Below are 114422 nucleotides of genomic sequence, written 5' to 3'. Positions count from 1 at the left end.
AGACGGAAGGAGAAGCCCCGCTCCGCCTGGTCGAGCTGCATGGAGGAGACCCCGAGATCAAGCGCGATGCCGTCCGCTGCCGGCACACCCATCGAGCCAAGCACCGGCGGCACCAACACCGCCATGTCGCCGAAGCAGCCGCTGACAAGCGTCAGCCGCCCCTGATGGGCCGCCGCCATGTCCTGTGCGTTGGCGATCGCCGTCGGGTCGCGGTCGATGCCGATCACCCGCGTGTCCGCCGACGACAGAATGCCGTTGGTGTAGCCGCCATTGCCGAAGGTGCCGTCGACATAGATGCCGCCGTCGCGCGGGGCGAGCGCTGCCAGCACCTCGTCCAGCATGACGGGCATGTGGGGACCCGTATCGTGAGACGCTGCGTCATGGGAGGGAGTGTGGTCGCTCATGCTCAGCCCTCCTCTGATGCGGGTGCTGCGGGCTTGCGCGGGCGCAGCAGCAGGGCGCGCTTGTCCTTCGCGCGCACACGGGCCTGGGCGCGGTGCGCGGCGAAGGCCTCGGGCTCCCAGATTTCGAAGAACCCGCCCATGCCCACAAAGGTCACGGTGTCGGAAAAGCCGCCAATCTCGATCAGCTCCTGGGTGAGGGTCACCCGCCCGTCGCCGTCGATGGACAGCGGCGTGGAACCGGACAGAAGCGTGGTGGCGAAATCGTCCTGGTCGTCGGTGAGGGGGTCGAATTCCTGCTCGATCGCTGCCTGCAGCATCTCGATATAGCTCTGGCCGCCGCCCTGAAGGCACGGCTTGCTGAGGGATTCAAAGCAGAAGATGCCGTTGAAGGACTCAGCCTCCAGCGCCTTGCGAAACGTCGCAGGCACCGAAACCCGTCCCTTCTTGTCGACCTTGTTTGCATAGGTCGAAACGAACAACGCCACCGTAACTGTCCCCTGAACCTGCCGCCCGCGCCTCATGGGGGCGGCATTCCCCTCTCCATGCCCGCCCAACGCCCCCGTGCCGGGCCCCAAAAGACGGACTGCCCCAAGCTCTGATTTGGGACATCATGGGATATCATGGGATCACATGGGCGTCAACGAATTGACCCTGCCTGACTCAGCGTTATCAGGCACTTGGCCGGAAAAGAGTTAACGCGTTAAGGCATTGTTATCCTTGGGAGTTTAACGCTTCGTAAAGAGATTAAGGAACGAAGGGGGAACAGCGGGCGGGACACGGGCCGCGCCGCCGTTAACGGCAGAAGTCATCAATTCACTTGTCATGTGATTTGACGCGGAAGCGGCGGGAATGTGCGGGTGATTTGAGACGGAGGTGGCGGGAGTGTGCGGGGTTTGCGCCTGCCTCCCCCCCTCCGTATCCCTCCGGCCTGACCGGAGGGTCTACTCTCGGGGCTGCTTGCCGCAGCGTGCGTGGATACAGCATGAACCGCCTGCCCTGTACTCAACAGCCAATGCGAGTGGACCCCGGATCAAGTCCGGGGTGACGGAAAAGGCAAGGGAATGAGCAAAGTCACCTCTCCCCTCTGGGGGAGAGGTCGGTGCGTCAGCGCCGGGTGAGGGGGATGCTCTGGCATCCGAGATCAAGCGACGGAATGACAAAGGGGCATTTCAAAAATCAACCGTATCCCTCCGGCTTGACCGGAGGGTCTACTCTCGGTGCCCCTTGCCGCAGCATGAGCGGAACCGGCACGGCAGGAGCCGCGCACCCTGTGCTCAACAGCGGAGGCGAGTGGGCCCTCCGGTCAAGCCGGAGGGCTGCGGGAGTTTGAGAGGGTATGAGGGTGAGTTTTCCCCGGCCCCTGCCACCTGCCGCATACTCATCCCATGACCTCCCGCCACACGGGCAGCCGGGCCGGCCGGACCTGGGTGGGAGGGCGGATGCCCGGAAGGTTGGGCGAGAGGCGGCCCCTTGGGAACGTGGGGTGCGCGCGTTTGGCCGCGATGCGCAAGTAACGGGTGCGCATTACATGGGTGGTGGTGTCCCGAACCCGGTCACGCCCTGAAAAAGCTGGCCCCACCGCGTCCAGGCCCGTTCCAAAGTGTGGAGGGTGGAAGCAGGGTTCGCGGGGTTGGACACGCAGGGTAATGCCTGCCCCGCCCCGGTCCGGCCACCGCTGGCAGCCATCCGCGCGGGACGCGCCTGATGCTTGCGACCCAAATCTGTTCGTTGCCTCCACCGGCGCCGCGTGAGCGCCGGGCGCGTCCTGCTCTCCCCTATGCCCGTGACGGCCATGCCGTGTGCGGAGGGTTCGGTGTGGGTGCGTGCCATCCACCTCACTCCCCCCACCGTGTCACCCCGCGACTTGATCGCGGGGTCCAGAGTTCCACGGCAAGGCCTGAGCGGTCCGCCCTGGATTCCGCGATCAAGTCGCGGAATGACAAATGGGGGGATGAAAGATCATCCGTATCCCTCCGGCTTGACCGGAGGGTCTACTCTCGGGGCCGCTTGCCGCAGCGCAAGTGGGGATGGCACGGAGGGTGCCGCGCATCCTGTGCTCAACAGCCAAAGCGAGTGGGCCCCGGATCAAGTCCGGGGCGACGCGGGTGTGGGCGTGAGCAAAGTCACCTCTCCCCCCTGGGGGAGAGGTCGGTGCGTCAGCACCGGGTGAGGGGGATGGGGCGGGAATGTGCGCGGCCTACATTGCCCCCCAATCTCCGCTTGCCCTCCGGCTTGACCGGAGGGCCTATGAGAGGTCGAGGGTCAGATGGGCCCTCCGGTCAAGCCGGAGGGTATGCGAGTAAGGGTTTGCGGAGGCGTGTCGCTCCGCATCAACAAGTGGGGAAACAAAAGCGCCAGATGGCCTGTAAGCCGGGTTCTGTACCTGCTGCCCCGGAAGGCGGCAGGCGATGGCCATTCATCTGCGACGCCTGTTGCCAGACGCCTGGTGCAACCAACCCGGATAGCAGCCCGGAAACGGGCCATGTGCCATCCCTATTCGGTCTTGCTCCCGGTGGGGTTTACCGTGCCGCCTCTGTTGCCAGACGCGCGGTGCGCTCTTACCGCACCCTTTCACCCTTACCTGCCGAAGCAGGCGGTTTGCTTTCTGTGGCACTTTCCCTGGGGTCGCCCCCGCCGGACGTTATCCGGCACCGTGTTTCCGTGGAGCCCGGACTTTCCTCTGTGTCACCACAGCGGCCATCCGGCCATCTGGCGGATGCCCATAAGCCAGAGCGCCGCAGCGTCGGTCAAGGGCGCACCCCAACTATTTCGCCTTGTGGCAGCCTGCGGCTTTTCCCATGTTCAGGCCATTCGCAATACCAATAATCCAAGAGGAAACGCACCGATGAAAGCTGCAGTCTATTACGAAAACGGTCCCCCCTCCGTCCTCAAATACGAAGACGTGCCGGACCCGGAGCTGTTTGATGACGGCATCCTTGTCGCCAACAAGGTGATCTCCATTGAAGGCGGTGACACGCTGAACCGGCTGCGCGGTGACCTTGCCGCCAACCCGCATATTGTCGGCTACCAGTCCGCAGGCGTGGTGGAAGCCGTGGGCAGGAACGTGACGGGGTTTAAGCCGGGCGATGAGGTGGTCTGCATCAATTTCCACGGCAGCCATGCTGAAAAGCGGCTGACCCTGCCGCAGACAGCCTGGAAGATCCCCGCCGGCATGGACATGAAGCAGGCGGCGGCCGTGCCCATCCCCTTCGGCACGGCGGATGACTGCCTGTTCGAGTTCGGCCGCCTCAAGGAAGGCGAGACCGCGCTGATCCAGGCGGGCGCCAGCGCCGTCGGCATCGCCGCCATCCAGCTTGCCAAGAAGGCAGGCGCCACGGTGATCGCCACCGCGTCCTCCAAGGCCAAGCTCGACAAGCTGACCGATCTGGGCATGGACCACGGCATCAATTATGTGGAGCAGGACCTGGTTGAGGAAGCCAAGAAGCTGACCAGCGGCCGCGGCGTGGACGTGGTGGTGGACCCGGTCGGCGGGCCGACGCTGCAACAGTCCATCTATGCGCTGGGCTATCGCGGCCGTGTCTCGACCGTGGGCGACGCGGGCCGGGAGTTCATCAAGTTTGATCTCTCGACCCTGCGCGAAGGCAACCGCTCGATTACCGGCGTGTTCCAGGGGGCGGAGATCTTCACCGACCGCATGCACAATTTGGTGGCGTCGCACATTGAGAATGTCCATCGCGGCGACCTCAAGGTGATCATCGACAGCGAATACGCCCTGAGGGATGCCGCCAAAGCGCACGAACACATCGAAAGCCGCAAGGCCTTCGGCCGCGTGCTGCTTATTCCGTAGGCGGTGTTTTGACCGCTGCAAGATAGCTTGCCAGCGTCCGGAGAGTGGAGAGATCGGCAATGCCGTCCACGCTCTCCGGCCGGTGGCGGCGCTGAAACGCGGTGACGACCGCATGGGTCACGTCGCCATACGTACCGTCTGTCTCGATGCCATAGCCCGCCAGCGCGAGCGCCGCCTGAAGGTCCAACACCCCCTGCCCGCTGTCGCCGGGCCCCAGCGTCGGTCCCGGGGTGATCGGCGCAGGCCGAACCCACACCGCAAAGCCATTATCCGCAAGCCGCTTCCACGGGAATTTCTCGCCCGGATCCGCCTTGCGGCCCGGTGCCACATCGGAATGCCCCACCACCCGGCGCGGATCAATCGGCCAGCGCTGCCAGATATCCCCGAGCAACTCGAGCAGGGTTACAATCTGCGCCTCGGGAAACTCCGGGTAGCCGAACTCGTGCCCCTTATTGGCAAGCTCGATGCCGATAGAGAGCGAGTTGATATCGGTCTCCCCCTGCCAGGACGACACGCCTGCATGCCACGCACGCTGGAACTCCGGCACCAGCGCAAAGCACTTGCCCGCTTCGTCGATCAGGTAATGGGCCGAGACCTTGGCCTCTGGGTCCACCAGGCGGTCGAGGGCGGCCTCGGCGGTCTCCATGCCGGTGTAGTGCACCACCACCATGTCGGGCGCGGCTTGACCGGCTCGGCTGTCGAAATTGGGCGACCAGCGGCTCGAGATATGCATCGTCTGTCGTTCCTCAGGCGCCGCGCGGCAGCCTTTCGGTGAAGTCCTTCTCCCGCATGGAGATGATGAGGACGCCCACCAGCGTGATGACGCCGCCCAGCACCATGCGCCAGGTCAGCATATCGCCCAACAGCCAGACGCCGAATGTCACGGTAAACAGCGGCGCAAGCAGTGTGTAGGGCGCGGTCTGGGATACCTCATAACGCTGTAACAGCCAGTAAATGCCCGCGTGGCCCACGAGGCTGGACGCAAAAGCCACATAGACCACCCCGCCCCATTCAAGCCAGTCAGCGCTTTCCATCAGCGCCACAGGATCGCCGGCCTCAAACAGGAACGTGGCCGCCAGCGAGCATGGGAACGCCACCGTGGCGACCCAGGCCTGCAACTCGAACGTGCCCACACCCTTGATCTGCCGCTGCAGGATGGTGCCGAAGGAGCCGACAATGGCCGAGCACAGGACGAAGATGAGACCCTCGATATAGCCGAAGACACGCGGGTCAAAGCTGATGACCATGACCCCCAGAAAAGCCAGCGTGATGCCGAGCCAGCGCCGCCAGCGCACCCGTTCGCCCAGGAACATCACCGAGAAGATGGTGGAGATCGGCACCCCCATCTGCGTGGCGATGGCAACGACCGAGGCTTCCGCGACCGCAAGCCCCGCGAAGAAGAACCCGAACCCGATCGGCCCGGCGCACAGCGCGATGAGGATCACCTCGCGCATGCGGCCCCAATGGATGGTCAGCACCGGCAGCAGCACCAGCGCGACAATGCCGAAGCGCAGCGCCATGAACAGGAAGGGCGGAAAATGCTCAAGCGATCCCTTGCCCGCGACCAGCGCGAAGCCCCAGATCAGATTGATCAGCACCATGAAGGCCAGATGCGGCGTGGTCATGTGCTCACGCCTCCGCCGCGGGGTCAGGCGACGGCGGCTTGCGCAGGGCAATCACCAGCACGCCTGCCAGCGTCATCAGCCCGCCGATGATGATCCGTGCCGTCAACTCATCCCCCCAGAGTGTCACGCCGAAAACGACGCCCAGAACAGGCGCCAACAGCGTGATCGGAGAGACCAGCGACACCTCATACCGCTGAAGCAGGTAATACATCCCCACATGGCCGACAAGACTGGCGCCGAACGCCGTATAGGCGACAGCCCCCCAGGTCAACCAGCTGGCCTCGAAGGAGGCCACGAACTGCTCCGGCTGGAACAGTCCCGTGAGCAGGAACATCGGCGGCCAGGACAGGATGGCCACCCAGGCCTGCAGTGTGAAGACGCCGACGCCCGCAAGCTGCCGCATGGTGACCATGCCGATGGCGGCCATCAGCGCCGCGATGATGACAAGCCCCATGCCCTCGAGCGCCGTGAACACCGCCGGATCAAAACTGATGACGACAACCCCACCGAAGGACACAGCGATCCCCAGCCACCGCCGCCAGCCGACAAATTCGCTCAGCACAAAGACCGACAGAAGCGTGGCGAACGGCACGTTGAGCTGCACGCCGATGGCGATGACCGAGATATTGTCGGAGATCCCGAGCGCCGCGAACATGAAGGCGAAATGCGCAGCCCCCATGGTGATCGCCACGATCACCACCCGCACCATCTGCCCCGGCACGATCTTGAGGAACGGCAGCAGCACTACCGTCAGCAGCAGGAAGCGCCAGCCGGTGAGCATCATCGCCGACAGCTCCTCCACCGCCACCTTGCCGACGATGAAGTTGAAGCCCCAGACGAGGCAGACCAGAAGAATGAGCGCAAGATGCGGTGGGGTCATGATGCCAAGCGCTCTAGCACGGCTGCCCCCCGCAACACGACACACAGTTTCGCAACGCCGCGATGCCGCGGGGGCAGAAAAGCCTACCTACCCCCCTCTCCGCTCACCCTCCGGCTTGACCGGAGGGGCCATGGGAGGCCGTGAGTCAGATAGGTCCTCCGGCCAAGCCGGAGGGACAGCGGATTTGAGAGGCTTGTCGTGCCGCCCGCCCGCCGTCAGACGATGCCGCGCTCTTGCTTGAGGGCTTCCCAGGCGGTGTTGATGGCGGCGAGTTTTTCGGTGGCGAGCGTCACGAATTCCTCCGGAACGCCGCGGGCGATCAGGCGGTCCGGGTGGTTTTCCGCGACTGCCCGGCGATATGCCATCTTAAGGTCCTGGTCGGTCGCATCCGGCGTGACGCCGAGCACGAGATAGGGGTCGGCCACAGCCTCGCCCGTATTGGAGGCGCGGATGCGGGCGAACTCGAAATCGGAAAAGCCGAAAATGGTGGCGACATCATGCAGAAAGGCCAGCTCATCCTCATGCACCACGCCGTCGGCGCGGGCGATGTGGAACAGCCCGTCCATCAGGTCTTCCAGCACGCCGGGCCGGTCCTGAAACATCCGGGCAATCTGGCGGGCATAGGCGTCATAACCGGCCACATCCTGCCGCGCCATGTTGAACACCCGCGCCACATGGTCCTCGTCGCCGGGCTCCACGGTGAAGACCTGCGAGAAGGCCTCCACTTCGTCCGGGGTCACCACACCATCCGCCTTGGCCATCTTGGCCGACAGGGCGATGACCGCGATGGTGAAGGCAACACCGGCCCCGCCCTCGCCGCTGCCCACGACGCTGCGCAAGGTCTCGAGCACCGATTGTGCCGTCCCCGTGATGCGATCCCAAAGACTCATGGCAGCCCTTATAAGCGCAGCCGCAGCCAAGGGACATAGCCAAAGCTGCCGCAGTTCCTACATGTATGTCAGCCAATGTGAGCGCGCCTGCCGCCCACCCCGCCTATCGCCGTGTGGCGAAAAACTGAGTATCACCACCCCATGACATCCGACACGACCACAGCCTGGGATTTCTGGATCGACCGCGGCGGCACCTTCACCGACGTGGTGGCGCGTGACCCGCACGGGACGCTGCACACTGCAAAGCTGTTGTCGGAAAACCCGGAAAGCTATGAGGATGCAGCGCTCGAAGCGATCCGCCGCTTCCTCAAGGTGGACAGGGATACGCCCCTGCCCGCCGGACGCATCGGCGCGGTGAAGATGGGCACGACGGTCGCAACCAACGCGCTGCTGGAACGCAAGGGCGAGCGCACCCTGTTCGTCACCACACGCGGCTTCCGCGACGGGCTGCGCATCGGCTACCAGGCGCGGCCGGATATCTTCAAGCTGCACATCGAGCTGCCGGACCTTCTCTATACGGAGGTGGTTGAGGTCGACGAGCGCGTCTCCGCCGAGGGTGAGGTGCTGATACCGCTTGACGACGTCGCCGCCCGTACAGCCCTGACCCGCGCTTACGCGGACGGCATCCGCGCGGTCGCCATCTGCCTCATGCATGGCTACCGCCACCAGGCCCATGAAGCCCGGCTGGCAGAACTGGCGCGCGAGATCGGCTTCACGCAGATTTCCGCAAGCCACAATGTCAGCCCGCTGATGAAATTCGTCAGCCGCGGCGACACCACCGTGGTGGATGCTTATCTCTCGCCCATCCTGCGCCGCTATGTGGACCGGGTGGCCACGGCGCTGGATCGGCAGGCAACCGGCACACGGCTGATGTTCATGCAGTCCTCCGGCGGGCTGACGGATGCCGACCTGTTTCAGGGCAAGGACGCGATCCTGTCGGGCCCGGCGGGCGGCGTTGTGGGGGCCGTGGAGACAAGCTATCTGGCAGGCCATGACCGGATCATCGGCTTCGACATGGGCGGCACCTCCACCGATGTCTGCCACTATGACGGCGCTTTCGAGCGCGCCTTTGAAACCGAAGTGGCGGGCGTGCGCATGCGCGCGCCGATGATGCGCATCCACACGGTGGCGGCCGGCGGCGGCTCACTGCTGACATTCGACGGCAGCCGCATGCGCGTCGGCCCGGACAGCGCCGGCGCCGACCCCGGCCCCACCGCCTATCGCCGCGGCGGGCCGCTGACGGTGACCGATGCCAATGTGATGACCGGCAAGCTGCTGCCGCACCACTTCCCGAAAATCTTCGGTCCGGATGCGGATCAAGCGCTGGACGCCGACGCGGTGCGGGAGAGGTTCGCGGACCTTGCCGCCGAGATTGAAACCGCCACCGGCAAGGCCTCTACCCCGGAAGAAATCGCCGAAGGCTTCCTGAAGATCGCCGTGGAAAACATGGCGCAGGCGATCAAGAAGATATCCGTGCAGCGCGGCTATGACGTGACGCGCTACGCGCTGACGAGCTTCGGCGGCGCGGGCGGCCAGCATGCCTGTCTCGTGGCCGACGCGCTGGGCATGACCACCTGCCTCGTCCACCCGATGTCGGGCCTGCTGTCAGCCTATGGCATGGGCCTCGCCGATATCCGCGCCACCCGCGCCGAAGCACTGAACGTGACACTGAACGCGGAGGGGCACGCCGCGCTGACCAAGCTGCTGGACCGGATCGGCGCCGACGCACACCGGGAAGTGCAGGACCAGGGCGTGGCGCCGGCCCATATCCGCCTCGAGCCGACCGTGCATGCGCGCTATGCCGGCACCGATACAACGCTGGAAGTGCCCTTCGGCGATGCGCGCGCGATCCGGGCAACCTTCGAAGAGGCCCACCGCGCGCGCTTCGGCTTCATGTCGCCGGGTCAGGAGATCATCCTCGAGGCCGCCGCGCAGGAAGCAATTGGCGCAGAACCACGGCCGGAGGAACACGAGGCACGCACCACGGGTGACACAGGCGACGCCCGCCCTGCCCCGGCGCGGGAAACATCGCGTGTCTTCATGGACGGCCAATGGCGCGACGCCCCCGTAGTGCTGCGCGATGACGCCACCCCCGGCACCTGTGTGACGGGCCCGGCCATCCTCATCGAGCCGCACCAGACCATCATCATCGAGCCGGGCTGGCGCGCCGATGTGACACCGCGCAACCACGTGGTGCTGACACGCACTGAAGCCAAGGCGCGCGCCCGGGCCATCGGCACCGAGGCCGACCCGGTGATGCTGGAAGTGTTCAACAATCTCTACATGTCCGTCGCCGAGCAGATGGGCTTCACGCTGAAGAAGACGGCGCACTCGGTGAACATCAAGGAGCGGCTGGATTTCTCCTGCGCGATCTTCGACCGCAACGGGCATCTCGTCGCCAACGCGCCGCATATACCGGTGCATCTGGGCTCCATGGGGGCAACGGTTGAAAGCGTGATTGATCAGCACCCGGACATGAAACCCGGTGACGTCTTCGTGCTGAACGCTCCCTATAATGGCGGCACCCACCTGCCGGACATAACGGTGGTGACGCCGGTGTTCGACGAGACGGGCCAAGAGCGCCTTTTCTTTACCGCCGCACGCGGCCACCACGCAGATATCGGCGGCATCGCGCCGGGCTCCATGCCCTCCAACTCGAAGACCGTGGAGGAAGAAGGCATCCTCATCGACGGGGTGACGCTGGTGGATGGCGGCGCGTTCCGCGAGGATGCCATGCGGGCGCTGCTTGCCTCAGGCCCGTGGCCCGCCCGCAACCCGGACCAGAACATCGCCGATCTCCGCGCCCAGATCGCCGCCTGCGAAAAGGGCGCGCAGGAGCTGCGCCGCATGGTGGCCCAGTTCGGGCTCGAGGCCGTGCAGGCCTATATGGGCCACGTGCAGGACAACGCCGAGGAAGCCGTCCGCCGCGTGATCACCACGCTCAGGCCCGCCACCTTCGAGCTTGAAATGGACAATGGCGCGGTGATCCGCCTTGCGGTCAGCATTGATGCCGCAGCGCGCACCGCCACCATTGATTTCACCGGCACCAGCGCGCAGCTCGACAGCAATTTCAATGCGCCGGACGCCGTGGCGCGCGCCGCCGTGCTCTATGTGTTCCGCTGCCTGGTGGATGACGCGATCCCGCTCAATGCGGGCTGCCTCAAGCCCATCACCCTGGTCATTCCCGATGGCTGCTTCCTCAAGCCGCAGCATCCGGCAGCCGTTGTGGCGGGCAATGTGGAAACCAGCCAGGCGATCACCGATGCCCTGTTCGGCGCCCTCGGTGTCATGGCCGCAGCCCAGGGCACCATGAACAACCTGACCTTCGGCAACGACGCCTATCAGTATTACGAGACCATCGCCGGCGGGTCCGGCGCAGGCGCTGAATTCGACGGGGCCAGCGCCGTGCAGACCCACATGACCAATTCGCGGCTGACGGACCCCGAAGTGCTGGAATACCGCTTCCCCGTCCTGCTGCGCCGCTTCGCGATCCGCGAGGGGTCAGGCGGTGCGGGCGCGCACCGGGGCGGCGACGGCGTGATCCGTGAACTGACCTTCCTTGCGCCCATGCATGTGTCGATCCTCTCCGGTCGCCGCGAGACCCAGCCCTTCGGCCTTGAGGGCGGCGCGGACGCCCACCCCGGCCGCAACACCATCTCCCGCGCCGACGGCCGCATCCAGCCCCTGGCCGCCTGCGACCGGGCTGACCTGGAAGCCGGCGACACCATCATCATCGAAACCCCCGGCGGCGGCGGGTTCGGCACGCCCAAGCCACCACGCTGAGAGACAGCGCACCGATCAAATTCTGCAGGCAGCACTCCCCCCATCCGCTTGCCCTTCGACCTGTCCGGAGGGCCCATGGGAGCTCGTGAGTCAGATGGACCCTCCGGTCAAGCCGGAGGGAGAGCGGATTTGGGGTGCAGGTCCCATCCCCGTATCCCCGGGCTTGACCCGGGGTCCACTCGCGGTTGCTGCGGGTGGGGGCGGATGCGAGTGGGCCCCGGATCAAGTCCGGAGCGACGGAAGAGCGTAAGAAGCAGGTCATCGGGTACAGCACCCGCCCCCTCCCCGCTCTCCCTCCGGCTTGACCGGAGGGTCTATGGGAGGCGGCGGGTCAGATGGACCTTCCGGTCGGCCGACCGGCCAGCGTGTCAACCAGAGGCAGGCCTGTCCCGCCCCCATGCAACCGCCGCCCGGAAAGGGCCGGAAACTGCCGGTCAGGAAAGCAGCCTTTCGCACTTGCACGGCTTGGGTGCGCCGCAGCGACGATTCCGGCTTCCCAAGCCTTAACCATGCTGGCACGCTTCAGGGGCAACGAGGCAATGCGGGAGGCCCCAATGACTGCACATGCTTCGAGACAGGCCGCGATCTGGGTTTTCACCTGCGCGAGTTTCGCGTTCATCGGCGCAGTGATTCTCGGCGTGGTCTAGGGCACGGGCCCGACATCGAAACCGTTTCAAGCGAGACTGTTTCAGGCGAGACCGTTTCAAGACCGCTTTTCATCCAGGACGGATATGCATCCATCCGGCCCGGCCGCCTGGGACCCCCTGTCCCGGCGGCCGGTGCTGTTTGGCGGGTGCTGACTCTGTGCCTCAGGCCGCGAGCGGCTTGGAGGGCCGCACGCCCAGCAGATGTGCCAGCGCGTAGGCCGTCTCTGCCTTGTTGAGCGTGTAGATGTGGAACTGGCGGATGCCCTGATCGGCCAGCTGGCGCACCTGGTCGGCGGCCACCGACAGGGCAATCAGCGCGCGGGTCTGCGGGTCATCGTCCAGCCCCTCGAAGCGGTCGCGGAACCATGCGGGCACGCTGGTGCCGGTCGCCTCCGCCATGCGCAGGAAACCCGCGACATTCCCCACCGGCATGATGCCCGGCACGATGGGGATATCGATGCCCGCGCTGCGCGCCCGGTCCACATAGCGCAGGAAGGTGTCCGGCTCGACGAAGAACTGGCTGATGGCGCGCGACGCCCCGCCGTCGATCTTCGCCTTGAGCAGGTCGAGATCAGCCTCGAACGACGCGCTCTCCGGATGCTTCTCCGGATAGCAGCCGACGGAAATCTCAAACGGCGCGATTTTGCTGATGCCCGCCGCCAGCTCCGCCGCATTGGCGTAACCGCCCTCATGAGGCACATATTTGGCACCGATCCCGGACGGCGGATCACCGCGCAGGGCCACGATGTGGCGCACCCCCGCCTCCCAGTAGGAGCGGATCACGTCGTCCACTTCCTCGCGGGTGGCCTCGACGCAGGTGAGATGGGCCGCAGGCTTCAGCGAGGTCTCATTGACGATGCGCTTGACGGTCGCATGCGTCCGGTCTCGGGTGGAGCCGCCCGCGCCATAGGTCACCGACACAAAGCGCGGATTGAGCGGCGCCAGCTTTTCAATCGACGCCCACAGGGTCTGCTCCATCTTCTCCGTCTTCGGCGGGAAGAACTCGAAGGATACCTCGATGCCGCTGCCCTGCCCGCCGGTGGCGGCAGTGTCGGGCGTGGATGGGGAAGTCGGCGCCATCAGGCAGTCTCCTTGTCGGACGGAAGGGGGGTGTCGGTCATGTCGTGGCCGCGGGGTGCAGCGCCGGCCTTGCCGGAGGACGCAGTACCGGGAGCTGCAAGCGCATCCCCCGCAGCGCCCTTGGCTGCCAGCCAGATCGACACGGTAAGCTGTTGTGATCCATCCGCAGGCGGAAGATCACGCATGGTGGCGATCTCGAGCCCGGCGCCGGAAATGAAATTCGCCATCTCCGCGCGCGGAAAGCCCAGCCGCCGGTGCGCGTGCCGCTCGCGCAGATCCTCGATGTCATGCGGCGCGAAATCGACAATCAGCAGCCGCCCGCCGGGCTTCAGCAGCCGGGCCGCCTCCAGCACCGCCGCGCGCGGATCATCCAGGTAATGCAGCACCTGGTGGATCACCACCATGTCCGCCGCCCCCGCCGGTTCCGGCAGGGAGAGAATGTCGCCATAGCGCACATGGCAATTGGTCAGCCCCTTGGCCTCCAGATTGGCCCGCGCCACGTTGAGCATGTCGTGATTGATGTCATAGCCGATGGCGGTCTCCGCCACGCCGGACAGCAGCTCCAGCATCTGCGCGGTGCCCGTGCCCAGGTCGATCAGCACCGGCACCGGCGTATCGCCCACCATGGTGCGCACCGCCGCTTCCACCGCCTGCTCGGACACGTAAAGCGCCCGCACCTGGCCCCATTCGCCCGCATTGCGCTTGAAATAATCCGCCGCCAGCTCGGCGCGCTCGGCCCGCACATCCGCCAGCCGCTCCCGGTCGCGCATGATCACCGGGTCATCCGGCGGCAGGAAATCCATCAGCGTATGCGCCATCTGGCCAACGGCGCCGCGCGTCTCCAGCCTGTAGAACACCCAGCTGCCTTCGCGGAAGCGCGTGATCAGGCCCGCATCCGACAGCAGCTTGAGATGCCGGCTCACCCGCGGCTGGCTCTGCCGCAGCACATGGGTGATCTCGGACACCGAAAGCTCGCTCTCACTGAGAATGGCCAGCAGGCGCAGGCGCGTGCTTTCGCCGGCGGCGCGCAGGACCTGCAGCAGAGTTTCCATTCCTGTCTCCCGATTCCCCACCGCAGCCGGACGCCTTGGCATGAGACAACACCCGAGGGCAGCAGCGGCACCGGAAGATGCCGCACGTCGCGATCTATATAAAGATATATTTATATGATGCGGGCGCACAAGGGTCTGTCACGCCCCTGTTGCCACGACCTTGGCCTGATCGCCTCCCCCATGGGCAGCCGGCGGATCGGACCGGACGGGAATCGCGGCATTTGCGCCACAGCCACGCCTCCCCCGCGCCCATCTCCTTATAGTTTATAGCGGCATCCCGGCCCCTGTGTTAGCTAGAATGCCGGAATTAACCCCGATAGCGAGTCACGTCGGCCGTCATACGGTCACAGGCCCCAAGCGCCCCGGATCCCCACGCAGATCGTCCAGGTCTGCCCCATGGGCGCTGAGATTTTTGGCTGGATACCGTCAAAAATCGCCGACGTACACGTTTGCGTAATCGGGTGACAGATAGAATTGCGCAGTAAGTGCGGATGCTTACATTTACCGCGCAATCTGGAGGCGGAGCGGCGTGAGTACCATGGCGGCACATATCGAACATTCATCCCCGGCCGATGACACCCGGGCCACGGGCACGCACGGCGGATTTGCCCGCGGCATGGCCCTGGCGCTGGTCGCAGGCCTCGCCTTCACACTCGGCGCCTGCGCCACGCGGCCCGACCCGGGCGACGCGGCAGCCGTTGCCGCCTATGAAGAAGCCAACGACCCGGTCGAGCCGCTGAACCGCTATTTCTTCGCAGTCAACGATCAGCTGATCGACGGCCTCGTGCTGAAGCCCGCCGCCCAGGGCTACGACACGGTGCTGCCCGGCTTCGCCAAGGATTCGGTCCGCCATTTCCTCGACAATCTGCGCACCCCGGTCATCCTCGTGAATGACGTGCTGCAGGGCGAATGGGACCGCGCGGGCACCACCATCACCCGCTTCGGCATCAACACCACCGTCGGCGTCGGCGGCCTGCTCGACCCGGCCACCGGCATGGGCTACGAGCGCCACGGCGAAGACTTCGGCCAGACCCTGGCCGTGTGGGGCACCGGTGAAGGCCCCTACCTGTTCCTGCCGCTGCTTGGTCCGGCCCCGCCCCGTGACCTCGCCGGCTTCGCGGTCGACCAGGCGTTCGACCCGCTCACCTACATCTACTGGAACCGCGACAGCTGGGTGCCGACCACGCGCTTCGTTGTCAACGGCCTGGACCTGCGCGCCCGCAACCTGGACACGCTGGACGAGATCGAGCGCACCTCGGTGGATTACTACGCCGCCCTGCGCAGCCTCTATCGCCAGAGCCGCAACAACGAAATCGCCAATGGCGAGATCGACCCGAACAAGCTGCCGGACATCTCCGACATCGACTACGAGTTCGACACCGAGGGTGAAGGCGCGATCGAGACGGAATCAGCCCCGGCTGCCGGTCAGAACACAGGCATTTGACCCGGCCCCGCTTGCGGGACTGACGGCACTCGGCGAGACTCCCTCATCGGGCTCCAAAGACACACATGCCTGACCAGGCCTGTCATGGAACATTCATGCCGGACCTGCGTTTACTTGACTAGATTCACGGCTTGATTTGCCCCGGGGAGTGGCATCATGGCGATCAATGGTTTTATGTCCCGACTGTTTTCCAAGACAACGATGAAGCGGCGGTCCGTGCTGGCAGCCCTCGCAGGGTTCGCAGCATTCAGCATGCTGACGGTTACCGCCCCCCTCACCCCGGCCCATGCCGACGACGAAGCAGCCGAAGCCTTCGTCGCCAGCCTCGGCAAGGACGCCATCATGATCCTTGGCGACGAGACGCTGGGCCAGGAAGAGACCGAGGCGAAGTTCCGCACCATCCTGCTGGATGCCATGGACATCCGCCGCGTCGGCCTGTTCGCGCTTGGCCAGTATGCCCGCCTGCCGACGCCGGAAGAGCGGGACACCTATTTCGACCTGCTGGGCGACTTCATCGTCGAGGTCTATCTCGGCCGCCTCACCGGCTATTCCAACGAGGAATTCGTGGTCACCGGCTCCAATGAAAAGGGCAAGAAGGGCCGCGAGGTCATCGTCGACAGCAAGATCGTCTTCCAGGATGGCCGCGAGCCTCTGAAGGTGAACTGGTGGCTGCTGCGCAATAAGGACGGCAGCTTCAACGTGTTCGACGTGAATGTGGAAGGTATCTGGATGGCGCAGGAGCAGCGCGGCACCTTCACCTCCCACATCCGCAACAATGGCGGCAAGTTCTCCGCCCTTATCGACCATCTCCGCACCCAGACCGGTGCCAAGGCAGCCGCCAACGGCGCCAGCGAAGCAGCACCTGCGGATACGACTGAAGCGGCAGGCTGAGCCGGCTCGGCGCCGCCCGCCACCGCAACCGGAGACGACACCGCCAAAAACGACAAAGGCCGGTCCCCTTGGACCGGCCTTTTTCATGCGCTGAATATCGCGGGCCGTCCGGCCCCGGGCTTATTCCTGGCCCTTGTAGATGCGGATGATGCGATCGAGCATCTCGAGCGCCTCCTCGCGCGGGCGCTGGAAGGTGTTGCGGCCGATGATCGAGCCGTTGCCGCCGCCGTCGCGGATGGCGATGGCATCATCGAAAACCGAGTTCTCGGCCTTCTTCGCCCCGCCCGAGAACACCACGATGCGCCGGCCGTTAAAGCTCGACTGCATCACATGCTCCACCCGCTTGGCCTGGGTCGAAGTGTCGATGCCCTCGGCCTCATACACCTTCTTGGCTTCGGACTGCTCAAGATAGTCGCTCGGCAGCTTCACCTTGATGATATGCGCACCCAGCAGCGCCGCCATGTGGGCCGCATAGGCACACACATCCATCGCCGTCTCGCCGTCCTTGGAAAGATTGCCGCCGCGCGGATAGGACCACATGACAACCGCAAGCCCCACCGCCTTGGCCTCTTCGGCCATCTCGCGGATTTCTTCCATCATGTCATAGGCCACGTCCGAGCCCGGATAGATGGTGAACCCGATGGCGGACGCGCCCAGCCGCAGGGCATCCTGCACGGTGCCGGTAATCGCCTGGTCCTTGTTGGAGCCCGAAGCATCCAGCGAGTTGGCGGAATTGACCTTGAGGATGAGCGGGATCTGCCCGGCAAAGCTGTCAGCGCCCGCTTCCATCATGCCCAGCGGCGTGGCGAAGGCGTTGAGCCCCGCATCAACCGCGAGCTGGAAATGGTAGTGCGGGTCATAGCCTGCGGGGTTGGGCGCAAACGACCGCGCAGGGCCGTGCTCGAACCCCTGGTCCACGGGCAGGATCACCATCTTGCCGGTGCCGCCCAGCTTGCCGTGCATCAGCATGCGGGCAAGGTTGGCCTTGGTGCCGGGATTGTCGCTCTCGTAATTGTCGAGAATTTTGCGGACGGCGCGGGTGACTTTCATACTCTTCGGTCCTCACTCAAACCTGCATCGATGGACGGGGTGAACTGCCTTTCTAGGCGCGCGCAAAGCGCTTGTATTTGATCCGTGTCGGTACCGCGGCCTTTTCGCCCAGGCGGCGCTTGCGGTCCTCTTCGTAATCCTCGTAATTGCCCTCGAACCATTCCACGTGGCTGTCGCCCTCAAAAGCCAGGATGTGGGTGGCAATACGATCCAGGAACCAGCGATCATGGCTGATAACGATGGCGCAGCCAGCGAAATTCGCCAGCGCGTCTTCAAGCGCGCGCAGCGTGTCCACGTCGAGGTCATTGGTCGGTTCGTCAAGCAGCAGAAGGTTGGCGCCGGACTTGAGCATCTTCGACAGATGCACGCGGTTGCGCTCACCGCCCGACAGCAGCCCCACCTTGCGCTGCTGGTCGGTGCCCTTGAAGTTGAACGAGCTCACATAGGCGCGTGAGTTGATCTGCTGCTCGCCAAGCTGGATCACGTCCAGCCCGTCGGAGACTTCCTCCCACACGGTCTTTTCCGGGTCCAGCGCGTCACGGCTCTGGTCCACATAGCCCATCACCACGGTCTCGCCGATCTTCAGCTCGCCGTCATCCGGCGTCTCCTGCCCCGTCAGCATGCGGAACAACGTGGTCTTGCCCGCGCCGTTGGGACCGATGACGCCCACAATGCCGCCCGGCGGCAGGGTGAAGGACAAATCGTCGATCAGAAGCCGGTCACCGAACGCCTTGGTCAGGTGGTTGGCCTCGATCACATTGCCGCCCAGCCGCGGACCGGCGGGAATGGTGATCTGGCCCTTGCGCTCTTCTTCCGGGCCCTTCTGGTTCAGCAGTTCGTCATAGGCCTGGATACGCGCCTTGGACTTGGCCTGCCGCGCCTTGGGGCTCGAGCGCACCCACTCCACTTCGCGGGCCAGCGTGCGCTGGCGCGCCACATCCTCGCGCGCTTCCTGCTCAAGCCGCTTCTGCTTCTGTTCGAGCCACGACGAATAGTTCCCCTCATAGGGAATGCCCCGCCCGCGGTCGATCTCCAGGATCCAGCCCGTGATGTTGTCGAGGAAATAGCGGTCATGGGTCACCAGCACGACGGTGCCCGTATATTCCTTGAGGTAGTTTTCGAGCCAGGCGACGGATTCCGCGTCCAGATGGTTGGTCGGTTCGTCGAGCAGCAGCAGGTCCGGCTTTTCCAGCAGCAGGCGGCACAGGGCCACGCGGCGGCGCTCACCGCCCGACAACTTGGTCACATCCGCGTCCCCGTCCGGGCAGCGCAGCGCGTCCATCGCCATCTCCACCTGGCTGTCCAGGTCCCACAGATTCTTGGCGTCGATCTCGTCCTGAAGGGCCGACATCTCGTCGGCGGTCTCCTCGGAATAGTTCATGGCAAGCTCGTTGTAGCGCTCGAGCTTGGCGGTGAGCTCTGCCACCCCTTCCATCACGTTTTCCCGCGCGGTCTTCGACGCGTCGAGCTCCGGCTCCTGCTGCAGATAGCCAACCTTGGCGCCTTCGGCCGCCCAGGCGTCGCCCTGATATTCCTTGTCCGTGCCCGCCATGATGCGCAGCAGGGTGGATTTACCCGCGCCGTTAAGGCCCACCACGCCGATCTTGGCACCCGGCAGAAAGCTCAGCCGCACATTGTCCAGCACCTGCCGGCCGCCCGGATAGGTCTTGGACAGGCCATCCATCACATAAACGTACTGATAAGCTGCCAATGTGCTTCCTACTCTAAATCTGTGGGGTTGGTGGCTCCGCGCCGGCGTTATTTCAGACCGTCCAAAATCCCTGCGAACACGGATAGATAGTCTTTTGCTGCGGCGTCGAAGTCATCTTGTGCGGCGCAATCCAGAGCCGCGGCTTGGATACCACCAAGCATCACACGAGACAATGATTTCAGCGGCTGCGGCCGGATCGCCCCGGCCTCCATCGCCTCCCCCAGCGCCGAGGTGACGAGCCCGCCGAAATGGTGGGCATCGATCCGGTGCCAAGTATCGTGGCCAAGGACCGCCGGGCCGTCCTGCAGGAAGATGCGCCGCCTCAGCGGTTCAGCGCACAGCCGGAAGAACCCCGTCGCCGACTGCTTCAGAACATCCAGCGGCGGCTGGCCGGGCGCGATCTCCTGCCGCATTTCCGCAGCGATCTCTGCCGCCACGGCCTCGAACACCGCTTCGAAGATCTCATGCTTGTTCTTGAAGTGATGATAGATGCCGCCCTTCGCCACGCCTGCCCTGGCGACGATGTCATCCATCTTCGTGTCGTCGAACCCGTTGGTCCCGAACAGCGCCGTTGCCGCCTCGATAACAGCTGAGCGCGTCGCAGCGCGTCTTTCTTCCTGAGTGGCCACGGACCTACCCTTGACATACCGACTCTCAGTCTGTAATTACAGACCTACAGTCGGTTTATTAAACACATCATGAGGAAACGACAAGATGACCTTCGCCACCCCATCCCCCATCAAGCCCACAGCTCACGACCTGACCGAGCGCTGCCGCCAGACAGCGGCCGATCTCGTGGCAGCTTTCGCCGCCCAGGACATTGAGACCATCATGAGCCTGTTCGCCGACGACGCCACCTATTGCGATGTGCAGGGTGCCGGCCAGCGCGGCGACGAATATCACGGAAAGGATGCCATTCGTGCAGCCTTTCTGGCGGGCTTCGACGCGCTCGGTGAGCACACCTATGAGGCCGTGGCCGTCGCAGCCGAAGGCACGACGGCCTTCGCCAGCTGGGTGCTCATCCATGGCCGGGCCGATGACCCCTCCGCCCCGCGCTTTGATGGTGCTGACCACTTCGAGATGGACGAAAACGCCCGCGTTGTCCTGAAGAAGGGCTGGCTCAAAGGCCTGTCCGCCGTCCTCCCGGAAGCGGCCTGACCTGCTCAGCAGAGTCTGGAAACACACACCACAGCCCGTGCGGACTTCTGTCCGCGCGGGCTTTTTTATGGCGGATGCGGACGCCTCAGCGGTCGCGCCGAAGCCACAAAAAAAGTAGGATGCCCGCCAAGGCAGGCGCCGCGGCATGTCGCGAAGATATTCGGGTCCGCGTCCTGCCGTTCGACTGGGACAATTTCAGGAAATTTCACATGTTCGGTTTGGAAGTCGGCGGCCTATTCGGCCTCATCTGGCTCATCATCATCCTCTGGGCCATCATCAAGGTCGCCCAGTCCAACGCAGGCGCGCTGGCCAAGGCCATCTGGATCGTCGTGCTTCTGTTCCTGCCGCTGATCGGCCTCATCGCCTGGCTGCTGTTCGGCCCCAAGGGCTGACACCCGTAAAAAAGGCTCCGGGACACACGCGACGGGAGACGCACCATGCCGACCGACAAGCAGGGAAACCCCCTCAACGGTGCCACAGCTGACGCCGCCGACCTGTTCGCCGGCGCGCTGGATGATTTCAACCGCTATGCGGGCGACCCGCTGGGCAAGCTCGACGAAGCGATTGCCGCCGCGCCGGACTTCGCCATGGCGCATCTCCTGAAGGGCCATATCTACGCCACCGCCACGGAGCCCGCCGCCTGCAAGGCCGCGGCGGGCATCCTGGCGGAAGTGCGCAAGCTGCCCCTCACCGACCGCGAGCAGAGCCACGCCGAAGCGCTGGCCCATGTGATCGACGGCAACTGGACAAAAGCCGCCCTCACCCTCGACCACCATTCCATGACCTGGCCGCACGACATGGCGGCGCTCCAGATCGGCCATCTGATCGATTTCTTCCGCGCCAATGCGCGTGACCTGCGCGACCGCCTGTCCCGCGCCCTGCCCCTGTGGCCGGAGGACATGCACGGCCGCTCATTCCTGATGGGCATGCACGCTTTCGGGCTGGAAGAAGCCGGCGACTATGATGCCGCCGAAGCCGTGGGCCGCGAGGCCCTGGCGCTGGAGCCCGCCGACTGCTGGGCCCACCACGCCGTCGCCCATGTGATGGAGATGCAGGGCCGCGCCGAGGACGGCATCGGCTGGATGGTCGCCCGCCAGCCCTATTGGGCCGCCGACGGCGTCTTCTTCCAGACCCACAATTGGTGGCACTGGGCCCTGTTCCACATGGATCTCGAAGACTACGGCGCGGCCTTGCGCCTTTATGACGATCATGTCCGCGCCGAGCCATCCCAGCTCGCCGTCGATCTGGTGGACGCCGCGGCCCTCCTGTGGCGGCTTGATCTTGCGGGCATCGATACCGGCGACCGCTGGGGAGAGCTGGCCGACAGCTGGAAGGTTCACGCCGACGGCTGCCTCTACCCCTTCAACGACATGCACGCGGCCATGGCCTATATCGGCGCGGGCCGCCTTGCGGATCTCGATGACCTCCTGTCGGATTACCGCGCCAACGCCAAGGAAGTGACCGAGGTTGACCGCTGGTGGACCAGCTTCGGCCTGCCCCTGCTCGAAGGGTTCGAAGCCTTTGCGAAGGATGATTTCGACACCGCAGCCGACCGCCTGCACGGCGCCCGCTACATCGCGAATGCCTTCGGCGGCAGCCACGCCCAGCGCGACGTCATCGACTGGACCCTGATGGAAGCCTGCCTGCGCGGCGGCCTGCGCAGCAAGGCTGAAGCCCTGGCCCATGAGCGGCTGACCCAGAAGCCCCTGAGCGCCGTCAATCGCGGCTTCCTTGCCCGCGCCCTCGCCCAGCCCGAAGGGTAACGGGCCCAACGGATAGCCAGCCCATCCGTCAGTCCACGGACACATCCGAAGGCGATGCAAAGCCCTGCCCCTCGGCCACGCCTTCCGTCTCGCGCGCGAACCAGATGGCGGTGGCCAGCACCACCACCAGCAGCAGCCACACCGACACATTGATGTAGCGCGCCGGGCGCGATGCTTTCTTCTCTGCCCAGGTGCGCGGGCCGATGCCCTTGGCGACGAACACGATCTGCGCCACCAGGTTCACACACGCAATGTTCACCGCCAGCAGCAGCCCCGCGCTGCCCGCAGCCGCAAGATTGCCGCTGCCGAGCATGATGCCCACGGCAGCCGCGGGCGGCAGCAGCGCCACGGCCACCATCACCCCCACCAGCGTCGCCGACAGCCCCGTGGTGAGCGACAGCACCGCCGCAGCCCCCGCAGCCAGCGCCAGCGCGATGCTGTCAAACCCCACCACCGTGCGCGACAGCAGCTCCGGGGATTGAAGCGCGCCCGTCCAGAACGCGCCGATCACATAGGAAAAGAACAGCGCCAGGATAATCCCAACCACATTGGTGCCCAGCGCCCGGAACATCAGCGTCCGGTCGCCGATCGCCGTGCCGAAGGCAAAGGCGAGGTTCGGCCCCAGCAGCGGTGCGATCACCATGGCGCCGATCACCACTGCCACATTGTCCGTCAGCATGCCGATGCCCGCCGTGATGGTGGACAGCACCGTGAGGATCAGGAAATTGAGATCAAGCCGCGCGCCCTTGGTCACCTCGTTCCAGATCACTTCGCGGCTGACGGTGATCGACGCAAACGAGAACCGCCGCGCCACCTCATCCGCCGGCGGCCGCGCATTGTCCTCCGGCCCCGGCACGCTGGCCTGGATCGGCAGCACCACCGCCCGCCAGTTTTCCTGCGCGCCGATGGCCGCCTGCAGCGCGTCCAGCAGTTCCTGCGACCGCTTGGTGGAGATGACGTAGCGCACCAGGCACCGGTCCATCTCCCCGCGCTCATCCGCATAGACGTCGAGCGCGTTCTTCTGTTCGCCAAGGGCAACCAGCGTATCCACATGGCCATGATCGGCCGTCACTTCGATGAGCTGCAGCGCCACCTCTGATCATCCTCTCCTGGCGCTGCCCATGGCGGGCGCGCTCCCCCGCGCCGGATCGCTAAAATGCGCGCGGTCATTCTATATGGCTGTTAACCATGGCCGATACTCTGCCTACGAACATTCAGCCAGCATTCAGGATTCCAGGCCGATCATCCCCGCAGGCAAACACTGAACCACGTCTGATGCAGCATAGCAGGCCCGGTTCACCAGCACAGGACGGAGTGCACCATGGGGATGGTCAAAAGCAATGCCGGCGCTTTTTTCCGGAAGATGGCCGACCTCCCCCCCAAGAACTAAGCGCCGCCCCGCCCTTTCGGGACAGGAGAGACATTCATGGTTATCGGCTTCAATCTCTATGACATCGCCAAGATCATCGCCGTCATCTCGATCGGCGCTGTGGTCCTCATGATCTTCAGCCTGCCCATCCAGGCCTTCCTCTATGTGCTCGACAGCTTCGGCCACCTGGCCGACAACGGCATGGGCTATCTCAAATACATCGCCTATCTGCTGATTGCCGCAGGGCTGTTCTTCCTTGTCAGGCGCCAATGGGCCCGCGTCGGCATCGCCGCTGCGGTTCTGGCGGCCTTCGGGGCCCTTGTCGGCTTCATGAGTTCCGGCATGCGTGGCGACGTGGTGGCCTATGGCTCCGAGCGCAACGAGCAATGGGCCGCGGCCCTTGCCGGCCAGCCGCGCTATGCGCCCATCGCCTGGCTCGAGCCCGAGGCCATCGGCAATCTGCGCCGCCAGGTGGATGTGAGCTGCTGCACCAACGAGGCCGTGCTGCGGGAGGAAGGCACCTATCCCAGGCAGACCGGCATCGGCACCCGCGTCGGCAAATACCGCATTTCCGCCACCGGCGCCCTGGCCTCCACCACCTTCCTCACCGATTACATCGACGTGGTGGAAGACGGTGCCGGCGACTGGCTGGCCTTCTACAACCAGTGCGTCGCCCCCGCCCAGTGGGACATGGCGGATTATGCCCGCAAATACGGCAAGGGTGCCGCCGACCGCGTGACCCACGAAAACAACATGAAGCTGGCCCGCCGGCCCGAGCCCTGCAAGACCATGGAGGGTGTCGAGGAAAAATACGACCTCGGCCTCGCCGCCCGCATGACGGACGTCATCGCAGCTGACGGCGGCCGCGCGGCGGCCCTCCTTGAGTCTGACGGCCTGGACGCCGCCTGCGCCGCCCACGAACGCTGCACAGCCTTCGAGCGGGATTTCGCCCTCGACGTGAAATAGGCCCCGGCGGGGCCGCCTATGGGCTGAGAAAACAAGAAGAAATGGTGGGCCGGGCAGGACTTGAACCCGCGACCAGACCGTTATGAGCGGTCCGCTCTAACCAGCTGAGCTACCGGCCCCACCGCGCATGGCGGGGCCGGAAGGGCGGAATCGCGGGCCCCCGGCTGCGCCATGCAGACAGCGCTAATAGCAGATCAGGCACCGGGAGCGAAACCGTCACGATTGGGGCATAGTTTCGTCCGCAATGTCGTCACGATTGCAGCCGACAACAGGACCACAAGCGCCGGTGCCCGGCCCGCTCACATATGAGCCACAGGATCTCGTCCGCCAACGGACCAACCATCAACCAAGGAGCCTGCCATGCGCGCCCGACCCATTCCCCTCCCCTCCATGATCGCGGCAGCCTTTGCCGGTGCCATGCTGCTGGCGGCCCCCGCCATGGCGCAGGAAATGAAGCGGCCCGTCCGCACCATCACCATCCAGGGCGAAGGCAGCGTCACCGCCAAGCCGGACACCGCCAGCGTCAATGCCGGTGTCGTCACCGAGGCCGAGACCGCCCGCGAGGCGCTCACCGCCAATACGGACAAGATGAGCAAGGTATTCAGCGCCATCAAATCCGCCGGCATCGCCGAGGATGACATCCGCACCTCCAACTTCTCCGTCAGCCCGGTCTATTCCCATTCCCCGCGCAAGCCGGACGGCAGCCAGGAAGAGCCGAAGATCACCGGCTACCGCGCCTTCAACAACGTCTCCGTCATCATCCGTGACCTGACGAAAGTGGGTGCCGTGCTCGATGAGCTGGTGACCGCCGGCGCCAACAATGTGAATGGCGTGAATTTCTATATCGACGACACCCAGGCGCTGACCGACAAGGCCCGTACCCAGGCCGTCGAGGATGCCCTGCGCCGCGCCACCCTGCTCACCCAGGCCGCCGGCGCCAATCTCGGCAAGGTCATCACCATCTCCGAGAATGGCGGCTACACCCCGCAGCCGGTGATGATGATGCGCGCCGAAGCTGCCGATTTCGGCGGCAAGGCTGCCCCCGTGGCTGGCGGCACCCAGGAAATCACCGCCAGTGTGACCCTGGTCATCGAGCTGGAATAGCAGCCGCGCACAGCTTGCGAAAACGCAACACCGGTCCGTCAGCAATGGCGGGCCGGTTTTTTCGTGCACGCCCGCGAGCCCTAGTGCAGGTCGCCTGCCCACACCTCAGCCCATTGCGTCAGCGCCGCCAGGCTCTGCCGCAGCTCATGGCCTTGCGCTGTCAGGGCATAGCCGCCCTCCCCCAGCGCCACGATGCGGGCGTCACGCAGCTCTTTCAGCCGCGTATTGAGCGTCGAGGGCGTCAGCTCGGCGGCATCCTGCAGCGCCCGGAAGGTGAGCGCGTCCTGCCGCAATTCCCAGATGATGCGCAGGGCGCCGCGCCGGCCCAGAAGGTCCAGCAGCACCATGACCGGCCGCCCGGTGCGTGACCCGCGCACCGGCTGCCCCGGTTTCGGGGTCTCCGGCGCATTATTCTTTGGCGATCTGGCCACGGTCTCTTCCGCTCCTGCCTCCTGCCGTTGCCTGCAGATTCCCTCTTGCACACCGGCCGGTTGCTATTATTTTCATAGCACGCTACGAAATTCATAGCATCCTATTGGGAGCCACCAGATGACACAAGCCACAGACCCCGCGCCCGCATCAGGCCGCATTACCCCCGCCACTCCGCCTTATGCGGAAGGCATCGCCAGACATCTCGACAAGGTCATGCCCGAGGGCGTGCCGCCGCTGGTGCTGTTCACCACGCTTGCCCGCAATCCGCGCGTCTTCAGCCGCATGATGTCCGGCGGCCTGCTCGACAGGGGCACCCTCACCCTGCGCCAGCGCGAAGTGATGATCGACCGCACCACCGCCCTGTGCGGCGCCGAATATGAATGGGGTGTCCACATTGCCTTCTTCGGCGAGCGCGGCGGCATCACCCCGGACCAGTCCCGGTCGATCGTCACCGGCCTGCCGGATGATCCGTGCTGGGAGGAAGAGGAAGACCGCCTGATCCTGCGCCTGGCCGACAGCCTGCACGAGACCAGCAGCGTCGATGACGCCCTGTGGACCGCCCTGCGCGATGTTTTCAGCGAGGAGCAGCTGATCGAACTCGTTGTGCTGGCAGGCTACTACCACACCATCTCGTTCTGCTGCCGTGCCTTCGGCCTGCCGCTCGAGCCCTATGCGGCCCGCTTCGACGCCGTGACATAGCGGCATAGGAGGAAAGGGTCGCTGAAGCGTCTTCAGCCCTCGAAGTCAGCCTTCGACCAGCTGATCTCCACCGCTTCAGCGGCATCCTCGTCGCCATGCAGGGGAATGACGCGGGACAGCCAGCATTCCTTCATATGCGGCAGATAGCCGGCGCAGCGGGCCTTCATCTCCTCGATGGCGGCCTCCCGCGTCGGCGCGCCGCAGCTCGCCGTGGTGAAATGGATCTCCTCCAGCATCACCCCCATGATGGCGGCCCAGCCGCCGGCGTCGCATGCCACCAGCGTGTAGCAGTCATCAGCCGAGCCCACGGCCGCCGCGCAGGCCTTGGCAGCGCAGGTCATCGCGTCCGCCGCCGTCGCCCCGCGACATTCCTCGAAAGCTGCCTCCGGCGCATAGACCGCTGCATAGCCCGGCCCGGCGGGGTCCGCCCGGACAGACGAAACCGCCGCGACCAGCAGGATCACGGCGGCGAAAAAATGAAACGAAATGGTGCGGATCATCTGCGGCCAGCCTTTCACATGGGAAAGAAATCTAGGCCGCAGTCTGAACCTCATTGCCCTCGCCGAGCAAGATCGCGGTGGGGTTGTAGTTGCGGGCTTCTTCCGCTTCCACTTGCGCGTAAGCTGCGATGATGACCTTGTCACCGATGCACACCTTGCGGGCAGCCGCACCGTTGAGCGCGATCACCTTGCTGCCGCGCGCGCCTTCGATGACATAGGTCGTGAAGCGCTCGCCATTATCGATATTGTAGATATCGACCTGCTCGTTCGGCAGCAGGCCCGCCGCGTCCATCAGGTCACGGTCGATGGCGATGGAACCTTCATAGTGAAGGTCCGCCCCGGTCACCGTGGCACGGTGCAGCTTGCATTTCAGCATGGTCAGCAGCATGAGCGTCCGCTCCTTGCGTCTGGGCGCGAAACCGGCAGGAATCCGCGCAAAATACGCTCTCGCACCTGCGAGAATTTGGACAGGTTGTAGCCGCAGCGCCCGATCCTGTCCACAGCCGCGATATGGGGGCTGCAATCCGGATTTGAAGGAGCTGGCAGCCTGAAACGCCCGGTTTCCGGCCTTTTGCGTGCCGGGAGTCCCCGCTCACGCCCGCTTCACCGGCCCCTCACGCGATGTTGGATGGCATGTGAGCGGCCCGACGGGGACAGTAAGGGCCCTGGCACCCCTCCCGGAGGACACCCCCATGCGCCCGATTGCCCGCTTGAAGACCTTCACAGCAGCCGCCCTCGTGGCACTGGCAGGTCTGGCCGCCGCTGCCCTTCCCGCCGCCTCCCTTCCCGCCTCTGCGCAGGAGGCACCGGCCCGCAGCGGCTTCGACGTCACCGCCGAGCGGATCGACGGCACCTGGTCACTGGAGACCCGCGCCGACGGCACCTACCTGCTGTTCAACGAGGATTTCAGCACCGCCAGCGGCCCCGACCTCAAGGTCTTCCTGTCACCCCAGGAGGTGACCGATGTGCGTGACCGCACCGCCACCCGCAACGCGGTGAAGCTCGGCGCCCTCAAGCGCACACGCGGCGCACAGGAATACCGCCTGCCGGACGGCATCGACCTCTCCGCCTTCCGCTCGCTCCTCATCCACTGCGAGCGCTATTCCCATTTCTGGGGCGGCGCGGCGCTTTAGGGCACCGGGGCAGCGCGGCTCAGGCGCTCAGTAGCGCCAGCGCAGCCCCAGCCCCGCAATGCCGCTGTCATAATCCTGACGGCCGATGGTCGAGGACTGGCGGAAATAGCGCCCCCGCGCCACGAGCGCGAGATCATCGCCCGCAAGGGGAAAGGCCGCCTCCAGACCCGCCGCCAGCGTCAGGTCCCGCCGCACCTCGGTCGTCTGCACAGTGTCCTTGCGCTGGTGCCACGCACCACCCACCGAGGCGTCAGCCGTCACATCGGCCAGGTCGAGCACGTCAAACCAGGTCACCGCCGGTCCGACACTCACCGACACCCGGTCAAAGGCGTCCGTCTGCGCATCCTGGAAGCTGACGACACTCCGCAGGCTCACCCGGGCGCCGGGCAGCATATGCACGCTGCTATAGGCCGTTTCGAGATCGGCCCGCCAGCCATCAAGCGTGTCGAACTGGTCGTACTCGATCACCTGCGCACGTCCCGTCACCGACAGGATGCGCCCGGGTGACAGCTGGCTGACCAGCGACGCCGAGGCTCCGCCGCGCCAGGAGAGACCGGAAACACCGTCGCCGGAGAAATCCCGCGCCACGAAGGGTTGCAGATGCAGCACCCGCTGCGGCCCCATCAGCTTGCTGTAGCGGCCGGAGAGGCCAAGCCCGAGATAATCAAGATCCTGCTCGTCGAGATAGAACTGGTTGCTGACCGACGCCCCCACCTCCCAGGTGGAGGTGTCGTTGAAGGCAAGCCGGTGGCGTATGGCCGCCTGCCCCGACGCCCGCAGCGTGTCGGTCCGCTGCGGCACGAACAGGGTCGCATCGTCAAACCGCCCCACCTGGCTGGCACCGAAATGCCCTTCGATGAATTCCTCCGCAAACAGCTTGGTCGCCTGGCCTGTCTGACCCAGCAGGAAGGCGCGGGTCATGTCCTGCGCATAGGCCCGGCGTGCAGCCTCCGTCACGGCAGACCGGAGCGCCGGGTTCGCATCAAGCCGTGCCCGCAGCGCCGCCCGGGCGGCATCGGCCCGCGGCCGCAATGCAGCCGGCAGGGCCGCCATGTCGATATGGTCAAGGCTGATGCCCGCCACCACCAGCCGGTCCTGCTTGAGCGCCACCAGCGCCGTCAGCAGCCATGCCCGCGCCTGGTCCGACCGCCCGTCGGGCGTCTGTGCCAGCAGCCCCTGCCGGGCACCCGCCACATCGCCCGCATCGAACTGAGAATAAAGGTCGTCCAGCCGGTCCGCCCGCGCCGCCGTCGCACCGCCCAGCACCAGCCCCGCACTCAGCCCCACACCAATCAGGATGGCAGCAATCCGCTTCATCGCACGCGCCCCCATCAGTCCGAAAACCCGAACTCGGTGCACACGCCCATGATCTCCGTGAAACACACCAGCGTGCGTCCACCACCGCCTGCGCCCACGATGAGCCCGTTGTCCAGCAGCACCCCGCCCGTATTGGTGACGACATCCGGGTTCTGGCTTGTGCCGCCCGGATCGTTCGTCAGCCCCCAGAAGTTCAGCATCACCCCACGCCAGAACTCGTCCTGCGTGTTGTTGAATGAACTCTCGATGGCCCCGGCGAAGGACAGCTCATGCAGGAAGATCTTGCCGTCATCATCCGCATCACCAGCCCCGGTCTGTATGTAGACGCCATCTTCCGGCGAATAGAGCATCAGCCCGCCGCCTGACCCGCCGCCCGATCCGCGCCCCGGCCCGCCGGGATCAGAGGCGGCATTCTGCGGTGTCCCCTCCGCCGGCGCAGCGTTCCCCCCGCCGGGTGGCTCGTCCCACGCTCTCGGAAAGCCGTTCTCGCCAAGTTCCACGCCCTGCGCCCGCCACACGGACACAACGTCGAATGCCAGCGCCGGGCCGCCCGCGCTCCCCGCCAGCAGCGCCCCGACAAGCACGCTCCGCATTCCCGACCGCACACCCCGTCTGGTGGTCATTCCGTCACCTCACCCGCAGAAAACCAAGATTTTCTGCAAGGTAGAAAGCCGAACGCGTCAGGTCAGCCCGCACAATTATGCGGGGTGACAGACCTCGTCAGGAGGGGAACGGGGCAGTCCCGGTCAGGGCGCGATCAGCCCCGCCCGCAGGGCCACGGCCACGGCCTGTGCCTGGGTCCGGGTCTCAAGCCGAGCCATAGCCCGGCGCAGATGAAACCGCACCGTATGCACGCTCAGCCCGAGAATAACGGCGATCTCTTCGGCACTCTTGCCCAGCGCCACCCAGGTCAGGCAGTCCTGCTCCCGCGGCGTCAGCCGCAGGGCCGTATCGGTCGTGCCCCGGGCCTCGCCCGGCCGGCGCATGCCGGCGGCGCCCCGCCCGCTCACCGCATCACTGCCAAGCCGCACCACCACCTCGCCATCCGGCTCGCGGCCCTGCGAGAAGGCTGTAAGAAAGCCCTGCAGCAGAACGGACAAGGCCTGCAATTCCTTGTCATGCGCTGCCAGTTCGGCCGCGGCATCCACGGCGGTGTCGGCGAACAGCAGCACACCGCCATAACACCCGCCCCCCGATGTCGGCAGCACCCGGCCGCGCCCCAGCCCCGCCTCGCGCATCACGTCAAAGCGCATGGCGGCATAGGCACTGGCCTTGGGCATCTCCTCCTCGAAGCCGAACGGCGTAAGCAGGCCCGTATCCACCCGGTCGAGCAGCGGGTCGTCGTCCCACCAGGGACCGGTCTCGTCCAGGCTGCCGAACACGTCCGGCAATGATGTGATCAGGAAGATATCCGCGCGGTCATTCGCCCGGTGGCTCGTGCCCACATAGCCGCGGGCCCCGCGCCGCGCGGCATGCTGTTCGAACACGGATGATAAAGCACGCGGCGTCGCTGCCTGCTGAAAGGCATCGAGCGTTGTTTCAAAGGCGAGTTGTGACACGCAAGCCCCCACAACAGGTTCCGTCTCCCCAGCCGGACCCCATCATAACGGCAGTGGCGCCGTTAGGACACCACCACGCCGGACTTGCCCGCCGCCCGGCTGCGCTGCTGCGCCGCCTTCTGGGCGGCCAGCCCCTGCGCGTCGGTGAAGAAGGTGAACAACCCGAAGCGCTGGCCCTGCGTCACCGGCAGCGCCTCATGCAGCAACGTGCAGGAGAAGATCACCGCATCCCCCGCAGCCGGCCGGTACACATCGCCGCCGAACTCCGGGAACACCACCCCACCGCCTTCATAGGAGGCCGGGTCGTTGAGGTTCACCGACATGGCGAATTTGCGCCACGCCGTATGCGGCGTGCCATTGTCGCGATGGCGGCCGAAGAAGCCTTCATCCTCCGCGTCGTAGCAGCCCAGCCGCAGCGCCTCCATGCTGGCCAGCTGAAACTGGAACGCGCGGAACATCATCGGCGCTGCCCGCCGCGCGATCCGCGCCTTCACCGTCTCGAACAGCTTCTTGTCCTCGAGGATCACATCAGCGCGCCGCTTGTAATCGGTCCGCACCACCTCATTGTCATTGGCGCTGCTGCTGGCGACACCGCCGGGCTTCTTGTCCTGCCGCGCCCAGTACTTCACCAGCTTCTCGCACAGTTCCGGCTCGAACAGCCCGCGCAGGGTTAGTACCGGCGCGTGCATCCCCTCGATGGAACGTGCACTGACGGTCTGCGCCGCAATCAGCGCCTGTGCTTCAGCGGCAGCCTTGGCCGGCTTCAGCCCGCCATCCAGCACCGCGATCAGCCGCTGGTCCGCCGCCACCACCAGATAAGCCGCCCCGTGAATGCCCACCGCCGGGCCATAGGCGCCCTTCGCGTCATACAGCACATGCGCCCCGGCCTCCGCGTCAGGCTCCGCCGCCTCGATGGCCTCAAAGCCCAGACCCGCCTCCGCAAAGGCCGCCTGTGCCTTGAGGCCGCCCGCCCCGCCAAGCGCCACCACGAGCGGCACCCCGGCAATGCGCTGGTCATTCAGCAGCAGCGGCGTCCCATCGGCCCGCTGCAAGGCTATCGTCGGCAGGCAATCCCCCGGTTCGATCATCCGGCATCCCTCACTCTGGCGCACAATGCGTCTGGTCCGGCGCTGGCGATAGCACGCAGCGCGCCGGAACAAAAGCAGCCCCCGGGGGTTTTGCCTTCAAGACCACCGGCTCATTGCAAGGAGGGTCCCATGACGCAGCCCCACCGCCCCCGTTCCGACAAACAGCCCCCGATGCCGCGCGATACCGGCGGCGCCGCCAAATGGCGCAAGGCCGCCTTCTCCCTCAGCATCGGCTTCACCATGCTGGCCTTCCTCGTCATCGGCGTGCTCGCCTATGTGCCGGGCATGACCACCTATCAGGAAGGGCTGATCCTGTTCGCCGAGCTCGGCGTCGGCGTGATGTTGGTCGCAGGCATCGCCTGGATGCTCGCCGCCAGCCTGCGCAAGCCGTCCGACCGCTAGCGCAGGCCCACCCCATGCCCGGCTTCACAGACATGGCCTATATCCCCCTGTGGGAAGCCTGCCTGCGCGTGCTGCTGTCGGCAGGCGCGGCCCTGGCGATCGGTTTTGAGCGCCAGTACAAGAACAAGCCCCTCGACCTGCGGCCATACACGCTTGTTGCGGTCGGCAGTTGCCTGGCCGTGCTCACGGTCATGGAGATTGCCTTCACCGAGCATGACAGCCAGCTGAGCATTGACCCCGCCAAGGTCATCGGCGGCGTGCTCGGCGGCATCGGCTTTCTGGGCGCCGGGGCCCTGTTCCGCTCCTCCGGCGAAGTGCATGGCGGGGCCACCGCCGCATCCATCTGGGTGATGGGCGCTGTCGGCGTCGCGTTCGGCCTTGGCGCTTACCCGCTGGCTGTGCTCGCCACCGTCCTGGCCCTGGGCACCCTGCTGATGGGCAGCTTCATGTCCAACCGGGCCGGCGCTGAGGTGGACGAAGACGAACAGGTCGCTGACACCGGCACCACCGGCTCATCGTAGCCCGACCCTACTCTGCACACAGAAAAAGCCCCGGCAGCGCAAAGGCTGCCGGGGCTTTTCGTGTTGCATTCCGCGGCGATTAGTTGTCGAGGAACGACCGCAGCTTGCGCGAGCGGCTCGGGTGCTTGAGCTTGCGGAGCGCCTTTGCCTCGATCTGGCGGATACGTTCACGCGTCACCGAGAACTGCTGGCCGACTTCTTCCAGCGTGTGGTCGGTGTTCATGCCGATGCCGAAACGCATGCGCAGCACGCGTTCCTCGCGCGGCGTCAGCGACGCCAGCACGCGGGTCGTCGTCTCACGCAGGTTCGACTGGATGGCCGCATCGATCGGCAGGACGGCGTTCTTGTCCTCGATGAAGTCACCCAGATGGCTGTCTTCCTCGTCGCCGATCGGCGTTTCAAGAGAGATCGGCTCCTTGGCGATCTTCAGCACCTTGCGCACCTTCTCGAGCGGCATGGAGAGTTTCTCCGCCAGCTCTTCCGGCGTCGGCTCGCGGCCGATCTCGTGCAGCATCTGGCGCGAGGTGCGCACCAGCTTGTTGATCGTCTCGATCATGTGCACGGGGATACGGATGGTGCGGGCCTGGTCGGCAATCGACCGGGTAATCGCCTGACGGATCCACCACGTCGCATAGGTCGAGAACTTGTAGCCGCGGCGGTACTCGAACTTATCCACCGCCTTCATCAGGCCGATATTGCCTTCCTGGATCAGGTCGAGGAATTGCAGGCCGCGGTTCGTGTATTTCTTGGCAATCGAGATCACCAGGCGGAGGTTGGCTTCCACCATCTCCTTCTTGGCAATGGAGGCTTCGCGCTCGCCCTTCTGCACTGTGTTGACGATGCGGCGGAACTCGGTGATTTCCACACCGGTTTCCTGCGCCAGGCCCTGAATCTCCGTGCGGATGTCCTTGATGGAATCCCGCTCTTCGCCGACGAAGTCCTTCCAGCCCTTGCCCTTGAGGCGGCCCACACGGCGCGCCCAGTTGGGATCAAGCTCGTTTTCGAAATACTGCTTGAGGAACTCCGCCCGCGGCACGCCGTGGCTTTCCGCCAGGCGCATCAACTGGCCTTCAAGGCTCACCAGCCGCTTATTGATGGCGTAAAGCTGCTCAACCAGCGCCTCGATACGCGCATTGTTGAGCTGCAGGCTCTTCACCTGCTCGATGATGTCCGATGACAGCTTCTTCAGCCGCTTCTGCTGGCTTGCCGTCAGGTCCTCATTGTTGAGGCGCGCCTCGACGAGCTGGTCCTGCAGGCGGCGCAGCTTCTTGTAGTCACCGGCGATGCTGTCGAAGATTTCCATGACGGCCGGGCGCAGCTCGGCTTCCATCGCGGCCAGCGACAGGTTGGCGCCCTCGTCTTCATCTTCGTCGTCATCTTCCTCGCCGTCTTCGGACGCCGTCTCGTCGCCGTCGGCCTTGTCCTTGTTGTCGTTGACGGCAGGCGCGCCCGGCGCAGACGGATCACCCGGAATGCCTGGCGAGCCCGGCGGCACGGCCTTCTTCGCATCCGGCCCCGCATAGGTCGCATCAAGGTCGATGATGTCGCGCAGCAGCACCTTCGCCTCGTTCAGCTCCTCGCGCCACATGATGATGGCCTGGAAGGTGAGCGGGCTTTCGCAGAGGCCCGCGATCATCGTCTCGCGGCCGGCCTCGATGCGCTTGGCAATGGCGATTTCGCCCTCGCGGGACAGAAGCTCCACCGAGCCCATCTCGCGCAGATACATGCGCACCGGGTCATCGGTCCGCTCGAGGCTCGAGCCCGTGCGCGCCGTCGTGGCGACAGTGCCCGGCTTCTTCGCGGCTTCGACCTCGGTGCCGGTGGAGGCTTCCTCCTCCCCGTCATCGTCGTCGCCGTCTTCGGATTCCTCGTTCTCCACCACCGTGATGCCCATCTCCGAGAGCATCGACAGGGTGTCTTCGATCTGCTCGGAAGAAACCTCTTCCGAAGGCATCACCTTGTTGAGTTCGTCATAGGTGACAAAGCCGCGCGACTTGGCGGCCTTGATCATCTTCTTGACGGCTGCATCCGACATGTCGAGGAGCGGGCTGTCCGCGCCCTCTGCCGTTGCTTCTGTTTCTGCTTCTGCTGCCGCCGCTTTGCTCGCCATGTGGTCGTGCCACTCCTAAACCGCGTCCTGAAACGGGTCACCCGCCCTGTAAGCGCGCCCGTCCGGTGTCTCAATTCTGTCCCCGGCGTCACAAATCCGCCCGCGATGCCATGGGCTTCGCAGGAGGTGACGCCTGTTTCGGTGGCCGGGCGTCCCGGGAAATCACGCGAATCTCCCATCAGGCCGCCCCGCCCTTGGTCCGCGAGCAATCCGCGTGCCGGTTGGAGCTGTTCGCTTCCTGCAACCGTGCCGCGCTGCCTGCGCTGATGTCGTCCGGGCCGCCCTCACGGGCCGGTCCCTGAATTCTGCCGCCGTCTTCTAGGCCACCAAACCTTAAGGCCGCCTGTTCAAGACCGCCTGGTCAAACATGCCGGGTCGCGCCGGCTCATGTTCATGCCCATGCTGGTCTCAGCCGGTCAGATCATGATGCCCCTGCTCAAGCATCATCCGCTTGATCTGCAGGAGCCGCGCCCCGTTCTCTTCACTCGGATCCATCTCGAAGTCGGCTTGCGCGCGTTGCAGGTCGGCCTTCAGGCCATCCGCCGCGCATTCCTTCAACGTAGCCTCGAACCCTGCTTCGGCAACAGCCGGGTCCGCTTCCCCGCCGGTAAACGTCACCGTGGTCAGGGTCGGGTCGGACAAAAGCCGGTGCGCCACATGGCTCAACCCGTGGGTTTCCAAGTGGGTGTGCAGCGCCGTCCTGTCAAGATGGTCCCCTTGCGTGGCTACATCTATGATTTCATTGAGCAAACTGTCAAGCGACGCGTCCGATGTGCTGATCCCCGCCAGCGCCTCCACATGGTCTTCCACAAGCCATGGATGATTGAGCACCGTCAGCACAAGCAGTTGGTGCGCCCGGCTGGCCGTCGAGCCCACCGCACGGGCCAGCGATGATCGCTTGAGCGACGGGGTCGCCCCCAGCGCCGGACGGCCGAACCCGCCGCGTCCCCGGCTCCGGTTGCGGTCGGAGGAGCGGTCAAAGCGGTTGTCCCAGCCACCCCGTTGCGCCCCGCCCCGCTGCGGCAGCCGCCCCTGCTGGCCGCCGAACAGCGTCTTCAGCTGCTCCTCGAAGGTCTGCGCATAATGCTCGCGCACGGTGTCATCGCGGATCTGCCGCGGCATCGACCGCACCTGCCGCTGGAACGCCGCCCGCTGTTCCGGCGTGTCGAGCCTGCGGCCCGTCACTTCCTTTTCCCACAGCACCTTGTAGAGCGGCTGCGCCTGCGAGATCACGTCCCGCATCGCCTCCACCCCTTGTGTCTTCACCAGATCGTCCGGGTCCTTGCCGTCCGGCAAAAACGCAAACCGCACCGAATGCCCCGGCGTGAGCACCGGCAGCGCCCGCTCCGCGGCCCGATAGGCCGCAGCCTGCCCCGCCCGGTCGCCGTCGAAACACAGAACAGGCTCAGGCGCCAGCCGCCATAAAAGGCCGATCTGGTCTTCGGTCAGCGCCGTGCCCAGCGGTGCCACCGCATGCGGCAGCCCCGCCTGCGCCAGCGCGATCACATCCATATAGCCCTCGGCCACCAGCACCGCCTGCGCGTCAAAGGCCGGTTTCCGGGCGCGCGCAAAATTGTAGACGATGGAGCCCTTGTGAAAGAGCGGCGTGTCCGGGCTGTTGAGATATTTCGCCGGCACATCCGCCGACAGCGCCCGCCCGCCAAACGCAATCGTCCGCCCGCGCACGTCACCAATGGGAAACATGATGCGGTCGCGGAACCGGTCATACGGCTCACGGATGTCCTCTCCGGAAATGATGAGACCGGCCTCGGCCATCTGCCCGTCGGTAATATCCCGCAGGGCGAGATATTTGCGCAGTGCCTGCCGGTCGCCGGGCGCATAACCGATCCCGAACTCGGCAATCGTCTCGGCCTTGAGCCCGCGCCGCTCCAGATAGGCCCGCGCCTCCCGCGCCACCGGCTTGTCGAGCTGTTCGCGGAAGAACTGGTCCGCCATCTCCATGACGTCGATCAGGCCCGCGCGCTTCTTCTCGCGCTCGACCTCCTGCGGGGTCGCCTTGGGCAGCTCAACGCCCGCCTCCCCCGCCAGCCGCTCCACGGCCTCCGGGAAGCTGAGCCCCTCCATCTCCATCATCCACTTGAAGATGTCGCCATGCTTGCCGGAGGAAAAGCAGTGATAGAACTGCTTCTCGTCATTGACGAAGAAGCTCGGCGTCTTTTCCTGATTGAACGGCGACAGCCCCGCAAATTCCCGCCCTTTGCGCTTCAGCCCCACCTTGCGCCCGACAAGCTCCGACACGCGGATGCGTGCGCGGATGTCATCAAGAAGCTGGTCGGAATAGCGCATGGCGATATTGGTGCCACAGCCAAAGGCACGGCGCCAGATGATCTGTGGGGTGGGAGGTGGTTTAGCCACGTCAGATACCCCCCACCCGCATCCCTTCGGCTTGACCGGAGGGTCCACTCGCATGGGTGACGTGGCAGAGAGCCGGCGGCCCACGCCTGAGCGCTTCATCCACGACCTGCGGCAAGCTGTTCCGAGAGTAGGCCCCCCGGTCAAGCCGGAGGGATGCGGTGTTGGTGCTGCTGCTGGTGGTGGCGACAATAGTGGGCGCTACCCCTCCCCATCTCCTCTGTCATTCCGCGACTTGATCGCGGAATCCAGGAGCGACTTGCTCAAGCCGTGCCCTAGCGCTCTGGACCCCGCGATCAAGTCGCGGGGTGACACATAGAAGGGAGTGCGAACAGAAACGAGACCGGCGCGCGTGCTAGCTCAGCAGGTCCTTCACGGCCTTGCTGGCCTGGGAGAAATCCATCTGGCCGGCATATTTCTCTTTCAGCGCGCCCATGCACTTGCCCATGTCCTTGAGCCCGCCGGCATTGAGGTCCGCGATGATCTGCTGGCAGGCGGCGCGGGTTTCGTCCTCGCCCAGCTGCTTGGGCATGAAGCTTTCGATGATCTCAAGCTCCTCGCGCTCCTGCGCGGCCAGCTCCAGCCGCCCGGCCTCCTCATAGGTGGTGGCCGATTCGCGCCGCTGCTTGATCATCTTGGCGAGGATCTGGAGGATCTCCTGATCGCTCACCGCATCCTTGCCCTCGCTGCGGGCAGCGATGTCGCGGTCCTTCACGGCCGCCGTAATCAGCCGCAGGGTGGCCACCCGGCGTTTGTCACCAGCCTTGATCGCGTCCTTGAGGGCCGCGTTGAACATGTCGCGCATGGGATCGGTATCTTCCGGTTGAGAAACGAGTCGTCCGGCAGGCCCTGCACCGGGCGCCGGGGGTTGGGGGACAGGCCCCCGTTTCAGCGGCACCACGCCGCAACCTCTTTTAACCTGTTGATTTTTATACCAAATTTCAGCCAAATCACAGGTTGACGCGGGGCAATGCTCCCGCTAATTTCCGCGCCAATTTGCGCAAGCTTGAGCGATTTTCAAGCCCCCTGCACGCAAAACCCTGTTATCACACATGCGCATGGCCCCTTGCCGGGCCGGCCCGACCGACCTCGAGGGAGCCAAATCATGGTAGAGCCCAATCCTGACGCCCGCCTGCCCGAAACCGGGATGGGGGGAGTCGGCGATGGCTCCACCCTCACCAGCGGCACCCCCGGCTGGGACACAGAAGACCGCCCCACCACCGCCCGTCTCGTGCTGGCCGACGGCACCATCTTCGAAGGCATGGGGATCGGCGCCACGGGGTCAGCCCCCGGCGAGGTCTGCTTCAACACCGCCATCACCGGCTATCAGGAAGTGCTGACCGACCCCTCCTATGCGGGCCAGATCATCACCTTCACCTTCCCGCATATCGGCAATGTCGGCACCAATGACGAGGACCTCGAGACCTCCAACGAGGAGGCCGCGACCGGCGTCATCGGCTGCGTCATCAAGACCGACATCACCGAGCCCTCCAACTACCGCTCCACCAGCCACCTCAATGAGTGGCTGAAGGCCCGCGGCATCATCGGCATCTCCGGCCTCGACACCCGCGCGCTGACCAACCTCATCCGCGAGCGCGGCATGCCCAACGGCGTCATCGCGCACAATCCGGACGGTGTATTCGACGAAGACGCCCTGCTCGACCAGGCCCGCGCCTTCCCCGGCCTTGAGGGCATGGAGCTCGCCAGGGCCGTCACCACCGATGACGCCTATCAGTGGGACGAGACAAGCTGGAGCTGGGGCGACGGCTATGGCCGCGTCGCCAAGGCCAAATACAAGGTCGTGGCCATGGATTTCGGTGCCAAGCGCAACATCCTGCGCCTGCTGGCCGATCAGGGCTGCGCCGTGAAGGTCGTGCCCGCCACCACGTCTGCTGAAGACGTGCTGGCCGAAAACCCTGACGGCATCTTCCTCGCCAACGGCCCCGGCGACCCCGCCGCCACCGGCGATTATGCGCTGCCCGAAATCAAGAAGCTGATCGACTCAGGCAAGCCCATGTTCGGCATCTGCCTCGGCCACCAGCTCCTCGGCCGCGCCCTGGGCGGCACGACGCTCAAGATGAACCACGGCCACCACGGCGCCAACCACCCGGTGAAGGACTTCACCACCGGCAAGGTCGAGATCACCTCGATGAACCATGGCTTCGCCGTGGACGCCAATTCCCTGCCGGACGGCGTGACCGAAACCCACCGCTCGCTGTTCGACGGCTCGAATGCGGGCCTTGAAGCCCATGGCGGCCGCGTCTTCTCGGTGCAGCACCACCCCGAAGCCTCCCCCGGCCCCCAGGACAGCCACTACCTCTTCGCCCGCTTCGTTGATCGCATGGCGGAGGCGAAAGGCAAGTGACGCCCGCCCCCGCCTTCACGATCAGCGCCTCAGGACAGCGCCTGCGCCGTATCGAGCAGCGTCTGCCGCACGCTGTCCGGGTCCTGGCGCACCTGCGCGCCGGAGAGGCTGAGCACGCGCCATCCAAGACCGATCAGCTGCTCCGCACGCGGATCATCGGGCACCGGATCAAGCAGGATGGCGAGCCCCAGATCATGGCTGGCAAAATCCGCCGCCACGCACGCGACATCCCTGCCTGCAGCAAAGCCATGCGGTGCGAGGCGGTAATACAAAAACATGTCAGCCAGCATCCGGCGCGCAAGTGTGTGGTTGTCTGTCATGGGGCAGATGTAGGGCGCGTGGCGCGTATCGCCACCTCAGCCCCCCTCACCCTCTCCCCGGTGGAGAGAGGGAACCTGGGTACGGCGAAAGACCTTTTTTCCCTCGCCCCTTCGGGGAGAGGGAGGGGCCCGCGGCCGTCAGGCCGTGGGAGGGTGAGGGGTTCGGCGCAAAAGCTCTCGCCTGATCCCTTCAAGAACACCCCCCGTGTTTCCCAGGATCTCATTGTTCCAAAAACGGATGACCTTGTAGCCAGCCGCCTCAAGCGCAGCGGTGCGCACCGCATCGGCCTCCTCCGAGTGCTGTCCCCCATCCGCTTCAACGATCAGCATTGCTTCGACGCAAAGAAAGTCAGCGATGTAACGCCCAACGGGCACCTGACGCCGAAACTTCACACCTTCGATCTGCCGATTGCGCAGGTGCGACCACAAGAGCTTTTCGGCATCCGTCCCGCCGCGGCGCAGGGTTCGTGCTCTGTTGATGCCCGATCGTTTCATTCAGCCAGTCCGTTCACCTCACACGCTGCCCCCCTCACCCTAACCCTCTCCCCCGAGGGGAGAGGGAATTTGGGTGCGGCAACACCTTCCGTTCCCCTCGCCCCTCCGGGGAGAGGGAGGGGCCCGCGCGCATCAGCGCGTGGGAGGGTGAGGGGTGAAGCGCCTGACCGTCATTCCGCTGCCCCCGCCTGCCGCCCCGCCAGAGAGTATAGCTAGACCATGCCCAAACGCACTGACATCAACAGCATCCTCATCATCGGCGCCGGGCCGATCATCATCGGGCAGGCCTGCGAGTTTGATTACTCGGGCACCCAGGCCTGTAAGGCGCTGAAGGAGGACGGCTACCGGATCATTCTGGTGAACTCCAACCCGGCGACGATCATGACCGACCCGGAGCTGGCGGACGCAACCTACATCGAGCCGATCACGCCTGACGTGGTGGAAAAGATCCTGCGCGCTGAAAAGCCCGACGCGGTGCTCCCCACCATGGGCGGCCAGACGGCGCTCAACTGCGCCCTGGCGCTGGCTGAAAAGGGCGTGCTGGAGGAACTCGGCATCGAGCTGATCGGCGCCAACAAGGACGCCATCGAAAAAGCCGAGGACCGGCTGCTGTTCCGCGAGGCGATGGACAAGATCGGCCTCGAAAGCCCCCGCTCGCTCATTGCCCACACCATGGAAGAGGCGCTGGAAGGCCTCGACTATGTGGGCCTGCCCACCATCATCCGCCCGTCCTTCACCATGGGCGGCACCGGCGGCGGCATCGCCTACAACAAGGACGAGTTCATCGAGATCGTCACCCGCGGCCTCGATGCCTCCCCGGTCAACGAGGTGCTGATCGAAGAATCCGTACTCGGATGGAAGGAGTATGAGATGGAGGTCGTCCGCGACAAGGACGACAACGCCATCATCGTCTGCTCCATCGAGAACATCGATCCCATGGGCATCCATACAGGCGACTCAATCACCGTCGCCCCTGCCCTCACGCTGACCGACAAGGAATTCCAGATCATGCGCAACGCGTCGATCGCGTGTCTGCGCGAGATCGGCGTGGAGACCGGCGGCTCCAACGTGCAGTTCGCCGTCAACCCGCAGGATGGCCGGCTTGTCGTCATTGAAATGAACCCGCGCGTGTCGCGCTCCTCAGCGCTGGCCTCCAAGGCCACGGGCTTCCCCATCGCCAAGGTGGCCGCCCGCCTCGCCGTCGGCTACACGCTGGATGAGCTCGACAACGACATCACCGGCGTCACGCCCGCCTCGTTCGAGCCGACGATTGATTACGTCGTCACCAAGATCCCGCGCTTTGCGTTTGAAAAATTCCCCGGCGCCAAGCCGCACCTCACCACCGCCATGAAGTCGGTGGGCGAAGCAATGGCCATCGGCCGCACCTTCCAGGAAAGCTTCCAGAAGGCCCTGCGCTCGCTGGAAACCGATTTCGACGGCCTCACGGAAATCCCCGTGCCGGGCCTTGGTGAAGGCGACGACAAGAACGCCATCCGCGCAGCCCTCGGCCAGCCCACCCCCAACCGCGTGCTCACCGTCGCCCAGGCCATGCGCCACGGCCTGACGGACAAGGAAATCCACGGGCTCTGCAAGATCGACCCGTGGTTCCTTGAGCAGATCCGCGACCTGGTGGAGACCGAGGCCCGCGTCATCGAGCACGGCCTGCCGACAACCGCCAAAGCCTTCCGTATGCTGAAGAGCAAGGGCTTCTCTGATGCCCGCCTCGCCAGGCTGGCGGGCCTAGAGGAAAAGGCCGTCGCGGAAAAGCGCCGCGCCCTCAATGTGCGCCCGGTCTACAAGCGCATCGACACCTGCGCCGCCGAGTTCGCCGCCAAGACGCCCTACATGTACTCGACCTACGAGATGACAGGCCCCAACGGCGCGGCAGAATGCGAAGCCGGCGTGTCCGACCGCAAGAAGGCCATCATCCTCGGCGGCGGTCCCAACCGGATCGGCCAGGGCATCGAGTTCGATTATTGCTGCTGCCATGCCGCCTTCTCGCTGGCGGATGCGGGCTATGAATCGATCATGGTCAACTGCAACCCGGAAACGGTCTCGACCGACTACGACACCTCCGACCGTCTCTATTTTGAGCCGCTGACGGCCGAGGATGTGCTGGAGCTGATTGCCGTCGAGCAGAGCAAGGGCACGCTCGCAGGCGTCATCGTGCAGTTCGGCGGCCAGACGCCGCTCAAGCTCGCCACAGCGCTTGAAGAAGCCAATGTGCCCATTCTCGGCACCCCGCCCGACGCCATCGACCTGGCCGAGGACCGCGACCGCTTCAAGGCGCTCCTGGATGATCTCGGCCTGCGCCAGCCCGCCAATGGCATCGCGCGCTCGGCTGAGGAAGCCCGCAAAATCGCCGAGGACATCGGCTTCCCCGTCGTCATCCGCCCGTCTTATGTGCTCGGCGGCCGCGCCATGGAAATCGTCCACGGCGTCACCGACCTTGAGCGCTACATGAAGGAAGCCGTTGTCGTCTCCGGCAAGAGCCCGGTGCTGATCGACAGCTATCTGCGCGACGCCACCGAAGTGGACGTGGACGCCCTGTGCGACGGCGAGGACGTGTTCGTGGCCGGCATCCTGGAGCATATCGAGGAAGCCGGTGTGCATTCCGGCGACAGCGCCTGCTCCATGCCGCCCTTCTCGCTCTCCGACGACATCATCGCCGAACTCGAAAAGCAGACCGCCGCCATGGCGCTGGCGCTCGGCGTCGTCGGCCTGATGAACGTGCAGTTCGCCATCAAGGACGGCGACATCTATGTCATCGAGGTCAATCCGCGCGCCAGCCGCACCGTACCCTTCGTCGCCAAGGTGCTGGGCGCTCCCGTCGCCGGCATCGCCTCGCGCGTGATGGCGGGCGAGAAGCTCAAGGACTTCAACCTGAGCAAGCGCAAATACGACCACATCGCCGTCAAGGAAGCCGTGTTCCCCTTCGCCCGCTTCCCGGGCGTGGACACCATCCTGGGGCCGGAAATGCGCTCCACCGGCGAGGTGATGGGTCTCGACCGCAGCTTCGGCGTCGCCTTCGCCAAGAGCCAGATCGGCGGCGGCACCACCGTGCCCAAGGAAGGCACGGCCTTCATCTCCGTGAAGGACAGCGACAAGGACCGCATCGTGGCGCCGGCCCGCCAGCTCATCGAGATGGGCTTCAAGATCGTCGCCACCTCCGGCACCGCCCGCTTCCTTGAGGAGCAGGGCGTGGCAGTGGAACGCATCAACAAGGTGCTGGAAGGCCGTCCGCATATCGTGGACGCGATCACCAACGGCCAGGTGCAGCTCGTCTTCAACACCACCGAAGGCGCCCAGGCACTGGCCGATTCGGCCTCGCTCCGCCGCGCCGCCCTGCAGAACAAGGTGCCCTATTACACCACCCTGTCCGGTGCCATCGCCGCGACCAAGGCCATTGCCGCCATGCGCGGCGATGAGCTGCACGTGGCCTCCCTGCAGAGCTACATGACAGCCGCCGAATAGGCCCGGTCTGCCCCGGAAACGCTGACACCATGTCAGCCTTCCGGGGCCCGCGCCGATTCCCCGTGCAGCCTATTGACGGCGCGCGGAATATGTCTTGAACTAGGGTTTCTCGCCGGGGCCTTGCTCCGGCGTCTTTATTTTCGTCCCTGAAGGCCTCCCGGCCCGGCCCGTGCACGACGGCGGTCAGCAGATCCCCGCCACAGGCCACAAGGCGCTGCCCTTCAGGGTCATTTCGCGAGTTTGTGCGAGGCGAACCATCCCTTGGGAAGGGAAGGCGCGCCCTCCCTGACACGGACAGCTCTTCCGCAAGGAAGGCCCGTCGGTGACAGGGAGTTTTGCTTTGGTGGATGGAAGAACGACATGGACAAGATCCCCATGACAGCCGCTGGACATGCGGCCATGGAGCAGGAACTGAAGCAGCTCAAGTCGGTTGAGCGCCCGCGCATCATCGCGGCGATCTCCGAGGCACGCAAACATGGCGACCTGTCCGAAAACGCCGAATATCACGCCGCCAAGGAACAGCAGGGCCTCAACGAAGCCCGCGTGGCCGAGCTGGAAGACGCCCTTGCCCGCGCCGACGTGATCGACGTGTCCAAGCTCTCCGGCGATACCGTGACCTTCGGCGCCACCGTCGAGATCGTCGACGAGGACACCGACGAGGAAGTGACCTACCAGATCGTCGGCGACAACGAAGCCGACGTGAAGCAGGGCCGCATCTCCATCTCCTCCCCCATCGCCCGCGCCCTGATCGGCAAGTCCGAAGGCGACAGCGTCGAGGTAGCCACCCCCGGCGGCGGCAAGAGCTACGAGATCCTCAAGGTCCGCTTCAAGTAAGCCGAGGCCAGCAAGGATTGTGGGGCGGTAAACACACCACGCAGGCATCCGCGAAAAATCACCTCTCCCCTCGCGGGAGAGGTCGGTGCGTAAGCACCGGGTGAGGGGGTGAACCCATCCCCCCGCACCCGGTCTGAAATCCATCACCACCGCTGCCGCCCCATCACCCTCCCACGGGCTAACGCCCGCGGGCCCCGCCCTCTCCCGCACCTTGTCTGCTTCCGGCGGACAAGCTGCCGAAAGGGGGAGAGGGGTCAGAAGGCGCGCCCTGCGAAGTAACCCCGCATCCCTCCGGCTTGACCGGAGGGCCTACTCTCGATTCCGCTTGCCGCAGAGGATGAGGACACGCTGCACACCAGGCAACCCGCGCCGCCCTCGTCGGCCAAAGCGAGTGGACCCTCCGGTCAAGCCGGAGGGATGCGGGTTGTTTGGATGGAAAAAGAAAAAAGCCCCTCGACCGGAGGCTGCCCCTCCCCCTTACGCCTCCACCGGCTCCATCAGGTCTACCGGCACGCCGGGATCATACTTCGACCGGCGGATCGTCAGCGACGTGCGCACATGCGCCACGTTGGGAGCCGGGGTCAGGCTCTCGGTGAGAAAACTCTGGAAGGTGGCGAGGTCCGGCGCGACGCATTTCAGGATGAAATCGATCTCGCCGTTGAGCATGTGGCACTCGCGCACCAGCGGCCACTCGGCGACGCGGGCCTCGAACGCCCGCAGATCCGCCTCGGCCTGGCTGTGCAGCCCCACCATGGCGAACACGGTGACGTCAAAGCCCAGATCCTGCTCGGACAGCTGTGCGTGATAGCCGCGGATCAGCCCGGCCTCTTCCAAGGCCCGCACCCGGCGCAGGCAGGGCGGCGCGGAGATGCCGACGCGTTTTGACAGCTCCACATTCGTCATGCGGCCATCGGCCTGCAATTCGGCGAGGATCTTGCGGTCAATGGCGTCGAGCTTTACGCGCTGCATGAAGGCGGCCGTCCCTGCTATCTATGGATCTGTTTTTGACTCGGCGGGTTATGCCGCTGTTACTAGCCCAGCCCCCGCCTGCCACGCAATATAATTGCGCATTAGTGATAGATTATGTCCCAAGCCCCGACGGAATCCGCCGCCCGACCCAGCGCCTCCCGGCCCGATGCCTGGGTGCTGTCCGGCGGCGCGCGGGGCATGGAGAACCAGGCCATGGCCCTGGCCGAGGCGGCGGGCTACACCCCCCTGCCCGTGCGGCTGGATGCCCGCGCCCCCTGGCGCTGGCTGCCCGAGGCGGCCTGGCCGCTATGGGGCACTGCCGCCCGCAGGCTGTCGCCTGAAAACCGCCGCCTGCTGGAAGGCCCGCTGCCCCAGCTCGCCATCGGCTGTGGCCGTCTCTCGGTGCCCGTCATGGCCTGGCTGCGGCGCATGGCGGGCCCCCGCACCTTCACCGTCCAGTGCCAGGACCCGCGGGTGAGCCCCGCCTTGTTTGATCTCGTGGTGCCGCCCGAGCATGACGCCATGCCCCCGGCCGACAATATCCTGCCCCTGACGGGCTCCCCCAACCTTGCCCTGCCCTGGCGGCTCAAGGAGGCAGCCGAAACCTGGCGCGCAGCCTTCAGCGACCTCCCCCGGCCGCTCATCGCGATCGCCATCGGCGGCCCCAGCAAGGCCTACCAGATGCGCACCGCGGATGTGGACGCCCTGTTTGCCTGCCTTGAGAAGATGGTCGCGGGCTCCGGCGGCAGCCTCGCCATCACCGCCTCCCGCCGCACCGGGCCGGAGAACGAGGCAGTGATCAAAGCCCATGCAGACCGCCTCGGCGCCTGGCTATGGGACGGCGACGGCCCCAGCCCGATCCTCGGTCTCTATGCCCTGGCCGACGCCGTGGTGGTGACCCAGGACAGCGTCAACATGGCCGCCGAAGTAGCCGCCAGCGGCACCCCGCTCTACGTCGCGCCGCTTGAGCCCGTGTCCGGGGCGCGGGCGGAAAAGTTCGAGCATTTTCACGATACCCTGCGCGCCCGCGGCATCGCCCGCGAACTCACTGGCGAGCTCGACAGCTGGACCTATCCACCCCTCACCGAGACCCTGCGCGCGGCCGCTGAGATCCGCACCCGCATGGCCGCCCGCGGCTTCACCCTGCCCCCGGAGCGCCGCTAGGCGCAGCTGGGAGCGATTCACCAAATCCCTCAGCTGCAGGTGCCAAGGGATTCTCCGGACTCGTCTTTTTCCGTTTATCCACAGGCCGGAACGTCAGACGCCGCAAAACCGTCCGCATACCGCTCAAACGACCTCACGAACGCTCCTCAGGCGCGCTCCCCCGCCGACTCGATTCAGCAGCATCACCGCCTAAGTGATTCAGAAGACTCACGCTTCCGGCTTATCCACAGCCACCCCGTCACGCGCCCATTCAAGCAGCAATCACCCGCCGCCCGCCGCATTCCCGCGCACCTCATGCGCCTGCGTCAAAATGACGGGCCAGCCATGCAGAATCCGGCCGGATGCGGCCTTGTATTTAATTGGAAGAGTTCTAATTTGCAGTCCTGCGGGAGCCGGAGCATCCTTAAAGCCCTGGCCAAAACCTCCTCCCCCTCTGGCATGAGGCCCGGGCGGCTCCCCACTCATTCGACTGTTTAGTGACCGCTTGAAGGAGCCACATTTATGAGCGTTCTCGTTGGCAAGCCCGCCCCTGATTTCACTGCCGCTGCCGTCATGGAAGATGGCTTCATCAAGGAAGATTTCCACCTGATGGAGCACCTAAAGGGCTCCTACGGCGTGGTCTTCTTCTGGCCGCTCGACTTCACCTTTGTCTGCCCCAGCGAGATCCTCGCCTACTCCAACCGCGTGGAGAAGCTTGCCGGCATCAACACCAAGGTGGTCGGCATCTCCATCGACAGCCAGTTCACCCACTATGCCTGGCGCAACACGGAGCCGAAGGATGGCGGCCTCGGCCCGGTGAAGTTCCCGATGGTGGCCGACGTCTCCAAGCAGATCACCCGTGAATACGGCATCCTGCACCAGGACGAAGTGGCCCTGCGCGGCACCTTCGTGATCGACCGTGACGGCATTGTCCGCCACCAGCTCGTCAACGACCTGCCGCTCGGCCGCAATGCGGACGAGACTGTGCGCATGGTCGAAGCCCTCCAGTTCCACGAGGAAGTGGGCGAAGTCTGCCCCGCCGGCTGGCAGAAGGGCGACGAGGGCATGAAGGACACGGCTGAAGGCGTCGCCGATTACCTCGGCAAGCACGCCGACGCCCTTTAAGGTGATCCCGCAGCGCCCCTCGCCCCTCTCGTGAGGGGCACCCGGGGCGCTGCGGACCCGGTTTTCCGGGGCCTGTCATATTGGTGTGAGCTGACCCGTCATCATGGGGCCCGGCAATTGACACCAAGGAGCAAGGCCCCATGTTGAAGGCGCTTGGGAAGATACTGGGGATTCGCCCCGGACGCTCTTCCCCCAAAAGGACTGCGGAGGGCCGGACCATGGCCAATGAAAACGTCAAACACTCAAAGGTGCTGATTATCGGCGCAGGGCCCGCAGGCTACACAGCCGCGATCTATGCCGCCCGCGCGATGCTCAAGCCCGTCATGGTGCGCGGCCTCCAGCCCGGCGGCCAGCTGACCATCACCACCGAAGTCGAGAACTACCCCGGCTTTGCCGACGTCATCCAGGGCCCCTGGCTGATGGAGCAGATGGAAGCCCAGGCCCGCCATGTGGGCACCGAGATGATCGAAGACACGATTGCGTCGGTCGATTTCACGGCCAAACCGTTCCGCGCCATCGGCGATGGCGGCGATGTCTATACGGCGGATTCGGTCATCATCGCCACCGGCGCCCAGGCCCAGTGGCTCGGCCTGCCGTCTGAAGACAAGTTCCAGGGCTTCGGCGTCTCTGCCTGCGCCACCTGCGACGGGTTCTTCTATCGCGGCAAGAAGGTCGTGGTGGTCGGCGGCGGCAACACCGCCGTGGAAGAAGCCCTCTTCCTCACCAATTTCGCTGAGCACGTGACCCTGGTGCACCGCCGCGACGAGCTGCGCGCCGAGCGCATCCTCCAGGACCGCCTGCTCAACCACGAGAAGATTTCCGTCGAGTGGAACCAGACCGTCGATGAGATCCTCGGCGGCGAGGACCCGCTGGGTGTCACCGGCGTCCGCCTGAAAGACACCAGGACCGGCGCCACCAAGGAGCTTGAAACCGACGGCGTGTTCATCGCCATCGGCCACAAGCCCGCGACCGAGATCTTCCGCGGCCAGGTGGAGATGAAGGACTCCGGCTACATCATCACCGAGCCGGATTCGACCGCCACCAACATCCGCGGTGTCTATGCCGCCGGTGACGTGACCGATGAAACCTACCGCCAGGCGGTGACCGCCGCCGGCATGGGCTGCATGGCCGCCCTTGAGGCCGAAAAGTTCCTCGCCGAACTCGAGGCTGTCGGCGGCAAGGTGGCCGCAGAGTAAGAAAAACGCCGGATCCGGCATTGGATCCGTCACACAGCCCCTTTGCAGATCGTCCTGTCTTACACGGCGCACAGCGCCATCAGACACACGGTCCGCAAAGGGGTTTTTCATGTCCGGTAACCGCGTCACCATCTACAAGACCGCAGCCAAGGCCGTTAAGGCCTTCACCGATGTCGAGGCCTTCCTCGACAATGCGGGCCTCGACCCGCTGCTCCGCCACCTGATCAAGCTGCGCGTGTCGCAGATCAATGGCTGCGCCTTCTGCGTCAACATGCATATCCGCGAAGCCCGCGAGGACAACGAGGCCGAAGCCCGCCTCGACCATCTCGTCGTCTGGCGCCACGTGGATGACTACACCCCGGCTGAACGCGCAGCCCTCGCCTGGGCCGAAGCCCTGACCACCCGCGGCACCGGCGAGAACCTCACGGCCCTGCACCGCGACCTCGCCGACCATTTCAGCCAGGAGCACATCGACGCGATCACCCTCGTGGTGGTGATGATCAACAACTGGAACCGCATGCAGATCGCCCTGCACAACGAGCAGTTCTGACGCTGCAGTCTCCAGGCATCACCATCCTCAACACACCCGCCATTGTCCGGCTTGACCGGGGAATGGCGGTGTTAGGGGCACAGGGCGCGAGAAAAATCACCTCTCCCCTTGCGGGAGAGGTCGGTGCGCAGCACCGGGTGAGGGGGTGGGCCTGTCCACATGCCACACCGTCAGAGACCCATCACCACCGCTGCCGCCCCCTCACCCTCCCACGGGCTTATGCCCGCGGGCCCCTCCCTCTCCCGCAAGGGGAGAGGGGCAAGTTCCGGCATCCGCATACCCACCGCTATTCCTCCGGCTTGACCGGAGGATCTCTTAGAGGCTCGGGCACACGGAGAGAGACCCTCCGGTCAAGCCGAAGGGCTGGCGGACATGCGCGGCCCGTCCTCACAGGCCCAGCAGCGCCGGCACTTCGGTCATGTCACGCACCACCCGGGCCCCGGCCTGCGCAAGCGCGTCCGCATCCGTATGCGGATCACCCGCATAGCCGATGACGCGCATGCCCGCGGCCATCCCGGCCTCGACACCCGGCACCGTATCCTCAATCACCACGCAGCTCTGCGGCGCATGGCCCATCTGCGCGGCGGCAAACAGGAACAGGTCCGGCGCGGGCTTGCCGTTCTCGACCATATAGGCGCTGAACACATCCGCGCCGAAATGCGCAGCAAGCCCCGTCCGCGCCAGCACCCGCTCCAGATAATCCGGCCCGCTCGACGAGCCCACGCAGCGCGGCAGCCCGGCACCCGCAACCTGCGACACCACCGCCTCGACGCCGGGAATGGCCGTCACGCTGCCCTCCACCGCCTCGCGGATGCGGGTGCGGGTGGCAATAGCCCAGTCCTCGGGCACCGGTCCCCCGAGCTCCGCTTCGATGATCTTCACCGTCGACATGATCGACCGCCCGCGAAAGCGCCTGTGGCTGTCCGCCGCCGTCGTCGGCCAGCCCAGCGCGGTCACGGCCTCCGCCAGCATGACGTTGGAAATGGTCTCGCTGTCCACGAGAACGCCGTCGCAGTCGAAGATCACAAGGTCCGGGGTCATCGGATCATCCGTCATCATCCGTGAAGGGAAGAGGTGGAACAGGTCTAGGCGACAGGATGGATCGCCACCAGTCACACTGGCTTTCCATTGGTTTCATTCTGGCGGACAAGTTTGACAGCTATTGCTCTTGCGCCGAATCACCTCACGTCGGATATATGACACTCGTTCAATAGCGAAAAAACGCTGCGGCAAGCAGGCAGGGGCCAGGGACTGATGGATTGGGACAAGCTGCGCATTTTCCACGCGGCGGCGGAGGCAGGCAGCTTCACCCATGCAAGCGAACAGCTGAATCTCAGCCAGTCCGCCGTCAGCCGGCAGATCTCGGCGCTTGAGGACTCGCTGGGCCTCACCCTCTTCCACCGTCACGCGCGCGGCCTGCTGCTGACCGAGACGGGCGAAGTGCTCTACGGAACCACCCGCGAAGTCTTCACCCGCCTGGCAGATACCGAAAACCGCCTGCGCGAGACCAAGGGCGAACCGTCCGGTGATCTCAAGCTCACCACCACGGTGGGCTTCGGCGCCAACTGGCTGGTGCCGCGCCTGAAGGAATTCACCGACCGCTACCCCAAGATCAACCTGCACCTGATTGTGTCAGACCGCGAGCTCGACCTCTCCATGCGCGAGGCGGATGTGGCCGTGCGCTTTCACCCGCCCGTGCAGCAGGATCTCGTGCAGCGCAAGCTCTTCCGCGTGCATTACCACCTCTATGCCACGCGTGATTACCTCGCCCGCAAGGGCGGTGAGCCGAAGACGCTGGAGGAGCTGGATAACCACGACATCGTCGTCTATGGCGACAACGTGCCTGCCGCTCTGCAGGACGTGAACTGGCTCGAGCGTGCCGGCCGCGGCAGCAAGGGCCCGCGCGAGCCCTATTTCCGGGTCAACAACATCTATGGCGTGCTCAAGGCTGTTGAATCCGGCTTCGGCATCGGCTGCCTGCCGGACTACATCATCCGCCACCACCCGGACCTGACCCGCATCCTGCCGGAGGCCGAGGTGCCGCATTTCGACACCTTCTTCGTCTATCCGGCGGAACTGCGGGACACCAAGCGCGTCACCGTGATGCGTGACTTCCTGCTCGAAAAAGTCCGCGAGTGGACCTACTGAGCCTGCCCTGTCCCCGCAGCGGCCCCAGTCCCTCACAGGCCCCTCGTGGCCCCCGCGCGGCTTGCACCTGGGACTGACCATAGGGTCACATCCGAAACTGACATAAAATCAGTGACTTGCATCTATGATGGGGCACATTAGGCGAGCTATGCGCTGTGTGCATGGTTGCCTTGTGTGCAGGATGCTTGCGGGAGAGGCAGCCGACGCCTAAATCTTCGTCATTCGCAGTGACATAAAACTGCAATCTTTCGAAGCCTCCTCTCCCCAAGACGAGCTTCGAGGCAGCATGCCACGGACCATTCCTCCCCTTGCGGTCCGGCATGCGCCGGCAGCCTGGTACCCCCCATAGACCGGCTGCCAAAGAACTGGCCGGACCTGCAGCGTATCGCAGGTCCGGCCTTTTCTTTTTGGGCTCCCTGACGCAATCAGCCGATCGCCCAATCTGCCAATCGCCCAATCGGCCGTTCGCTCAGTCCGCGTCCTGCACAGCTGCGGGCACAATCGACAGGTCGTCATCCGGCCCGAACAGGCGGCCGCCTTCTGCCACCGCCACGCAGGCGACAGCCCCCAGCGCCAGCAGCAGATAGCCGATGAACAGCGGCACCACCGTGCCGTCATAGAGATAGCCGATCAGCGCCCCCAGCACCCCGCCCACGAAGGTCTGCATGAAGCCGAGCACCGACGAGGCCGTGCCCGCCACATGTCCCAGCGGGTCCATCGCCAGCGCGTTGAAATTCGTGCCGGTGAAGCCGAAGCAGGCAAACAGCATCGCCATCAGGATGCCGAACAGCCACACCGGGAAGCTGTCCCCCAGCGTGAAGGCCAGGACCAGGCCCGTCATGATCAGCGCCAGGAACAGGCTCAGCGCCAGGTGCGACAGCCGCCGCATCCCCAGCCGCTCGACAAGCCGCGAGTTCATGAAACTGGACAGCGCCATGAACAGCGCAATGGCACTGAAGGCCAGCGTGAACATCTCGCCCATGCCGAAGGTCTGGGTGAACAGCTGCTCCGCCTGGTTGATGAAGGCAAACAGCACCGCGAAGGTGAGCGCCGTGGCCAGCGAATAGCCGAATGACGCCCGGGTGGTGACCACCACCCGGAACGCCGCTGACACGCGGCTGAAAGTCAGCGGCAGGCGGTACTCCGGATGCAGCGTTTCCGGCAGCCGCAAATAGCTCCACACAGCCATCACCGCGCCGAGAATGCCCGTCACCCAGAAAACCGACTGCCAGTTGCCGAACAGGATGATCACCTGCCCCACATTGGGCGCGATCAGCGGCACCGCCATGAACACCATCATCACCAGCGACATGACGCTCGCCATGCGCGCCCCGCCGAAGGTGTCGCGCACCACGGAGACGGCGATCACCCGTGTCGCCGCAGTGCCCACCCCCTGGATGAAGCGGATCGCCAAGAGGGACTCGAAATTGGGTGCATAGGCCGCCAGCGCCGACGCGGCCACATAGACCGCAAGGCCGAACATCAGCACCGGCCGGCGGCCGAACCTGTCTGAGATGGTGCCGTAGAAAAGCTGCGCTGCCCCGAACCCCATCACATAGGCGCTGATGACGAACTGCCGCCGGTTGGCCTCCTCCACCGCCAGCGCCTCGCCGATCTCCGTCAGCGCCGGGATGAAAACATCAATCGCCAGCGCATTGAGCGCCATCAGCGCCGCCACCATGCCCACAAGCTCCCAGCGCGGCATGGACAGGGCGGGAGACGGGCTCGACGGCGGCGGAGAGGTGGTCATGGCGAGTGCTTTCGGGCAGGCACCGCCGGAGGAATGCCCGGCAGCGGGCCCGACACACTTATGCCCCGCCCGCCCGAGCGCAACCCCGGCACCGCGCATGGCAGCCGTGAGGCAGCGGAGAGGCAACCATCAAACGCAAAAGGGCGGACCCGTGAGGTCCGCCCTTTCATCCGTCAATCACTATTTCCGGGGACGCCTACGACGCCCGCTCGAGGGTCGAGCGCAGCATCCAGGCGGTCTTCTCATGCACCTGCATGCGCTGGGTCAGCAGGTCGGCGGTCGGCTCATCGCCGGCCTCTTCAGCGGTCTTGAACACCTGCCGCGCCGTGCGGGCTACGGTCTCGTGCCCCTTCACCAGCTGCGCCACCATCTCTTCCGCAGACGGCACGTCGTCGCTTGTGGGCTCAACGCTGGCCAGCCGCGAGAAGGCGGCGTAAGAGCCCGGCGCGAACACGCCCAGGGCGCGGATGCGCTCGGCGATCTCGTCCACCGACTGCCACATCTCCGTGTACTGCTCCATGAACATGGCATGCAGCGCGTTGAAGTGCGGGCCGGTCACGTTCCAGTGGAAATTGTGGGTCTTGAGATAGAGCGTGTAGGTGTCCGCCAGGACGCGGGACAGGCCCTCGGCAATCGCCTCACGGTCCTTCTCTTCAATGCCGATATTGATGGCAACACTCATCTCGAAAGCTCCTTGTTTGAACAGGCGGGATCACCCGTCCGTCCATATATTGGAATAATTCTAAACTACGTCAAGCGCGCAAAAACACCCCGTGCGCACCTGTCGCACACGGGGTGATCAACTGCCGCCGACCCGGTTTGTTCCCGCAATCAAAGTGGCCGAGATGCCATCTCCGCCCTCGCCCCATTACCGTGGCCTTCCGGTCAAGCCGGAGGGACACGGGGAAAGAGACTGAGTGAAACAGGGGCGATCCCCGGCAGCCACTCAGAAATAGAGCTTCTGTCCCTCCAGCCCCTTGTAGAGCCCTGCCACCTGCTCGGCATAACCGTTGAACAGCAGCGTCGGCACGCGGCGGCCGGTGCCGAGCACCTCCTCCGACGCCTGGCTCCAGCGCGGATGCGGCACTTCAGGATTCACATTAGCCCAGAAGCCATATTCGCTCGGCTGAATCTCCTCCCAGAAGCTCACCGGCTTCCTGGACGTGAACTCGAACCGCACGATCGACTTGATGGATTTGAAGCCATACTTCCACGGCACAGCCAGCCGCAGCGGCGAGCCGAACTGCTCCGGCAGCGGCTTGCCGTAAATGCCGGTCACCAGGAAGGCCAGTTCATTGGTCGCCTCGGCCAGTGTCAGTCCCTCCGTATAGGGCCACGGATACCAGGACTGCTTCTGCCCGGACGCCACGCTCGGCTTCAGGAAGGTCTGCATCTTGAGATAGCGTGCCGACGAGGTGGGCTTGGCCATCGCCACCAGCGCCGCCAGCGGGAAGCCGGACCACGGCACGGTCATCGACCACGCTTCCACGCAGCGGTGCCGGTAGATGCGCTCCTCAAGCGGCATCCTGGCAATCAGCTCATCCACGTCGATGGTGAACGGGCTTTCCACGTCGCCCTTGATCTCGATCCGCCACGGCCGCGTCTCCAGCGCCTGCGCCGCGCGCGAGATCCGCTTGTGCGAGCCGAACTCGTAGAAATTGTTGTAGGTGGACGCCACCTCTTCATCCGTCAGCGGACGGTCGATGGGGATGTCCGTGTTCTTCGGATAGGGAAACAGCTCCGCGGCCTTGGCGGTCAGCTGCGCCTCGCTGTCGCCGCCGGATGCCGTCTCCGCCGCCTCGCCGCAGCCGGCCACGCCCAGCACCGCGGCCCCGGCAATGCCCGCCCCCGTATGGCGCAGGAATGACCGCCGGTTGAGGAACACGTGCTCCGGCGTCACGTGGTTTTCCGAAATCTCCCACGGCCGGGGACGTTTGATGAGCATGATGGCGCCTTTTTGCTGCGGACCCGTATCAGCCCGATGGAGCTGATGCCCCGGTGGACCTAATGATGGCGCGCCCGCGCCGCAGGGCAAATCACAGCTGTGCGAGAGAAACGCGGGATCGCGTGATGTCGCCGGAGCCCCGCCGCCGGCGCGGTTTCGCGCCGTTTTGCCCGCCCCGTCGCAGCCTGCACATATTCCCGCTATACTTTGACGAGAACTCTTAGTGCGTGCCCGCTCAATTGATGTTCCGTCTCAGGGGGAAATGCCATGTCCGACACCTACACAAGGCCCGTCATCACGCTCGATAAATCCCGTGCGCCGATCCGCATGAACCGCCGCCAGATCCTGCAGGGCCTCGCCGCGGGCTCCGTCGTGGCGTTCACCGGCTGCGCCTACAACCCGTCCCTCGGCCGCGACCAGCTGATGCTGGTGAGCGAGGGCCAGATGGCCTCCCTCTCCGCCCAGGCCTGGAGCGACCTCAAGAAGAAGCAGAAGATTTCGAGGGACCCCAAATACAACAACCGCCTGCGCAATGTCGGCCGCAAGATCGTCGGCGCCGCCAACATGCAGAACCAGCAATGGGAATATGTCGCCTTCGAGAGCAAGCAGAAGAACGCCTTCGTGCTGCCCGGCGGCAAGGTGGGCTTTTACACCGGCATGATGGATTTCGTGGACAATGACGCCCAGCTCGCCGCCATCATGGGGCACGAGGTGGGCCATGTGCGCGCCCGCCACGGTGCCGAACGCTACAGCCAGGGCCTTGCCAGCCAGGTCGGCATGACCGCAGCCCAGGTCGCCGTCTCCGCAGGCGACGTCGCCTATGGCGGCCCACTGGTGGCAGCTCTGGGCCTCGGCCTGCAATTCGGCGTGCTGCTGCCCTATTCCCGCCGCCACGAGCTTGAAGCCGACAGCCTCGGCCTCACCTACATGGCCAAGGCCGGCTACAACCCGCACCAGTCCGTCGCCCTGTGGGAAAAGATGGACAAGGCCGGCGGCAGCCGCCCGCCGGAATTCATGTCCACCCACCCGGACCCGCGCACCCGCATCGCCGCCCTGCGCACCCAGATCCAGCAGATGGGCTACTAGCGGCCTCGCCGCGTAGATCAAAAAAAGCGCCTCTCCCTGGAGCTGGGAGAGGCGCTGCGGGCCGCACAGGGCATAGCAGGGCAGGCTTGGCGGCCCGGGGACAGACAGATGCCGCCTAGAACTTCAGTTCCGCATTCAGCGACAGGGCCAGATCACGGCTGCCGTCATCGGTCAGCCCCGGCAGCACGGCGAAACGCGTTTCCAGCGTCCGGCCGCGGCCAAGATCAAGCGCGTTGTAGATGGCCGGGCCGAAATAATGCGACTGGTCGTCGAAATCCGGCGCGTCGCCAAAGGCCTCGTCGATATCGCCATGGGCCTCGAGGCCAATCTTCCAGCTCTCGGCAATCGGCGTCGTCGCGGCGAGCGCATAGGACAGGCCCGGATCCTCGTCATCCGTGAACGGAACTTCGACGAACAGATTACCCAGCAGCGTCACGCTGCCCAGCCCCACCTCGGCAATCGGGCCGAGCGCCAGCGCGCCTTCATCGATGCCGGCCTTGTTGGGCACTTCCAGCGCCGCATAGAAGCCGATCACGTCGCCGCCATGGCCGTGCCCGTGATCATGGTCGTGGTCATGGCCATGATTGTGGCCGCCATTGCCGCCGCCCTGCCACAGCAGGAAGACATTTTCCCATTCAAACGCTTCAAGCTCCGCCGTCTCCTCTTCCGGATTGGCGATCTCGAAGGCAGCGACCGTCTTCCACCACTTGGTGACACCGACGCCGAGCGCGATTTCGTGCACCGAGCGCTCCTCACCCGCCGGAACATCCTCGGCGAAATAGGTGTTGAGCGCTTCAAGCTCGATGCCGCCCTCCACCACATCCGGATGAATAACCTCGAAAATCCCGCCGCTCGCCTGAGCGGAGGTGATGCCTGCAACAGACATGAAGGCCGCCGCCGCTACCGCGGCACGGCTTGAAGAAATGAATTTGGTCATAGGACACCCTTCCCCAGAAATTCGGAACAACGCGCATCTGTATTGTTATATCGTTACATTTGCAAGCCGGGAATGGCCGGTGGCGGTGCGCGTCAGGTCACCTCTCCCCTCGCGGGAGAGGGGGTATTAGGCTTCGGACATTCCTTCCCGTCACCCCGGGACTCGATCCGGGGTCCACTCGCGGGTGCTGCAGTGAAGGGCATAGGCGAGTAGGCCCCGGACCAGGTCCGGGGCTGCGGAGTTTTGGACATGCGCGACAGATCGGTTGCGCAAGCGCCGAGTTGAGGGGACGGGCCCGTCCACCAACTCACCCTCACAAATCAACCATCACCGCTGCCGCCCCCTCACCCTCCCACGGGCCTCCGCCCGCGGGCCCCTCCCTCTCCCGCAAGGGGAGAGAGAACATGTGCAGTCACCTCAGCAACTGCCGCTCCCGCTATTCCTCCGGCTTGACCGGAGGATCTCTTCAAGGCTCTGGCCTGCCGCACGAGACCCTCCGGTCAAGCCGGAGGGTGAGCGGATTTTTGAAAGGCGCGGCTCTGGCGGCGTCACCACATCCACAAACAAAAAGGGCGGGACACGTCTCTGTGCCCCGCCCTTTTGATCCGTATCCGGACAACCCTAGCTCAGGCTGCCGCAGAAGCGCTGGATGCGGGTGCAGGCTTCTTCCAGGGCTTCGGTGGATGTTGCGTAGGAGATACGGAAGAAGGGCGACAGGCCGAAGGCGGCACCGTGCACCACGGCCACGCCTTCCTGCTCGAGCAGCGCTGTCGCAAAATGCTCGTCACTCTCAATCACCTTGCCGTCCTGCGTCTTCTTGCCGATCAGGCCGCGGCAGGTCGGATAGACATAGAACGCGCCCTCCGGCGTCGGGCATTCGATGCCGTCCGCCTGGTTCAGCATGGAGACCACGAGGTCGCGGCGCTCCTTGAACACCTTGGCGCGCTCGGGAATGAAATCCTGCGTGCCGTTGAGCGCTTCCACCGCCGCCCACTGGCTGATCGAGGTGGGGTTGGAGGTGGACTGCGACTGCAGCTTGCGCATGGCGCCGATCAGGTCCTTCGGCGCGGCGCAATAGCCAATACGCCAGCCGGTCATCGCATAGGCCTTGGAGACGCCGTTCATCGTCAGTGTCCGGTCCTTGAGGCCCGGCTCCACCTGCGCAGGCGTCACGAACTCGAAATCGTCATAGGCCAGGTGCTCATACATGTCGTCGGTGAGGATCCACACCTGCGGATGCTTCATCAGCACGTCCGTAAGCGGCTTCAGCTCCTCACGCGAATAGCCCGCGCCCGACGGGTTGGACGGCGAGTTGAAGATGAACCACTTGGTCTTCGGCGTAATCGCCTTGTCAAGCTGCTCTGCGGTCAGCTTGAAGCTGTTCTCGATCGTCGTCTCGACGAATTTCGGCTCACCGCCGGCCAGCAGCACGATGTCCGGATAGCTCACCCAGTACGGTGCCGGGATCAGCACCTCGTCGCCCGGGTTCAGCGTCGCCACCATCGCATTGAAGATGATGGGCTTGCCGCCCGGCGCCACGAAGCATTCTTCCGGCGCATAATCGAGACCGTTCTCGCGCTTGAACTTGGCGGCAATCGCCTCCTTCAGCTCGGGGATACCGTCAACGGCGGTATATTTGGTCTCACCGCGATTGATCGCGTCGACCGCGGCCTTCTTGATGTTGTCCGGCGTATCGAAATCCGGCTCGCCCGCACCCAGGCCGATCACATCCCGGCCCTGTGCCTTGAGGTCGCGGGCCTTCTGGGTCACAGCGATTGTGGCCGAGGGCTGAACGCGCGCAAGGGACTTGGAGAGGAAGTTGTCTGGCAGGGCCATGGTGATTGTCTTTCCCGTTATCGTTGGGGGATGGGCGTTACGGGCGCGACCCTATCGCCGCCCTTGACCGCCCGCAACCGGGAAACCCGCACACCAAACATGTGATGAAACAGGGTCATCACCTGCCCTCTCCCGCGCCCGCAACAGCATGAGCGCGGGCCCCGGCCGGGAGGCGGTCAGGCGCCCTCCAGTTGCCCCTGCCCCTGAGACTGCCCCCGCGGCTGCTCGCCACGCTTCAGCGTATCGGCAAAGGCGTGGTTGCGGTCCCGGTGGCCTGCTTCATCCTCCCGCACCGCGATCACCACATCACGCAGCCGGGCATTGGGCGCAAGGTCCCAATACTCGATGGCAAGGTCCGGCGCGGGCACGTTTTCATGCCGCCCCGCATCGATCTCGGCCAGATAGCGCGTGTAGCTGGTCACAGCCTCTTCCTCGAAATAGCCCACCACCCGATGCGCCGTCTTCGGCGAGGCGAGATAGAGGAAGAAGTAGGCGTTATAGAAGACGAACTGGGTGAACAGGATCAACATCCGCTCCAGCAGGCTGGGCTGGGCGATCTTCACGAAAGTGAGCAGATGCATCCGCTCATTGTCGGCCTCATCCAGCAATTCGCGGATCCAGCCGTCATCATCCTCCATCCGCCGCAGCGACCGCAGATGCTGCAGCAGCCCCGCCACCATGCCCGGCACGGCGGCCACCGTCTCCAGCACCACCGCCCGGTGCCCGTACCGCTTGGCAAAAAACGTATCGGCCACAAAGCGCAGCAGCTTGACGAAGCCGAGCGCCACCCGGTCGCCCAGATCAGCCGGCGCAAAATGCGGATTTACCGGGGATGGGGTGCTGACGCGATCAGTCATGGCCTGCTCCTTTCAAGCTGCTCGCCGGACGCGGACATGCCTCCGGCCACATCTGAAAAGCTGGTTCGGCACGCGGGATTTGCAGGACGGCACAAGGCCGCAGGACGAAGATGTCGCAGGGGGTGCCCCCTTTGCAGCGCCCCTACCGGCAGCGCGCCAGTACGCCCTCCGGCACCTCCGCATCCACCTGCATGTCAGCCGATACCTCCGGTGCCAGATGACGCGTCTCCATGGGCACGACGCCGGCCCAATAGGGCAGGTCCATGTCCTCGGCGTCGTCATTCGGCCCGCCGGTGCGCACCTTGGCAACCGCCGTTTCAAGCGGAATGCGCAGCACCATGGTGGCCTTCATTTCCTGCGCGTTCGGTGCCCGCGAGCCATCGGCCCGGCCCTCGGCGATCCGTTCCATGAACAGCCACATGGCCTGCATGCGCGCGGCCTCGTCACGCACCTCCTCGGCGGCGCCATGCACCATCACCGAGCGGTAGTTCATCGAGTGATGAAACCACGACCGCGCCAGCACCAGCCCGTCCAGATGGGTGACCGTGGCGCACAGTGGCAGGCCGGACGCCAGTTCCGTGAACATCCGCGTCTTGCGGCTGCCATGGATCAGCAGGCTCTCCCCGTCGCGCACATAGAAGATGGGAATGCACACGGGCTTGCCGCCGGTCACAAAGGCAATATGCGCCACGTAGCCCTCATCCAGGATGGCATGCACCGCCTCGCGCCCATACTCCGCCCGCTTGGCAACGCGCATCTTCGTTTCCCGGCTGCGACCGTAATGGCTGGCACTCGCGGGGCTCTCGATCAGCTTTGGCATGGCTCTCTCCGTGAATAGCAGCCATGCAGTAGGTCCAAAATGGCTTGGCAATGAGCACCAATTATGCCGAAACTGCGGAGCCAATAAGCTTGCCCGGCGTAAAACTGCCACCGCTACCACCGCCGCTACAAATGGGGACACGCATCATGGTGGAAAACATCCTCACCACCCTGCCCGGTCTGACGCTGGACCGGTCCGCCGATTTGCCCCTGCACGCGCAGCTGGCCCAGGCCCTGCGCGCGGGCATTCTGGCGGGCCGCACCCCGCCGGGCACCCGCCTGCCCGCCACCCGCACGCTGGCGGCAGAACTCGGCATCGGCCGCAACACGGTGGCCGATGCCTATGACCAGCTGATCGCCGAAGGCTATCTGGAAGCCCGCGTCGGCTCCGGCACCCGCGTCGCCCCCATCGCGCCCGACATGCTGCTCACCACGAACGCGGAGAACACCCCGGCGGAGGACGCCCCGCCGCCGCCGCTCTCCCGCCGCGGCCGCGACCTCGCAGGCGCCCTGCGCCCCGTGCCGCCGCCGCCGGGCAGGTTCGGCTATGCATTCCAGCCTGGCATTCCGGCGTTTGACGCCTTCCCGCTGGCCAGCTGGACGCGCATCTCCGCCCGCTGCGCCAAGAACATCCGCGCCGTCGGTGACTATTCCGACCCGGATGGGCTGGCCGATCTGCGCGAAGCCATTGTCGCCCACGTCAAGCTCGCCCGCGGTGTTGTCTGCGAGGCGGACCAGGTGATCGTCACCGCCGGCACCCAGGCCGGCCTCGACCTTGCCGCCCGCATGCTGATTGATCCGCAGGACCCGGTCTGGATCGAGGACCCGGGCTATGGCGGCGCGCGCGGCGCCTTCATCGGCGCCGGGGCCAATCTCGTGCCCGTGCCGGTGGACGAGGAAGGCATGGATGTGCGCACGGCCCGCCGCATGGGCGCCCGGCCGCGCGTCATCTATGTCACCCCGTCCCACCAGTTCCCCCTGGGCATGACCATGTCGCTGGCCCGGCGGCTGGAGCTGCTTGAACTGGCCGAGGATGCGGACGCCTGGATCATCGAGGACGACTACGACAGCGAGTACCGCTATCACGGCCGTCCCCTGTCCTCCCTGCAGGGCCTCGATGGCGGCAGGCGCGTGCTCTATGTGGGCACCTTCTCCAAGACCTTCTTCCCCAGCCTGCGCCTCGGCTACCTCGTGGTGCCGCGCGACCATGCGGATGCGTTCCGCAAGGCGATCCGCAACACGGGCCACTCGGCCCCCGGCCTGCCGCAACTGGCCCTGAAGGAGTTCATGGCCGCAGGCCACTACGAGGCCCACACCCGCCGCATGCGCAAGCTCTACGACACCCGCCGCCAGATGCTGGTGGACACGCTGCATGACGTCGCCGCCGGCACGCTGGAGCCGCAGGTGCGCGAGGCCGGCATGCAGATGCCAGCCTTCCTCAAGCACCGCCGCGACGACGAAGCCATGGCGTCGGACCTCGTGAAGCGCGGCATCGCCGCCGCCCCGCTGGGCCGCTACACGCTGGACGAGCGCAACTGGCGGCCCGGCCTCATGCTCGGTTTCGCCGCCGTCGAGGAACGCTTCATCCGCCCGGCGGCGGAAACCCTCAACGCCTATCTGGAAGGCGCCTGAGCGCTGACGCCGGATCACATATCCCTGAAAGGACCCCGGCCATGACCTATCGCCTCTACCACATGCAGTCCTCCGGCAATTGCTGGAAGCCCCGCGTGGCGCTGCATCAGCTCGGCCTCGATTTCGAGCTGGTGGATGTCGACATCATGAAGGGTGAAAGCCGCACCGAGGCCTTCATGGCCAGGAATCCCAACGGCCGCGTGCCCCTGCTGGAGCTGCCCGATGGCCGCTTCCTCGCCGAGTCCAACGCCATGCTCGCTTATCTGGCCGAAGGCACCGACCTCATCCCCGCCGACCGCTACGCCCGCGCGCTGGTGTTCCAGTGGATGTTCTTCGAGCAGTACAGCCACGAACCCTATATCGCCGTTGCCCGCTACTGGCGTCATCTCGAAGGCAAGGAGCCGCCCGAGGCCGTCCCCGGCCAGATCGAGGACCGCGGCTACGCGGCCCTCGGCGTCATGGAGCAGCGCCTGGCCGAAGCCCCCTTCTTCGCCGGTGACATCTATTCCATCGCCGACATCGCCCTTTATGCCTACACCCACGTAGCCCACGAAGGCGGCTTCTCCCTCGAAGACTTCCCCAACATCCGCGCCTGGCTCGCCCGCACCGCCACAACGCCCCGCTTCGTCGGCATGGACTGGCGCCCCTGAGGCCCCGTGCAGGAAAGCGGAGAGCCCCCCGCAGCGCCGGATCAAGTCACCTCTCCCCTTGCGGGAGAGGTCGGTGCGTCAGCACCGGGTGAGGGGGTGGACATCTCCGCCATCAGAACCGTCAGAGATCAAACGCCGCCGCTGCCGCCCCCTCACCCTCCCACGGGCTGACGCCCGCGGGCCCCTCCCTCTCCCGCACTTTGTCCGCTTCCGGCGGACAAGCCGCCGAAAGGGGGGAGAGGGATATTTTCCCCGCATCCATCCGGCTTGACCGGAGGGTCCACTCGCCTCCCCGCTTGCCGCAGCGTGCACAATCCCGCGCAGCCCCCCATCCGCCCGCGCCACAAACTTGCCCCAAAATGCTCCGCGCCTTGCCACAAAGGCTGCGCGCTCTGGCCCCATTGCGGTGGCCAACTGCCCTCATACCGATCCGGCCCGGGATGGCCGGCGGCGCCAGATGGAGGGGAGACCGATGGCAGGCACGACCGTACCCACACATGTATCTCTGCGGCTGGAAGCCGTGACCTATGTGCTCCGCGCATTGGCGATCATCGCCACCTTCATTGTCGCGGCACTCGCCCAGTCCGGTAGCCTGTCGATCGCGGCTCTTGCCCAGGACACCGCTCAGGAAGCCTCCACAAAGCCAGCCGCGCCAAGACTTGCGACCGTCCGCCCCGGTGACATGACCTCCGGGGCGCTTCTGTTCGAGACCCAGACACCGGGCAGTTACGTGCAGGCCCCGCTGGTGGCGACCGACGTTGATCTCGACATCACCGGCATCATCGCCCGCGGCACCGTCACCCAGCGCTTCTTCAACCCCACCGACGGCTGGGTCGAAGGCATCTATGTCTTCCCCCTGCCGGATGACGCCGCCGTCGACACCCTGCGCATGCAGATCGGCGACCGCTTCATCGAAGGCAAGGTGAAGGAGAAGCAGGAAGCCCGCCAGATCTACGAGGATGCCAAGGAACAGGGCATCAAGGCGTCGCTGGTTGAGCAGGAGCGCCCCAACCTTTTCACCAATTCGGTCGCCAATATCGGCCCTGGTGAAATGGTCGTGGTGCAGATCGCCTATCAGCAAACCGTGACCGTCGATCAGGGCGAGTACGCAATCCGCTTCCCCATGGTGGTCGCCCCTCGCTACATGCCGCAGCCCAGCGTGCACATGGTGGATTTCGCGACCGGCCCCAACGGCGAAACCACGGGCTTTGCCGCGATCTCCGATCCCGTGCCGGACCGCAACCGCATCTCCCCGCCGGTGCTGAACCCAGAAACCGACGGCAAGTCGAACCCGGTCACACTCTCCGTCTCCCTGGCCGCGGGCTTTGCCCTTGGCGACGTCACGAGCCACCACCACGAGGTGACGCTTGAGAAAGACAAGACCTCGGCAAAGCTGACCCTCGACGCCCCCAACGGCCAGGTGCCCGCCGACCGCGACTTTGAACTGACCTGGCGCGCCAAGGACGGCGCAGCCCCCGGCGCGGCCCTGTTCATCGAAACGGCGGAGGATGCGTCCGGCAACGAGACGCCCTACCTGCTGCTGATGCTGACCCCGCCCACCGGCACCGCCCTGCCCGACGCGGGCCCGCGCGAGGTGATCTTCATCATCGATAATTCAGGCTCCATGTCCGGCCCCTCCATGGACCAGGCAAAGAAGAGCCTCCTGATGGCGCTCGACCGGCTCGACACGGACGACACCTTCAACGTGATCCGCTTTGACGACACCTATGACATGGTGTTCCCGTCCGCCCAGCGCGCCGACCGCGAAAACCTCGACATCGCCCGCGCCTTCGTGTCGGCGCTCGAGGCCGACGGCGGCACCGAGATGCTGGCCCCGCTCGAGGCGGCGCTCGCTGATGCCAATCCCGGCGACACCCAGCGCCTGCGCCAGGTGGTGTTCCTCACTGATGGGGCCATCGGCAACGAGGTGCAGCTGTTTGAAACCATCTCCCAGCGTCTCGGCCGCTCGCGCCTGTTCACCGTCGGCATCGGCTCGGCGCCCAACTCCTTCTTCATGACCCGCGCGGCGGAAGTCGGCCGGGGAGCCTTCACCCATATCGGCACCGCCGAGCAGATCACGAGCCGCATGGCGCAGCTGTTCGAGAAGCTGGAGACCCCGGTCATCACCGGCCTCGAAATGGACTGGCCCGCCCGCCTCCTCAACGAAGCCTGGCCCAACCCGCTGCCGGATCTCTACAAGGGCGAACCCATCGTGCTGACCGCGCGGCTGGCGCGCCTGCCGGAGCCCGGCGACATGCTGGAACTGGGCGGCACCATGGCCGCAGCCCAGGGCACCACCCCCTGGCTCGTCCGCCTGCCGCTGGCCAGGGCGCAGGAAGGCGACGGTATCGCCAAGCTCTGGGCCCGCCGCAAGATCGCGTCGCTCGAAGGCTTCCGCTATGCGGGCGGCGACTGGGACACAACCGACAAGGAACTGCTGGCAACCGCCCTCGACCATCATCTGGTCAGCCGCCTGACGAGCCTTGTCGCCGTCGATGTCACCCCCTCGCGCCCCACCGGCGAGGACCTGGCCTCAGCTGAAGTGCCGCTCAACCTGCCCGACGGCTGGAACTTCGAGAAGGTCTTCGGCCCCGACACCACCGTCATCCAGACCCGCGCCTCGGTGACACCTGATGCAGCGCCCGGCGCATCGCAGGCCGCATCACCCTGGCAGGTGCTGAAAGTGGCCGCCGCACCGCCCGCCCCCGCAGCCGCCAAGGCCGGCGTGCCCCTGCCCGCAGGGTCCACCCCTGCCCCGCTGCTGTTCCTCATCGGCGCTGCACTGATCGGCCTCGGCATCCTGCTGCTGGTGCTGATCCGGCGGGACGAAAAGACAGGCCGGCCCGCATGATCGCGCGCCGCACCCTGCTCGGCCTCACAGCCGGTGCGCTGCTCCTGGGCGGCGCATCGGCGCTGGCGGCAAGCCTCTATATCGACGCAAAGGCGCTCGTGGGCCAGGTGATGCTGGAGCACGCCTTCGCCCAGACGCTTGAGACCGGCGCACCGGTCAAGCCCTGGAGCTGGGCTGACACCTGGCCCGTCGCCCGCGTCTCAGCGCCCATGCAGGGTGAAAGCGCCATCGTGCTGGCGGGCGCCTTCGGCGAAGCCATGGCCTGGGGTCCCGGCCACATGGCCGGCACCCCCCGTCCCGGCGCCCGCGGCATGGCCATGATCGCCGCCCACCGCGACACCCATTTTGCGTTTCTCAAAGACGTGACGCCTGGCGACCCGATCACCGTCACCAATGCCGACGGCACGGCCCATCACTTCACCGTGACCGGCACGAAAATTGTCCGCTGGGACCAATCTGGGCTTGATCCGCATACGGAAGGTCAAAAACTCGCCTTGATCACCTGCTACCCGTTCGATGCTCGCACGCAGGGCCCGCTGCGCTACGTGGTGCTCGCGGAAAAAACGGACGCACTGCAAGCAAGCGGCCCGGCCCCTGCGCTCGCGTCCCTCACACCTGATCCGGTTTCGCCCGAGGCAATGCGGACAAACTGAGGATAACCGGCCGGCGTCCCGGCTCCCGTCCCGGATCCCCTTCGCAGGGAGCCGACGGCGCCGCCCCCGGGGACCCGCCCTCAGTATCCACCCGCATCAGCCCAAGGCGAAAGGCCGGCGGCGGCTCCCAACAAGCCGCCGCCGGTTCTTTTTTGGGCGAGAGGGAGTCTGGCGCACCCCCTTAGAAAATACTCCCGCTATTCCTCCGGCTTGACCGGAGGATCTCTCGGTGGCTCTGCCGTGTCGAGGGAGACCCTCCGGTCAAGCCGGAGGGAAGGCGGGAATAAGGTTGCTTGCAACAAATCACCTCTCCCCTCGCGGGAGAGGTCGGTGCGCAGCACCGGGTGAGGGGCGTGGACCTCTCAGCCACACCGAGAGTTAGAAACAAGACGCCACCGCTGCTGCCCCCTCACCCTCCCACCGCTTGCGCGGCGGGCCCCTCCCTCTCCCGCAAGGGGAGAGGGGAAAGAAGGCGGGATTGGGGGAGGTTCTGAGGAAACTCACCCCTTCACGGCGACGAACAGATACCGGTTCAGCGAGAAGAAGTAGTGCCCCTCCCGGCCCAGCGCCTGAAGGTCATCGGCCCAGGCCCGCGCTTCGTCCTCGGAGATGCCGTCCCGGCCGGAGACGAAGTTGAGGATGCCCATCATGATCCCGGCGGAATAGCTGTGCGGATTCCAGTCCGGGTTGAACAGGGGGATCAGCTCGCGGCGGGTCACCACGAGCCCGGCATCGTGCAGCAGCGCCGGCAGCTTCCGCGGCAGATGCGGGTCGGCCAGGTGCTGATCCCACACCTTCAGCACCCGCTCCATGCGCTCGCGGTTGGAGGAATGCCAGACGATGGAATCCCAGTCCGTGTCCAGCACCACCAGCCTGCCGCCGGGCTTGAGCACCCGCTTGGCCTCATGCAGCGCTGCCCCCATGTCGGTCACATATTCGTAGACCTGGGTCGATACCACCACGTCCATGCTGCCGGACGCCACGGGCAGCTGCTCCGCTTCCCCGTGCTCGATCGTCACCCAGTCCATGTCCGCACAGCGCTCAGCGGCCATCGCCACCATCGCGCGTGACATGTCGACGCCGGTGACGCTGCCCGCCGCCGTCACGGCCTTGCCCATGTCATGGGCCAGAAGCCCCGGCCCGACGCCGATATCCAGCGCCGCCATGCCCGGCCGCAGCCCCATCGCCGCCATCACATGGGTCCGCTGCCCCACGACGTCAGGCGTCAGATACATTGCTTCCACCGCCTTGGCGGCGGCTGCGTCAAACTCGATCATGCCGGACATGCCAGCCTCCACCCTATCGCTGATGCGCAAGCTTCATACCCGCCACCGGGCTGCGGCCCTTAAGCACGTAATCGGTGGCGATGGAGCCGAAATAGACGTCGCGCATGTCCGCGCCGCCAAAGGACACATTGGTGGGGTCATTCATCAGCGTGCCGGTGGGGTCGTGAATGAGCGTCACCATCTCCTGCGCAGGCGTGATGGCAACGATCTTGTTGGCCGCGGGCAGCGTCACCCAGAGATTGCCTTCAACGTCGAACGCACATCCATCCGTATACGGCCAGTCCGCCATGTCGGCGGGCGTCGGCAGATTATCCGGGTCCGCCTGCGCCGTGGGGAAAGTGCCGAGCACCGGGCCATAGGGCTCCATTGCCCCCAGCCGCCCGTCCGCCTCAACGGGAAAGCGCACCACATTGCCGCCCGCCGTCTGGCATACATAGAGGTAGCTCTCGTCCGCATCGAGTGCGCAGCCATTGGCGAATTTGAGCCCGTCCGCCAGCTTCTCCACCGCCCCGTCCGGCGTCACGCGGAACACGAACCCGTCGGTCCGTCCGTCCAGCGCCTTGGGCCACGGCATGGCGAAGGTCGAGTGCGTGCAATAGATGGTGCCGTCGCGGGCCACGGTCGGATAGTTGCAGGCGGTGAGCCGCTGCCCGTCCACTTCGGACGCCAGAACCTCGATTGTGCCCGTCCCGGTGTCGAGCCGTTGCAGCGGCCCGTCTTCGCCCACATAGACCCCGAAATTGGCGATCAGGATGCGTCCCTCGGCATCCATGTTGATGCCGTTGGGCGCCCCGCCCGCAGCCCCCACCCGGCGCAGGCTGCCATCGGCCAGGATTTCCGCGCAGGCGGATTGCTGGTCCGATGCCCAGACGCGGCCGTCACGGGCCACCACCACATCTTCGCAGCGCGCAAGGCCCAGGCCCCGCTTCTCGAGTGTTTCAAGCGCAATCGGCTCCAGCGGCATACAACCCCCTCCCCTGTTTCTTGTTGGGGCGGGACCGCATCACCGGACGCCGGTCACATCATGTCCCGCACATCCGATACCTTATAGGACTTGAGCGAGACGAAGGTCACTTTCGCACCGCCCAGCGCGGCGGTGAAGTCCTTCATGTGCGGCGTCTTGAAGTGATCTTCCAGCGCCACGTCATCCACCCACACCTCGTAGATGCGCAAGGTGCAGTCGTCGCTGATGTCACGGGCAAAGCCATAATCGAGGCAGCCCGGCTCCTGCCGGGTTGCCTCCACCATGCGCTGGCCCACCTCCATCAGCCGGTCCATTTCTTCCGCCGATTTGAACTTGGCGGTGCCTGACACGATCAACATGGGTTTCCTCCCGAGCCTGTTTCCGGCTCTCACACATCGCCGCCTGGACTGCCGGCCACTGCCAGCACCTGCCGGGCGAACGAGTCTGCTTCAGCCACATCATGCACCATGAAGGGTTGCGGTTCCGTATCCCGCAGCGGCACCACGACGAGGCTTGCGGTGCGTGACCCCGGCCACCGCAGCCGCGCCCGGCGTACATGCAGCCGGTCCAGCGTCGGCAATGGCACGGCCTCCACCCGCCGCGGCCACGGCCCTTCCACGACGATCAGCCGCTGATCCGTCAGTAGCACCATGCCCGCGCGGCGGCGCAGCAGCGCCCACACCAGCAGCCCCGGCACCGCTGCCAGCAGAACCGCCGCGGCCAGAAGCGCCAGCGCGCCGAGCCCGGCGACAAGCGCCCACAGCCCCACGACACTCCACAGCACACCGATGGCGACAGCCGGGGCATAGGCCGTCCGCCCCAGCCCGGCGCGGGCCCGCACCCACTCCCCGGGCTCGAGAAGTCCTTTAGCGATTCGCCCGGGCTGTGCCGCCTTAACCACCTGTTCACCCAACCTGAATTCTGCCGCCCCGAAAGCCCCACATGACCGGTTTGTCATGTGGATTATGCTTGAAGTCATTGCCGCGGCGCACCACCTCAATGGCAGATTGACGCACCAGGTGCGGTGTGCGAGAGAAGCCCGAGGGCTGACCCCGCATCCATCTGAGCGGACAGAGATCCGGGCCGCACGGGGCAGTGCGGCGGGCGCAAGGGGCAAGGCGACCGAAAGGAAGGCATACGTGACCGTAGCAGACCGCCACGACACCACAGGCGAGAGCAAATCGTGCCGCAAGGGCGAAAGCCGCGCCTGCATCATGCATATCTGGGGCGGCATCGCGATGCTGGCCGCAGGCCTGGCCCTGCTCATCATCACCTGATCTTCCGCGCCGGTCTCTGACCGGGCCCGGCAAGCAAGAGCCCGCACCCCAGTCCAGGGATGCGGGCTTTGCCGTTCAGGAGAGGCTCGCCTGGGGGAGATCAGGCAGCAGCCGTCTGCCCGCCGAGCTTCGTTCCGAGATACCCGCGCAGTGCGGTACTTGCCGTCTCATCACCCCGGAATTTGAGGAACACCGCGTCGTCGTCCACGCGTTCAGCGATGGCCGGCTGCGGCACCGGCAGGCCTGGGATATGCACGACAATGTCCGTTGCCGTGGCCAGGCCCTTGCCACGTGCCACGCGGCACCCGGTTTCGTTGAGATCAAAGAGCTCTGTGTCGATGGCACCACTTGCGCAATCAATGCGCGATGCAAGCGGCGGCTGCGGCGTGACCCGCGGCTCATCACGGCGCGACATGCCTTCATGGTTACGCAGGCTGTGAATGGTCTGCGCCACCTTCTCCTGAAGGTTGGACGTTGCGCCATTCAGGCCATCAGCCACACCACGCAGCCCGTTGGCCATTTCCTGCAGCCGCGACATCTCCGTCGCCACTTCGGAAATCCGGCCCGACACTTCGCGGGTGCCGGAGGCCGTCTGCTGCACGTTCTCGGCGATTTCCGTGGTGGCCTTGCCCTGGTCCTTGAGGACCGCATCCACTTCCGCGGCAATCGCCTGCAGCCGGTTCACCGTATCGCCGATGCGCTCGATGCCCGACACCGCATTGCCCGTCTGCGTCTGCACGCGGGCCACCTGGTCGGCAATGTCCTGCGTGGCCTTGCCGGTCTGGGCGGCCAGCGCCTTCACCTCACCGGCAACCACCGCAAAGCCCTTGCCCGCTTCACCGGCGCGCGCTGCCTCGATGGTGGCATTCAGCGCCAGCAGATTTGTCTGGTCGGCCACGTCGCGGATCAGGTCCACGATGCTGCCGATGCGCTGCACTTCCTCGTTAAGGCCGCTCACCACCCCGGCGATCTGCTGGGCTTCCCCCGTCACTTCGGTGATGGCCGCATTGGTGCTTTCCATCTGCCGCGCCACTTCCTGGACGCTGGTAGAAAGCTCCTCGGTGGCCGCCGCAATCGTCTCAACGGAGGTCGTTGCTTCCTCCGATGCGCCGGCCACCGAGGCAGAGGCTGTTTCGACCCGGCCCGTGGCCCCGGTCATCTCGGTGGAGGACGTGTCCAATGCACCGGTCTGCTGGACGATATTGTCCACCGCCCCGCGCACTTCCGCGTCCAGCGTGGCGGCAAGCCCCTGCAATTCTTCGCGCAGCAGCTTGTCGCCCGCTTCGATGTAAACCGAGATGGCCAGTTCCATGTCGAGCATCACCGCGCGGATGACGGCTTCGCACATGAGGTCGATATTCTTGCGCTTGCCCGCCCCGCGCACGATCGAAATAAGATCGCCGAGCACAATCGCGTAGCCGGCCACATACCAGCGCGGCTCCAGGCCGATGCGCTGGTGGGCGTTGCCGATGGCGACGGCGCGGCCGAAATAGTCTTCGCCGAACTTGCCGCCGAATAGCAGCTGCCAGTGGGCCTGCTGCGCCTTTTTCAGATAGTCGATCTTGCCGTCACCGCCGAGGTGACCCTGAAGCGCCGGGTAGGCGCTGAGATGGGCATAGAACTTGTCGAGAATTCCATCGAGCTTCCCCTCCAGCAGCGGCCAGACCTCCGTCAGCGCTGCCTTGTGCCCATCTTCGATACCAATGAAATCCAGCCGCGCCAGCCGCTGTTTTTCAGTAATGACCTGCGTCTCCATTGGGTTTGTCCCCCAGCCAAATGAGTACGGGTACGAGGTTGCATCCGAAGGCGATAAAATTTGATTAAATACCTTATTACCTTAGGTATAGTTGCAGTCATGAATACTATCTATGCGCGAAAATTGCCGCTCTTAGTGACAGTCATTACTTACACAAGGTAGTATTAAGACAGAAATCACACGCAAAACGAGCATCTTGTTTACCCGAAATCCGCGGAAATCCGCCACGGGCCCGGGTGCGCGTCTGCAATCCGATTGATCCTGATCAAACAAACATCCTCAGCAGAAAAAAACGCGTCTGACCGTTTCACGACACCTCGGAACATGGGTGGGGGGCTGCCTGTTGTCTTGACATGACCTCCCGCCGCCTCAGGTGACGGGGGGATGGTTTGCGCCACCAACCTGGAAACGGCAGGCGGCGCGGACCGGCACGCAACAGACGACGCAACCGAAAGGAGGTCCTTCGTGACCTATCCCGAAACCGCCCGCGCCGCCACGCAGCCGAATGCCACCCATGATGTGGATCCGGACCTGAAGCTCGACCGCCAGGAAGCCCGCCAGGGTAAGACCGGCCTCAATGTCCGCTACGTGCTGGCCATCTCCCTGGCCGCCGCCATCCTTGCCATGGCGCTGATCTACACCGCCGGCACCGCGTAACAGCGCATCACGCCGAGCGCGCTGCCCGCACGCTCAGCCCGCGCCCTCCTCAAAAAAGGGGATGGCGCGGGCGGAGGCGCTGCGGATGCCAGACCCTGCCATCACACCACGCGGACATAGCCGGCCAGCCCGGTCTTCTGGTGTTCGATGACGTGGCAGTGAAACGCCCAGTCGCCGGGATTGTCGGCAACAAGCGCCACATCGATCACTTCATTCCGCTGCAACAGCACCGTGTCGGTCGGATTGGCGGGAAGCGTCCGCCGGTTCGAGCGGAGCGGCGTGAACACCAGCCCGTGCAGGTGAATGGGATGGGCGTTGGGCGACTCATTCCGCAGCCGCAGCACATAGCTGCGCCCGAGTTTCAGCGTCGCCACCGGCCCGACACCCTCAACCGCATCCCCCGGCCACGGCGTGCGGTCGATGGACCAGAAGCTGTAGCCGAAATTACCGCACAGCCCGTTATCGGCGCCGCTGCCATCCGGCGTCCAGCCGAACACCAGCTCCTGCATCTCGGCTTTGGCGAGATCAGGCACCGGCAGCGGATTGGCCGGCAGCACCGGCACCTCCCGCATGTCGCGTCCCAAACTTGCGCCCACTGTCCGCAGCCGGACCATGTCCTGCTGGCCGAAGCCGAGCCTGGCCACCACCGCCAGCTCAATGCCGTCCGCATCCGGCATCCGCAGCGCCACATCCACCCGCTGCCCCGGCGACAATGCCAGCGGCGCGTCCGCCGTCGGCCACGGCACCTCCTCACGCACCGGGTGCCCGTCCCAGGCGATGATCCGCCCCGGCACATCCGGCAGCACGAGCTGATAGATGCGCGCCGTATCGGTCGCCGCGAGCCGCAGCCGCACAAGCCCGCCCGCCGGAACGTCTTCCACGGGACTAACCTGCCAGTTGGTGGTCAGCACATTGCCCAGCGTGCCACCGCGCGCCGCCCCGCGCGGGGTGAAATAGGGCAGAAGCTGCCCGTCATCGCCGAGGCGGAAATCCTTGAGGTTCAGCGGCACATCGGCGTCAAAGCCCATGTCCTCGGCTTCCTCCACCACCAGAATGCCCGTCAGCCCCTGCGCCATCTGCCGCATGGTCATGCAATGGGGGTGATACCAGTAGGTGCCCGCATCCGGTGGCGTGAAGAGATAGTCAAACGCCTCCCCCTCGCCCACCGGGAACTGGGTGAGATAGGGCACGCCGTCCATGGCATTGGGCAGGCGGATGCCGTGCCAGTGCATGGTGGTGTAGTCGGTGAGACCGTTGACCAGCCGCAGATGCGCCGGCTGCCCCTGCTTCAGCCGCAGCACCGGCGGCGGCGCGCCGTCCGCCAAGCTTACCAGACCCGCAGTCTCAGGCCGGTCTGCGCCGAACCTGTACGATGTCTCCCGCACCCGCAGCTCGACGGGCCCCGCGCCCGCGCGCTCACCATCGGCGGCGCGCCATAAGCCGTAGCCACCTGCCGCGAGGGCACCGGCGCCTGCCGTGCCGAGAAGGAACTGGCGTCTGTCCATGGGGTTGACCATACGCCCGCGCGCCCTGCCCGGCACCAGAGCGAAATGCCGCAAGCGGCACGACCTGCTGCCATCCCCTGCCATCTCGCCCCTTCCAAATCCGGGGGCGGCGTACCATATTCGTTCCCATGTCCGAGACCTCGAAAACCTCCCCCAGGCCGAAGCGCAAAACTGCTGCAAAGAAAAAGACGGCCGCCAAGAAGCCTGCGCGTGAGGCGGCGCGGCGGGATGATTTGACGCCCGCCACTGCCGACGCCTATCCCCTGCCCGCTGACCAGGCCGTCACGGAAGTTCAGGGCCAGAACGGTGGGGGCATGGCGGAAGCGCCGGGCGCGTCGTTCGTGCCCGCCGCCGAGGTGGACCCGAAGGAAGCCTTCAAGCTCGACGGCTCCGGCGCCGGTCTCAAATATCTGCCTGACGTGCCTTATGAGCCGCACCGCCCGGCCCGGCCGGAAAAGGCGCTGCCCAATGTGCGCTTCCGGGTGGCGTCCGACTATGAGCCCGCCGGCGACCAGCCGCAGGCGATCAAGGAACTGGTCGAGGGCGTGGAGGCCAATGAGCGCGACCAGGTGCTGCTCGGCGTCACCGGCTCCGGCAAGACCTACACCATGGCCAAGGTCATCGAGGCGACTCAGCGCCCGGCCATCGTGCTGGCCCACAACAAGACCCTGGCGGCCCAGCTCTACAGCGAGTTCAAGAACTTCTTCCCCGACAATGCCGTGGAGTATTTCGTCTCCTATTACGACTACTACATGCCCGAGGCGTATATTCCGCGTACGGACACCTTCATCGAGAAGGAAAGCACGATCAACGAGCAGATCGACCGGATGCGTCATGCCGCCACCCGCGCTTTGCTCGAACGCGACGACGTCATCATCGTCGCCTCGGTCTCCTGCATCTACGGTATCGGCTCGGTCGAGACCTACACGTCGATGACCTTCGACCTCAAGAAGGGCCAGCGCATCGACCGCAACCAGATCCTCGCGGACCTCGTGGCGATCCAGTACAAGCGCAACGACGTGGCCTTCCAGCGCGGCACCTTCCGCGTGCGCGGCGACACGGTGGAAATCTTCCCCGCCCACTATGAGGACCGCGCCTGGCGCGTCTCGATGTTCGGCGACGAGATCGAGGAGATCACCGAGTTCGACCCGCTGACCGGCCAGAAATCCGCCAGCCTCGACGCCATCAAGGTCTACGCCAACAGCCACTACGTGACCCCGCGCCCGACGCTGGCCCGCGCCATCGAGGGCATCAAGCAGGAATTGAAGGCGCGCCTCGCCGAGTTCACCGCCCAGGGCAAGCTGCTGGAGGCCCAGCGCATCGAGCAGCGCACCCAGTTCGACCTGGAGATGATGCAGGCCACCGGCTCCTGCGCCGGCATCGAGAACTATTCCCGCTGGCTGACCGGCCGCAAGCCCGGCGAACCGCCGCCCACACTGTTTGAGTATGTCCCCGACAACGCGCTCATCTTCGTCGATGAGAGCCACCAGACCGTACCGCAGATCGGCGGCATGTTCCGCGGCGACTACCGGCGCAAATCAACCCTGGCCGAATACGGCTTCCGACTGCCCTCCTGCGTGGACAACCGGCCCATGCGGTTTGAGGAATGGGACGCCATGCGCCCGCAGACGGTCTTCGTCTCCGCCACCCCGGCGCAATGGGAGCTGGACCAGACCGGCGGCGTCTTCGTGGAACAAGTGATCCGCCCCACGGGCCTCACCGACCCCGTGACCGAGATCCGCCCCGTCGCCACCCAGGTGGAAGACCTGATCGCCGAGGTGAAGGACGTGGCGGCGCAGGGCTACCGCTCGCTGGTCACCGTGCTGACCAAGCGCATGGCCGAGGACCTGACCGAATACATGCACGAGCAGGGCGTGCGCGTGCGCTACATGCATTCGGACATCGACACGCTGGAACGCATCGAGATCATCCGCGACCTGCGCCTTGGCGCCTTTGACGTGCTGGTGGGCATCAACCTGCTGCGCGAGGGCCTCGACATTCCCGAATGCGCGCTGGTCGCCATTCTCGACGCCGACAAGGAAGGCTTCCTGCGCTCGGAGACCTCCCTCGTCCAGACCATCGGCCGCGCCGCCCGCAACGTGGACGGCCGGGTCATTCTCTATGCGGACAATGTCACCGGCTCGCTGGAACGCGCGCTGGAGGAAACCGAACGCCGCCGCAAGAAGCAGCTCGCCTATAACGAGGAGCACGGCATCACGCCGCAAAGCGTCAAGGCCAACATCTCCGACGTGCTCGACAGCATGTATGAACGCGACCACGTCCGCGTGGAAGGCGCGACCGGCAAGGACGGCGAAAGCATCCTCCTGGCCGGCCACAACCTCAAGACCCACATGGACGACCTCGAACGCCGCATGAAAGACGCCGCCGCCGACCTCGAATTCGAGGAAGCCGCCAGGCTGCGCGACGAACTCAAACGGCTGCAGGAAACGGAACTGGCCGTGGCGGACGACCCGATGGTGCGGCAGGAGGATGTGCGGCGGAGGTAGGGAGCACTGGGGAAGGCTAGGCCGCGGGGCAAGCGATAAGTTGGATATTGCAAAGACTACTGAGTAAAAGCCACTTGCACGTGTAAAGTGACTCTGGTTGCAGAGATTCCTTGTCAACGAGTGGTACGACTTTGGCTGAAGAAGAAGAACCGTTATTGCGCGCGGTGCCGACGGAGGTTTGGAGGTCACTAGAGCTCAGCGCCGGAGGACTTGAGGGCTTCGACGTAGAAGAACTTGAGGCCGAACTTGGAAAGGCAATCCGAAAAAGGCTCAAACGACGAATTAATGTCGCCGGGCATCGAACGCACGCCGAACGAGCTGGGCAAGCCAGAGCAATCAAACGAATCTCAAGAGCCAAAATTAAGGCACTCAGAAAGACTTTTGGGCTGCCCCATGTACCTCCGGGGTTACGCCGCAGGAGCTTTAAACCTTGCCCAATACTCGACACGATACACCCGCTACGCGCAAGCAGATGGCTTTCCCTCGGGCGCCGAAGAGCACGAACAGACCCGATAGTTCTGGAGTTGAAGAATTTTTCCTTCTTGGATGACCCAGTTGGGACACTGGAAAAATTTCAGCAACTCGCCGAGATAGAAGCACGGGAGATTGGCGCGCAAATTCATTTCGAGGATCAGTATTGCCTTGATGTGGGGGCTTACCTCTTGCTGGCTGAAGTATGGCCAAACCTCGCCCCAATTTTTCAGGGCGGCAAGATGACGCGATCCGTGGCGAAGGTGCTTCGTCGCGTGAACCTCGAAAATGCATTTCGTGGGGCCTCTTTCCCGAGAGACGACAATGCTCGCGACGTTTGGGCAATCCAAGTGCAGCGCCGGCAAATTAGCGGACCAGGAGATTCCGCAACCCCTCAACTTGATCCACAAAGGAAGGAAAAGGTTGCCGACTGGTTCTGCGACCGGATTGATGAGTGGCTTGGAGTTCCAGAAATTAAACAAATGTTATCCGCGCTTGGCAGGGCCAACTTTCAACAAATTATCGGCGAGATATTGGATAACGCTGAGCGCCATAGCGCTCCGGAAACAGGTGGAGGACAGTGGTCGATCGTTGGCTTCATGGCTCGACGAGCTATCCCCGGTAATGGTGGCTACGAGTACCATGCCTACCTCGGGTTCCTGAGCGTTGGCGCGTCCATTGCTGAAAGCATCATGACCGCCCCTGAAAAGGTTCGAAAGAAGATCGACTGGTATGCAAATACGCATAGGAGGCAAGGGGTGCAGAGTATCGAAACCCTTCGAACACTCATGGCGATTCAGGACGGAATTACTAGAGATGCCGCGGCAGTTCAAGCAAACCGTGGCGGCGTAGGAATGCTCTCAATAGTTGAAATCGCCAACGAGATTGGGGGCTCTTATGACCCACGGCGCCGCCCGCGCATCACTTTCACATCAGGCAGCACCTGTATTTCTCTTAGAGACCCCTATATAACGCTTAAGACGTCGAACGGCGAGCCGAACGAACCTCGAAGGCTCTTCTGCAACCTCACTAATTCGCCGAACGACCCACCAGATTCAACTTTCGTAAGGGATTTGGACTACCATTTCCCGGGAACACTGATCAGCATGGATTTCGTGCTCGATCCACACTTTTTAACGAGCACCATCAGCGAAGATGAACATCATGGCCCAGACAATTGACCTAAGTGTTTTGACACAGGGCAAGGTGCGTAATTTGAGCGGTCACGAACGGGGGGTCGTAGCTCGAAGAGAGTTCGGCCTTGATCGTCTAGACCGTTCTGCTGAAGAGATTGCCATCGAAGTGCCAACCGATTTGACAGCAATTTCCCCATCTTTCGCTCAAGGGCTTTTTGCTGAGAGCGCTCATCAGTTTGGATCTTGGGAAGCATTTGCTAGGCACTATAAAATCAACGCAAGCCCGGAGATTGTTGCCCAGATACGGCGCGGCATTAGAAGCGCATTGTTGATGCGTTCTACCGACGATTTGCCTGGCTAGGTTGGCGAATGACAGAGCAAGAAGTAGCCTCGGCAACGTTGAGTTGGTGGCAATATGTACTCTTCTTGGCCCCTCATATTGTGCCAATTTCGCTCTACTTTCTGTCACGCCAATCTCAGAAACGCGATCGGCGAAATAATGCGAAACTGCACCAGTTCCAATCCGGTGTTCAGTCAGAAATCGACCACTCTCTAGCAAGCCTAAAGGCAGCCGCCAGTAAGCTTAAAGACGTGGCATTCGCCAGCCGCACCGGCGCTTCCCTAACGCGAGATATCGAATCCTGCAACGAAGCTGTGGTTTCAGCGGGCGACCAACTGATGGAGGCACTTGCAACCGCTGATGAAAGTGCTTTTGCAGATGGCAATGACTGGGTGCAAATTTTCACCGACACTTATGATCAATGCCTGACGTCCATTCAAAAAGCTCTTTCATCTCCACATGATCCAAAGCGCCGAGAAATCCTGCAAGAAACGGCGAAAATGATCGAAACTCGTATACGGTTCGTACGTGCGAGGGTAGAAAATCAAATAATGGATTGCATGAAGTAGTCTTTTCCGCGCCCCCTCTCCCCAGCCTCACACTCACTTAAACCTTGCCCCGCGGGCATGCCGGGCCGTCCGGCCTCTGGGGGAGGGCAGGGTTTTGCTAGCCATGAAGGCCGCCCGCGGCGGTCCCTGCCCCCTCGCCTGTGTCGCGCGGGAGACGGATCATTCCCCCGGCGAGGCATCCCGCGCGGGGGCGCAGGCGCGTGAGCAGGGAAGAGACGGTGTGCGGCATCGCGCAGGCTGTCACCCCACCCCGGCCCTCCCCATCAAGGGGAGGGAGTGGTTTGGCTGGGGCAGGCCGAACTGACCAGCGACCTGTCCTTCGGGGGACGACGTAGTTTCGGGGACGGCATGCCGTCCGGGTCCGTCCACCTCCCCCTTGTGGGGAGGTCGGTGCGGGAGCACCGGGTGGGGGGCCGGGCTGCCGCCCTGCTCCCCCCTACTCCGCCGCGGCCTTCCCCTGGCCCGTGGCGTCTGCCGGGTCGTCCGGGTGGACGTCGGCGTAGTCGCGGTTGCGGATGCGGGTGATGATGTCGCCGACGGCTTCGCGCGGGGTGCCGAGGCTTTCCAGCACCTGGCCGGCAAGCTGCAGGGAGCTTTCCAGCGTTTCAGGCACCACGCCGGTGGCGCCGAGCTTCAGCAATTCGTCCGAATGCGTCATGTCCCACGCGCGCACGAAGATGGGGATCGACGGCCAGCGCTCGCGCGTGGCTTCCACCGCGCGGGAGGCGGCAGCGAAATTGTCCAGCGTGATGACCACCGCGCCCGCATGGTCCGCGCCCACGCGCTCCAGCACGTCCGGCTTGGCGGCGTCGCCATAATAGACAGGCTCGCCGCGCGAGCGGCAGTCGCGGGTGCGCGGCACGTTGAGGTCGAGCGCCATATAGGGGTGCTTGAGATCGGCCAGCAGATTGGCCACCGTCTGCCCCACGCGGCCATAGCCGGCGATGATCACATGGCCCTCCAGCCCGCGCGCCTCGTCCCCCGTCGCCTGGATGGGCTCGCCGCCGGTGCGGTCGTCCAGCTTGCGTTTGAGGAACGTGCCGAGATCCGCCAGGAACGGCGTCATCGCCATGGAGACGGCGGCGACGATCAGCATGTACTGGCCCACCGGCTCGGAAATGATGTCCGAGCCCATCGCCGCGGTGACACCGACAAAGGCGAATTCACCGCCTGCCGCCAGCAGGAGGCCGGTGCGCAGCGAGGTGGACAGCGGCAGCGAAAACGCCTTCACCAGCGCCGTCAGGATGAGGAATTTGAGCACGATCAGGCCAACGACGCCGATCGTCACATTGACCCAGGTTTCCGCCAGCACGCCGAAATTGATCTGCATGCCGATGGAAATGAAGAACAGGCCCAGGAGCAACCCCTTGAACGGCTCGATATCCGTCTCGACCTGGTGGCGGAACTCGGTCTCGGACAGCAGCAGGCCGGCAAGGAACGCCCCCAGCGCCATGGAGAGCCCGGCAAGCCCGGTGAACCACGCCGTGCCCAGCACCGCCAGCAGCGTCAGCGCCATGAACAGTTCCGGGCTCTGGGTCCACGTCACCATGCGGTAGAGATGCCGCACCAGCCAGCGCCCGGCGACGATGATGACCACCACCGCCAGCACCGCCCGCAGCAGCGCCGTGCCCACAAGCTCGGTCACATGGCCGGATTCCCCGGCGGCAAAGATCGTCACCAGCATCAACAGCGGCACCACCGCCAGGTCCTGCGCCAGCAGAATGGCAAAGCCCGTACGGCCCATGCGCGAGGCGAACTCACCGCGCTCCATCAGAAGCTGCATCACCACCGCCGTGGAGGACAGTGCCAGGCACAGCCCGATGATGATCGACGCCTGCACCGAATTGCCCCACCACAGGGCCACAGCGCCGATGACCGCGCCGGAGACAATCACCTGCGCGAAGCCGAGGCCGAACACCATGGTCCGCATCGCCTTCAGGCGCTCCACGGACAGCTCAAGCCCGATCATGAACAGGAGGAAGACGACGCCCAGCTCGGCCATGCGCGCCACGCCGTCAACGTCGTCGATGATGGCAAAGCCGAACGGGCCGATGATGGCGCCGACAAACAGATAGCCGAGCACCGGGCTCGCCTTGAACCAGCGGAACAGCGGCACCAGAAGCACGCTCGCCACCAGGAAGACCAGCATCTCGCGGATATAGGGCACCGTGGCGTGGCCCGCGGCCCCGTGGCCGTCCTCGCCCATTCCCGCAGCACCCGCCGCCATGTCGGCAGCCTGCCGTGCAACTTCCGCGATTGTATCCGGTTCCAAGAAACACCTCTGCTGGCCAGCGTCACACCCATGCCGCCCGCGCCGCAAACGCGCTCTTGGGATAGTCCCCAGGCACTGCACCAGCCAATCGGCAGACAGCTCCTTTGCAACAGGCAGGCAGCCCATATATATCAGAGGAATTCGGGGCGGATACGCCGGGGGGCCGTATTCACCGCAGAAAAATGTCAATCACACGCCGCCGGTCTCACCCGGACGGCATCAGGACGGACCCGCGGGGCGCCCATAAGGCGCCAAAGGCCGCAGGCAGCGGCACACACCGCCTGCGGGGTCCGGGTCAGAATGGGGCAGCAGCCATTTCTTCCGTAACCATGATTCCCTGCCGCGCCGGAGCCTGACGCGCCCATGATGTATCTCGCGCTTGCCGGCGGCCTGATCATTCTCCTGTTCTGCGGCGACCTCCTGGTCCGCGGCGCCGTGGCGCTGGCCAGCCGCTTCGGCGTCCACCCGCTGATCATCGGGCTTACCGTCGTCGCCTTCGGCACCTCGGCACCCGAGCTCATGGTGTCGGTCAAGGCGGCGCTTGAAGGCTCGCCCGGCATCTCGCTGGGCAATATCGTCGGCTCCAACGTGGCCAATGTGCTGCTGGTGCTCGGCCTGCCCGCCATCATCTACCCCACCGTCTGCAACCAGGCCTCGATCCGCCGCAACACCTCCATGATGGTGGGCTCCACCATCCTGTTCGTGGCCCTGTGCATGACCGGCATGCTCACCTTCTGGGACGGGCTGATCCTGTTCCTGCTGGTGATCGCCTTCCTGCTTTATTCCGCCCACCGCGCCCGCACCTCCCCCGCTGATGCGGGGCTGGAGGACGAGCTGGACGATATCTCCGGCCTGCCTGAGCGCGTCTGGGCCATCTGCGCCTTCCTCGCCATCGGCCTGCTCGGCCTGCCCCTGGGCGCTGAACTCGTGGTGGAGGGCGCCACCGAGATCGCCCGCCGCTTCGGCGTTTCCGAGGCCACCATCGGCCTCACGGTCATCTCCCTGGGCACCTCCCTGCCGGAGCTGGCCACCACGCTGGTCGCCGCCTTCCGCCGCCAGGCTGACGTGGCCGTCGGCAATGTCATCGGCTCCAACCTGTTCAACATCCTCGCCATCGGCGGCATCACCGCCATGGTGGTGCCCCTGCCCGTCTCGGAAGCGTTCCTCAAGTTCGACCTCTGGGTGATGCTGGCCTCGGCCCTGCTGGTGGTGCCCTTCGCCTTCCTGCGCACCACCATCACCCGCTTCGCCGGGGCGGTGTTCACGGTGCTCTATGTCAGCTTCCTCGTCACCGTGTTCCACATGTCATGACCGGCAGCGGCACCCCGAAAGCAGCGCTCGTCACGGGCGGGGCCAAGCGCCTCGGCCGCGTGATCGTGGAAGGGCTGGCGGAGGACGGCTGGGCCGTCGCCATCCATTACGGCACCTCGGCTGACGAAGCAGAAGCGCTGGCCGCAGCCATCACCGGAAACGGCGGCACCGCCGTCACCGTGCAGGCGGATCTGGCCGCCCCGGACGCCCCGGCCCGGATGATTAGCGAAGCCAACGCGGCCCTCGGCCCCCTCGGCCTTCTGGTCAACAGCGCCTCCCTCTTTGAGGAGGACGATGCCCGCAGCCTCACCGCCGAGAGCTTTGACGCCCATATGGCCGTCAATCTGCGCAGCCCGCTGCTGCTGGCCCGCCATTTCGCTGATCAGCTGCCCGGCACCGGCGAGGGCTGCATCATCAACATGATCGACCAGCGCGTCTGGCGGCTGAACCCGCGCTTCATGTCCTACACGGCCTCCAAGGCCGGCCTGTGGACCGTCACCCGGACCCTCGCCCAGGCCCTCGCGCCTCGCATCCGCGTCAACGGCATCGGCCCCGGCCCGGCCCTGGCGAATGAGCGCCAGGCGGCGGAGGATTTCGCCGCCCAGGCCCGCGCCGTGCCGCTGGGCCACGGCCCGCGCATGGCAGAGTTTCAGCACGCGGTGCGCTTTATTCTTGAAACCCCGTCCCTGACGGGTCAAATGCTTGCCCTCGATGGCGGCCAGCACCTGGCCTGGGAAACCCCCGACGCCACCGGCAACGAGTAACGCGATCCGTGTCCCGCATGACCGGGGCCACCCAGAACGGCAACGAGCGCACCATGAGCAAGTCAGCCACAGGAACGGCCTCTACTGGCAATGTGACGCCCCTGCGCATCGCCGATGCCGCCCGCCTCACCCGTCATGTCTTCGTCCGCGACCTGCGTCTCGACGCCCATATCGGCGTTTACCGCCACGAGGAAGGCCGCACCCAGCCGATCCTCATCAATGTGGACCTGACGGTCACCGAGGGCGACGTGGAGATCGGCGATAACATCGACAATGTCGTCTGCTACCGCAGCGTCGTCACCAACATCAAAGCCCTGGTCGATGAGGGCCATGTGCGGCTGGTGGAAACCCTGGCCGAGCGCATCGCGTCGGATTGCCTTGAAGACCCCCGCGTGCTCGCCGCCCGCGTGCGGGTGGAAAAGCTCGAAGCCATCGAGGAAGCCCATTCCGTCGGCATCGAGATCGAGCGCCTCCGCCCACTGCCCGCATCCTGACTTTCGGCAGGCGGACAATTCCGCACCCCGGCCGATTCCGGGCCGGAATCTGTCAACCTGGCTGACAAATCAGCGCCTGCGGGCCCATTTCTTCAGCACCCCGATTGTCAGCAGAACCCCATGGTTGAGCGCCGTTGTGCACATACGCACGAGGTGCGGGTTGGTAAGGCAGCCTTACCCCTTTGCCCATCTGATTCATGGTTAACATAGTTTGAAGATCGATAATTCGGATGAATAATCAGTCAGTTACGGCGCCGCACGCCACAAGGCCCGTTTCGGCCCCGCATTTCCTCTTTTCCGCGCCGGACGTGGTGGTGCAGGTGTTTCCAACAGACTTATCCACAGGCTGGAACGACTGATTGACCGCGCGGCAAGGTTCAATTTGCCTCCGGCGCATGCATATTCAGGATCATGAGCGACGCCCCTCCTCCTCCATCCGCTGACACCCCCCTCATCGGCGCGGACCTGATCGCGGATTACGTCACCCGGCTGCCCCACGCGCCGGGCGTCTACCGCATGTTCGGCGAGGATGGCGAGGTGCTCTATGTGGGCAAGGCGCGCAACCTCAAGAAGCGCGTCACCAGCTACACCCGCCTCATGGGCCACACCAACCGCATCGCGCGGATGATCGCCGCCACCCGCGCCATGGAATTCGTGGTGACGGAAAGCGAGACGGCGGCCCTGCTGCTCGAAGCCAACCTCATCAAGCAGCTGCGCCCGCGCTACAATGTGCAGCTGCGCGACGACAAGTCCTTCCCCTATATCCTCATCGCCCGCGACCACGAGGTGCCGCAGATCCTCAAGCATCGCGGCGCGCGCAGCCGCAAGGGCGACTATTTCGGCCCCTTCGCCTCGGCCGGCGCGGTCAACCGCACGCTGAACGCCCTGCAGAAGGCCTTCCTGCTGCGCTCGTGCTCCGACACGGTCTATGACGCCCGCACCCGCCCCTGCCTGCTGTTCCAGATCAAGCGCTGCTCCGCCCCCTGCACCGGCGAAATCAGTCATGATGATTACGCAAGCCTTGTGGCGGAAGCCGACGCCTTCCTCACCGGCAAGAGCCGCAAGATCCGTGAACGGATGGCCGCCCAGATGGAAACAGCCGCAGGCGAGCTGGATTTCGAGAAGGCCGCCATCTACCGCGACCGCCTGCGCGCCCTGAGCCACATCCAGCAGCGCCAGGGCATCAACCCGCAGACCGTCGAAGAGGCGGATGTCTTCGCCATCCACGCCGAAGGCGGCCAGGCCTGTGTGCAGGTCTTCTTCTTCCGCGCCGGGCAGAACTGGGGCAACCGCGCCTACTTCCCCAAGCACGACAAGGACATGGAACCGGCCGAAATCCTCGATGGCTTCCTCGCCCAGTTCTACGAGGAACGCCCGGCCCCGCGCCTCGTGCTGCTCAATCAGGACATCGAAAATGGCGACCTGCTGGCCGAAGCGCTGACCGTCAAGCGCGGCCGCAAGGTGGCCGTCGGCCGTCCGCACCGGGGCGAAAAGCGCGAGCTGGTGCAGTACGCCTTCGACAATGCCCGCGAGGCCCTAGCCCGCCGCATGGCTGAAAGCTCGACCCAGACGAAACTGCTGGCGGGCCTCGCCGAGGCTTTCGGCATGGACACGGCGCCCGAGCGCATCGAGGTCTATGACAACAGTCACATCTCCGGCACCAATGCTGTCGGCGGCATGATCGTCGCGGGGCCTGAAGGCTTCCGCAAGAACCAGTACCGCAAGTTCAACATCAAGAACCCGGACACCGAGCCCGGCGATGACTACGCCATGATGCGCGAGGTACTGACCCGCCGCTTCGCCCGCCTGGTGAAGGAGCAGGAAGCCCTTGATACCGCTGAGGATGAGGCCCGCGCTGATCTGCCCGTCCCCGACTGGCCAGACCTCGTGCTGATCGACGGCGGCGCCGGGCAGCTTTCCGTCGTCCAGGAGGTGTTCAACGAACTGGGCATCGACCGGGTAACGCTGGTGGGCATCGCCAAGGGCCCTGAGCGTGACGCGGGCCGTGAGCGCTTCTTCATGACCGGCCGCCAGCCCTTCATGATGGAGCCGAAAAGCCCCGTGCTCTATTATCTCCAGCGCCTGCGCGATGAAGCCCACCGCTTTGCCATCGGCAGCCACCGCACCCGGCGCAAGAAGGCCATGGGCAAGTCGCTGCTGGACGGGATCGCCTCCATCGGCCCCAAGCGCAAGCGCGCATTGCTTAACCATTTCGGCTCTGCCCGCGCCGTCGCCGCGGCAGGCCTCGCCGACCTTGAAGCCGTGGAAGGCATTTCAACCGCTGTCGCCCGCAGCATCTACGATCACTTCCACGAGGGCGCGAAATAGGGCCTGAAGGCACCCACGGCATTGCGAGACCACGTCATCAAGATTTGTTGTCCCGCCCCTCCCCGCCCTGTCCGGCCTCGTATATGATCCCGCCATGTCGAGTGAGCCCCGCGTATCGTCCGCCGCCGCCACCTCCGTGGCCTGGACCCTGCCCAACATCCTCACCTATGCGCGTATCGCACTGGTGCCCGTCCTTGTGCTGACATTCTTCATCGAGGGGAATATCGGTCGCTGGATCGCCGTGGGCATCTTCGTTGCCGCCAGCATCACCGACTATGTGGACGGCTACATCGCCCGCGCGCTGAAGCAGCAATCAAGCCTCGGCACCATGCTGGACCCGATCGCCGACAAGCTGCTGGTGGCAGCCGCCCTGCTGCTGCTCGCCGCCGACGAAACCATTGCCGGCATCAGCCTGTTTGCAGCGGTCATCATCCTGTCCCGCGAAATCCTCGTCTCCGGCCTGCGCGAATATCTCGCGTCCCTGCAGGTCAGCGTGCCGGTCACCCAGCTCGCCAAGTGGAAGACCGCGATCCAGATGCTGGCCGTCACCTTCCTGCTCTGCGGGCCGGAAGGCCGTGAGCTTTATCCTTTCACCAGCGAACTCGGCATCACGCTGCTGTGGGTCGCCGCCCTGCTGACGCTCTACACAGGCTATGACTATTTCCGCGCCGGCATGCACCACGTCATCGCCGCCGATGACCGCAATGCGTCGCGCGACGGGGACGACGCATGAGCGCGCCCGTCACCATTCTCTACTTCGCCCGCCTGCGTGAAGCCGTCGGCACACCGGAAGAGCAGCTGAGCCTGCCGGACGGCATCGCGACCGTCGGCGCACTGGTGGCACATCTGGCGGACACGGATGAAGACAAGCGCTTCGCCTTCGACGGGATGGATCTCAAATTCGCGGTCAACCAGGAGCAGGCGGACGCGGATACACCCATCCGCCCCGGAGACGAGATTGCCCTGTTCCCGCCGGTGACGGGCGGCTGACCCCATGCCCGTGCGCATCCAGCCAGAACCGTTTGATGCCGGTGCCGAATTGATGGCGCTGACGTCAGGCCGTGCCGATATCGGCGCCAGCGTGACATTCGTCGGCCAGGTGCGGGATCTGTCGGGCGGCGAGAAGCTCCACACCATGACGCTGGAGCACTACCCCGCCATGGCGCAGGCCGAGCTTGAGCGCATCGAGGCGGAAGCCCGCACGCGTTTTGACGTGCAGGACATCGAGATCATCCACCGCTTTGGTGATCTCACCCCCGGCGACCCCATCGTGCTGGTGATCGCCACCTCCGCCTCACGGCAGCCGGCCTTCGACGCGGCCAATTTCGTCATGGACTTCCTCAAGACCAACGCCCCCTTCTGGAAGAAGGAGCATGGCGAGGACAGCGGCCACTGGGTGGAGGCCCGGAAAAGCGACGACGCCGCCACTGAAAAGTGGCAGCGCCGCTAGCTCGTCCAAAACTGGATGCCTGCTGATTATTCAGCGGCGGCAGACGTTCCCGCCCGGTTCACCAGCGCCGTGTAGTCATCCATTAGCTGCTTGGTGATCTCGCCCGGCGTGAAGCGGTATTCGCCGATCTCCGACACCGGCGTCACTTCCGCCGCCGTACCGGTGATGAAGCACTGGTTGAACTCAGCCATCTCCTCCGGCTTGATGTGCCGCTCGATCACCTCCACGCCCCGCGCCTTGGCAAGGTCAATCACCGTGCGGCGTGTGATCCCGTCGAGGAAGCAGTCCGGCGTCGGCGTGTGCAGCTTGCCGTCCTTCTCGAAGAAGACATTGGCGCCGGTCGCCTCGGCCACATAGCCGCGATAGTCCAGCATCATGGCGTCCGCATAGCCCTTGCCTTCAGCTGCATGCTTGGAAATCGTGCAGATCATGTAGAGGCCCGCTGCCTTGCTCTTGCACGGCGCGGTCTCCGGTGCGGGACGGCGATACTGCGCCATATCGAGGCGGATGCCCTTCAGGCGCTCTTCCGGGTCGAAATAGGACGGCCACTCCCACACGGCGACGGCAAGGTTGATCTTCGTTGCCTGCGCCGACACGCCCATCATCTCGCTGCCGCGCCACGCCACCGGGCGCACATAGGCGTCCTTGAAGCCCTGCGCCGCAACCGTCTCCTTGCAGGCCGCGTCGATCTCATCCGCCGTATACGGAATGTCGAAGCCGAGGATCTTCGCCGAGGCGATCAGCCGGTCGGTGTGCTCGCGCAGCTTGAAGATCTCGCCCGAATAGACGCGCTCGCCTTCGAACACGCAGCTCGCATAATGCAGGGCATGGCTGAGGATGTGGATGTTGGCATCGCGCCAGGGGCGCAGGCTGCCGTTCATCCAGATAAACCCATCACGGTCGTCAAACGGTATGGAGGCCATGGCGAGCCACTCCCTTGTTCAGTCTTGTTGCCTCGGTGCGCCGTTAAGGCCCGTCACACGGGGGTGCCGCAATCCCTGCCGTCTCGCGGGCCCGGCAGGCCGGGGCGGACGTAACAGAGTGCGGGCAATTGTGAGAGCGGCCAGCGCGCAATATCCTGAAGACCAGCGTATCGTGACCGCTTGGACGTCATTTGCCACCCGATTCCACCCGAATTCAGGCGGTTTTGGCCCCGTCGCGACTGATCCTGTCTTCTCAACGCGCTAACAGGTAACAATCTAACCAATATAAGTCAACATGGCTGACATAAATTCTTTCACCGCCCCGCCCGCCGAGTCGCCGTCCGCCCCCTGCCCGGACGAGGAGACCGAAGCGCGCGTGATCGAGGCCATGGAACTGCTGTTCTTCGCCTACAGGGATTTCGTCGGTGACCCGGACGCCATCCTCGAACGCCAGGGCTTCGGCCGCGCCCATCACCGGGTGCTGCACTTTGTCGGCCGCAATCCCGGCATCACCGTGCAGAACCTGCTGGCGATCCTCGGCATCACCAAGCAAAGCCTCGCCCGCGTGCTGCGCCAGCTTGTAGAGGACGGCCAGGTGGAACAGCGCACCGGCGCCCAGGACCGGCGCGAACGGCACCTGCACCTGACCCAGAAGGGCATCGACCTGTGGGATCAGCTCCGCGCCCCCCAGCGCGCCCGCCTGCTGCGCGCCTTCGAGGCAGCCGGTCCCGACGCCGAAGAGGCCTGGCGCAAGGTGATGGAGGCGATGCTGGACCGGGCCAGCCGCAACGAGCTTCATCCGGGGGCGGATCATTTACCTGCCCAGGAGAAGGATGCGGGCCAGTGAGTGACCCCGCCGATGATATGCCCGCAGCCGGAAGCCCGCCCGCACAGCGCTCCGCGGGCCGCACCGCCCCCCTGCCCGATGACGCCCCGCACCTGCTGATCGTCGATGACGACCGCCGCATCCGCGAGCTGCTGCGCAAATATCTCAGCGACAACGGCTTCCGCGTCACAGCGGCCGAACACGCCGCCCAGGCGCGCGAACGCATGGAGGGCCTTGCCTTCGACCTCATCGTGCTCGACGTGATGATGCCCGGCGAAAGCGGCATCACCTTCGCCAAGTCCCTGCGCACCACCTCAGATGTCCCCATCCTCATGCTCACCGCGCGCACCGAGGCGGACGACCGCATCGAGGGGCTGGAGGCCGGCGTCGATGATTACCTGCCCAAGCCGTTCGAGCCGCGCGAATTGCTGCTGCGCATCCAGACCATCCTCCGCCGCACCCAGAGCCGCCCGCAGGCGGCCCGCTCGGTGGAGTTCGGAGAGCTTGAATTCGACGTGGAACGCGGCGCGCTTGCCCGCAACGGCCAGCCGGTGCGCCTCACCACCCGCGAGATCGAACTGATGAAGCTGTTCTGCCGTGCCGTCGGCCGGGCCCTGCCGCGCGAGGAGCTGACCGGCGGCGATGACACCATCTCCGACCGCGCCGTGGACGTGCAGATCAACCGCCTCCGCCGCAAGATCGAGCCGGACCCGAGGGAGCCGCGCTACCTGCGCACCATCCGCGGCGCCGGCTACATGTTTGTCCCCGACTGATCCAACCCCATCTACAGTGGAGGTGCGCCGAAAAAACCGCCGCAGGCGCACCGCAGGCCCCGTTAGGAACGCTTCTCCATGGCTGACACCACGATCCACCGCACGCCCGCCCGCCGGTTCCTCGCCGCGATTGATCCGTCGATCCTGATCAAGGACTGGACGCCGCGCGGCCTGTTCGGGCGATCGCTGATCATCGTCGTCGCCCCCATGCTGCTGCTGCAGATCGTCGCCACCTCGGTCTTCCTCGACCGCCACTGGGAGAAGGTGACCCGCGGCCTTGCCTATATGGCCGCCAACGACATGGCGCTGATCATGCGCCTGTATGACGACATCTCCGACGACGCGGACTATGCCGACTTCGTGGACCGCATCGGCTCCACCATCGAAGTGCAGATCGCCATCTGGCCGGGCGAGAGCCTGCCCCCCAAGGTCGAGCCCGGCTGGTTCCCCTTCCTGCACGACACGCTGGAAACGGAAATGCAGAGCCGCTTCGACCGCCCGGTCTGGGTGGATACCGTGACCTACGAAAAATATGTCGATGTCCGCGTGCAGGTGCCGGAAGGCGTCGTCCGCGCCCTGTTCCTGCGCAGCCGCGTCTCCGCCACCAACAGCCACATCTTCCTGTCCTGGATGGCCGGCACCTCGCTGATCCTGCTGGTGGTGGCGATCCTGTTCCTGCGCGGGCAGGTGCGCCCCATCCAGCGGCTGGCCCAGGCGGCGGAAGCCTTCGGCCTCGGCCGCGACATGCCCAACTTCAAGCCCTCAGGCGCCACCGAAGTGCGCCGCGCCGCCCAGGCCCTGATAGTCATGCGCGACCGGCTGGCCCGCCAGATCCAGCAGCGCACTGCCATGCTGGCCGGGGTCAGCCATGACCTGAAGACCCCGCTGACCCGCTTCAAGCTGCAGCTCGCCATGATGGGCGACGACCCGGACATCAAGGAACTGCAGGACGACGTGGTGGAGATGCAGCGCCTGCTCGATGAATATCTCGACTTTGCCCGCGGCCAGGGCGGCGAGACGGCGCGCGAGGTGGAGCTTGAGGATTTCCTCGAGGACGTCCGCGTCAACGCCGCGCGCAAGGGCACCGACATCGAACTGGTGATCGACGGCCCCATGCCCATCCGCGCCCGGCCTCACGCCCTCAAGCGCTGCATCACCAACCTGGTTGAAAATGCCGCCGGCCACGCGGACCATGTGCGCCTGGCCGCCTTGCGGCGCGGTGCCATGGTGGAAATCACCGTCGATGATGACGGCCCCGGCATTCCCGCCGACCAGATGGAAGACGCCTTCCGCCCCTTCCACCGCCTCGATGAATCCCGCAACCAGAACCGCTCCGGCTCCGGCCTCGGCCTCGCCATCGCCCGCGACGTCGCCCGCGGCCATGGCGGCGACATCCTGCTCCTCGAAAGCCCCCTCGGCGGCCTCCGCGCCCTGGTGCAGATCCCGGTCTGAGGCCCCGGCAGATCCTTGAAACACGCCGCAAGTCAGATGGACCCTCCGGTCAAGCCGGAGGGAAAGCGGAGATAAGAAGCAAACATAAAGTCCCCCTCTCCCCTCGCGGGAGAGGGAGGGGCCCGCCGCGCAAGCGGTGGGAGGGTGAGGGGGTGGACTTCACGCCTCGCACTAAGCCCCCGCATCATCGCAACCACTGCCCCCCTCACCCGGTGCTGCGCACCGACCTCTCCCGCAAGGGGAGAGGTGACCGGCTTTGGCACCGCGCACGCCTTCCAAGCTCAGGCATGGTGAGAGAGACCCTCCGGTCAAGCCGGAGGGATGACGGCAAAGTTTGAAACAACCCCGTTGTCCCTCCGGCTTGACCGGAGGGCCAATGGGAGCTGCGGCATGCCTTAACGGCGGCAGCCCGGCCTACTCGTCCGACTCGGCGGCGGCCTGCCGTGAGGTGCCGAGATTGGCCAGGGCGCCCAGGGCCGAGCGCATCAGGCCGGAGGCGGTTTCAACGGAGCCTGCGGCCTGCTCCATCAGCGATTCCGCGCGCCGCAGGCGGCGGTCGAGATCGGCCATGGTCTTGGCCATGTCCTCGCTGTCTTCCTGCAGCCAGACGCGCAGATTGGCGGCATAGATCAGCCCCACGGCCCGCACCCGCAGTGCCCCGCGCACGCCGGATGTATCGAGGTCCGCGGCTTCCAGCATCCACTTCACGCTTTCAAGCGCTGGCGACAGCGCCGCCAGCAGCGCACCCGGATCACTGGGCAGGTCGCCGAGGATCGCTCGCAGCGCCGGGCGGTGCGGCCACAGCGCGTCGTAGCGGCTCATCAGCACGTCAAACAGCCGGTCGCGGGCCGGCTCGTCGCCGGTCTCGCCCTCCATCTCGTTCAGCACCTGAACGTCGATATGCTGCGAGAAGGCCCGCAGGATCGCGGTCTTGTTGGGGGTGATCTCCAGCGCATCCGCCAGCGGCACCTTGGCCTTGGCAGCAATCTCCGCCATGGACAGGTCACGCCAGCCCCGGCTCTGCGCCAGCGTCAGCGCCGCCTTCACCAGATGCGCCTTCTGCTTCACCTTGCCGGGTTTCTTGCGCGGCTTGCGCGCCTTGCTGTCGATGTCATCGCTCATGGGAGGAAAGATAGGCGACAGGCAGCCCCTCTGCCACCCATGGCGGCAGACAACCCGGGCCCGGATCCTCTTATGCTTAAAGCTCGCGCGCCCGGTCCCGCGCCGCCGTGAGGGCCTCAGCCATCAGGGGGGCAAGGCCTCCCTCCGCCATCAGCACCTCAAGCGCTGCCGCCGTGGTGCCGCCGGGCGATGTCACGTTCTGCCGCAGGGTGGCGGGTGTCTCGCTGGCCTGGTGCATTAATTCGCCCGCCCCGCTCACCGTCGCCCGCGCCAGGGACGCGGCAAGCTCCGCCGGCAGGCCGAGTTTCTCGCCCGCCGCCGCCATGCATTCGGTAAGCCAGAAGACATAAGCCGGCCCGCTGCCGGACACAGCCGTCACCGCATCCATCAGCTCTTCGTCATCAAGCCACACGACCTCACCCACGGCCTGCAGCAGCGACGTGGTAAGCGCCACCTGTGCAGGCGACACGCCCGGCCCGGCGAAGCCCGCCGTGATGCCCCGCCCCACTGCCGACGGGGTGTTGGGCATGGACCGCACGATGGGCGCCGCCCCCAGCGCCCCGGAGAGATCACCCACGGTCTTGCCCGCGAGAATGGAAACGACAAGCGGTGAAGAAGCCATCACCGGTGCGAGCGTGTGCGCCGCCTCCGCCAGCATCTGCGGCTTCACCGCCAGCACCAGCACGGCGGCATCGCGCACACCATCCGCATCCGGACGAACGGAAAATCCCTTCTTGGCTGCAAGTGCCTGAAGCTCATCAGACGGCTTGGGGTCGATGACCGTGATCAGGGATGCATCGGCTCCCGCCTCGAGCCAGCCGCGCAGCATGGCGCCGCCCATCTTGCCCGCGCCCGCCAGAACAAGTGTGCCGGGCAAGGCCAGCGGTGAGGACGGCGCGGTAGATGATGTCATGGATGTCAGGCGGAACCTTGGGTTTCAAACATGCAGGCCGCCATTGCATCCTCCGCCGACTGGCCGGCCCACAGCACAAACTGGAATGCCGGGTAGTAGCGCTCACACGCTTCCACCGCCAGCGATAAAAGCACCTCGCACTGCTCCACCATGTCCTGGCCGCTGCCCAGCAGCAGCCCGTGACGGAACAGGACAAAGCCCTCCTCCTTCCAGATGTCGAAATGCCCCAGCCAAAGCTGCTCATTGATCTTCGCCAGCAGCGCGTGGATGTCGGGCACCTTGCCCGCATTGATCTTGAGATCGAAGGCGCAGGCCAGATGCAGCCCGTGCAGGTCGTCGCGCCAGCTGAACGACAGGTCGTAATCGCACCACGACCCCTTCACCGCCACGGAAAGCTCGTCCTCCGCAGACCGGTCAAACGGCCAGTCCTGCTTGGTGGCGATCGTTTCCAGAACGTCGATGGGGTTTTCAAGGAGATGGGCGGTATCAGCAACGGTCAACGACATGGGGTAGCCTTCCCGGTTGTCGGGGGCCCGATGCCCGCTGGCTGGGTGTCCGCCGGTCTGCCCGGAAACGCTCCGGACGGGCTGGCGGCATGTGTCTCAGCAAACCGGCATCACCCCCCGGTGACACTGTTTGCATGTCGTCCGCTCCAGCGCTGGACGCTCCCCCAGATATTGCGCGAAGAGGCAACATCTTGTGGCCGGAGCAGCGCGACACACTATCGCACCGTGCCCGTGTAACTGAGTCGGTGCAAGCGCTCTTTCATGAATCTTGGAAGACAAGGCCGACGCCAGAAAACTGCCCCGGATAGTGGGCGCGTCAGGCGCCAGCCTCGAGCTTTGCCACGCGGGCTTCCAGCGCCTCAAGACGCTCCTTCAGCTCTTCGGCTTCCGTGCGCGCGGCCACCGCCAGCTCGCGCATGGCCTCGAAATCCTCCCGCGGCACCAGGTCGAGATCCGCCACCAGCCGCTCCGCCTGCGACCGGATCACGGTCTCCACCTCGCTGCGCATACCCTGTGCCGCACCGGCGGCACTGGTCATCAGCTTGGCGACGTCATCAAGGAAACGGTTTTCGTACTGGGTCATCGGCTCAACTCCTGTGGGCGCCCGCACTATCGCGCGCCCGCCCCGCCTCGTGCAAGCGCGGCAGATCGGCACAATACACGCGGCCCAAAATCCCCTCTCCCCCTTTCGGCGGCTTGTCCGCCGGAAGCGGACAAAGTGCGGGAGAGGGAGGGGCCCGCCGCGCGAGGGGTGGGAGGGTGAGGGGGTGGAACTCACGCCCTGCACAAGAGTTCGGCGCTGCCCCCCTCACCCGGTGCTGCGCACCGACCTCTCCCGCAAGGGGAGAGGTGACTGGCACTTGCGCCATGCAATCCACTATGGCTCAGGCAGGGGGTGAGAGACCCTCCGGTCGAGCCGGAGGGATGGCGGAAATGGTGTGACCCATCAGTCAAAAAACCGCTCTCCCTCCGGCTTGACCGGAGGGCCCATGGGAGGTGCAGGCGGTCTCAGGCCGGCGAAGGCATCCACGGACCCACATTTACGCCCGCAATCCCCCGGAGTTCCTTGACTTTGCGCCGCCCGCAAAGAACCCTCCGCCAGACATCCGCCCCCACCCCCGGACAGGCAAGCTGCCATGTATGAAATCACCTATCCGCAGTTCGATCCGGTGCTGGTCGAAATCGGCCCGCTGGTCATCCGCTGGTATGCGCTGGCCTATATCGCGGGCATCATCGGCGGCTGGCGGCTGGCCCTGCGCATGGTGCAGACGCCACGCCTGTGGGAGGGCTACCCCTACCCGGCAGCGGCGCAGAAGCGGAAACACGCCAAGCCCCAGGCGCCCATCCTGCCCGAGCACATCGACGATTTCCTCGTCTGGGCCACGCTGGGCATCATCCTCGGCGGCCGCATCGGCTTCGTGCTGTTCTACAACCTGCCCTACTACCTCTCGAACCCCATCGAGATCTTCTATGTGTGGCAGGGCGGCATGGCGTTTCATGGCGGGCTGGCGGGCATGGTCATCGCCATCGTGCTGTTCGCCCGCTCGCGCGGCATCAACATGTTCTCGCTGGGCGACCTCATCGCCACCGTTGCCCCGCTGGGCTATTTCTTCGGCCGCCTCGCCAACTTCATCAACGGCGAGCTCTGGGGCCGCGCGGCAGACGTGCCATGGGCGATGGTGTTCCCGCGCGACGAACTCGGCATCGCCCGCCACCCGAGCCAGCTCTACCAGGCCGCGATCGACGGGGCGCTTCTCTTCACCATCGTGCTTGTTGCCGTCTACCGCTTCCAGACCTTGCGGCGCCCCGGCCTCACCATCGGCATCTTCCTCACCGGCTATGGCTGCGCGCGCTTTTTTACGGAGAACTTCCGCGAGCCTGACCCGCAGCTCGGCTATCTCATTGGCAACTGGCTGACCATGGGCATGACCCTGTCCCTGCCGATGATCGTGGCCGGCATCTGGTTCATCTGGCGCGCCAATGCGGAACCGCCGCTGGGCACCCGCGCCGTCGACAAGGCCCCCGCGAAACAGGGCTGAATGACGTCCCCCCTCGCCGACATCATCCGTGCGGAAATCCGTGAAGCAGGCCCCATGCCGGTCAGCCGCTTCATGGCGCTGGCGCTCGGCCACCCGAAACACGGCTACTACATCACCCGCGACCCGCTGGGCACGGATTTCACCACCTCACCCGAAATCTCGCAGATGTTCGGTGAACTGATCGGTGCCTGGGCGGCGGATTGCTGGGCGAAGCTCGGCGCGCCCTCCCCCTTTGCCCTGGTGGAACTCGGACCGGGACGCGGGACGCTGATGGCCGATGCTCTGCGCGCCACGAAAGCCGTGCCCGGCTTTGCCGCAGCCGCGCAGATATGCCTCGTCGAGACCAGCCCCGTCCTGCGCCGCACGCAGCACGAGACCCTGCGCCCGATCCTCGAACAGGGCGGCTACCGTCAGCCGCGCTGGCTGGACAGCACCGCCACCCTGCCGGACATGCCGCTGATCGTCATCGCCAACGAATTCATCGACGCCCTGCCGATCCGCCAGTTCATCGCCACTGATGACGGCTGGCGCGAGCGCTGCGTGGTGGAGTTCCAGGGCAACCTAGTCTTCACTGCCGCGCCCGCACCGCTGCCGAACATCTCCATCCTGCCGGAGGCCGTCCACACAGCCCCGCCGGGGGCTATCGCCGAAATCTGCCCCGCCGGCACCGCCATCACCGCCGACATCGCCCGCCGCCTCAAGGCCCGTGGCGGGGCGGCGCTGTTTATCGATTACGGCTATACGCGCAGCCAGCCCGGCGACACGCTGCAGGCCATGCACGAGGGCGCCTATGCGCCGGTGCTGGAGGCGCCCGGCACGGCGGACATCACAGCCCATGTGGATTTCGAGGCGCTGGCGGCCTCCGCTGCACCTGCCGCCGCCATCCATGGCCCCGCCACCCAGGGCCAGTTCCTGCTGGCGCTCGGCATCGCCCAGCGCGCCGCCATGCTGGCACAGCACGCAACGCCCGATCAGGCCAAGGCCATTGAGGCAGCCCTCAGCCGCTTGACCCATGCCGATGCAATGGGAACTCTGTTCAAGGTCATGGCCGTCACCTCGCACGGCCTCACGCCCGCAGGATTGTGAGCCTCATGTCTGTCCACCCCCTCCACGCCATGGAACTCGACGGCCTCAAGGGCATCCGCCACGGCTTCTTCACCCGTGCCGGCGGTGTGTCCACCGGCATCTATCATGGTCTCAATTGCGGCCCCGGCTCCAATGACGACCCTTCCGCCGTTGAACTGAACCGCACCCGCGTCGCCATTCACCTTCAGGTGGCCCCGGAGAACCTGCTGTCGCTCTACCAGATCCACTCGGGCAAGGCCGTCACCGTCACCAAACCGTGGGACGCGGAGAACCGTCCGCAGGCGGACGGCATGGCGACCGCCACGCGCGGCCTCGCCCTCGGCATCCTTACCGCTGATTGCGCGCCCGTGCTGTTCGCCGACCCCAAGGCAAAGGTCATCGGCGCGGCCCATGCGGGCTGGCGCGGCGCGGCAGGCGGCATCGTCGAGGCAACGCTTGCGCAGATGGAGGGCCTGGGGGCCCGGCGCGCCGACACCATCGCCGTGGTCGGCCCGGCCATCAGCCAGGAGAATTACGAGGTCGGCCCGGACCTGCGCGACGAGGTGATGGCGCTTGATGCCGCCAATGAGCGCTTCTTCGTGCCGTCGGACCGGGACGGCCACTGGCGCTTTGACCTTGAGGCCTATGTGCTGGCCCGCCTGCGCGCGGCAGATGTGGGCACCATCGGCGGGCTGGGCGAATGCACCTATGCGGACGACCACCGCTTCTTCAGCTTCCGCCGCACCACCCATCGCGGGGAAAAGGATTATGGTCGGCAGATTTCGGTCATCACCCTGGCCTGACCCTCTCCGCCGCCCCGCCAATCCCCTATACTTTGCCAGCCGCCGGGAAACGTGATTCGATTCCCGGTCCCTGGTGCATGCCGCAACCCAGACCCTGACGCAGGACCCCGCCGCCCGATGACCCCGCTCCGGTCCCTTCTCACCGCTACCGCGCTGCTGCTGGCCACCGCCAGTTGCGGCAGCTGGGACAGCTGGAGCGATGAGGCGGAGAACCCGGTGGACACGACGGCGCTGGAGATCGCCCGCCCCGGCCTTGCCGTGGCCCCCATCATCGGTGTGCCGATCGATGCCTCCGCCCGGCTGACGGACCGCATCACCAATGCCGCCGCCTCCCGCGGCGTGCCCATGGCGACGGACAACCGGGCTGCGGGCTTCGACTATGTGCTCGAGGGCACGGCGTCGGCCCGGCAGACGGACCAGGGCACCGTGCTTGCCTTCGCCTGGGACCTAACCGACGCCGACGGCATCCGCCGCCACCGCTTTATCGATACGCAGCTCGTCCCCACCCGCTCGCCGGACGTGGCCTGGAGCGCTGCCGGGGAAGCCTCGCTGACCCAGGTCGCTTCCGCCGTCGCCAACGAGCTGGCAGGCTTCTATGCGCAGCAGGCCGCCCTCACCGGCGCGTCCCCCATTACCACCGCCGCCCTGCCGGACGCCGCAGCTGCCACACCCACCCCGCCCGCGCCGGTTGAACTGACAGCCCCCGTCACCCTGCATCTGCGCAGCGTTGCCGGGGAACCGCGATCCGCCCCCGCCGTGCTGGCCCCCGCCCTGCGCCGCGCCTTCCTCGACAAGGGTGCCAACCTCGTGGCCGCGCCCGAGCCCGGTGTACTGCTGGTGACCGGCTCCATGGTGGTGCGCCCGTCCTCCGCCGGTGGTGACATGGTGACCCTGCAATGGGACATCACCCGCTCCGGTGGCGCGCCCGTCGGCTCCGTCATGCAGGAGCGCCTGTTCGGCCCCGGCGAGCTTGAAACCGGCTGGGCTGCCGCAGGGCCGGAGGCCGCCGCCGACGCCGTGCGCGCCGTCTATGCGCTGGTCAGCCCCACCCACGACACCAGCGGCCGCGACACAAGGGCAACAGCCGCTGCCCTAAAGGAGCTTCGCGGGTTTACATCGCCGGATACGAATTGATACAACGCGCGCGCTGACAGGCCGTCACGTAACTGTCACGGCCTGTTGGCCTCATAGCACTCCATCGCTCGCCTGAAGGGGCCCGCGACAAAAGCGCGGGATACGGGATCCGAATGAAGCTTCTTGCCGGCAACTCCAACCGGGCGCTGAGCGAAGCCATCGCCGCCTATCTCAACGTGCCGCTCACCAAGGCCGTTGTCCGCCGCTTTGCCGACATGGAGGTCTTCGTCGAGATCCAGGAGAATGTGCGCGGCGAGGATGCCTTCGTCATCCAGTCGACCTCCTATCCGGCCAACGACCACCTGATGGAGCTGCTGATCTGCATCGATGCACTGAAGCGCGCCAGCGCCCGGCGCATCACCGCGGTGATCCCCTATTTCGGCTATGCCCGCCAGGACCGGAAACCCGGGCCCCGCACGCCCATCTCCGCCAAGCTCGTCGCCAATCTGGTGACCCATGCCGGGGCTGACCGGGTGCTGACGGTTGACCTGCACGCCGGGCAGATCCAGGGCTTCTTCGATATCCCGACCGATAACCTCTTTGCCGCCCCCGTCCTCACCAAGGACATCCAGGACAACCTCAACGGCAAACCGCTGATGGTCGTCTCCCCCGATGTGGGCGGCGTGGTGCGCGCCCGCGCCATCGCCAAGCGCATCGACGCGGACCTCGCCATCGTCGACAAGCGCCGCGAGCGCGCCGGCGAAAGCGAAGTGATGAACATCATCGGTGACGTGGACGGCCGCTCCTGCATCCTGGTCGACGACATCGTCGACAGCGCCGGCACCCTGTGCAACGCCGCCCAGGCCCTGCTCGACAAGGGCGCCACGGAAGTGTCCGCCTATGTGACCCACGGCGTCCTGTCCGGCGGCGCCGTTGCCCGCGTGTCGTCGTCCAAGCTCAAGAACCTGGTCATCACCGACACCATCCAGGCGACCGAAGCCGTGCGCGTGGCCCACAATATCCGCGTGGTCTCCATCGCCCCGCTGATCGGCGAAGCCATGCACCGCATCGCCGAGGAACGCTCGGTCTCGAGCCTGTTCGACTAGGCAGCAGCGCCTGATTTCTGTCCCCGCAGGGAACAAAGCCCTCGCCTCACCTGTTTTGACGGTTACGTCAGAACCTGCGCGGGCGCTTTCATGTTTCAGCCGACAGACCCAGCGTCCGACCTCCCCGGCCGCATCGACCTCAACCCCGCCTCCATGGTGGAAAAGGTGGATGGCTGGGTCGACGGGCTGATCTTCATTGCGCCCAATCTCCTCGTCGCCATTGTGCTCATCATCGGCGCGTTCTTCACGTCCGGCGCCATCCGCAGCGTCATCATCCGCCGTGCCAACAAGCGTGGCCGCCGCGATCTGGGCATGATGCTCGGCGGCCTGGCCCGGTGGACAATCATCGTGGTCGGCGTGCTGGTGGCCGCGACTATCGTCATGCCGACACTCAACCCCGGCGATTTGATCGCGGGCCTCGGCATCGGCTCCGTCGCCATCGGCTTTGCCTTCAAGGATATCCTGCAAAACTGGCTTGCCGGCATGCTGATCCTGTTGCGCCAGCCCTTCGAGATAAACGACCAGATCGTCGTCAACGGCTATGAGGGCACGGTCGAGCGCATCCTCACCCGGTCGACCCTCATCAGGACCTATGACGGCCTGCGGGCTGTCATTCCCAACAGCGACATTTACACAAGCGCGGTCCTGGTAAAGACAGCCCATGACCTGCGCCGCAGCCAGTACGATATCGGCATCGGCTATGGCGACGGCGTCGAGCAGGCCCGTGATGTGGTGCTTGAAGCCCTCAGGACCATCCCGGAGATCAAGACCGACCCCGCCCCGGAGGCGCTGGTGTGGGATCTGGCCGCAAGCTGGGTCACCATCCGCGCCCGCTGGTGGACCGACAGCCGCCGCGCGGACGTGGTGCAGGTGCGCGGCCAGGTGGTGACGGCAGTCAAGCATGCGCTGGACGAGGCAGGCATCGATATGCCTTACGAGACCAATGTCATGCTGTTCCATGACCAGACCGAAGAAACCGATGGTGACCGTGACGCCCAGCGCGAAGGCTGGCCTGCCCCCCGCGACACCGACAAGCCCAAACCGCGCTGGAAAGCCACCATGGAAACCGTAACCGTGGCCGATCCACCGGACGACACGCTGGAAAACAGGCAAAAAGCCGCTGCGCGGCCGCCATCCTCCGCCCAGTGAGACCAGCCGTCGCGCGAACGCATCCCCCGCTTGCCCTGCCGGTCATTTTCCCCTAAAACCCCGCCACCAAAGCCTTTTCCGCACCCCTGGAGGGGAGAAGGTGGATGGAAAGGACGGCGGGTCCCGCATCGTTCGGGCCCAGACGCCGTCCTTTTGTTTTGACGCTCATTCAATGGAGACGACCAATGGCACAGACCATGGCGTTGACCGCTGAGCGCCGCGACCGTGCCGGCAAGGGGGCCGCACGGGCAACACGGCGTGAGGACAAGGTTCCTGCGGTCATTTACGGCGACAAGAAAGAACCGACCCTGATCAAGGTCGAGAAGCGCGAAGTTACCAAGCTCTGGAACACGGGCAACTTCATGTCCACGCTCCTGGAGCTGGACGTGGAAGGCGAAAAGACCCGCGTTATCGCCCGCGACGTGCAGCTTGACCCTGTGCGTGACTGGGTGATCCACGTGGACTTCCTGCGCCTCGGCAAGGGCTCGCGGATCAACGTGATGATCCCGGTCCACTTCATCAATGAAGACCAGAGCCCCGGCATCGACAAGAAGAAGGGCGTGCTCAACGTGGTGCGTCACGAAGTCGAGCTGAAGGTTCCCGCTTCCGACATTCCGGAAGAACTGGTGATCGACCTCACCGGCAAGGAAATCGGCGACTCGATCCACATTTCCCATGTGGACCTGCCCGCCGGTGCCAAGCCGACCATCACCGACCGCGACTTCACCATCGCCACCATCGCCGCCCCGACCATCGCGGTTGCGGATGACGAAGGCGACGCCGAAGGCGAGGACAGCGGCGAGGAAGCCGCAGCGGAGGAAGGCGGCGAGGAGTAATCCTCCCCTCCCCGCACCAGCGACACGGCCGGGCGGGCATCTGCCCCTATCAGATGCCCGCCCGCCCCGCCGGTTTCAGGCAGCGGACGCCGACAGCGCGCTCCGGACTGACGCAAGACCGGCTCAAGACCGGCCAAAGACCCGCACCCTGAAGAGGACAGGCCCCGATGATCCTCATTGCCGGGCTCGGCAATCCCGGGCCGAAATACCAGAACCACCGACACAATATCGGCTTCATGGCCGTGGACGAGATCGCCCGCGCGCACGGCTTCGGCCCGTGGCGCGCCCGCTTCCATGGCGAGGTCGCCGAGGGGCGCATCGGCAGCGAAAAAATCCTGCTGCTCAAGCCGGCAACCTTCATGAATGAAAGCGGCGTTGCCGTTTCCGAAGCCGCCAATTTCTACAAGCTCGGCCCCAACGAGGTGTACGTCATCTATGACGAGATTGATCTCGCACCTGCGAAGATCCGCGTGAAGGCCGGCGGCGGCGCCGCAGGACACAACGGCATCCGCTCTATTGCAGCGCACTATGGCAAGGACTTCATACGCGTCCGTCTCGGCGTCGGCCACCCCGGCGACAAGAACCGCGTGCCCGGCTATGTGCTGCATGACTTCGCCAAAGCGGAGCTTCCCTGGGTAGACGCGCTGATCCGCGCGGTCAGCAATGCACTTCCGGACCTTGTGCAGGCGCGCGATTCCGAGTTCATGAACAGGGTAGCGCTCGACATGCGTGAGCAGGGCTTTGCCGAAAAGCCCGCGAAGAAAAAGACTGACACCAAGGCTGCCGCGGCAGTGCCTGGCAGCAAATCCGGAGACGATACCTGATGGGGTTCAAGTGCGGCATTGTGGGGCTTCCCAATGTGGGCAAGTCGACGCTGTTCAATGCGTTGACCAAGACGGCGGCAGCCCAGGCGGCCAACTACCCCTTCTGCACCATCGAGCCGAATGTGGGTGAGGTCGCGGTCCCCGAGCCGCGCCTGTTCAAGCTGGCGGACATTGCCACCTCCAAGGAAGTGATCCCCGCCCGCCTCACTTTCGTGGACATTGCCGGTCTGGTGAAGGGCGCAAGCCAGGGCGAAGGCCTCGGCAACCAGTTCCTCGCCAATATCCGCGAAGTGGACGCCATCGCCTATGTGCTGCGCTGCTTCGAGGATGACGACATCACCCATGTGGAAGGCCGCATCGACCCCACAGCCGATGCCGACGTGGTGGAAACCGAACTGATGCTGGCCGATCTCGACAGCCTTGAGCGCCGCATCGCCCCCCTCGAAAAGAAAGCCAAGTCCGGCGAGAAGGAAGCCAAGGCGCAGGTGGCGCTGATGGAAAAGGCGCTGGTGCTGCTGCGCGACGGCAAGCCCGCCCGCCTCGCCGACATCTCCGAGGACGAAGAGCAGGAGTGGAAGAAGCTCCAGCTGCTCACCTCCAAGCCGGTTCTGTACGTCTGCAACGTGGACGAGGCCTCAGCCGCCACCGGCAACGACTTCTCCAAGGCCGTTGCCGCCCGCGCCGAAGCGGAAGGGGCGGCCTTCGTCGTCATCTCCGCCAAGATCGAGGCCGAACTGGCCCAGCTCGATGACGAGGAAGCGGCCGAATATCTTGAATCCCTGGAGCTGGAAGAGCCCGGCCTCAACCGCCTCATCCGCTCCGGCTACGGGCTTCTGGGCCTGTGCACCTATTTCACCGCCGGGCCCAAGGAGGCCCGCGCCTGGACGATCCGCGCCGGCACCCGCGCGCCCCAGGCCGCCGGCGTGATCCACACCGATTTCGAGAAGGGCTTTATCCGTGCCGAGACGATAGGATACGAAGATTACGTATCCCTCGGCGGCGAGACTCAGGCCCGTGAAGCAGGCAAGATGCGTCTTGAGGGCAAGGACTACATTGTCCAGGACGGCGACGTGCTTCATTTCAGGTTCGCCAATTAGTCAGAGCGCCGTTTCAGCAGGCCAACTCAGCAGAGAGTCGGGATAAGCAAAAAGATGACAACCACACCGGAGCTTTACTGGGAGGATTTCCCGGTTGGGGAGGAAGTCACATTCGGCTCCTACCTCGTTCAGAAGGAAGAGATGATCGACTTCGCCAGCGAGTTCGATCCGCAGCCTTTCCATCTCAACGAAGAGATCGCCAAGACGTCCCTGCTCGGCGGCCTCGCCACCTCCGGCTGGCAGAACTGCGCCATCGCCATGCGCATCATGTGGGACGGCTATCTGCACAAATCCGCCTCCATGGGCGCCCCCGGCGTGGAAGAAGTGCGCTGGCGCAAGCCGGTCTATGCGGGCGACGTGCTCTCCATGACGCGCAAGACGCTCGAAAGCCGCCGCTCCAAGTCGCGCCCGGGCATGGGCCTCGTCCGCTTCATGTGGGAGATGTACAACCAGAACGGCGAACTCAAGATGACCATGGAAGGCTGGGCCATGTTCGAGTGCCGCACAAAAGAAGCTGCGGAGGCCTAGGTTCCATGTGGTTTGAAGATTTCAAGATCGGCTCGAAGATGGAGCTTGGCTCCTACACCTTCACGGAAGAAGAGATCATCCGTTTCGCCAGGAAATATGATCCCCAGCCCTTCCACGTAGACCCCGAAGCCGCCAAGAACGGCCCCTATGGCGGTCTCATCGCCTCCGGATGGCATACCAGCGCCACCTGGATGAAACTGATGATCGCCCTGCGCCAGTCCACCCCGCGCCCGGCTGAAGACGACAGCCCGCAGGGCGGCCCCTCCCCCGGCTTTTTCGACATGCGCTGGCCCAATCCCGTCCGCGCAGGCGACACCATCACCTATTCCGCTGAATGCGTGGAACTCGTCCCCCTCAAGTCGCGCCCCGAATGGGGCATCGTGCGCCATCGCAATGAGGGCTTTAATCAGGACGGTAAAATGGTGTTCCATTTCATCGGGCAGGGCCTGATGCCCCGCCGCGATCCGGGTGAGGACCTCTAGCCTCTCTATCCGATGCTGCCGGATCGCCGACGTGACACACGGAAGGGAACCGGAGCACCGACGGATGGCGCAGACGCAGAACGGCCGCAAGGGCCGGACGATTACCCTCAAGAGCCGCAGCGACGGGGCGGAACTCGCCGCCTATCATGCAACCCCGCCCCCCAGTATCGACCGCAAGGGCGGCCTGGTGCTGGTGCAGGAAATCTTCGGCGTCACCGACCATATCCGCGATCTGTGCGACGGCTTTGCCGCCGACGGCTACGAGGTCGTCGCCCCCTCTCTCTATGATCGCGAGGAGCCGGGCTTCGAGGCTTCCTACTCCGATGAAGATATCGCCCGCGCCATGAAGCTGCGTGACGCCGCAGGCTTCACCCACACAAAGGGCGACATTCAGGCGGCGATCGATTTCCTCCACACCCGGAACAATCTGCGCGTCCATATCACCGGCTATTGCTATGGCGGCTCGGTCGCCTGGCTGGCGGCCTGCCGCTGCAAGGGGCTGACATCCGCCGCCGGCTATTACGGCCGCCACGTCATCGACTTCATCGGCGAAGAGCCCAAATGCGAGACGATCCTGCATTTCGGCGAGCAGGATCAGACCATCCCCATGGACTGGGTCCGCGAGATCGAGGCCGAGCACCCGGAAGTCCGCGTCTATGTCTATGACGCCGACCACGGCTTCAACTCCGACCGCCGCAAGAATTACGACGAAGACGCCACCGCCCAGGCCCGCGAACGCACGCTCGAACTGTTCGAGATGGCGGATTTGTAAAAACACATCTGCTGTCCCCCAAATACCCCTCTCCCCTCGCGGGAGAGAGAGGGGCCCGCGTGCGTCAGCACGTGGGAGGGTGAGGGGTCAAAAACTTTGCCCGTCACGCAACACCAAGACCGTTTAACAAGCCGCCGCTGTACCCCTCACCCGGTGCTCACGCACCGACCTCTCCCGCAAGGGGAGAGGTGACTGGCTCCGGCGACAGGGAAGAAACACCTGCTCAGGCACGGGGACAGAGACCCTCCGGTCAAGCCGGAGGGTGAGCGGGATCGGAGGGACGGATTGCTTTGGAGAACCGCTGGACCCATCAGAGCAACGGCCTTCCCCAAAACCCCTCTCCCCTTGCGGGAGAGGGAGGGGCCCGCGTGCGTCAGCACGTGGGAGGGTGAGGGGTCGAAAACTCTGCCCGTCACCCCCGCCCTAGAGCAGCGGCTTCAGCTGTCCGATCAGGTCCGCCTTGCGCTCCGCCGTCATCGGCTCACGCTCGCCGATGCCCCATACGGGGCCGGGCCATGCGAAGTCGCCCTCGTGGCGCGCCACCACGTGAATGTGCAGCTGACGGACGATGTTGCCCAGCGCACCGGTATTCACCTTGGTGGGCTGTGCCACCTGCGCCACCGCGCGCGAGGCACCAACCATCTCCGCCATCAATTGCTGCTGCTGATGCGGGCCGAGATCATGCAGCTCCACCGCATGGGCCACCCGCGGCACCAGGATCAGCCACAGGGTGCGCGCGTCATCGCGCAGGAGCAGGTCGCACAGCGGCAGGGAGGCAATCAGCACCCCTTCATCCGCCAGCCGCGGGTCGAGCCGGAACGGATCGCTCATCGCCCCTGCTCCGGATAAAGCCCCGAGAGCCCCTCAGCGCTTGCGGCGCACACGCCGCGCTCGGTGATCAGCCCCGTCACCAGCCGCGCGGGCGTGACGTCAAAGGCCGGGTTGCCCGCAGGCGACCCGGGGGCGGCTATATCCACATGCACCACCCCGCCCCTGCCGTCTCGGCCCGCCATGCGCGTCACTTCCTCGGCGCCGCGCTCCTCGATGGGGATGTCGCGGCCATCATGCAGGGTCCAGTCGATGGTCGTGCCCGGCAGGGCCACATAGAACGGCACGTCATTGTCATGCGCTGCCAGCGCCTTGAGATAGGTGCCGATCTTGTTGGCCACATCGCCTGACGCCGTGGTGCGGTCCGTGCCGACGATGCACATATCCACCTGCCCGCGCTGCATCAGATGCCCGCCCGCATTGTCGACGATGATCCGGTGCGGCACGCCATGCGCGCCCAGCTCATAGGCCGTCAGCGCAGCACCCTGGTTGCGCGGCCGCGTCTCATCCACCCACACATGCACGTCGATGCCCTTGTTGAAGGCCATGTAGATAGGGGCAAGCGCCGTGCCCCAGTCCACCGTCGCCAGCCAGCCCGCATTGCAATGGGTCAGGATATTGACCGGCCCGCCCTGTTTGCCAGCGGCAATCTTCTCGATCAGCGCAAGCCCGTGACTGCCGATGGACCGGCAGGTTTCCACATCCTCGTCGCAGATCTCCCCGGCCCGCGCCTTCGCCATGGCCACCCGCGTATCCGGCGCCGCGGGCCGCAGCCGGGCAAGCATGTCGTTGATCGCCCAGCGCAGGTTGACGGCTGTCGGCCGTGTCGCCAGCAGCACCTCTGCGGCCCTGTCCAGCGCCTCGTCGGACGGATCTGCCAGCAGCGCCAGCCACAGCCCATAGGCTGCCGTCGCCCCGATCAGCGGGGCACCGCGCACCTGCATGGTGACGATCGCCCGCGCCGCATCATCAAGCGTGCGCAGCACGGCCGCCTCGAAGACATGGGGCAAAAGGGTCTGGTCGATGATCTCGACCGAGGCCCCGTCCTCACCGGGCCAGATGGTGCGGTAGGCGGTGCCGTTGATCTGCATGGGAACGCCTTTCAGCCGGAGGCTTATTCGCCTTCAAATTCACACAGGGTCTGCACTTCCACGCCCAGCGCCTCGATGCGCTTGCGGCCGCCGAGATCCGGCAGGTCGATAACGAAGCTCGCCGCAATCACCTCGCCCTCGGCCTGGCGGATCAGCTTGATCGCCGCCTCGGCGGTACCGCCGGTGGCAATCAGATCATCCACCACCAGCACGCGCTGGCCGGGCGTTACCGCGTCGATATGCATCTCCACCATGTCGGTGCCGTATTCGAGCGCGTATTCGACGCCGATGGTCTCCGCCGGCAGCTTGCCCTTCTTGCGGATCGGCACGAAGGGCTTGCCCAGCTGGTGCGCCACCGCACCGCCCAGGATGAAGCCGCGCGCCTCGATGCCCGCCACCACGTCCACCTGGTTCACCACATGCAGCTGCACCAGATCATCGATCGTGCAGCGGAAACCGCGCGCATCGTTCAAGAGCGTCGTCACATCCCGGAACATGATGCCCGGCTTGGGATAATCGGGAATGGTCCGGATGAGGTCTTTGATATCCATGGGATCGGTCTCGAAATCTGAAATGTGAAATCAGGAAGAGGAAAGCACGCGGCCCGCCACCGCGTCGAGCTTGGCGATAAGCGCGGGGTCGCGCGCCTCGGGGGCCGTGATCAGCGCCGTGTCCAGCGTCGTGTCGGCACCCGACGAGCACGCGCCGCGCTCCCGCGGGAAGTTGCGCGCCAGATGCGTCACCAGCTCCACTGCGTTGGCGGCATTGCCGTGCATCACCTCGAGGATGTCGGTGACCTCCACATTGTCATGCTCCGGGTGCCAGCAGTCGAAATCCGTCACCATGGCCACCGTCGCATAGGGAATCTCGGCTTCCCGCGCCAGCTTGGCCTCCGGCATGTTGGTCATGCCGATCACGTCACACCCCCACTGGCGGTACAGGTTGCTCTCGGCGAGGGACGAGAATTGTGGCCCCTCCATGCACAGATAGGTGCCGCCGCGTGACACTACCTTGATGCCCGCAGCCTTCGCCGCCTCTTCCGCATGGTCCTGCAGGCGCGAAGCCACCGGGTGCGCCATGGAGACATGGGCCACCAGCCCGTTGCCGAAGAAGCTCTTCTCGCGGGCAAAGGTCCGGTCGATGAACTGGTCCACTAGCACGAAGGCGCCCGGCGGCAGATCCTCGCGGAATGATCCGCAGGCGGAAATCGAGATGATGTCCGTCACCCCGGCCCGCTTCATGATGTCGATATTGGCGCGGTAATTGATACCCGACGGCGACAGCCGGTGCCCGCGCCCGTGGCGCGGCAGGAACACCACCTTCTGCCCTTCCAGCTCACCGATATTGAGCGCGTCGGACGGTGTGCCCCACGGGCTGTCGAACGCGGTCCACGCGGCATTCTTCAGCCCCGGATGGTCATAGACCCCCGAGCCGCCGATGATCCCCAGAACGGTTTCCATGCAATCTCTCCCCGGCAGGGCCCCCGCCCCGCCACATGTGCTGTCTCAGCAAAAAGGCCGTCCGGTTTTAGCGGACGGCCTTTTAAATTCAATCCCGATACGGAACTGCGTGTCGAATGATGCTGACCTTAGTGCTGGTCAGACCAGATCTTGCGCTGGGTGAAGTAGAGCAGGCCCGCCAGGATGACCAGGAAGGTCATCACCATGAAGCCCGTCTGCTTGCGGGCTTCGAGCTTCGGCTCGGCTGCCCAGTGCAGGAAGGCCGTCACGTCCTTGGACATCTGCTCGACCGTGGCCGGCGTGCCATCCGCATAGGACACGGAGTCCTCGTAGATCGGCTGTGCCATGGCGATCTGATGACCCGGGAAATAGACGTTGTAGTTCAGACCCGGCCCCACCTCGAAACCGGCCGGGGCGTCTTCGTAGCCCGTCAGCAGGGAATAGAGATAGTCGGCACCCCCGTCACGCGCCTTGGTCATCAGCGACAGGTCCGGCGGCAGTGCGCCGCCATTGGCCAGCTTGGCCAGCTGCTCGTTCTCGAACGGCGACTTGAAGGCATCCTTCGGCAGGCCGGGACGCTCGAACATGTCGCCCTCGTCATTCGGGCCGTCGGTGATCTGGTAGCCCGCCGCAATCGCCTTGACCTCGGCCTCGGAGAAGCCGGGGCCGCCCGCATCGCCGAGGTTGCGGTACTTGACGTATTTCAGGCTGTGACAGGCGGCACAGACTTCCTTGTAGACCTGGAAGCCGCGCTGCAGGGCAGCCCGGTCGAAGGTGCCGAACGGCCCTTCCCAGCTCCAGGACACGTCCTTGGGAGCAACACTATCACCCGCTGCGACCGCAGCGCTGGCCCCGCCGAGTGCCAGGGCGGCAGCGCCCACAAGGGCAAAGGCCGTCCGGCGCAGGGTGGATGAAGGCTTCGAAAATGAAGTACGGCGCATCTGCGTCCCTTCCATCAATTAGGCGTTGCGGTCAGGCGCGGCAGCGGCACCGGCGGGGGCGGAACCGCCACCCGAATGGGCCTTGCTCTCAGCCAGGACAGCGTCGGAAATGCTCGTCGGCACCTCGCGCGGGGTCTCAACCAGCCCGAGCACGGGCAGGATGATGATGAAATGCGCGAAGTAGTAAGCAGTGAGGATCTGGGCCGCGAGCACGTAGCCGCCTTCCGCCGGCTGCGCACCGAGCCAGCCGAGGCCGAGGCACACGAGGACGAAGATCCAGAAGAACTGCTTGTAGATCGGACGGTACCGGGCCGACTTCACCTTGGAGGTGTCGAGCCACGGCAGGAAGAACAGGATGGCGATGGAGCCGAACATGGCAATCACGCCACCGAGCTTCGCGTCGATCGGGCCGATGTTGAAGGTGATGGCACGCAGGATCGCGTAGAACGGCAGCAGGTACCATTCCGGAACGATATGCGCCGGGGTCACCAGCGGATTGGCTTCCACGTAGTTCACCGCGTGGCCAAGCACGTTCGGGTCGTAGAACACGAAGTAGGCGAACAGGATCGCGAAGATGGTCAGCGCGAAGGCGTCCTTCATCGTGTAGTACGGGTGGAACGGCACCGTGTCCTGCGCGTCCTTCACTTCAACGCCGGTCGGGTTGTTGTTGCCCGGCACGTGCAGCGCCCAGATGTGAAGGAACACCACGCCCGCGATCATGAAGGGCAGCAGGTAGTGCAGCGAGAAGAAGCGGTTGAGCGTCGCATTGTCGATGGCGAAGCCGCCGACGAGCCAGGTCTGCAGGCCCTCACCCACAAGCGGGATGGCGCCGAACAGGCTGGTGATGACGTTAGCGCCCCACAGGCTCATCTGGCCCCACGGCAGCAGGTAGCCGAGGAAGGCAGTGCCCATCATCAGCAGGTAGATGATGACGCCGAGGATCCAGAGAACCTCGCGCGGTGCCTTGTAGGAGCCGTAATAGAGGCCACGGAAGATGTGCAGGTAAACGGCGAGGAAGAACATCGACGCGCCGTTGGCATGCACATAGCGCAGCAGCCAGCCATAGTTCACGTCACGCATGATCTTCTCGACGCTGGCGAATGCCATGTCGACATGCGCGGTGTAATGCATGGCGAGAATGATGCCGGTCACGATCTGCACAGCGAGGCAGAAGGTGAGGATGCCGCCGAAGGTGTACCAGTAGTTCAGGTTCTTCGGGGTCGGGAAGTTGATGGCGGTGTCGTGCGCAACCCGCATGAGCGGCAGTCGCTCATCCATCCAGCGCGCAAAGCCGTTGGACGGCTGATATGTCGATTCGTGAGCCATGAAATGCCTCGTCTATTTGCGTGCTAAGCGGGATCAGCCGATGCGGATACGCGTATCGGTCAGGAAGGCGAGCGGCGGGACCGGGAGGTTCTCCGGTGCCGGGCCACGGCGGATACGGCCGGCCACGTCGTAATGCGAGCCGTGGCACGGGCAGAACCAGCCGCCGAAGTCACCCTGGTTGGACAGCGGCACACAGCCCAGATGCGTGCACACGCCGACCAGCACGAGCCACTTCTCGGTGTCGGAGGCGGCACGGTTGATGTCTTCGGCCCCTGCATCGTCCGGCACATTGGCGTTACGCGCGAACGGGTCCGGCAGCTCGTCCATGGAAACCGACTTGGCTTCCTCGATCTCGGCCGGGGTCCGGTGACGGATGAAAATCGGCTTGCCGCGCCACATGACCGTCACCACCTGGCCTTCAGCAATATTGCTGATGTCCACCTCGATGGAGGCAAGTGCCCGGGTCGAGGCGTCGGGGTTCATCTGGTCGATCAGCGGCCAGACGGCGAAGGCGCCGCCCACGGCCGCGAAAGCGCCGGTGGCCACATACAGAAAATCGCGGCGGGTGGGCTCTTCGCCACCTGCGGTCTGGGCTGGAGTCGCGTCTGCCAACGGAAATGTCCTCCGGACTAATAGTCGTAGGCCGCACCCCTCCCCCAATGGACAGGCACGGCGATAGATGCCAGCAACGAATACGACGCGGCGAATAACCGAGTGCCGGGACTCAACTCATGCGCTTCGTAGAAAAAGCAGGCGCGTCGCGTCGTTCTTTTGCCACCGCGAAAGCTAAATTGTCCACCCCCGGCCGGTTATGTGTCACGATGCCGCAAGTTTTTTCCGCCAAGCCACTGATAAGTCAGGAAAAAGCGCCCCGGCACCCGGCCCGGGCACGGTTTCCCGGCCGCCTGAAATCGGCAGTATTCCGCGAGTCACCCGATGCGCCTTGCGCTCTATGAGCCCGATATCCCTCAAAATGCCGGCACCATCATGCGGCTGGCCGCCTGCATGGGCGTTCCGGTGGAGATCATCGAGCCCTGCGGCTTTACCCTGTCCGACCGCCGCTTCCGCCGCGCGGGCATGGACTATCTCGATCACCTGGACCTCACGGTTCATCCCGCCTGGGACGCTTTCAGCGCCGCCCCGCCGCGCCATGACGGCCGGCTGATCCTGCTCACCACGCGGGCCGGGACCGCCCACACGGATCATGCCTTTGTCCCCGGCGACACCCTGCTGCTGGGCCGCGAGAGCGCCGGGGTGCCCGATCACGTGCACGCAACGGCGGATGCCTGCGTCAAAATACCCATGCTGGACGTGCCCGGTTTGCGCTCGCTCAATGTTGCTGTCGCAGCCGCCATGGTACTCGGCGAGGCACTGCGCCAGACGGGCGGCTACCCGCCGCTTGCCCCGGCAAACGCATCCGGCTCCGGCCTGAACAGCCCCGCCGGCATGAAGACAATCGAAGAAGTGGAGTAACCCCCCGTGAGTGATGCAGCCCTCTCCCCGGCCCCGGCCGACTATGTCAGCGAAGACCACAAGGCCCGGGCAGCCGCCTGGTTCCGCCAGCTGCGCGACGAGATCTGCGCAAGCTTCGAGAAGCTGGAGGACGAGCTCACCGGCACCAATGCCGACAAGCCCGCCGGACGCTTCGAGTGCACGCCGTGGCAGCGCGGCGAGGCAGGCGAGGACAAGGGCGGCGGCGAAATGTCGATCATGAAGGGCCGCGTCTTTGAAAAGGTCGGCGTTCACATCTCCACCGTCTATGGAGAGTTCTCCGAGGAGTTCCGCCAGCAGATCCCCGGCGCCGAGGAAGACCCGCGTTTCTGGGCCTCGGGCATTTCCCTGATCGCCCATATGTGGAACCCCCACGTGCCCGCCGTGCACATGAACACCCGCCACGTGGTCACAACCAAGGGCTGGTTCGGCGGCGGCGCCGACCTGACGCCGGTGCTCAACCGCTACCGCACCCAGGACTTTGAGGATTCCGTCGAATTCCACGCTGCCATGA

General features: G+C 65.2%; 108 protein-coding genes, 1 tRNA gene and 1 other RNA gene (2 of these 110 cut by a window edge). 56 read left to right on the top strand and 54 right to left on the bottom strand.

Annotated elements, in window-relative coordinates; genetic code table 11:
* The 3 genes from rsmH to rnpB all read right to left on the bottom strand — a co-directional run.
* Positions 1-404, bottom strand: partial view of a 16S rRNA (cytosine(1402)-N(4))-methyltransferase RsmH gene (gene rsmH / locus HG718_RS03200; RefSeq protein ID WP_244617786.1) — the start only. 679 nt of this gene lie to the left of the window's left edge; only the first 404 of its 1083 coding nucleotides appear in the window; its start codon is at positions 402-404; its stop codon lies beyond the left edge, outside the window.
* A 2-nt stretch (positions 405-406) separates the two neighbouring features.
* A complete protein-coding gene (locus HG718_RS03195) occupies positions 407-889 on the bottom strand; it encodes a division/cell wall cluster transcriptional repressor MraZ (RefSeq protein WP_160588682.1) in 483 nt (160 codons plus the stop codon).
* Between the two features lie 1865 nt (positions 890-2754).
* Positions 2755-3117, bottom strand: an RNA gene (rnpB, locus tag HG718_RS03190) — RNase P RNA component class A.
* Between the two features lie 132 nt (positions 3118-3249).
* On the opposite strand from rnpB, the gene HG718_RS03185 reads away from it, so the two are divergent.
* Positions 3250-4212 carry a quinone oxidoreductase family protein gene (locus HG718_RS03185; protein WP_160588945.1) on the top strand — a complete coding sequence of 321 codons (963 nt, stop codon included), beginning with the start codon at positions 3250-3252 and terminating at the stop codon, positions 4210-4212.
* Here the strand turns inward: HG718_RS03185 and HG718_RS03180 are convergent.
* The 4 genes from HG718_RS03180 to HG718_RS03165 form a co-directional block, all read right to left on the bottom strand.
* Positions 4202-4945, bottom strand: coding sequence for a peptidoglycan recognition protein family protein (locus HG718_RS03180; protein ID WP_160588946.1), 744 nt, complete (start codon positions 4943-4945; stop codon positions 4202-4204). The genes HG718_RS03185 and HG718_RS03180 overlap by 11 nt on opposite strands.
* Positions 4946-4958: 13 nt before the next feature.
* Complete coding sequence (locus HG718_RS03175) at positions 4959-5837, bottom strand: DMT family transporter (protein WP_160588947.1); 879 nt, start codon at positions 5835-5837, stop codon at positions 4959-4961.
* 4 nt (positions 5838-5841) lie between these two features.
* The gene (locus HG718_RS03170; RefSeq protein ID WP_160588948.1) at positions 5842-6717 is read right to left on the bottom strand and encodes a DMT family transporter; all 876 of its coding nucleotides are present in this window, start codon (positions 6715-6717) and stop codon (positions 5842-5844) included.
* A 215-nt stretch (positions 6718-6932) separates the two neighbouring features.
* Positions 6933-7607 (bottom strand): molecular chaperone DjiA, encoded by a 675-nt coding sequence (locus HG718_RS03165; protein ID WP_160588949.1) that lies wholly within the window; start codon positions 7605-7607, stop codon positions 6933-6935.
* A gap of 141 nt (positions 7608-7748) precedes the next feature.
* Between HG718_RS03165 and HG718_RS03160 the strand changes: the two genes are divergently transcribed.
* Positions 7749-11390 (top strand): hydantoinase B/oxoprolinase family protein, encoded by a 3642-nt coding sequence (locus tag HG718_RS03160; protein WP_160588950.1) that lies wholly within the window; start codon positions 7749-7751, stop codon positions 11388-11390.
* Positions 11391-12199: 809 nt separating this feature from the next.
* Here HG718_RS03160 and metF read toward each other — a convergent pair.
* Positions 12200-13117 carry a methylenetetrahydrofolate reductase [NAD(P)H] gene (metF, locus tag HG718_RS03155; protein WP_160588951.1) on the bottom strand — a complete coding sequence of 306 codons (918 nt, stop codon included), beginning with the start codon at positions 13115-13117 and terminating at the stop codon, positions 12200-12202.
* On the bottom strand, positions 13117-14169 hold the full coding sequence (locus HG718_RS03150) for an ArsR/SmtB family transcription factor (protein ID WP_160588952.1): 1053 nt from the start codon (positions 14167-14169) through the stop codon (positions 13117-13119). Before HG718_RS03150 ends, metF begins: the two co-directional genes overlap by 1 nt.
* 538 nt (positions 14170-14707) lie before the next feature.
* Between HG718_RS03150 and HG718_RS03145 the strand changes: the two genes are divergently transcribed.
* Both HG718_RS03145 and HG718_RS03140 read left to right on the top strand, forming a co-directional pair.
* Positions 14708-15613, top strand: coding sequence for an MlaA family lipoprotein (locus HG718_RS03145; protein WP_205345720.1), 906 nt, complete (start codon positions 14708-14710; stop codon positions 15611-15613).
* Between the two features lie 156 nt (positions 15614-15769).
* Positions 15770-16504, top strand: a complete 735-nt coding sequence (locus tag HG718_RS03140; protein WP_160588953.1) for an MlaC/ttg2D family ABC transporter substrate-binding protein — start codon at positions 15770-15772, stop codon at positions 16502-16504.
* Positions 16505-16624: 120 nt separating this feature from the next.
* Here HG718_RS03140 and HG718_RS03135 read toward each other — a convergent pair whose 3' ends face one another.
* Genes HG718_RS03135 through HG718_RS03125 form a run of 3 tightly spaced genes read right to left on the bottom strand, consistent with a single transcriptional unit; the run spans position 16625 to position 19894 of the window.
* Positions 16625-17554, bottom strand: coding sequence for a class I fructose-bisphosphate aldolase (locus tag HG718_RS03135; protein WP_160588954.1), 930 nt, complete (start codon positions 17552-17554; stop codon positions 16625-16627).
* Between the two features lie 52 nt (positions 17555-17606).
* Positions 17607-19265: an energy-dependent translational throttle protein EttA gene (ettA, locus tag HG718_RS03130; RefSeq protein ID WP_027844757.1), complete on the bottom strand. Its 1659-nt coding sequence runs from the start codon at positions 19263-19265 to the stop codon at positions 17607-17609.
* Between the two features lie 47 nt (positions 19266-19312).
* Positions 19313-19894, bottom strand: coding sequence for a TetR/AcrR family transcriptional regulator (locus HG718_RS03125; RefSeq protein WP_160588955.1), 582 nt, complete (start codon positions 19892-19894; stop codon positions 19313-19315).
* Positions 19895-19979: 85 nt separating this feature from the next.
* Between HG718_RS03125 and HG718_RS03120 the strand changes: the two genes are divergently transcribed.
* From HG718_RS03120 to HG718_RS03110, 3 genes are all read left to right on the top strand, one after another.
* Entirely contained in the window at positions 19980-20423 is a 444-nt protein-coding gene (locus tag HG718_RS03120; RefSeq protein WP_160588956.1) for a nuclear transport factor 2 family protein, read from the top strand.
* A gap of 209 nt (positions 20424-20632) precedes the next feature.
* Positions 20633-20815 carry a PLDc N-terminal domain-containing protein gene (locus HG718_RS03115; RefSeq protein ID WP_027844758.1) on the top strand — a complete coding sequence of 61 codons (183 nt, stop codon included), beginning with the start codon at positions 20633-20635 and terminating at the stop codon, positions 20813-20815.
* 45 nt (positions 20816-20860) lie between these two features.
* The gene (locus tag HG718_RS03110) at positions 20861-22186 is read left to right on the top strand and encodes a tetratricopeptide repeat protein (RefSeq protein ID WP_160588957.1); all 1326 of its coding nucleotides are present in this window, start codon (positions 20861-20863) and stop codon (positions 22184-22186) included.
* Between the two features lie 28 nt (positions 22187-22214).
* Here the strand turns inward: HG718_RS03110 and HG718_RS03105 are convergent, their stop codons facing one another.
* A complete protein-coding gene (locus tag HG718_RS03105) occupies positions 22215-23279 on the bottom strand; it encodes a TIGR00341 family protein (RefSeq protein WP_205345721.1) in 1065 nt (354 codons plus the stop codon).
* A 333-nt stretch (positions 23280-23612) separates the two neighbouring features.
* Here HG718_RS03105 and HG718_RS03100 point away from each other — a divergent pair, with 333 nt between their 5' ends.
* Positions 23613-24521, top strand: coding sequence for a hypothetical protein (locus HG718_RS03100; RefSeq protein ID WP_160588958.1), 909 nt, complete (start codon positions 23613-23615; stop codon positions 24519-24521).
* 42 nt (positions 24522-24563) lie between these two features.
* On the opposite strand, the gene HG718_RS03095 is transcribed toward HG718_RS03100, so the two are convergent.
* Positions 24564-24640, bottom strand: a tRNA-Ile gene (locus HG718_RS03095).
* Positions 24641-24881: 241 nt separating this feature from the next.
* On the opposite strand from HG718_RS03095, the gene HG718_RS03090 reads away from it, so the two are divergent.
* Positions 24882-25625, top strand: a complete 744-nt coding sequence (locus tag HG718_RS03090) for an SIMPL domain-containing protein (protein ID WP_205345722.1) — start codon at positions 24882-24884, stop codon at positions 25623-25625.
* 80 nt (positions 25626-25705) lie between these two features.
* On the opposite strand, the gene HG718_RS03085 is transcribed toward HG718_RS03090, so the two are convergent.
* Entirely contained in the window at positions 25706-25972 is a 267-nt protein-coding gene (locus HG718_RS03085) for a winged helix-turn-helix transcriptional regulator (RefSeq protein ID WP_160589023.1), read from the bottom strand.
* Positions 25973-26174: 202 nt separating this feature from the next.
* Here HG718_RS03085 and HG718_RS03080 point away from each other — a divergent pair, with 202 nt between their 5' ends.
* Complete coding sequence (locus tag HG718_RS03080) at positions 26175-26756, top strand: carboxymuconolactone decarboxylase family protein (protein WP_160588959.1); 582 nt, start codon at positions 26175-26177, stop codon at positions 26754-26756.
* Positions 26757-26788: 32 nt separating this feature from the next.
* Here HG718_RS03080 and HG718_RS03075 read toward each other — a convergent pair whose 3' ends face one another.
* Both HG718_RS03075 and panD read right to left on the bottom strand, forming a co-directional pair.
* Positions 26789-27256, bottom strand: a complete 468-nt coding sequence (locus tag HG718_RS03075; RefSeq protein ID WP_160588960.1) for a hypothetical protein — start codon at positions 27254-27256, stop codon at positions 26789-26791.
* A gap of 31 nt (positions 27257-27287) precedes the next feature.
* Positions 27288-27644 (bottom strand): aspartate 1-decarboxylase, encoded by a 357-nt coding sequence (gene panD / locus HG718_RS03070; RefSeq protein WP_160588961.1) that lies wholly within the window; start codon positions 27642-27644, stop codon positions 27288-27290.
* A 304-nt stretch (positions 27645-27948) separates the two neighbouring features.
* On the opposite strand from panD, the gene HG718_RS03065 reads away from it, so the two are divergent.
* Entirely contained in the window at positions 27949-28389 is a 441-nt protein-coding gene (locus HG718_RS03065) for a DM13 domain-containing protein (RefSeq protein WP_160588962.1), read from the top strand.
* A 27-nt stretch (positions 28390-28416) separates the two neighbouring features.
* Here HG718_RS03065 and HG718_RS03060 read toward each other — a convergent pair whose 3' ends face one another.
* From HG718_RS03060 to HG718_RS03045, 4 genes are all read right to left on the bottom strand, one after another.
* Positions 28417-29706: a hypothetical protein gene (locus tag HG718_RS03060; RefSeq protein WP_160588963.1), complete on the bottom strand. Its 1290-nt coding sequence runs from the start codon at positions 29704-29706 to the stop codon at positions 28417-28419.
* A 14-nt stretch (positions 29707-29720) separates the two neighbouring features.
* Entirely contained in the window at positions 29721-30299 is a 579-nt protein-coding gene (locus HG718_RS03055) for a hypothetical protein (RefSeq protein ID WP_160588964.1), read from the bottom strand.
* 153 nt (positions 30300-30452) lie between these two features.
* Complete coding sequence (locus HG718_RS03050) at positions 30453-31265, bottom strand: helix-turn-helix domain-containing protein (protein WP_244624775.1); 813 nt, start codon at positions 31263-31265, stop codon at positions 30453-30455.
* A 62-nt stretch (positions 31266-31327) separates the two neighbouring features.
* A complete protein-coding gene (locus tag HG718_RS03045; protein ID WP_160588965.1) occupies positions 31328-32353 on the bottom strand; it encodes a 2OG-Fe(II) oxygenase family protein in 1026 nt (341 codons plus the stop codon).
* 129 nt (positions 32354-32482) lie between these two features.
* Here HG718_RS03045 and HG718_RS03040 point away from each other — a divergent pair, with 129 nt between their 5' ends.
* Positions 32483-32755: a hypothetical protein gene (locus tag HG718_RS03040; RefSeq protein WP_160588966.1), complete on the top strand. Its 273-nt coding sequence runs from the start codon at positions 32483-32485 to the stop codon at positions 32753-32755.
* Positions 32756-32769: 14 nt separating this feature from the next.
* On the top strand, positions 32770-33276 hold the full coding sequence (locus tag HG718_RS03035; protein WP_160588967.1) for an MgtC/SapB family protein: 507 nt from the start codon (positions 32770-32772) through the stop codon (positions 33274-33276).
* A gap of 79 nt (positions 33277-33355) precedes the next feature.
* Here the strand turns inward: HG718_RS03035 and rpoD are convergent, their stop codons facing one another.
* The 3 genes from rpoD to HG718_RS03020 all read right to left on the bottom strand — a co-directional run bounded on the left by rpoD (position 33356) and on the right by HG718_RS03020 (position 38564).
* Positions 33356-35386 (bottom strand): RNA polymerase sigma factor RpoD, encoded by a 2031-nt coding sequence (gene rpoD / locus HG718_RS03030; protein WP_027845426.1) that lies wholly within the window; start codon positions 35384-35386, stop codon positions 33356-33358.
* A 408-nt stretch (positions 35387-35794) separates the two neighbouring features.
* On the bottom strand, positions 35795-37762 hold the full coding sequence (dnaG, locus tag HG718_RS03025) for a DNA primase (RefSeq protein WP_160588968.1): 1968 nt from the start codon (positions 37760-37762) through the stop codon (positions 35795-35797).
* A 352-nt stretch (positions 37763-38114) separates the two neighbouring features.
* The gene (locus HG718_RS03020) at positions 38115-38564 is read right to left on the bottom strand and encodes a GatB/YqeY domain-containing protein (RefSeq protein WP_027845158.1); all 450 of its coding nucleotides are present in this window, start codon (positions 38562-38564) and stop codon (positions 38115-38117) included.
* 342 nt (positions 38565-38906) lie between these two features.
* On the opposite strand from HG718_RS03020, the gene carA reads away from it, so the two are divergent.
* Entirely contained in the window at positions 38907-40124 is a 1218-nt protein-coding gene (gene carA, locus HG718_RS03015; RefSeq protein WP_160589025.1) for a glutamine-hydrolyzing carbamoyl-phosphate synthase small subunit, read from the top strand.
* A 29-nt stretch (positions 40125-40153) separates the two neighbouring features.
* Here carA and HG718_RS03010 read toward each other — a convergent pair whose 3' ends face one another.
* Together HG718_RS03010 and HG718_RS03005 are read right to left on the bottom strand one after the other, a co-directional pair.
* Positions 40154-40444, bottom strand: a complete 291-nt coding sequence (locus tag HG718_RS03010) for a PDDEXK family nuclease (protein WP_160588969.1) — start codon at positions 40442-40444, stop codon at positions 40154-40156.
* Positions 40445-40582: 138 nt separating this feature from the next.
* Complete coding sequence (locus HG718_RS03005) at positions 40583-40939, bottom strand: endonuclease domain-containing protein (RefSeq protein WP_160588970.1); 357 nt, start codon at positions 40937-40939, stop codon at positions 40583-40585.
* A gap of 219 nt (positions 40940-41158) precedes the next feature.
* Between HG718_RS03005 and carB the strand changes: the two genes are divergently transcribed.
* Together carB and greA are read left to right on the top strand one after the other, a co-directional pair.
* On the top strand, positions 41159-44413 hold the full coding sequence (gene carB, locus HG718_RS03000; protein ID WP_160588971.1) for a carbamoyl-phosphate synthase large subunit: 3255 nt from the start codon (positions 41159-41161) through the stop codon (positions 44411-44413).
* Between the two features lie 360 nt (positions 44414-44773).
* Entirely contained in the window at positions 44774-45247 is a 474-nt protein-coding gene (gene greA, locus HG718_RS02995; protein WP_027845162.1) for a transcription elongation factor GreA, read from the top strand.
* Positions 45248-45724: 477 nt separating this feature from the next.
* Here the strand turns inward: greA and HG718_RS02990 are convergent, their stop codons facing one another.
* Positions 45725-46216 carry an Lrp/AsnC family transcriptional regulator gene (locus tag HG718_RS02990; RefSeq protein ID WP_027845163.1) on the bottom strand — a complete coding sequence of 164 codons (492 nt, stop codon included), beginning with the start codon at positions 46214-46216 and terminating at the stop codon, positions 45725-45727.
* A 114-nt stretch (positions 46217-46330) separates the two neighbouring features.
* Here HG718_RS02990 and HG718_RS02985 point away from each other — a divergent pair, with 114 nt between their 5' ends.
* The 4 genes from HG718_RS02985 (at position 46331) to HG718_RS02970 (ending at position 50230) form a co-directional block, all read left to right on the top strand.
* On the top strand, positions 46331-47380 hold the full coding sequence (locus HG718_RS02985) for a mitochondrial fission ELM1 family protein (RefSeq protein WP_160588972.1): 1050 nt from the start codon (positions 46331-46333) through the stop codon (positions 47378-47380).
* A 501-nt stretch (positions 47381-47881) separates the two neighbouring features.
* Positions 47882-48484, top strand: a complete 603-nt coding sequence (locus HG718_RS02980; protein ID WP_027845165.1) for a peroxiredoxin — start codon at positions 47882-47884, stop codon at positions 48482-48484.
* Between the two features lie 218 nt (positions 48485-48702).
* Positions 48703-49680, top strand: a complete 978-nt coding sequence (gene trxB / locus HG718_RS02975) for a thioredoxin-disulfide reductase (protein WP_160588973.1) — start codon at positions 48703-48705, stop codon at positions 49678-49680.
* Between the two features lie 109 nt (positions 49681-49789).
* The gene (locus HG718_RS02970) at positions 49790-50230 is read left to right on the top strand and encodes a carboxymuconolactone decarboxylase family protein (RefSeq protein ID WP_160588974.1); all 441 of its coding nucleotides are present in this window, start codon (positions 49790-49792) and stop codon (positions 50228-50230) included.
* A 387-nt stretch (positions 50231-50617) separates the two neighbouring features.
* Here the strand turns inward: HG718_RS02970 and HG718_RS02965 are convergent, their stop codons facing one another.
* Positions 50618-51271, bottom strand: coding sequence for an HAD family hydrolase (locus HG718_RS02965; protein WP_160588975.1), 654 nt, complete (start codon positions 51269-51271; stop codon positions 50618-50620).
* Between the two features lie 213 nt (positions 51272-51484).
* Between HG718_RS02965 and HG718_RS02960 the strand changes: the two genes are divergently transcribed.
* On the top strand, positions 51485-52378 hold the full coding sequence (locus tag HG718_RS02960; protein WP_027844446.1) for a LysR family transcriptional regulator: 894 nt from the start codon (positions 51485-51487) through the stop codon (positions 52376-52378).
* A 469-nt stretch (positions 52379-52847) separates the two neighbouring features.
* Here the strand turns inward: HG718_RS02960 and HG718_RS02955 are convergent, their stop codons facing one another.
* The 3 genes from HG718_RS02955 to msrP form a co-directional block, all read right to left on the bottom strand.
* Entirely contained in the window at positions 52848-54128 is a 1281-nt protein-coding gene (locus HG718_RS02955) for a multidrug effflux MFS transporter (RefSeq protein WP_160588976.1), read from the bottom strand.
* Positions 54129-54324: 196 nt separating this feature from the next.
* Positions 54325-54810 carry a Dps family protein gene (locus tag HG718_RS02950; RefSeq protein ID WP_036266351.1) on the bottom strand — a complete coding sequence of 162 codons (486 nt, stop codon included), beginning with the start codon at positions 54808-54810 and terminating at the stop codon, positions 54325-54327.
* A gap of 264 nt (positions 54811-55074) precedes the next feature.
* The gene (gene msrP, locus HG718_RS02945; protein WP_027844449.1) at positions 55075-56073 is read right to left on the bottom strand and encodes a protein-methionine-sulfoxide reductase catalytic subunit MsrP; all 999 of its coding nucleotides are present in this window, start codon (positions 56071-56073) and stop codon (positions 55075-55077) included.
* 267 nt (positions 56074-56340) lie between these two features.
* Here msrP and HG718_RS02940 point away from each other — a divergent pair, with 267 nt between their 5' ends.
* Entirely contained in the window at positions 56341-57159 is an 819-nt protein-coding gene (locus HG718_RS02940) for a M48 family metallopeptidase (RefSeq protein WP_160588977.1), read from the top strand.
* Positions 57160-57274: 115 nt separating this feature from the next.
* On the opposite strand, the gene HG718_RS02935 is transcribed toward HG718_RS02940, so the two are convergent.
* From HG718_RS02935 to HG718_RS02920, 4 genes are all read right to left on the bottom strand, one after another.
* The gene (locus HG718_RS02935) at positions 57275-58096 is read right to left on the bottom strand and encodes a hypothetical protein (protein ID WP_160588978.1); all 822 of its coding nucleotides are present in this window, start codon (positions 58094-58096) and stop codon (positions 57275-57277) included.
* A gap of 621 nt (positions 58097-58717) precedes the next feature.
* Positions 58718-59932, bottom strand: coding sequence for a pyridoxal phosphate-dependent aminotransferase (locus HG718_RS02930; protein WP_160588979.1), 1215 nt, complete (start codon positions 59930-59932; stop codon positions 58718-58720).
* A 176-nt stretch (positions 59933-60108) separates the two neighbouring features.
* Entirely contained in the window at positions 60109-60789 is a 681-nt protein-coding gene (locus tag HG718_RS02925) for an alternative oxidase (protein ID WP_160588980.1), read from the bottom strand.
* 142 nt (positions 60790-60931) lie between these two features.
* Positions 60932-61609 (bottom strand): pyridoxamine 5'-phosphate oxidase family protein, encoded by a 678-nt coding sequence (locus HG718_RS02920; RefSeq protein ID WP_160588981.1) that lies wholly within the window; start codon positions 61607-61609, stop codon positions 60932-60934.
* A gap of 146 nt (positions 61610-61755) precedes the next feature.
* On the opposite strand from HG718_RS02920, the gene pdxR reads away from it, so the two are divergent.
* The 4 genes from pdxR (at position 61756) to HG718_RS02900 (ending at position 67394) form a co-directional block, all read left to right on the top strand.
* Complete coding sequence (gene pdxR, locus HG718_RS02915; protein ID WP_160588982.1) at positions 61756-63240, top strand: MocR-like pyridoxine biosynthesis transcription factor PdxR; 1485 nt, start codon at positions 61756-61758, stop codon at positions 63238-63240.
* A 41-nt stretch (positions 63241-63281) separates the two neighbouring features.
* Positions 63282-63890: a glutathione S-transferase family protein gene (locus tag HG718_RS02910; protein WP_160588983.1), complete on the top strand. Its 609-nt coding sequence runs from the start codon at positions 63282-63284 to the stop codon at positions 63888-63890.
* A gap of 472 nt (positions 63891-64362) precedes the next feature.
* Complete coding sequence (locus HG718_RS02905; RefSeq protein WP_160588984.1) at positions 64363-66741, top strand: marine proteobacterial sortase target protein; 2379 nt, start codon at positions 64363-64365, stop codon at positions 66739-66741.
* On the top strand, positions 66738-67394 hold the full coding sequence (locus HG718_RS02900; RefSeq protein WP_160588985.1) for a class GN sortase: 657 nt from the start codon (positions 66738-66740) through the stop codon (positions 67392-67394). The genes HG718_RS02905 and HG718_RS02900 overlap by 4 nt, the downstream gene beginning before the upstream one ends.
* A 500-nt stretch (positions 67395-67894) precedes the next feature.
* On the opposite strand, the gene HG718_RS02895 is transcribed toward HG718_RS02900, so the two are convergent.
* The 4 genes from HG718_RS02895 to HG718_RS02880 are packed head-to-tail and all read right to left on the bottom strand — an operon-like array spanning position 67895 to position 70485.
* Complete coding sequence (locus tag HG718_RS02895) at positions 67895-68680, bottom strand: methyltransferase domain-containing protein (RefSeq protein WP_160588986.1); 786 nt, start codon at positions 68678-68680, stop codon at positions 67895-67897.
* Positions 68681-68693: 13 nt separating this feature from the next.
* Positions 68694-69644, bottom strand: coding sequence for an SMP-30/gluconolactonase/LRE family protein (locus tag HG718_RS02890; RefSeq protein WP_160588987.1), 951 nt, complete (start codon positions 69642-69644; stop codon positions 68694-68696).
* Between the two features lie 53 nt (positions 69645-69697).
* A complete protein-coding gene (locus HG718_RS02885) occupies positions 69698-70003 on the bottom strand; it encodes a putative quinol monooxygenase (RefSeq protein WP_160588988.1) in 306 nt (101 codons plus the stop codon).
* A gap of 29 nt (positions 70004-70032) precedes the next feature.
* Positions 70033-70485 (bottom strand): hypothetical protein, encoded by a 453-nt coding sequence (locus HG718_RS02880; RefSeq protein ID WP_160588989.1) that lies wholly within the window; start codon positions 70483-70485, stop codon positions 70033-70035.
* Positions 70486-70783: 298 nt separating this feature from the next.
* Between HG718_RS02880 and HG718_RS02875 the strand changes: the two genes are divergently transcribed.
* A complete protein-coding gene (locus HG718_RS02875; protein ID WP_160588990.1) occupies positions 70784-70921 on the top strand; it encodes a hypothetical protein in 138 nt (45 codons plus the stop codon).
* A 100-nt stretch (positions 70922-71021) separates the two neighbouring features.
* Here the strand turns inward: HG718_RS02875 and HG718_RS02870 are convergent, their stop codons facing one another.
* The gene (locus HG718_RS02870) at positions 71022-72677 is read right to left on the bottom strand and encodes a globin-coupled sensor protein (RefSeq protein WP_160588991.1); all 1656 of its coding nucleotides are present in this window, start codon (positions 72675-72677) and stop codon (positions 71022-71024) included.
* 465 nt (positions 72678-73142) lie between these two features.
* On the opposite strand from HG718_RS02870, the gene HG718_RS02865 reads away from it, so the two are divergent.
* A complete protein-coding gene (locus HG718_RS02865) occupies positions 73143-73334 on the top strand; it encodes a hypothetical protein (protein WP_160588992.1) in 192 nt (63 codons plus the stop codon).
* 101 nt (positions 73335-73435) lie between these two features.
* Here HG718_RS02865 and HG718_RS02860 read toward each other — a convergent pair whose 3' ends face one another.
* Positions 73436-74839 (bottom strand): multicopper oxidase family protein, encoded by a 1404-nt coding sequence (locus HG718_RS02860; RefSeq protein WP_160588993.1) that lies wholly within the window; start codon positions 74837-74839, stop codon positions 73436-73438.
* 128 nt (positions 74840-74967) lie between these two features.
* Between HG718_RS02860 and uvrB the strand changes: the two genes are divergently transcribed.
* From uvrB to HG718_RS02840, 4 genes are all read left to right on the top strand, one after another.
* The gene (uvrB, locus tag HG718_RS02855; protein ID WP_160588994.1) at positions 74968-77346 is read left to right on the top strand and encodes an excinuclease ABC subunit UvrB; all 2379 of its coding nucleotides are present in this window, start codon (positions 74968-74970) and stop codon (positions 77344-77346) included.
* 524 nt (positions 77347-77870) lie between these two features.
* Positions 77871-78998 (top strand): hypothetical protein, encoded by a 1128-nt coding sequence (locus tag HG718_RS02850; protein ID WP_160588995.1) that lies wholly within the window; start codon positions 77871-77873, stop codon positions 78996-78998.
* Positions 78982-79314, top strand: coding sequence for a hypothetical protein (locus tag HG718_RS02845; RefSeq protein WP_160588996.1), 333 nt, complete (start codon positions 78982-78984; stop codon positions 79312-79314). The genes HG718_RS02850 and HG718_RS02845 overlap by 17 nt, the downstream gene beginning before the upstream one ends.
* A gap of 8 nt (positions 79315-79322) precedes the next feature.
* Positions 79323-79862: a hypothetical protein gene (locus HG718_RS02840; RefSeq protein WP_160588997.1), complete on the top strand. Its 540-nt coding sequence runs from the start codon at positions 79323-79325 to the stop codon at positions 79860-79862.
* Positions 79863-80298: 436 nt separating this feature from the next.
* On the opposite strand, the gene HG718_RS02835 is transcribed toward HG718_RS02840, so the two are convergent.
* Entirely contained in the window at positions 80299-82134 is a 1836-nt protein-coding gene (locus tag HG718_RS02835; protein WP_160588998.1) for a monovalent cation:proton antiporter-2 (CPA2) family protein, read from the bottom strand.
* A gap of 363 nt (positions 82135-82497) precedes the next feature.
* Here HG718_RS02835 and HG718_RS02830 point away from each other — a divergent pair, with 363 nt between their 5' ends.
* The 7 genes from HG718_RS02830 to HG718_RS02800 all read left to right on the top strand — a co-directional run bounded on the left by HG718_RS02830 (position 82498) and on the right by HG718_RS02800 (position 88481).
* Complete coding sequence (locus tag HG718_RS02830; protein WP_160588999.1) at positions 82498-83445, top strand: calcium/sodium antiporter; 948 nt, start codon at positions 82498-82500, stop codon at positions 83443-83445.
* Positions 83442-84209 (top strand): SDR family oxidoreductase, encoded by a 768-nt coding sequence (locus HG718_RS02825; protein WP_160589000.1) that lies wholly within the window; start codon positions 83442-83444, stop codon positions 84207-84209. Before HG718_RS02830 ends, HG718_RS02825 begins: the two co-directional genes overlap by 4 nt.
* A gap of 17 nt (positions 84210-84226) precedes the next feature.
* The gene (folB, locus tag HG718_RS02820) at positions 84227-84703 is read left to right on the top strand and encodes a dihydroneopterin aldolase (protein ID WP_244617818.1); all 477 of its coding nucleotides are present in this window, start codon (positions 84227-84229) and stop codon (positions 84701-84703) included.
* A 411-nt stretch (positions 84704-85114) separates the two neighbouring features.
* Positions 85115-87031, top strand: coding sequence for an excinuclease ABC subunit UvrC (uvrC, locus tag HG718_RS02815; RefSeq protein ID WP_160589001.1), 1917 nt, complete (start codon positions 85115-85117; stop codon positions 87029-87031).
* Positions 87032-87125: 94 nt separating this feature from the next.
* Entirely contained in the window at positions 87126-87764 is a 639-nt protein-coding gene (gene pgsA / locus HG718_RS02810) for a CDP-diacylglycerol--glycerol-3-phosphate 3-phosphatidyltransferase (protein WP_160589002.1), read from the top strand.
* A complete protein-coding gene (gene moaD / locus HG718_RS02805; protein WP_160589003.1) occupies positions 87761-88021 on the top strand; it encodes a molybdopterin converting factor subunit 1 in 261 nt (86 codons plus the stop codon). The genes pgsA and moaD overlap by 4 nt, the downstream gene beginning before the upstream one ends.
* A gap of 4 nt (positions 88022-88025) precedes the next feature.
* Positions 88026-88481, top strand: a complete 456-nt coding sequence (locus HG718_RS02800; protein WP_160589004.1) for a molybdenum cofactor biosynthesis protein MoaE — start codon at positions 88026-88028, stop codon at positions 88479-88481.
* A 26-nt stretch (positions 88482-88507) separates the two neighbouring features.
* Here HG718_RS02800 and HG718_RS02795 read toward each other — a convergent pair whose 3' ends face one another.
* Positions 88508-89404, bottom strand: a complete 897-nt coding sequence (locus HG718_RS02795) for a branched-chain amino acid aminotransferase (RefSeq protein WP_160589005.1) — start codon at positions 89402-89404, stop codon at positions 88508-88510.
* A 295-nt stretch (positions 89405-89699) separates the two neighbouring features.
* Here HG718_RS02795 and HG718_RS02790 point away from each other — a divergent pair, with 295 nt between their 5' ends.
* The 3 genes from HG718_RS02790 to HG718_RS02780 all read left to right on the top strand — a co-directional run bounded on the left by HG718_RS02790 (position 89700) and on the right by HG718_RS02780 (position 92455).
* Complete coding sequence (locus HG718_RS02790) at positions 89700-90251, top strand: MarR family winged helix-turn-helix transcriptional regulator (RefSeq protein ID WP_160589006.1); 552 nt, start codon at positions 89700-89702, stop codon at positions 90249-90251.
* A gap of 17 nt (positions 90252-90268) precedes the next feature.
* A complete protein-coding gene (locus HG718_RS02785; protein WP_160589027.1) occupies positions 90269-91003 on the top strand; it encodes a response regulator in 735 nt (244 codons plus the stop codon).
* Between the two features lie 78 nt (positions 91004-91081).
* Complete coding sequence (locus HG718_RS02780; protein WP_160589007.1) at positions 91082-92455, top strand: ATP-binding protein; 1374 nt, start codon at positions 91082-91084, stop codon at positions 92453-92455.
* Positions 92456-92869: 414 nt separating this feature from the next.
* Here HG718_RS02780 and HG718_RS02775 read toward each other — a convergent pair whose 3' ends face one another.
* The 4 genes from HG718_RS02775 to HG718_RS02760 all read right to left on the bottom strand — a co-directional run bounded on the left by HG718_RS02775 (position 92870) and on the right by HG718_RS02760 (position 95579).
* Positions 92870-93577, bottom strand: coding sequence for a ubiquinone biosynthesis protein COQ9 (locus tag HG718_RS02775; RefSeq protein ID WP_160589008.1), 708 nt, complete (start codon positions 93575-93577; stop codon positions 92870-92872).
* Positions 93578-93653: 76 nt separating this feature from the next.
* Complete coding sequence (gene proC, locus HG718_RS02770) at positions 93654-94490, bottom strand: pyrroline-5-carboxylate reductase (protein WP_160589009.1); 837 nt, start codon at positions 94488-94490, stop codon at positions 93654-93656.
* Positions 94491-94495: 5 nt separating this feature from the next.
* On the bottom strand, positions 94496-94996 hold the full coding sequence (locus tag HG718_RS02765; RefSeq protein ID WP_160589010.1) for a type III secretion system chaperone family protein: 501 nt from the start codon (positions 94994-94996) through the stop codon (positions 94496-94498).
* Positions 94997-95312: 316 nt separating this feature from the next.
* Positions 95313-95579, bottom strand: a complete 267-nt coding sequence (locus tag HG718_RS02760; protein ID WP_160589011.1) for an accessory factor UbiK family protein — start codon at positions 95577-95579, stop codon at positions 95313-95315.
* A gap of 553 nt (positions 95580-96132) precedes the next feature.
* Between HG718_RS02760 and lgt the strand changes: the two genes are divergently transcribed.
* The 12 genes from lgt to HG718_RS02700 all read left to right on the top strand — a co-directional run bounded on the left by lgt (position 96133) and on the right by HG718_RS02700 (position 106771).
* Positions 96133-97035 (top strand): prolipoprotein diacylglyceryl transferase, encoded by a 903-nt coding sequence (lgt, locus tag HG718_RS02755; protein ID WP_160589012.1) that lies wholly within the window; start codon positions 96133-96135, stop codon positions 97033-97035.
* Positions 97036-98121, top strand: coding sequence for a class I SAM-dependent methyltransferase (locus HG718_RS02750; RefSeq protein WP_160589013.1), 1086 nt, complete (start codon positions 97036-97038; stop codon positions 98119-98121). It begins immediately after the preceding gene.
* A 5-nt stretch (positions 98122-98126) separates the two neighbouring features.
* Complete coding sequence (gene pgeF / locus HG718_RS02745; protein WP_244617819.1) at positions 98127-98903, top strand: peptidoglycan editing factor PgeF; 777 nt, start codon at positions 98127-98129, stop codon at positions 98901-98903.
* A gap of 117 nt (positions 98904-99020) precedes the next feature.
* Positions 99021-100037, top strand: coding sequence for a hypothetical protein (locus tag HG718_RS02740; protein ID WP_027844728.1), 1017 nt, complete (start codon positions 99021-99023; stop codon positions 100035-100037).
* A gap of 113 nt (positions 100038-100150) precedes the next feature.
* Positions 100151-101083 (top strand): ribose-phosphate pyrophosphokinase, encoded by a 933-nt coding sequence (locus HG718_RS02735; RefSeq protein ID WP_027844727.1) that lies wholly within the window; start codon positions 100151-100153, stop codon positions 101081-101083.
* Positions 101084-101173: 90 nt separating this feature from the next.
* Positions 101174-102232, top strand: a complete 1059-nt coding sequence (locus HG718_RS02730; protein WP_160589014.1) for a mechanosensitive ion channel family protein — start codon at positions 101174-101176, stop codon at positions 102230-102232.
* A 185-nt stretch (positions 102233-102417) separates the two neighbouring features.
* On the top strand, positions 102418-103068 hold the full coding sequence (locus tag HG718_RS02725; RefSeq protein WP_027844726.1) for a 50S ribosomal protein L25/general stress protein Ctc: 651 nt from the start codon (positions 102418-102420) through the stop codon (positions 103066-103068).
* A 167-nt stretch (positions 103069-103235) separates the two neighbouring features.
* Positions 103236-103892 (top strand): aminoacyl-tRNA hydrolase, encoded by a 657-nt coding sequence (gene pth, locus HG718_RS02720; RefSeq protein WP_160589015.1) that lies wholly within the window; start codon positions 103236-103238, stop codon positions 103890-103892.
* Complete coding sequence (ychF, locus tag HG718_RS02715) at positions 103892-104989, top strand: redox-regulated ATPase YchF (RefSeq protein WP_160589016.1); 1098 nt, start codon at positions 103892-103894, stop codon at positions 104987-104989. The genes pth and ychF overlap by 1 nt, the downstream gene beginning before the upstream one ends.
* Positions 104990-105043: 54 nt before the next feature.
* Positions 105044-105517, top strand: coding sequence for a MaoC family dehydratase (locus tag HG718_RS02710; RefSeq protein WP_027844724.1), 474 nt, complete (start codon positions 105044-105046; stop codon positions 105515-105517).
* Positions 105518-105522: 5 nt separating this feature from the next.
* Positions 105523-105999 (top strand): MaoC family dehydratase, encoded by a 477-nt coding sequence (locus HG718_RS02705; RefSeq protein ID WP_027844723.1) that lies wholly within the window; start codon positions 105523-105525, stop codon positions 105997-105999.
* 64 nt (positions 106000-106063) lie between these two features.
* Positions 106064-106771, top strand: coding sequence for a dienelactone hydrolase family protein (locus HG718_RS02700; protein WP_160589017.1), 708 nt, complete (start codon positions 106064-106066; stop codon positions 106769-106771).
* Positions 106772-107194: 423 nt separating this feature from the next.
* Here the strand turns inward: HG718_RS02700 and HG718_RS02695 are convergent, their stop codons facing one another.
* The 7 genes from HG718_RS02695 to petA all read right to left on the bottom strand — a co-directional run bounded on the left by HG718_RS02695 (position 107195) and on the right by petA (position 113029).
* Positions 107195-107602: an HIT family protein gene (locus HG718_RS02695; protein WP_160589018.1), complete on the bottom strand. Its 408-nt coding sequence runs from the start codon at positions 107600-107602 to the stop codon at positions 107195-107197.
* Positions 107599-108690 (bottom strand): S-methyl-5-thioribose-1-phosphate isomerase, encoded by a 1092-nt coding sequence (mtnA, locus tag HG718_RS02690; RefSeq protein WP_160589019.1) that lies wholly within the window; start codon positions 108688-108690, stop codon positions 107599-107601. Before mtnA ends, HG718_RS02695 begins: the two co-directional genes overlap by 4 nt.
* A 23-nt stretch (positions 108691-108713) precedes the next feature.
* Complete coding sequence (locus tag HG718_RS02685; protein ID WP_027846141.1) at positions 108714-109241, bottom strand: adenine phosphoribosyltransferase; 528 nt, start codon at positions 109239-109241, stop codon at positions 108714-108716.
* A gap of 30 nt (positions 109242-109271) precedes the next feature.
* Positions 109272-110150 carry an S-methyl-5'-thioadenosine phosphorylase gene (locus HG718_RS02680; protein ID WP_160589084.1) on the bottom strand — a complete coding sequence of 293 codons (879 nt, stop codon included), beginning with the start codon at positions 110148-110150 and terminating at the stop codon, positions 109272-109274.
* 128 nt (positions 110151-110278) lie between these two features.
* The gene (locus HG718_RS02675; RefSeq protein WP_160589085.1) at positions 110279-111091 is read right to left on the bottom strand and encodes a cytochrome c1; all 813 of its coding nucleotides are present in this window, start codon (positions 111089-111091) and stop codon (positions 110279-110281) included.
* A gap of 18 nt (positions 111092-111109) precedes the next feature.
* Positions 111110-112417, bottom strand: a complete 1308-nt coding sequence (locus HG718_RS02670; RefSeq protein ID WP_027846144.1) for a cytochrome b — start codon at positions 112415-112417, stop codon at positions 111110-111112.
* 33 nt (positions 112418-112450) lie between these two features.
* On the bottom strand, positions 112451-113029 hold the full coding sequence (petA, locus tag HG718_RS02665; protein ID WP_027846145.1) for a ubiquinol-cytochrome c reductase iron-sulfur subunit: 579 nt from the start codon (positions 113027-113029) through the stop codon (positions 112451-112453).
* A gap of 324 nt (positions 113030-113353) precedes the next feature.
* Here petA and HG718_RS02660 point away from each other — a divergent pair, with 324 nt between their 5' ends.
* Together HG718_RS02660 and hemF are read left to right on the top strand one after the other, a co-directional pair.
* The gene (locus tag HG718_RS02660; protein ID WP_160589045.1) at positions 113354-113890 is read left to right on the top strand and encodes a tRNA (cytidine(34)-2'-O)-methyltransferase; all 537 of its coding nucleotides are present in this window, start codon (positions 113354-113356) and stop codon (positions 113888-113890) included.
* Positions 113891-113896: 6 nt separating this feature from the next.
* On the top strand, positions 113897-114422 hold the 5' portion of the coding sequence (gene hemF / locus HG718_RS02655; protein ID WP_160589046.1) for an oxygen-dependent coproporphyrinogen oxidase. The gene runs 383 nt beyond the window's last position; the window shows 526 of its 909 coding nt (coding positions 1-526); it begins with the start codon at positions 113897-113899; its stop codon lies off the right edge, out of view.

Origin of the sequence: Pyruvatibacter mobilis (assembly GCF_012848855.1) — a bacterium.
GTDB classification, from domain to species: Bacteria; Pseudomonadota; Alphaproteobacteria; order CGMCC-115125; family CGMCC-115125; genus Pyruvatibacter; species Pyruvatibacter mobilis.
The sequence above is the reverse complement of the archived record's forward strand: the minus strand, read 5'-3'. Positions and strand labels throughout refer to the sequence as shown.

Bases quoted from the DNA above. Each gene is read 5' to 3' on its own strand.
- HG718_RS03185 (WP_160588945.1), top strand. From the start codon at position 3,250: ATGAAAGCTGCAGTCTATTACGAAAACGGTCCCCCCTCCGTCCTCAAA.
- HG718_RS03180 (WP_160588946.1), bottom strand. From the start codon at position 4,945: ATGCATATCTCGAGCCGCTGGTCGCCCAATTTCGACAGCCGAGCCGGT.
- HG718_RS03175 (WP_160588947.1), bottom strand. From the start codon at position 5,837: ATGACCACGCCGCATCTGGCCTTCATGGTGCTGATCAATCTGATCTGG.
- HG718_RS03170 (WP_160588948.1), bottom strand. From the start codon at position 6,717: ATGACCCCACCGCATCTTGCGCTCATTCTTCTGGTCTGCCTCGTCTGG.
- HG718_RS03165 (WP_160588949.1), bottom strand. From the start codon at position 7,607: ATGAGTCTTTGGGATCGCATCACGGGGACGGCACAATCGGTGCTCGAG.
- HG718_RS03160 (WP_160588950.1), top strand. From the start codon at position 7,749: ATGACATCCGACACGACCACAGCCTGGGATTTCTGGATCGACCGCGGC.
- metF (WP_160588951.1), bottom strand. From the start codon at position 13,117: ATGGCGCCGACTTCCCCATCCACGCCCGACACTGCCGCCACCGGCGGG.
- HG718_RS03150 (WP_160588952.1), bottom strand. From the start codon at position 14,169: ATGGAAACTCTGCTGCAGGTCCTGCGCGCCGCCGGCGAAAGCACGCGC.
- HG718_RS03145 (WP_205345720.1), top strand. From the start codon at position 14,708: ATGGCGGCACATATCGAACATTCATCCCCGGCCGATGACACCCGGGCC.
- HG718_RS03140 (WP_160588953.1), top strand. From the start codon at position 15,770: ATGGCGATCAATGGTTTTATGTCCCGACTGTTTTCCAAGACAACGATG.
- HG718_RS03135 (WP_160588954.1), bottom strand. From the start codon at position 17,554: ATGAAAGTCACCCGCGCCGTCCGCAAAATTCTCGACAATTACGAGAGC.
- HG718_RS03120 (WP_160588956.1), top strand. From the start codon at position 19,980: ATGACCTTCGCCACCCCATCCCCCATCAAGCCCACAGCTCACGACCTG.
- HG718_RS03115 (WP_027844758.1), top strand. From the start codon at position 20,633: ATGTTCGGTTTGGAAGTCGGCGGCCTATTCGGCCTCATCTGGCTCATC.
- HG718_RS03110 (WP_160588957.1), top strand. From the start codon at position 20,861: ATGCCGACCGACAAGCAGGGAAACCCCCTCAACGGTGCCACAGCTGAC.
- HG718_RS03100 (WP_160588958.1), top strand. From the start codon at position 23,613: ATGGTTATCGGCTTCAATCTCTATGACATCGCCAAGATCATCGCCGTC.
- HG718_RS03090 (WP_205345722.1), top strand. From the start codon at position 24,882: ATGCGCGCCCGACCCATTCCCCTCCCCTCCATGATCGCGGCAGCCTTT.
- HG718_RS03085 (WP_160589023.1), bottom strand. From the start codon at position 25,972: ATGGTGCTGCTGGACCTTCTGGGCCGGCGCGGCGCCCTGCGCATCATC.
- HG718_RS03080 (WP_160588959.1), top strand. From the start codon at position 26,175: ATGACACAAGCCACAGACCCCGCGCCCGCATCAGGCCGCATTACCCCC.
- HG718_RS03075 (WP_160588960.1), bottom strand. From the start codon at position 27,256: ATGATCCGCACCATTTCGTTTCATTTTTTCGCCGCCGTGATCCTGCTG.
- panD (WP_160588961.1), bottom strand. From the start codon at position 27,644: ATGCTGCTGACCATGCTGAAATGCAAGCTGCACCGTGCCACGGTGACC.
- HG718_RS03065 (WP_160588962.1), top strand. From the start codon at position 27,949: ATGCGCCCGATTGCCCGCTTGAAGACCTTCACAGCAGCCGCCCTCGTG.
- HG718_RS03060 (WP_160588963.1), bottom strand. From the start codon at position 29,706: ATGAAGCGGATTGCTGCCATCCTGATTGGTGTGGGGCTGAGTGCGGGG.
- HG718_RS03055 (WP_160588964.1), bottom strand. From the start codon at position 30,299: ATGCGGAGCGTGCTTGTCGGGGCGCTGCTGGCGGGGAGCGCGGGCGGC.
- HG718_RS03045 (WP_160588965.1), bottom strand. From the start codon at position 32,353: ATGATCGAACCGGGGGATTGCCTGCCGACGATAGCCTTGCAGCGGGCC.
- HG718_RS03040 (WP_160588966.1), top strand. From the start codon at position 32,483: ATGACGCAGCCCCACCGCCCCCGTTCCGACAAACAGCCCCCGATGCCG.
- HG718_RS03035 (WP_160588967.1), top strand. From the start codon at position 32,770: ATGCCCGGCTTCACAGACATGGCCTATATCCCCCTGTGGGAAGCCTGC.
- rpoD (WP_027845426.1), bottom strand. From the start codon at position 35,386: ATGGCGAGCAAAGCGGCGGCAGCAGAAGCAGAAACAGAAGCAACGGCA.
- HG718_RS03020 (WP_027845158.1), bottom strand. From the start codon at position 38,564: ATGCGCGACATGTTCAACGCGGCCCTCAAGGACGCGATCAAGGCTGGT.
- carA (WP_160589025.1), top strand. From the start codon at position 38,907: ATGGGGGGAGTCGGCGATGGCTCCACCCTCACCAGCGGCACCCCCGGC.
- HG718_RS03010 (WP_160588969.1), bottom strand. From the start codon at position 40,444: ATGACAGACAACCACACACTTGCGCGCCGGATGCTGGCTGACATGTTT.
- HG718_RS03005 (WP_160588970.1), bottom strand. From the start codon at position 40,939: ATGAAACGATCGGGCATCAACAGAGCACGAACCCTGCGCCGCGGCGGG.
- carB (WP_160588971.1), top strand. From the start codon at position 41,159: ATGCCCAAACGCACTGACATCAACAGCATCCTCATCATCGGCGCCGGG.
- greA (WP_027845162.1), top strand. From the start codon at position 44,774: ATGGACAAGATCCCCATGACAGCCGCTGGACATGCGGCCATGGAGCAG.
- HG718_RS02990 (WP_027845163.1), bottom strand. From the start codon at position 46,216: ATGCAGCGCGTAAAGCTCGACGCCATTGACCGCAAGATCCTCGCCGAA.
- HG718_RS02985 (WP_160588972.1), top strand. From the start codon at position 46,331: ATGTCCCAAGCCCCGACGGAATCCGCCGCCCGACCCAGCGCCTCCCGG.
- HG718_RS02980 (WP_027845165.1), top strand. From the start codon at position 47,882: ATGAGCGTTCTCGTTGGCAAGCCCGCCCCTGATTTCACTGCCGCTGCC.
- trxB (WP_160588973.1), top strand. From the start codon at position 48,703: ATGGCCAATGAAAACGTCAAACACTCAAAGGTGCTGATTATCGGCGCA.
- HG718_RS02970 (WP_160588974.1), top strand. From the start codon at position 49,790: ATGTCCGGTAACCGCGTCACCATCTACAAGACCGCAGCCAAGGCCGTT.
- HG718_RS02965 (WP_160588975.1), bottom strand. From the start codon at position 51,271: ATGACCCCGGACCTTGTGATCTTCGACTGCGACGGCGTTCTCGTGGAC.
- HG718_RS02960 (WP_027844446.1), top strand. From the start codon at position 51,485: ATGGATTGGGACAAGCTGCGCATTTTCCACGCGGCGGCGGAGGCAGGC.
- HG718_RS02955 (WP_160588976.1), bottom strand. From the start codon at position 54,128: ATGACCACCTCTCCGCCGCCGTCGAGCCCGTCTCCCGCCCTGTCCATG.
- HG718_RS02950 (WP_036266351.1), bottom strand. From the start codon at position 54,810: ATGAGTGTTGCCATCAATATCGGCATTGAAGAGAAGGACCGTGAGGCG.
- msrP (WP_027844449.1), bottom strand. From the start codon at position 56,073: ATGCTCATCAAACGTCCCCGGCCGTGGGAGATTTCGGAAAACCACGTG.
- HG718_RS02940 (WP_160588977.1), top strand. From the start codon at position 56,341: ATGTCCGACACCTACACAAGGCCCGTCATCACGCTCGATAAATCCCGT.
- HG718_RS02935 (WP_160588978.1), bottom strand. From the start codon at position 58,096: ATGACCAAATTCATTTCTTCAAGCCGTGCCGCGGTAGCGGCGGCGGCC.
- HG718_RS02930 (WP_160588979.1), bottom strand. From the start codon at position 59,932: ATGGCCCTGCCAGACAACTTCCTCTCCAAGTCCCTTGCGCGCGTTCAG.
- HG718_RS02925 (WP_160588980.1), bottom strand. From the start codon at position 60,789: ATGACTGATCGCGTCAGCACCCCATCCCCGGTAAATCCGCATTTTGCG.
- HG718_RS02920 (WP_160588981.1), bottom strand. From the start codon at position 61,609: ATGCCAAAGCTGATCGAGAGCCCCGCGAGTGCCAGCCATTACGGTCGC.
- pdxR (WP_160588982.1), top strand. From the start codon at position 61,756: ATGGTGGAAAACATCCTCACCACCCTGCCCGGTCTGACGCTGGACCGG.
- HG718_RS02910 (WP_160588983.1), top strand. From the start codon at position 63,282: ATGACCTATCGCCTCTACCACATGCAGTCCTCCGGCAATTGCTGGAAG.
- HG718_RS02905 (WP_160588984.1), top strand. From the start codon at position 64,363: ATGGCAGGCACGACCGTACCCACACATGTATCTCTGCGGCTGGAAGCC.
- HG718_RS02900 (WP_160588985.1), top strand. From the start codon at position 66,738: ATGATCGCGCGCCGCACCCTGCTCGGCCTCACAGCCGGTGCGCTGCTC.
- HG718_RS02895 (WP_160588986.1), bottom strand. From the start codon at position 68,680: ATGTCCGGCATGATCGAGTTTGACGCAGCCGCCGCCAAGGCGGTGGAA.
- HG718_RS02890 (WP_160588987.1), bottom strand. From the start codon at position 69,644: ATGCCGCTGGAGCCGATTGCGCTTGAAACACTCGAGAAGCGGGGCCTG.
- HG718_RS02885 (WP_160588988.1), bottom strand. From the start codon at position 70,003: ATGTTGATCGTGTCAGGCACCGCCAAGTTCAAATCGGCGGAAGAAATG.
- HG718_RS02870 (WP_160588991.1), bottom strand. From the start codon at position 72,677: ATGGAGACGCAGGTCATTACTGAAAAACAGCGGCTGGCGCGGCTGGAT.
- HG718_RS02860 (WP_160588993.1), bottom strand. From the start codon at position 74,839: ATGGACAGACGCCAGTTCCTTCTCGGCACGGCAGGCGCCGGTGCCCTC.
- uvrB (WP_160588994.1), top strand. From the start codon at position 74,968: ATGTCCGAGACCTCGAAAACCTCCCCCAGGCCGAAGCGCAAAACTGCT.
- HG718_RS02845 (WP_160588996.1), top strand. From the start codon at position 78,982: ATGGCCCAGACAATTGACCTAAGTGTTTTGACACAGGGCAAGGTGCGT.
- HG718_RS02840 (WP_160588997.1), top strand. From the start codon at position 79,323: ATGACAGAGCAAGAAGTAGCCTCGGCAACGTTGAGTTGGTGGCAATAT.
- HG718_RS02830 (WP_160588999.1), top strand. From the start codon at position 82,498: ATGATGTATCTCGCGCTTGCCGGCGGCCTGATCATTCTCCTGTTCTGC.
- HG718_RS02825 (WP_160589000.1), top strand. From the start codon at position 83,442: ATGACCGGCAGCGGCACCCCGAAAGCAGCGCTCGTCACGGGCGGGGCC.
- folB (WP_244617818.1), top strand. From the start codon at position 84,227: ATGACCGGGGCCACCCAGAACGGCAACGAGCGCACCATGAGCAAGTCA.
- uvrC (WP_160589001.1), top strand. From the start codon at position 85,115: ATGAGCGACGCCCCTCCTCCTCCATCCGCTGACACCCCCCTCATCGGC.
- pgsA (WP_160589002.1), top strand. From the start codon at position 87,126: ATGTCGAGTGAGCCCCGCGTATCGTCCGCCGCCGCCACCTCCGTGGCC.
- moaD (WP_160589003.1), top strand. From the start codon at position 87,761: ATGAGCGCGCCCGTCACCATTCTCTACTTCGCCCGCCTGCGTGAAGCC.
- HG718_RS02800 (WP_160589004.1), top strand. From the start codon at position 88,026: ATGCCCGTGCGCATCCAGCCAGAACCGTTTGATGCCGGTGCCGAATTG.
- HG718_RS02795 (WP_160589005.1), bottom strand. From the start codon at position 89,404: ATGGCCTCCATACCGTTTGACGACCGTGATGGGTTTATCTGGATGAAC.
- HG718_RS02790 (WP_160589006.1), top strand. From the start codon at position 89,700: ATGGCTGACATAAATTCTTTCACCGCCCCGCCCGCCGAGTCGCCGTCC.
- HG718_RS02785 (WP_160589027.1), top strand. From the start codon at position 90,269: ATGCCCGCAGCCGGAAGCCCGCCCGCACAGCGCTCCGCGGGCCGCACC.
- HG718_RS02780 (WP_160589007.1), top strand. From the start codon at position 91,082: ATGGCTGACACCACGATCCACCGCACGCCCGCCCGCCGGTTCCTCGCC.
- HG718_RS02775 (WP_160589008.1), bottom strand. From the start codon at position 93,577: ATGAGCGATGACATCGACAGCAAGGCGCGCAAGCCGCGCAAGAAACCC.
- proC (WP_160589009.1), bottom strand. From the start codon at position 94,490: ATGACATCATCTACCGCGCCGTCCTCACCGCTGGCCTTGCCCGGCACA.
- HG718_RS02765 (WP_160589010.1), bottom strand. From the start codon at position 94,996: ATGTCGTTGACCGTTGCTGATACCGCCCATCTCCTTGAAAACCCCATC.
- HG718_RS02760 (WP_160589011.1), bottom strand. From the start codon at position 95,579: ATGACCCAGTACGAAAACCGTTTCCTTGATGACGTCGCCAAGCTGATG.
- lgt (WP_160589012.1), top strand. From the start codon at position 96,133: ATGTATGAAATCACCTATCCGCAGTTCGATCCGGTGCTGGTCGAAATC.
- HG718_RS02750 (WP_160589013.1), top strand. From the start codon at position 97,036: ATGACGTCCCCCCTCGCCGACATCATCCGTGCGGAAATCCGTGAAGCA.
- pgeF (WP_244617819.1), top strand. From the start codon at position 98,127: ATGTCTGTCCACCCCCTCCACGCCATGGAACTCGACGGCCTCAAGGGC.
- HG718_RS02740 (WP_027844728.1), top strand. From the start codon at position 99,021: ATGACCCCGCTCCGGTCCCTTCTCACCGCTACCGCGCTGCTGCTGGCC.
- HG718_RS02735 (WP_027844727.1), top strand. From the start codon at position 100,151: ATGAAGCTTCTTGCCGGCAACTCCAACCGGGCGCTGAGCGAAGCCATC.
- HG718_RS02730 (WP_160589014.1), top strand. From the start codon at position 101,174: ATGTTTCAGCCGACAGACCCAGCGTCCGACCTCCCCGGCCGCATCGAC.
- HG718_RS02725 (WP_027844726.1), top strand. From the start codon at position 102,418: ATGGCACAGACCATGGCGTTGACCGCTGAGCGCCGCGACCGTGCCGGC.
- pth (WP_160589015.1), top strand. From the start codon at position 103,236: ATGATCCTCATTGCCGGGCTCGGCAATCCCGGGCCGAAATACCAGAAC.
- ychF (WP_160589016.1), top strand. From the start codon at position 103,892: ATGGGGTTCAAGTGCGGCATTGTGGGGCTTCCCAATGTGGGCAAGTCG.
- HG718_RS02710 (WP_027844724.1), top strand. From the start codon at position 105,044: ATGACAACCACACCGGAGCTTTACTGGGAGGATTTCCCGGTTGGGGAG.
- HG718_RS02705 (WP_027844723.1), top strand. From the start codon at position 105,523: ATGTGGTTTGAAGATTTCAAGATCGGCTCGAAGATGGAGCTTGGCTCC.
- HG718_RS02700 (WP_160589017.1), top strand. From the start codon at position 106,064: ATGGCGCAGACGCAGAACGGCCGCAAGGGCCGGACGATTACCCTCAAG.
- HG718_RS02695 (WP_160589018.1), bottom strand. From the start codon at position 107,602: ATGAGCGATCCGTTCCGGCTCGACCCGCGGCTGGCGGATGAAGGGGTG.
- mtnA (WP_160589019.1), bottom strand. From the start codon at position 108,690: ATGCAGATCAACGGCACCGCCTACCGCACCATCTGGCCCGGTGAGGAC.
- HG718_RS02685 (WP_027846141.1), bottom strand. From the start codon at position 109,241: ATGGATATCAAAGACCTCATCCGGACCATTCCCGATTATCCCAAGCCG.
- HG718_RS02680 (WP_160589084.1), bottom strand. From the start codon at position 110,150: ATGGAAACCGTTCTGGGGATCATCGGCGGCTCGGGGGTCTATGACCAT.
- HG718_RS02675 (WP_160589085.1), bottom strand. From the start codon at position 111,091: ATGCGCCGTACTTCATTTTCGAAGCCTTCATCCACCCTGCGCCGGACG.
- HG718_RS02670 (WP_027846144.1), bottom strand. From the start codon at position 112,417: ATGGCTCACGAATCGACATATCAGCCGTCCAACGGCTTTGCGCGCTGG.
- HG718_RS02660 (WP_160589045.1), top strand. From the start codon at position 113,354: ATGCGCCTTGCGCTCTATGAGCCCGATATCCCTCAAAATGCCGGCACC.